This is a genomic window from Methylotenera sp., from assembly GCF_029945705.1.
GTDB lineage: Bacteria > Pseudomonadota > Gammaproteobacteria > Burkholderiales > Methylophilaceae > Methylotenera.
Genome location: NZ_JAQSDC010000054.1, coordinates 1 through 83,792, shown reverse-complemented (window position 1 = coordinate 83,792; position 83,792 = coordinate 1). Strand labels below are relative to the sequence as shown.

Here is an 83,792-nt window from a genome sequence, read left to right as displayed (position 1 = left end):
TTCTTTTCGTCATTTTATACGATAAAAAGTGTCCACTTTTTTCAACAGGGGTCATTCCTATACTTACGATCAAAATGGATGGTGAGATTATTGAGTTTAATCCAGAAGCAGAAAGAGTCACTGGATTTAGCCGAACAGAGGCCATAGGTAAGAATTTTATTGATATATTTGTTGTAAAAGAATCATTCAAAAAAGCGATTGCCATTGGCATTGGTACAAAAAGAGGAGAAGCTTTCCGCAATGTAGAGTTAATTTTTAAATGTGCTGATGGCAGAAAAATAGAGTTTGAATGTTCTATCGTTAAAGCAGGCAAAAATGGTGGTAATGAAGCCGGGCAAATGATTGCGATTGGCCAAGATATTACGCAGAAAAAAGTATTGCAGGCATCTTTAATTAAAGCACGCGAAAGCGCCGAGTCTGCAGACCGTATTAAATCGATGTTTGTGGCCTCCATGTCGCACGAGCTAAGAACGCCGCTCAATTCAATTATCGGTTTTCTAGGCGTAGTGTTGCAAGGCATGTCTGGCGAGCTTAATTCCAAACAAAAAGATCAGCTTGGTCGTGCTTACCATTCAGCTAAACATTTACTCTCACTCATTTCTGATGTAATTGACATCTCAAAAATAGAAGCAGACTTTTTAGAAATACATATCGAATCATTTGCGCTAAAGCCTATGTTTAATGAGGTAGTCAATGTCATACATCATATTGCTGAAGGTAAACATCTAAACTTACAGATTGATTGCAGCGATACCATCACTCTAGAAACAGACCGAAAAAGACTGTATCAGGCAATTCTAAATGTTGTAAGCAATGCCGTGAAATATACCGAAGCAGGTTATGTGACTATTGAGGCTAGAATACTCAACGAAGAGTTAATCATCACCACTCGAGATAGCGGGATTGGTATTAGCCAATCTGGTCTAGCGCAGCTATTTAAACCATTTGAGCGGGCCGAATCCCATTTAAAAATAAAAACACTAGGCACAGGATTAGGTTTATATTTAACGCGTAAAATTTTAACGCAATTATTGGGCGGTAGCATTGAAGTAGAAAGCCAAGTGGGTATAGGCAGCACTTTTACCATCAAAGTGCCGATTAAAATATCAGAGCAGATTTTGCTCAATAATCAGTCAATTTTAGAAGATCCTCCTTTATGACAACAGCATTGATAATAGAAGACAATGAGAATAACCTAGAGTTAATTCGTTTTATTCTTGAGCAATCACAATATAAAACACGGTTCGCAATGACGGGTTTAGAGGGTGTGCAACAAGCACTGACAATGCCGCCTGATTTTGTTATTTTAGATATTCAACTGCCAGACATTAACGGTTTAGAAGTGTTAAAAAGAATCCGTGCGCACCCTGTAGGCAAAGATATTCCTATCATTGCAATGACTTCGTACGCCATGTCTGGCGATAAAGAAAAGTTACTGGCGGCAGGCTGTACCGCCTATATAGAAAAACCAATAGACCCAATACTTGTCATTGGTCAGATACAAAAAGCGATAGCTAAATAAGCCGTCAATAGCTCGAGAGAACATTATTAATGAAAATATTAGTCGCTGAAGATGACGAGAATTCAAGGCATTTACTAGAGGTAGTACTTACTAGCAAAGGCTATGAAGTGGCAAGCTTTGAAAATGGCTTAAAGGCATTAGCTTACATAAAAACCAACCCTGTCGATTTAATCATTTCCGACATTCTAATGCCTGAAATGGACGGCTACGGCTTGTGCCGCGAGGTCAAGCAAAACGAATATTTACAGAAAATTCCTTTTATTTTCTACACGGCAACTTACACCTCAGCACAAGATGAGCGTTTCGCGATGTCTTTAGGTGCAACCAAGTTTTTGGTTAAACCGATGATGATGGAAGATTTACTACCCATCATTGATAAGATCATTAATGCAGGGTTTCAAGCCAGCCCAAAAGAAAGTAACGCAAAATCGCACTTTGGGCCATTGCGCTTAGACAAACAGCATGCTGAGATCATGCGTATTAAGCTGGATAAGAAGCTGATTGAACTGAATGAAGAAAAGCAAAAACTCATTATCAGTGAAGCACGTTTCAGAGACTTTGCCGAAGCCTCAGCCGACTGGTTTTGGGAGTCTGATGCTCAATTAAAAATCCAAGCTTTAGCTGGAAGCCCTGCAGGGCTTGGGTTTTACAGCCTAGTAGACTTAGCACAAACCTGTCACAGTCACTCACCCAGTGAAATGCTTGAAACGCTAAAATCGCATAAACACTTTTCTGATTACGTTGTACATTTTATTGATGAATCAGGCAAACTGGCTTACTTACGCGTATCAGGCAAACCTATTTTTGATGCTGATAAGCACTTTATTGGCTACCGAGGCGTTGGGCGCGACGTAAGCGAAATGATAGCCCTTAATCGCCGTGTTGAGTTTCTAGCCTCACATGATGAATTAACTGGCTTACCAAACCGCAACCTATTTAAAGAAAGACTTAATCATGCGGTTGCAAAAGCTAGCCGCACAAACAGCCAAGTTTTACTGCTGTTTTTTGATTTAGACCATTTTAAATTAGTCAACGATACGCTTGGACACGAGGCTGGTGATGTACTGCTTATGATGGCAACCAAGCGCATTTCAGATTGTATACGCGCCTCTGATACGCTTTGTAGGCTTGGTGGTGATGAGTTTGTGATGATTATGGAAGAAGCATCGCCGCAAGATGGCCACCGCTTAGTACGTGACATTATTGCTAAATTCACAACGCCATTTGATCTGCATCAGCAACGTGTTTACTCCACTATTAGCGTAGGTGTTAGTGTCTACCCAGATGACACCGTAGATCCACAGTCCCTGCTGGTCTTTGCAGATCTTGCCATGTATAGAGCCAAACAGAATGGTCGCAATTGTTTTGAGTTTTACACCACCAATCTGAATTTCATTGCCCACCAATGGCTGGATATGGAAAACGGTATTCGCCACGCCTTAAAAGAAAACCAGCTCTTTTTAGAATATCAACCTCAGGTAGAAAACACCAATCAGAGTCTTGTCGGTATAGAGGCGTTATTAAGATGGCAGCATCCTGAGCGTGGTTTAATCTCGCCATTAGAGTTCATCAAAATAGCTGAGCAGTCATCGTTAATTAACCAAATTGGTGATTGGGTGCTAGAAGCTGTTTGCCAGCAAATTCGTGCATGGCTAGACCAAGGCTATCAAGTCCCTCGCGTCTCTACAAATATTTCAGCACGCCACTTGCGGTCTGATAGACTAATTCATACATTAAAAGCCCTACCCGCTAAATATCAAATTCCCACAAATATGCTTTGCATTGAAATTACCGAACATGCTTTGCTAGATGACATTGATATCGTAAAGAAAAATATGCGCTTTATTAAAGAGGCTGGCTTTAATATCTCTTTAGATGATTTTGGTATGGGGCACTCATCGCTCATTTACCTAAAACGCTGGTCGGTAGATGAGGTGAAGATTGACCGTACCTTTATTGACGGCTTGCAAAACAGCGAAGAAGATCGTGTGATTGTGAAGGCCATTGTTGCTTTAGCGGATGCTCTTAGCCTAGATATTGTCGCTGAAGGCATTGAAAATCAATTTCAAGCCGACATTGTCAAAGCTAGCGGCTGCAAAGTAGTACAAGGCTTCTTTTACTCAATACCGCTGTCCGCAACAGAAATTGCAACTTGGTTTAAGAAGTGAGCAGCTGTTTATTTGTGCGCGCTAAAAATAATACCTAATCCAGTTAAATGCTAATTTGCAGTGACACTTGCACGTCATCGTCTGCCGTTATTTTCTGCTTTTTACGCACTTCAGCTTTTATAGGTAAGATATAAGCATCTAAGCTGCCAGATGGAAAAATCGAAGTCTCCCAAGCGGTGCCACCGATGTTAGCGGATACGCGAACCGAACCCCAGCCGCGCCTTTTACCAAAATGATTATCGCTAAAGAATTTTATTTCTTCGGATTTATCCTGCGGCAGAGTAATGAAATGCCAAGTACCCTTACCCTGCCATACCCAACACTTGCCAACAAAGGTGAAATTGATGTCAATCATGATAAAGCGTTATTCACCTTTGCCATGTAAAGTCTTTAATTAGCGTATATATTTAGCTTGGCTTTTTAAAACTATCCAGCAGCAACAGCCCTACGCCCACGCAAATCGCGCTATCAGCCACATTAAAAGCAGGCCAATACATGTGCTGATAATGAAAATTAAGGAAATCAATGACATAACCTAATGTCACGCGGTCATACAAATTACCGATTGCCCCACCCAACACCAAGGCTAAACCGACACAAAAGAGCTTTTCAGTACGATGTTTCTGAATAAGATAACTAATCACAATAATTGCCACGACAGAAACACCAGCAAAAAACCAACGCTGAATACCGCCAGCATCATGCAAAAAACCAAATGCAGAACCCTCATTGTGATAATGCACCAAGTCAAAAAAGCTAGTGAACGTGAGCATCTCGCCATAAGCGAAAGCACCTTGTATTAAATGCTTGGTGTATAAATCAAGCGCAACTATCACTGCACTTATAGCAAAATACTTACGCATATTTGCGCGCCTCACCTTTGCCAAACAAGTTACTTACGCAACGGCCGCAAATATGCGGATGTTCAGCGTCAGCAGCTACGTCTGCACGGTAATGCCAGCAGCGGTCGCATTTAACAAATATTGAAGAATTTGCTTCAACTTTTACCCCTTCGAACTCTGACAAAAGTAATCCTTCTTGCTCTTGTTTTGATAAGTGACTGGAATCAGATAAGTTTCTTAAGTGAGATTCTCTCTGACTTGGGTTTTGATTCAAAGAGGTGTCACTATGCAGGTCTGCTCTCGAAGTAATCATAATAAACTTCAAATCATCACCTATATCATTAAGCATATCAAACGTGCTAGACCCTACATAAATATCAATTTCCGCCTGTAACGAGGACCCTATATCACCAGATGTGCGTAGCTTTTCCAGAGTTTTCATCACTTCTGCACGAACTGATCGTAAATTCATCCATTTTACGCTCAACTCTACTGAGTTATTGATTTGAGGCAATTCATACCAAACATCCTCAAATACAGTTTTATTTGCTTCAAGACCTAAAGTTTGCCAAATCTCATTCGCAGTAAAACTCAAAATTGGGGCCATTAATCGCATCATGCAATGCGTAATTTCATGCAAAGCGCTTTGTGCTGCGCGACGCGCTGGTGAGTTCTCACCTGCTGTGTAGAGCCTGTCTTTAAGAATATCTAAATAGAAGCCACCCAAATCTTCTGAGCAGAAGCTCACGAATTTTTGCACAGCCAAATGAAACTCGTAGCGGTCATAATCAGCAAGCACTTCTGTTTGCAGTTTATGGGTCAGATGCAGTGCATATCGGTCAATCTCTAACCACTCACTCACTGGAAGTAAATCTTTATTTGCATCAAAATCTGCGATATTCGCCAACAAGAATTTCATGGTATTACGAATACGGCGATAGCTTTCTGCAACGCGTTTTAAGATCTCATCAGAGATTGTGAGTTCGCCAGAGTAATCGGTCGAAGCAGTCCATAAGCGCAGAATATCTGCACCGTAACTATCCATCACCTTTTGTGGCGCAACTACGTTGCCTTTAGATTTACTCATTTTATGACCAGCGCCATCCACCACAAAACCGTGGGTTAGCAAGGCGTTGTATGGCGCACGACCATCAATCGCACAGCCCGTTAACAATGAGCTTTGAAACCAGCCGCGATGTTGATCTGAACCTTCAAGGTATAAATCCGCTGGGAACGCTAATTCAGGACGACGTTTCAATACTGCCGCATGCGTGGCGCCAGAATCAAACCATACGTCTAAGGTATAAGTAACTTTTTTGTAGTCATCCGCACTTAAGGCTGCATGCTCAGCTAAGAAAGCTGCGCCATCTAAGCTAAACCAAGCTTCCACGCCACGCACTTCAACAAGCAAAGCAGCCGCTTCAAGCAATTCTGCGGTTTGTGGATGGGGATTACCGGTTTCTTTATGCACAAAGAATGGCATAGGCACACCCCAGTTACGTTGGCGCGATACACACCAATCTGGACGATTTTTAATCATCGCCTCTAAGCGCGCACGACCCCAAGCTGGGAAAAACTCAGTAGCATCTACGGCTTTATTCGCATATTCACGCAAGCTGATACCCACTGCATCTTGCGCATACATACCAATAAACCATTGGTGCGTAGCCAATTGCATTAATGGTGTTTTATGACGCCAGCAATGCGGAAAACTATGGTTCAAACGTGCACTAGCGAGCAAAGCGCCACTTTCTGTCATGGCAGCCAAAATGACCTTGTTGGCCTCTTTTCTATCTAAGCCACGAATCGCCGCAAACTCAACTAAGTCGCTATTAAAGAATTTGCCATCACCACCCATTAAAATACGTGGCTTTTCATTTGGAAAATTAGCTTTCATCACCAGCCAGTCATCATTACCATGTGCGGCAGCAGTGTGGACTAAGCCTGTACCTGCATCAGTTGTCACATGGTCACCGCAGATGACAGGTACTTGGCGGTTATCGAATGGATGCTGAAGCATCAGAGACTGAAGTTTAATACCTTTGCACATCGCTAATCGTTTATATGTGCTGACTCCATAACGACGGAAAATTGGGGGTAGTAATAAACTATTAACGTCTGCAGAAGAGGGATTATCTAATGAGCTAACAGACGAGACTTGATTGGAAACTGCGTCATTAACAAAAGAATCGCCTAGTATAAATAAACCCTTGTCTGTTTGCACTAGGTCGTACTCTAACTCGGGGTTCACTGCAACAGCTTGGTTAGCTGGCAGAGTCCAAGGAGTAGTAGTCCAAATCACTGCATAAGCATCGCCTTGAACATCAACGCCAAAGGCTTTACTTAAAGCTCGATTATCAACAACTTTGAAACCCACATCAATTGCAGGCGAGTTCACATCTTCATATTCAACCTCAGCTTCAGCCAATGCTGAACCACAATCCACGCACCAATGTACGGGCTTGCTACCTTGGTATAAATAACCATTTTTTTGAATATCACCCAAGGCGCGCATGATGTCCGCTTCGGTTTTAAAATCCATGGTTAAGTACGGATTATCCCAATCGCCCAACACACCTAGGCGGATAAAGTCTTTCTTTTGACGCGCCACTTGTTCTGCCGCATATTCACGGCATAACTCACGAAACTTAGCCGGATCAATATTTTTGCCGTGATTTTTTTCAACCACCAATTCAATCGGCAAACCGTGACAATCCCAGCCTGGTACATAAGGTGCGTCAAAACCACTCATGGTTTTAGCTTTAATAATGATATCTTTTAAGATTTTGTTAACCGCATGACCGATATGAATATCCCCGTTAGCATACGGTGGCCCATCATGCAGAATGAATTTCTTTGCGCCTTTGCGAGCTTTGCGAATTCTTTGATATAGCTGCTTATCTTGCCACTCTTTAAGCCAAGCGGGTTCACGCTTCGCTAAATCACCACGCATTGGGAAGCTGGTTTCAGGTAAGTTAAGTTTATATTTGCTTACTTCTTCGGTCATTTTAAATCTCTAATCAATCTTAATTGTCATTCCGACGAAAGTCGAAATCCAGTGTCTTTACTACTTAAACCTTTACTAGTTAAATTTAGTCGCTTCAAGATAACTTTTTGCTGCAACAACATCTTTCGCAATTTGCGCTTTGAGAGCATCTAAGCCATCAAACTTAGCTTCATCACGTATTTTATGCAAAAACTCTACATGCACATGTTGACCATATAAATCCGCATTAAAATCTAATACATTCACTTCTAACATCAATTTTGAAACGCCGCCAATCGTTGGGCGTACACCTAAATTAGCCACGCTATTCATACCATTTAATTTTACGGCAAACACACCCGTTAACGCAGGGCGCTCATGCCGCATATGCACATTGGCCGTTGGAAAACCAAGCTGACGGCCTAACTTAGCACCGTGCACTACTTTGCCACTCATGCTGTATGGGCGACCTAACAATATAGAGGCCTCACTTAAAGCACCTGTTGCCAACGCAGAACGCACGCGAGTGCTAGACACGCGTGCATCGTCTAAATCAACTTGTGGCAAACTGATAAGATTAAACTTTGCTTCTAAAAAGTCTAAAATAGAACCAGCACGCATGGCGCCAAATCTGAAATCATCACCAACCAAAATAGCTTGCGCATTCAATGAATCACGCAAAATACTTTGCATAAACTCTTGCGGCGTCAACTTAGCTAAACGCCGATTGAAGCGACATACATAAGTAGTTTCAACACCAGCTTCAGCAAAATGCTCAAGCTTTTCACGCAATGAACTAAGTCGCGCGGGCGCAGTTTCTGGCGCAAAAAATTCACGTGGATGCGGCTCAAAAGTCATCACAGCAGAAGTCAGATTTAGCGCTTTTGCAGTTTCATTCAATTTTTGCAATAGCGCCTGATGCCCTAAATGCATGCCATCAAAATTGCCTATCGCCAAAGCGCAAGGCAACTGTTGCAGTGCAGGAATATGACGAAATATTTGCATTTAGTGCGTAACCCTACGAATATAATCGCGCGGCTTAAAGCCAAGTAACATTAGCGTACCAAAATAACTCGCGCCTCCTAGCGTAACTAAACCTGTAAGATAAATTAGCCGTTTCATTAAACCATAATGTAACCAAGCGGCCGTATCTCCCATCGCAAAATAAAGCGTGACGCCCATGACGCTAAGCGCGACCAGGAGTTTGAGCAAAAATATCGTCCAGCCAGGTTGCGGCTGAAAAATATTATGCTGACGCAAATGATAATAAAGTAATGAAGCATTAATACAAGCACCCAAGCCAATCGCCAAAGCTAAGCCAGCATGTTGTAAAGGCAAGACAAAAATAAACAAACCGTTCATCAATTGCGTAATGACCAATGTGAAAACAGCAATTTTAACTGGTGTTTTAATGTTTTGTCGCGCATAAAACCCTGGCGCTAAAATTTTTACTAGAATCAACCCGAGCAAACCAACGCTATAGGCTACAAGGGCTTGCTGTGTCATTGCTACGTCTAAGGGCGTAAATTTACCGTAATGGAATAAAGCAGTAACTAAGGGAGTAGCGAGTACGGCTAACGCTACCGCGGCAGGCGCCGCTAAAATAAAGGTTAAACGCAAGCCCCAATCTAATAATTGTGAGTATTCACTCTCATCCTTACCTGCATATGCTTTAGATAAACTAGGTAGTAATATAGTACCGAGCGCCACACCTAGCACGCCAGTTGGAAATTCCATTAATCTATCTGCGTAATATAGCCAGCTTACGCTACCCGTTTTTAAAAATGAGGCGAATATCGTATTGGTAATCATAGAAATCTGCGCTACCGATACGCCTAATACTGCAGGCCCCATCAACTTTAAAATGCGCCATACACCATCATCACCTGCATGAAAATCAAGCTTAGGTAATAAGCCAATTTGCTTTAGAAATGGAATTTGAAAAATTAACTGTAGAAAGCCACCAAAAAATACCGCCCACGCCAACACTTTAATAGGTTCGGCAAAATGGTCAGCAAAAAACAATACCGCTGCAATCATGCTGACATTCAGCCAAACAGGCGTAAATGCTGGAATGCCGAACTTGTTATAAGTATTTAGCACTCCTCCAGCCATTGAAACCAGCGAAATAAAGAAAATATAGGGGAAAGTAATACGCAACAACTCAACCGTGAGCTGCATTTTGGGTTGATCTACGGTAAAGCCTGGCGCAATCAGTGCGACTATCCACGGTGCAGCCAACATACCCAGCAAAGTCACAACGACTAGAATCAAACCTAACCATGTGGCTACACGGCTGATCAGGTGATGCGTTTCATCAAAACTACGCTGACTTTTATACTCAGCCAAAATTGGTACGAAAGCTTGGCTAAAAGCGCCTTCCGCTGAAATTCTGCGTAATAGATTAGGGATCTTGAACGCAACGATAAATGCATCGCTTAACATACCTGCGCCAAACACCCGAGCAATTAAGGTATCTCGCACAAATCCCAATATACGAGACACAAAAGTCATGCTGCCAACTTTGGCTAAAGCTTTGAGTAAATTCATAATTTAAATTGGGAAAATTTGGCTTATTAACAACATATTGCGCGATTTTATCATGCCAGCAGACATCATGCGGTAAATAGCCATGATATTTACTTCATTTAAACTTGCAATGTGTTTAGAAAATAGCTATTATTACGGGCTTCGTATTTCGAATAGCTTTTAGCACCCTTTAGGAAAGAAACATAGATGGCAAATACCGCACAAGCAAGAAAACGTGCTCGTCAAGCAGTTAAGCAACGCGCTCACAATGCAAGTTTGCGTTCTACTTTGCGTACCGCGATTAAAAAAATTATTAAAGCTGTAGAAGCTGGCGATAAAGTTGCCGCTACTGCTGTGTATAGCGAGAATGTAAGTGTAATTGACCGCATCGCGGACAAAAACATCATTCATAAAAATAAAGCATCACGTCATAAAAGCCGCTTAAATGCTGCTATCAAAGCGATGTCTGCTGAAGCTCCAGTAGCTGTAGCTGCGAAAGTAAAAGCTGCGCCAAAAGCTAAAGCCGCACCTAAAACAGCGTAAGAACTGTATTTAATAAAAAAGCCTCGCACTGCGAGGCTTTTTTATTGGCTGTCATTGATTAAGAGCTACTGAACCCAAGAGTGAACCTAAGCACTCTTAACCAGTTTAGAGCCAACTATTGCTCACCTATTTTCAATTCGCTACGCACTTGCATTGCTTGCTTGATCGCCTCATCACGACTCACATTAATCACGGTAAAATGCCCCATTTTTCTACCTGCGCGCGCTTGTTGTTTACCGTACAAATGCATTTTCAACATTGGGTTATTTAATGCAACTTGCCATTCAGGGGCAGAATCGATATCTTCAGGCCAAATATCTCCCAATAGATTAACCATCACCGCTGAGCTATGCTGTCTTGAGCTACCTAATGGCAAGCCAGCCATTGCACGTACTTGTTGTTCAAACTGGTTTGTCACACAAGCATCTATCGTATAGTGTCCTGAGTTATGTGGCCTAGGCGCAATTTCATTCACTAAAAGCTCACCGTTACAAACAAAAAACTCAACACCTAATACGCCAGTGTAAGCCAACTTTTCAGCAACTAATATTGCCAATTTCTGTGCTTGATGGCTAATCGCATCACGACCGCGCGCTGGTGCAATCGAAACATCTAGTATCCCGTTGAGATGACTATTTTCTGAAGTCGGGAATGTGGACACATTGCCTTGCACATCACGCGCTAGCACCACTGAAACCTCATAATCAAGTTTCAACATTTTTTCTAGCACGCATTCTTCGCGCTCAAATTGAGCAAATGCGATTTGCGCTTCATGTTGATTTTTGACTCTAGCCTGACCTTTACCATCGTAGCCAAAACGCGCCACTTTCAGGATGGCTGGGTAAATATCGCTATCATCACTCGGTAAATCCTCAACCTCATTGATAACTTCGAATGGAGCAACAGGTAAACCCGCATGCTTAAGGAAGTTTTTTTCACTGACACGATGCTGCGCAATTGCTACACTGTATGCACTTGGGCGCACAGGCTTAGTTTCAGCTAAAAATGATAGCGAGTCTGCAGGTACATTTTCAAATTCGGTACTGATTGCTTCACAAGTGTTAGCTAACTTCAATAAAGCAGACTTGTCATCAAAAGCTGCGCAAATATGCACATCAGCAATTTTACCTGCTGGGCTATTCGAATCAGGGTCTAGCACCGTGACTTTGTAACCCATTTCGTGTGCAGCGACAACAAAAAAACGACCGAGCTGACCGCCTCCAAGCATGCCTAGCATTGCAGGTGGAAGAATGACTGGCGTTTGTTCTGGATGATGGTTCATATATTGAATACTGTGTGATTGAGATTAAAACTTAGTAATATTTCACTGTAATATTTTACTTAAAAATATTTAAGGCTTGTCGCTTAATTCCATGGCATGTACTTTTTCAGCCTGCTTAGTACGAAATTCGCTTAATTTTTTAGCTAAAGCTGCATCATGATTTGCTAAAATTGAGGCTGCAAATAAACCAGCATTCGCTGCGCCAGCTTCGCCAATTGCAAAGGTAGCTACAGGGATTCCTTTAGGCATTTGCACGATAGAAAGAAGTGAGTCCTGACCTTGCAAATGCTTAGAAGGCACTGGCACGCCCAATACTGGCAAAGTAGTTTTAGCCGCTACCATGCCAGGCAAATGCGCCGCGCCACCTGCACCCGCAATAATCACTTGGTAGCCTTTTTGTGCGGCGGTTTCTGCAAAACTAAACATTAAATCGGGTGTGCGATGCGCTGAAACCACATCCGCCGTATATGCAATATCGAAATCCGCTAACATTTGGGCAGCCGCTTTCATAATAGGCCAGTCGCTATCAGAGCCCATAATAATGGCTACTAAAGGTTGTTTATTCATTTACATTCCTTTGTTATTCTTTATGTATCAAATTCACAAAAAATTAAAATATAAGTATTTTTGGCTGAGCGTTACAACAAGACTAAATTGTCTCTGTGTATCAATTCAGCCTCTTCCACATAGCCCAATATTTTCTCAATGTCTTTGCTAGATTTTCGCATGATTCTAGTCGCTTCCATGGCTGAGTAGTTGACTAAACCACGCGCCAACTCTACGCCGTTTTCATCGCAACAAGCAACCACTTCGCCGCGCTCAAAGCTACCTTCAACCGCCGTTACGCCAATAGGCAGTAAGCTTTTACCATCTTGCTTGATGACTTTTACCGCGCCTGCGTCTAACGTTAACTTGCCACGCAACTGCAAATGATCTGCCAACCATTGCTTACGGGCGGTCGTTTTCATTTCTGTGGTTTGTAGATGCGTACCAATCACTTCACCTGCGGCTAAACGAACCAGTACACTCTTCTCGCGACCTGAAGCAATGATAGTATTCGCGCCACTTCTAGATGCGCGTTTTGCAGCAAGAATCTTGGTTAACATGCCGCCAGTTCCAACGCTACTGCCTGCACCACCTGCCATTTGCTCTAGCGTGGCATCCCCAGCTGTAGCATGTTGTATGAATTTAGCATCTTTATCTTTACGTGGATCAGCGGAATACAAACCCTGCTGGTCCGTTAATATCACCAAAGTATCAGCCTCAATCAAATTAGCGACTAATGAACCTAAAGTGTCATTATCACCAAAGCGAATTTCATCGGTAACAACCGTATCATTCTCATTAATAATAGGGATAACTTTCAAATCAAGCAAAGTACGCAAAGTGCTACGCGCATTTAAATAGCGCTTTCTATCAGCTAAGTCGTCATGGGTTAGCAGCACTTGCGCAGTATGCAATTGATGCTCAGTAAAACAGCTTTCATACATCTGCACCAAACCCATTTGGCCTACCGCTGCTGCAGCTTGTAATTCATTCACGGCGGTTGGGCGTTTTTTCCAACCCAATCTTTGCATGCCTTCCGCAACAGCACCACTGGAAACCAATACAACCTGTTTACCTTGTTGCACCAAGGTTGCAATTTGCGCCGCCCAAGCAGCTATTGCCACGCGGTCTAAACCATTGCCATTGTTGGTAACAAGGCTAGAGCCAACTTTCACCACAATTACTTTTGCATCAAACAAAAGTGATTGTGATGTGATAGTAGAGGTAGATTTAAGCGATTGAGATTCCACAGCAATCATTATTAAACTTCTTTTTTGGTCACAGCAATACTTGCTGCGCTTTCATTAACCAAGCCAGTATCAGCCAAAGCATCTTCAGCTTCTCGTTTATTTTCTTCGATATGCTGCATGATTGCATAAGTCAGCTCTTTACAACCCACGCCACTAATGGCTGAAATTGCGAATACACGACCTTTCCAACCATAGTCTTTGACGAACTGTTTTACGACTTCTTGTGCCTCAGGCAACATGTCGATTTTATTCAACACCAACCAGCGAGGCTTATCATAAAGTGCCTCATCATACTTACGAAGCTCTTCAACAATCGCTTTTGCCTCATAAACGGGGTCTACAGCTTCATCAAATGGCGCAATATCGACTAAATGCAGCAACAAAGAAGTACGTTGCAAGTGACGCAAGAATTGATGACCTAACCCTGCACCTTCAGCGGCACCTTCAATAATCCCAGGAATATCGGCAATCACAAAACTGCGTTCAGCATCCACACGCACCACACCCAAATTCGGATGCAAAGTAGTGAAAGGATAGTCGGCTACTTTTGGTTTAGCTGCAGAAACTGAACGAATAAATGTAGATTTCCCTGCATTAGGCATGCCTAGCAAACCCACGTCTGCCAAGACTTTAAGCTCTAAATAAAGTTCAAACTCTTCACCTACATCACCCTTAGTACATTGGCGTGGCGCACGATTCAAGCTTGATTTGAAATGCACATTACCCAGGCCGCCCTTGCCGCCTGATGCCATCTGCGCACGCTGACCATGCTCACTTAAATCTACCAACATTTGCTCGCTGGCTTTATCTGAAATCACGGTACCTACTGGCACACGTAACACCATATCTTCGCCTTTAGCGCCGTAGCACTCAGCACTACGGCCATTTTCGCCACGCTGCGCTCTAAACGTACGGGTATAGCGATAATCAACCAGGGTATTAATATTTCGATCAGCTTCAATGATGATAGAACCGCCACGGCCACCGTCACCGCCGCTTGGGCCACCCATTGGCTCGTATTTTTCACGACGAAACGTAGCAACGCCGTTACCACCGTCGCCTGCGTAAATTTTGATTGTTGCTTCGTCTATAAATTTCATTTTTTTGACCTATTGCAGAAATACTTTAACTGTAAAAACAGATATAAAATTAAAGTAATCCCGTCATTCCTGTATGCCTGTAAAGGTCTTTCAGTGGAGTTAATCAGCTTAAACTGACTATTCACACATGAGAGTTTACCAAATAAAAAAGCCCCATCAAACGATGAGGCTTTAATAAAGTTATTTTAACTTAAGCTGCAACAATAATGCTTACAGTGTGGCGTTTTAAAGCGCCTTTTATTGCAAATGATACTTTACCGTCCGCTTTTGCAAACAAAGTATGATCTTTACCCATGCCAACATTTTCGCCTGCGTGCATTTTTGTACCACGTTGACGAACAATGATGCTACCTGCTGTCACAACTGTTTCACCAAATGCTTTAACACCTAGTCGTTGTGAGTGTGAATCGCGACCGTTACGTGAACTACCGCCTGCTTTTTTGTGTGCCATGATTTAATCCTTAAGTCTTATTTATTGCTTCAATTATTCTGCAGCTTTAGCGGCTTTCGCTTTTGCTGGTTTTGCAGCAGCTTGACCTGCAGCTAAAATTTCGCCGATTTGGATTTCAGTAAAACTTTGGCGATGGCCTTGTGTTTTACGATAATGTTTACGACGACGGAATTTGAAAATCATTACCTTGTCACCACGGCCATGTGAAAGCACTGTTGCTTTTACAGTTGCGCCGTTAATGATAGGTGATCCGATGGTTGTGCTTTCGCCATCTGAAACCATTAAAATTTGATCTAGCGTAACAGTACCGCCAACTTCAACTTCTAATTTTTCAACTTTTAATCTTTCGCCTGAAATTACGCGATATTGCTTACCACCAGTTTTAATTACAGCATACATGATTGAGCCTTAAATTACGCTTTCTAAAGAACTCGGCATTATACGCAAATAATTTAGCAAAGCAAACCATAATCGCAAGCAATTTCAAAAAACTGCCGCATTAATGTGAATTAACAATTGTCTCACGATTTATATGGCTGTTGCTAGTATATAAAAACAGCTATAACCCAACCTTGAAAGTTGGCTGTGATAAAATATTCGTTACTTTTTAAGGCTTATTATCGTGACGCAAAGCAACACTCCATCTAGTAGCTCACCATTAAACACTATTCAATCTTGCATCGCCGCTGATATTCTGGCTGTGAATACGGTCATTACGCACTCTTTACACTCTGATGTCACATTGGTTAATCAGGTTGCACATTATATTGTGAATAGTGGCGGTAAGCGCTTACGCCCTATATTGGTTCTACTTTCTGGTGGACTTTTTGGCGAAGTGAAACCTGAACATCACCAATTGGCTGCAGTAGTTGAGTTTATTCATACCGCCACCTTACTGCATGACGATGTAGTGGATGAATCATCAAAGCGACGCGGGCAAAATACTGCAAATGCTATTTTTGGCAATGCAGCTAGCGTATTAGTCGGAGACTTTGTTTATTCGCGCGCCTTTCAAATGATGGTTGCAGTGCAAAATATGCGCGTCATGGAAGTATTAAGCAACGCTACTAATATTATTGCCGAAGGCGAAGTGCTGCAATTATTAAACATACACAACGCTGATGTGACAGATGAAGCGTATCTACAAGTCATTCATTACAAAACCGCTAAATTATTTGAGGCAGCCACACGTCTAGGTGCAATCATTAGCAAGGCATCAGCAAGCGATGAAGAAGCATTGAGCCAGTATGGCATGCATATTGGCACTGCATTTCAGCTTATAGATGACGTGCTTGATTTAAGCGGAAATGCCTTAGATATAGGCAAAAATTTAGGTGATGACCTCAGCGAAGGAAAACCAACGCTACCTTTATTGTTTGCCATGCGCAACGGCACAGAAGCCGAGACAGAAACCATAAAGCTTGCCATTGAGAGTGGTGGTTTGGAGGACTTAGCTAGCGTATTAAATGCCGTAGAACGAACAGGCGCTTTAGATCATGTACGGAAGGTGGCAGCTAAAGAATCTGAATTAGCTTGTGCTGCTATCGCGCATTTTTCAGATTCGCCTTATAAGCAAGCGATGTTAACTTTAGCGGAGTTTGCAGTCACTAGAAATTACTAAATAGTGACTTAAAAATTTGATTGAATATTGTTAGTTCAATATAGTTTAGTTCAAAGTAATTTTCTCGCCACTATCGGCATGATAATAGCTCAAATGTGCGCACTCATTAGCGCCTGAAGTTAGCGATCCATCAAACAAAGACTTACCATCAACATCTACAATGGCATAGCCGTTGTGGTACAAAGTGACCTCTGCTAACTTAGGTACATGCTTTGTGTCGTGCGAACCTTGACGCATTGCAAAGCTGATGCAATTTTCTTCCTCTTCTTCAGAGTAAACTTCCCAATCGCGGCCGCCTGCTAATTGTGAAAGCCATGTAGGTAAATCAACCTCTACACGGCAAACAATAGGCTCATCCCATGCAGGATGATTGAGTTCAGCCTGCAATAACTCAATAGTGTTTTGTTGATTTGTGTTTGTCATTTAGTTTCCTTCTTAGCCGTTACGCCAATATAGCCATCAAATAAATCTTGATGCGAACATTATAATATGACCTTTATACTTGTGACGGGTTGCTGAAATTTCAAGTGCCTTTATTTTGCGTACAAAATTTTATTAATTCCAACCAGTTTGATTGCCACAAGTATTTAACGGTGCGATGATGCGATAAGTTTACAGTGGCAAGCATGTATTTTTAATTTTTAAGGATTGTTATGTTTAGCGGATTTTCTGAGATTTCTAATTTGCTTCAAGAGAGCCCCACTCTTTTTATCTCCATATCAGTTATTTTTGGCCTAATGGTCGGCAGTTTTCTCAATGTCGTGATTCACAGACTACCCAAGATGATGGAACGTGAATGGCATAACAACTGCCTTGAGCTACAAGGCAAAGAGATACCAGAAACCACAAAATACACGCTCGCATCCCCTCGTTCAGCTTGCCCAAACTGTGGGCATAAAATTACTGCACTCGAAAACATTCCAGTCCTTAGTTACTTACTTTTACTAAGAGGAAAATGTAGCGGCTGCAAAACCGATATCAGCATGCGCTACCCTTTAATTGAAGCACTCACTGGCTTGTTAATTGGCTTAGTTAGCTGGAAATTCGGCTACACCAGCCTCACGTTGTTTGCATGGATATTCACTTTTGCACTCGTCGCGCTGACGTTTATTGACTTCGACACGCAATTACTACCCGACGACATTACCCTGCCACTATTATGGCTAGGACTGTTATTTAATATCAGCAATGGTTTTACTGACTTAAAATCTGCAGTGATTGGCGCGATGGCTGGCTACCTTATTTTATGGTCGGTTTATTGGGCATTCAAATTAGTCACGGGTAAAGAAGGCATGGGTTATGGCGACTTTAAATTACTCGCGGCAATCGGCGCATGGTTTGGCTGGCAACTATTACCTGCAGTTATTTTACTATCCTCAGTATTGGGTGCCGTGATTGGCATCAGTTTGATTGTGTTTACAAAACGTGGACGTGAAATTCCGATGCCGTTTGGCCCGTTTTTAGCCATAGGTGGTATTGCAGCATTATTTTTGGGACCACAACTAGCCAGTTATTATTTAGCTTAATCCTATGATTATCGCACTCACAGGCGGGATAGGCTCTGGAAAAAGTGAAGCAGCTAGGCAATTTGAGGCGTTAGGCGTACCTATTGTCGATGTTGATGTGATCGCACATGCACTCACTGCAGCTGGCCAGCCTATACTAAAAGAAATCAGCCTCCTCTTTGGCGCAGACTTTTTAAATACTGATGGCACATTAAACCGCGCCAAATTGCGCGAACATGTATTTAACAATCCTGCTGAGCGCCTCAAGCTTGAAGCGCTTATTCATCCAGCCATTCACACAGAGGCTTTAAAGCTGCTTGCTGATAATGAACATCGATTGCATCCCGCTTATCAAATTCTAGTCATCCCTCTTTTATTTGAAAACAATCGCTATGATGGCGTGATTGATAAAGTGCTTGTGATTGATTGCGATGAAAGTTTACAAATCAAGCGTGCTATGACTCGAAGCAATATCAGTGAGTCGGATGTAAAAGAAATGATGAATGCTCAAGTAGCTAGAAATGTGCGACTAAATTACGCAGATGAAATTATCGTAAACGATAGCACGCTTGCTGAATTACAAGAAAAAGTCATACGAATTCATAAAAAACTCATTAAAACTTGCATAATTAGCAAATAAATTTGATAATTCAGTTCAACTTTAACTTGCACACTATTTCATGATTAACACGGCGCCATTTTGCTAGTAACTGAATAACGATTAGTTAAATTATTCATGCCTAGCTACGATTATCCTTTTAACGAACGCATACGCACTTTTTTACGTGTAGAGGATTTATTCGCCAAAGTTTTATACAACATTGAAGCGAGCCATGAGTACCAACACCACTGTGCTTTACTCACACTCCTGCAAATATTGGATATTATTGACCGCTCGGAATTAAGATCAGACCTAATGCAAGAGCTCAGTCGCCAAAGAACGGTCATGGATGCTTTACAAGGTAACCCTGCGATTGCCCCACAAAAACTAGCAGAAATTCTAAACGAAATTGATACAGCTACAGATTCACTACGCGCTGAAAACACTAAGTTAGGGCAAACGCTACGCACTAATGAATGGTTAATGAGCATCAAGCAACGAGCTGGCATTCCAGGTGGCGTTTGTGAGTTTGATGTTCCCTCTTATCATTACTGGCTTGGTCTGGGCGAAGATAGACGCAAACAAGATTTGAAGAGCTGGCTCAACCCATTGGTACCTATGCACAATGCCATTGTGATTATTATGCGTATATTACGTGGTAGCGGATCGACAACTAAATTAGTCGCCGCTAACGGTGCATACCAACAAATGCTTGGCGGCAGCAAACCAGCTCAAATGTTAAAAATTGATATTCCTGACAATCTCACATGCTTTCCTGAAGTGAGTGCGAATAAATACGCAATCAATATCCGATTCAACATTCTAGACTTTACCCAAAAGCCTCAGAAATATGACGAAGATGTCAACTTTACATTAACGTTGTGCAACTTATAATCTCCTTAAAAGACTAACAAGGGTTGCAATGTCTGTAGCGAGCTTTTAAGCAAAAGCCGTCACTAAACAGATACGCAGAAACAGTGTCGCATTACCCTCAACTTAAAAACACGGCTCACAAATATGGAAACCACAAAGAAACGTTTAGTGACTTGTCCTAACTGTAAAAAACTATCTGAATACTCACTTAGCAATACTTTTAGGCCTTTTTGTAGTGAACGCTGCAAAATGATAGATTTAGGACTTTGGGCGAGTGAGCAGTACGCGATTCCAGTAGAAATTAAAGAAGAAGATCTTGAGCAGGGATTTACTGACGTTAACTTTTCTAGGCAATAAAATTGATATGCAAAATACTTTATACCAATACTTTGGTCGCTACTGCTTATTGCTACTATTGGCGTTAATTAGCACTCAGTTACATGCTAAAGAAGTTATAGAACCAAAAAATCTTGTATCAATCAGCGATGCTTGGGTACGCCCGACTAATCCTGGACAAGAAGTAGGCGCAGCTTACATGACATTTTTGAGCAAGCAAGATTTGACGCTTGTGAGTATAGAAAGTAGCATGACTGACAGTGTAGAGATTCACAATATGACCATGGAAAATGGTGTGATGAAAATGCGCATGCTTGAAAACTTAGCATTAAAAGCTGGCGAACCCTATAAGCTTGCACCAGGCGGCTATCACTTAATGCTTTTTGATTTAAAAAAACCGCTGACTGTGGGTGAACAAGTGCGATTTACGCTTCACTTTAAATCTACTGCCAAATCTAACATCAACAATAAAAACCATCAAAAAAACTCACCTGATTACAAACAAACTATCAACGTGATGGTGCAAGCTCCGCCAGAGAGTGCTACTCACTAAGCCAAGTGCTGCGCAGCATGGCGATTCCGTGCGCACCATGCGATTTTGCTTCATGCAAATCTACGGCCTGCATACCGCCTAGCGCATAAACGGGCAAAGGGTAATCAGCGATTAAATCAGCAAACTTGCTCCACCCCATAGATTCTTCATCGGGATGACTAAGTGTCGCTTTTACTGGCGACAACATCACATAATCCAGACCAAGTGCAGCGGCATGCGCTAACTCTTTGTCATTATGACAAGAGGCGCCACATATTATTGCTGTTGGTTTTGTCTGGATCTGCATTAAATCTGTAGCACTAAAATGTATACCCGCAACATTCAATATAGCTAGAGCAGATTGATGACTTGAGTTAATCAGTACTTTGGCGCCATATGGAGAGGCTAGCTTAATAACACGTTCGGCAAATGCATCAAATGCTTGAGTTGAAAGCTGCTTCTCGCGCAGCTGTAACATTTTCAGTCCGTTATCTAAGGATATTTGGAGGCGTTCAAAAAACAAATCTTCGCCTAATTCACTTAAATTTGTAATGGCATAATTTGAAGGCAAACTCAGTGCGGCAAATATAGGCGCGTTAGCTGGCAACATCGGCGAAACTTCAACTTTATCAGAAGGCTGCCAAACCAGCTGTTGATTTTCCAAACCAAGTGGCTCGCCATTCCACTTTGTCACAATAAAAAAATGTAGTTTAACTGTTTTGGCTGCTGAGTCTAATTGCCCTGCTGCATCATATTTCGCCGCGTAATCAAAGCTACGTGTTAGCCATGGATAGAGTGATGCCACCTCGATACCAAGTTCTTCTTGCAGCTCGCGTTTGAGTGCTTGTTGTGGCGTTTCGCCCTCTTCCACCTTGCCCCCAGGAAACTCCCAATAACCTGCCCAAGGCTTACCAACAGGTCGTTCCGCCAGCAACACCCAACCATCTTCACGCTGGATAATACCGACCGCAGCATGCGTCACTTTAGGTTTTGTTGTATTCATGCGTTGAATGTGTCAGACAGAATGCTTAGCGGCAAGTTGTTTTCTACCTGCGTAATCTCGTGCAAATTGGTAGGCGATTCGGCCACTACGGGAGCCGCGTGTATGCGACCACTGCAAAGCTGCAGTGGTCGCAGCTTCGTCAAATATGGAGATTCCATAATGGCGCAACCACTGCGCGGCAATGATTAGGTATTCATCTTGATCAAACGAGTAAAAAGCCAACCACATGCCAAATCGGTCTGACAAAGAAGTTTTTTCTTCAATGGAATCGCCTGGTCTAATCTCACCGCCTAAATGCTGCGTTTCTAAGCTTTCTGCCATAAACTCAGGTAACAAGTGGCGTCGATTAGACGTGGCATAGACTAAGATATTATCTGACGTCGCCGCCATAGAGCCATCCAACACCACTTTCAAGGCTTTATAGCCAGCATCGCCAACCTCAAAAGACAGATCATCACAAAACACAATGAATCGCTCTAATCGGTTACGCAACAACGCAGTAATTTGTGGCAAGTCAGTTAAATCTTTCTTATCTATCTCAACAATACGTAGTCCATCTTGCGAGAATTGGCTTAGTAAAGCCTTGACGATAGAGGATTTACCTGTGCCACGCGCACCTGTCAGTAACACATTGTTTGCGGTATAGCCTTGAACGAATTGCGCGGTGTTGCGGATGATTTCAGTTTTTTGTTGGTCGATATTATGCAAGTCTTCCAGTTGAATAAGATGTGGATCTGGAATCACTTCCAAATAACCATGCCCTTTATTATGCTGCCAGCGCCATGCAATGGCTGACCAATCTGGCTCACTTGGCACGCTTGGAATAAATGCCTCTAGACGTGCCAGTAAGTCTTCCGCACGTTGTATTAACTGACTAAAGTCGCTCATTTAAGACCTATAGTCAGCATTAATTTTGACGTAATCATAGCTAAAGTCACAGGTCCAAACGGTGCATGAAGCATTACCACGCGCCAAATCTACTCGCACTAAAATTTCAGGCTCTTTCATCACAGCTGAGCCTTGCTCTTCTAAATAAGCCGCTGCTCTACCGCCATTTTCAGCTACTAATACATCACCTAAATAAAGCTTCAGTGCGTTTACATCGAGATTATCGACACCCGCATAGCCAATGGCAGCCAAGATACGGCCTAAATTAGGGTCAGATGCGAAAAACGCAGTTTTAATCAATGGTGAGTGTGCAATCGCATAAGCCACTTTACGACACTCCGCTTCATCACGACCACTTTCAATTTTAACGGTCATGAATTTAGTGGCGCCTTCGCCATCACGGACAATGGCTTGGGCTAACTCAATAGCCACATCAGTCATGGCGTCACGCAAGACAATGAAATCAGTACTCGTTTCATTAATTTCCGCGTTACCTGCAAGATTAGTAGCCATCAGAATCAAACTGTCATTGGTCGATGTATCGCCATCCACCGTGATGCAGTTAAATGATTTATTCACGGCATATTGAATAATGCTTTCAAGCGCAGGCTGGCTCAAAGCGGCATCGGTCGCAATATAACCTAACATAGTCGCCATATTAGGGTGAATCATGCCAGAGCCCTTGCTAATACCCGTGATGGTAATATTTTTGCCGCCAAGCTGAATTTGACGCGATGTGCCTTTTGCAACTATATCTGTCGTCATAATCGCTTCAGCCGCATTCAGCCAATTATCTTCTTTTAGATTTGCTATCGCTGCTGGCAAACCGGCAATGACTTTATCGACGGGCAATGGCTCTAAAATCACGCCTGTTGAGAATGGCAAAATTTGCTTGGCCTGCAAGTTCAGTAGCCCACTTAATGCCTCACAAGTTTGTTTTGCACGATTCAAGCCATCTTCACCAGTACCTGCATTTGCGTTACCAGTATTAACAACCAGAGCACGAATACTCGACTTTTGTGCAAGAAACTCTTTACACAAAATAACTGGTGCTGCGCAAAACTGATTCAGGGTAAATACGCCAGCCACCTTGCTGCCTTCAACTAATGTCATCACCAAGACATCTTTACGATTTGGCTTACGAACATGCGCTTCAGCAAAACCTAATTGAACACCTTTAACAGGCAATAGTGATACTGCTTGTGGAGAGTTTAGTTTAACGGGCATAGCAATTTTCCATAATGATCGATGTGGTTATTTTAACGTATTAGTTAATGAGTATTGAATATATCAAGCGAGGTTTTAAATATGCAAAACTGAGAACTCAAATGTTGCCCATCATTCAGATTGATGTTGCTCTACACGATTTCTACCTAAGCGCTTGGCTTGTAACAAGGCATTGTCTGCGGCTTCAATAAGCTCGAAATCACTACCAAGATTGGGATAAGAGGCTGCACCTGCACTGAATGTAGCATGAATGACGCCACCTACATAATGATGCGCGAAGCGCGCAAAATCCTGCCTAATTTTATCAACAATAACGGCGGCTTGGCTTGCACCAACGCCTAGCAAACCAATAATATACTCTTCGCCGCCATAGCGTCCAATCAAGTCAATTGAGCGCAAACGTCCTTTGAGTAAATATGCCAAAGTGCGTATCACCAAGTCACCCACGGGGTGACCATAAGAGTCATTAATGGATTTAAAGTGGTCAATATCGAGCATGACTACCGCCATTTCTTGACCTAGCGATAAATCTCGCAACATGTCTGCCAACTTAGTTTTAGAACTCGCATGGTTAAGCAAGCCTGTTAAGCCATCCATTTGTGTAGAACGCTGCATCTCACGATAGCGTGAAATTTTAGCCTCCACTACAGCAGCTAATAACACAGGGTTAAACGGCTTCATTAAGAACTGGTCGCCACCTAACCTGAGTGCCTCAACTTGCATACTGACTTCAGAATCCGCAGACAAATATACAATAGGAATTGTCGCATAAGGTTCTGTTTGGCGTAGTACACGAGTAGCTTCTACACCATTAAATTTCGGCATGTGCATATCCATCAAAATCAAATCTGGCCTGTATATCTCAAGCGCATCGAATAGCTTATCTGGGCTATTGATAGAAAAAGTATCAATATCATACTGAGCCAGTGTTCTTTCTATCGATGCTAAAGCAACTCTAGAGTCCTCCACTACCAACACATGGCTTTTTTCTTGAGGTGCAGTCTTTACTAAATCTAAGATACGACTGAGCACCATGGTTGAGTGATTTTTAATGGGAATGGTCGCATCTACACCAGCACGCATTAACTTAACAATCGATTCGGGCTTTAATGGCTCGCCTAAATATAGCATTGAGCTAGAAAAGAATTGTTGACGCAAGTGAGCAATGACTGCGAGTTGCTGTTCAGTCGCCTCTGTATTTACACTCATAAAAATTACCGCTAAAGATGCGCTGTCGATTGCTGGACTGTCTTCCCAAGCGATAATTTCAATTTTAAAACCAAAAAAAGACAATTGCTCTTTGAGCTCGTTCGCAACATCAAAGCCATGGTTATCAGCGACTACTAAGACATTACGTGGTTTTATCCATGGATCGTCTTTAGTCTCAATAAGGGCATTGCTAAGCCCTTTTTCTTGGTGGCGGCAGGCTTCTTGTGACAAAAAAATTGATTCAACCATGCCATTTAGGGTGTCAATTTTCTTTTGTATACTTTCTTGATCATCACTAGAAATTGGATGTGCGCTTTCAGTAGAGAGCTTGGCGAAAGCATAACTTTCCAGCCGTTCGCACAAACGTACTAAACCAGACATGCGTAAGCGATTAAAGCTATCCACTAAGCTGTTAACGGCTACGATAAACTCAATAGACTGCTCAAACTTACCCTCAAGCAGATAGCGCTTCCAGTGGCTGTTCATCGCTGCAAGGCGCTCAGAAAAAGAGTCTTTCACTATACTACCCATCATCAATACCCTTTACGGCAATAAAGAAACAACGGCGTATTCAAGTGCAAAGCGCAACACCTGATTGATTAAAGCGCTCTTTCGCTGAAAAAGAAGCGTATTACTACAACTTGCGCCAAGTTGTACCTTGCACAGTATCTTCCAATACTATACCGGCCTCTAGCAATTGCTTTCTAATCGCATCAGCTTCAGCAAAGTTTTTGTTATTTTTGGCGGCTATTCTAGCCAATATTAATGCGTCCACATCAAGTGCCTGCACATCGTCACCTTGCAAAAAAACATCTGCATCACGCTGCAACAACCCTAATACGCCAGCTAGATTTTTAAGTAAAGCTGCGACTTCCAATGACTTAGTTTTATTCACCTCATTCGCCAAATCGAACAATACCGCCATCGCTTCTGGCGTATTGAAGTCGTCATCCATCGCCTCTTTAAAACGTGCTGCATCAGGATGCTGCCAATCAATCGCATCAACAGCAACTTCGTGGCCACGTAAAGACGTATACAAACGGGTGAGCGCTGACTTTGCATCATCCAAATGCTGGTCAGAATAATTAAGCGGGCTGCGATAGTGCGCGCGCAAAATGAAGAACCTAATCACTTCCGCATCGTATTTTTCCAACACGGTACGAATGGTAAAAAAGTTGCCTAAAGATTTAGACATTTTTTCTTCATCCACCCGTACGAAACCATTATGCATCCAATAATTAACCATTTGGCAAGGTTCGCCATCATGGCTGTGAGCCGCCTCTGATTGCGCAATTTCATTTTCATGATGCGGAAATTGTAAATCTTGGCCGCCACCATGAATATCAAAACGCTCACCGAGATGATGTGAACTCATCGCTGAACACTCAATATGCCAGCCTGGACGACCTTTTCCGCCATTAGGGCCGCCAAAAGGCGAATCCCAGCTTGGCTCGTTTGGCTTCACGGATTTCCACAACACGAAGTCCATGGGGTCTTTTTTATGCGTATCAACTTCTACGCGCTCGCCTGCACGTAAATCTTCAAGCGACTTGCCAGATAGCTTGCCGTAGCCTTCAAAGTTATTCACTGAATAGAATACATCGCCATTCGCAGCGATGTAAGCAAAGCCTTTTTCAATCAAGGCTGAAATCATTTGTATCATGCCATCAATAAATTCAGTAGCTTTTGGCTCAATATCAGGGCGAATTATGCCTAACTTTGCAGAGTCCTCATCCATCGCATCAATAAAGCGCTGCGTTAATTGACCTATCGTTTCACCATTTTCATTTGCACGCTTAATAATTTTGTCATCAATATCTGTGATATTACGTACATAGGTAACGACATAGCCAGAACTGCGCAACCAACGACTCACAATATCAAAAACCACCATGACGCGAGCATGACCTAAATGGCAATAGTCATAAACAGTCATACCACAGACATACATACTCACTTTTCCAGCGACAATTGGCGTGAATGTTTGTTTTTCACGAGCGAGCGTATTATAAATTTTTAGCATAATCTGATGGTTAAACGAGAATTAAAAGAAATTGTTAATGAATAGTTGTTAAGTAAATGAATGATTTAGAAGTTTTTGCTAAATATATGGCAATAATCTCAAATGAGCTATTGGATGTTAGCTAGGCTATTGATAGAATTACGCTTTGTCATTTAACTAGAAAAAGTATATCACAATGAATAAATATATTTCTTTGCTAAACGCTTTAATCGCACGGTCTTTCTTGGTAGCCGCCGTGAGTTTATTAGCGCCTGCGGCACACGCAGACGAGCTTAAAGACATTTCACAACTTGCAGATCAAGGTCAAGCTGCTGTTGCCATTGACCGCTTGAATACCTACATTCTTGCTAATCCAAAAAATGCACAAGCTATGTTCATGAAAGGCGTTTTACTGGCAGAACAGGGGCGTCGCGATGAAGCTATTCGCACATTTACTGATGTGACTGAAAAATTCCCTAATTTACCTGAGCCATATAACAATTTAGCGGTGCTTTACGCTGACCAAGGTCAATTCGATAAAGCTAGAAAAGCACTTGAAACGGCAATAAAAACTCACCCAAGCTATGCCACAGCGCATGAAAACTTAGGTGACATTTATGCACGTATGGCTTCTGAAGCTTACGACAAAGCGCTGCAACTAGACACCAGCAATACGCGTGCAGAAGGCAAGTTATCCATGATCAAAGACTTATTTGGTACAGGTAACAAAACTACGCTAGCTTCTAAAGAGCCAGCTAAAGTAGCGAATCCAATTCGTCCTGCAGATACAAAACCTGCTGACGTTAAAAAAGTAGCTGTGGCTCCAACCAAAGCGGCTATTGAACCTACAAAAGTAGAGCCAACTAAGAATGTTGAGGTCGCGAAAAATAATGATGCAGAAATTACTTCTGCTGTGAATAATTGGGCAGAAGCGTGGTCATCACAAAACATTGACAAGTATTTATCCAGTTATGGCGCAAACTTCAAACCAGAAAAAGGTTTAAACCGTAAAGCTTGGGAGCAACAACGTCGCGAACGCGTGACCAAGCCGTCTAAAATCGACGTATCTATCTCCAACATTATCATTACTTCTTCAGATGATACCAATGCTAAAGTTCGCTTCAAGCAATCATATCGCGCGGGCTCTAAGCCTATTTACACCAGCAAAACATTGATGATGAAAAAAGAAGGTAACAACTGGTTCATTGAGCAAGAAATTGCTAGTAACTAAAACGTACTAGCTTTCCATTCCAATAATAAAGTTGCATGTCATTGTTGACAGCAACTTTATTTTGGCTTTTGCAGTTGCGACTTCATTGCAGTTTTATAAGGTAATTTGTTGAGAAATGGCTTTAAATAAAGGTTTAACATACGTACTATTGGCGGCGATTACTCTTGTGCCGTGGAATGCGACGGCGGTCAATAGCTACAGTTTGAGCAATTTATTGCATAAACCTGAGTTGCGCGCATTAACTGGCATAGCTGAAAATCTGCTAGTAAAAAGCCTGCTAGAAATTACGCAGGGTAAAAACCAACAAGCGCTCAACACCGTGGATGAGCTCATCCAAAAAATCCCCAACTTCAAACTCGCTTACCTCGTGCGCGGTGATTTGCTGATGGCTCAAGCACAACATTTGCAAGCTTTTGGTAACGCCAATGTGAATCAAGCTGATGCAGTTAAAGATCTGCAAGCAGAAGCGCGTGTAAGAATTGAGCGTTATTTATCTAATGAAAATTTAGATAAATTACCTAATTTACTGCTCGCTCCTAATAATCAACAAAGTCATCTGATTGTCGTTGATACCGATAAATCGCGCTTATATTTGTATAAGAATAATGCTGGCAACTTGAGCTATGTTGCCGACTATTATGTTACGGTAGGCAAAAATGGCGTAGGCAAAAAAACTGAAGGTGACAAACGCACTCCGATTGGCGTGTATTTTGCCAGCTCTAAATTAACCAAGCCGCTAGCTGATATGTATGGCAATGGTGCTTACCCACTGAACTACCCTAACGAATGGGATGTGCAGCATAACAGAAGTGGCTCTGGCATTTGGCTGCACGGCACACCTAGCACCACCTATAGCAGACCACCTAACGCAAGTGACGGCTGCGTAGTATTAACTAATCAAGACTTAAATGCGATTGCCCCGATACTGCAAAGAGGTAAAACGCCTGTAATTATTGCGAATCATTTAAAGTGGATTGATGCAGATAACACAAGCGCTGACAAAGATGCTTTGCAAGTGGCGATTAATAATTGGCTGAACGACTGGAAGTCACAAAACACGCCTAAGTATCTTTCGCATTACTCGCGAGAGTTCTCTACTGATGGCATCAACTTCCAGCAATGGTCTGACCATAAATTTACAGTGCAAGCAAGTAAGCCAAAAGTTGATATTGCACTATCTAACATCAGCATGTTTGCCTACCCTGATGCCGATAAAAAGTTAGTGGTAGTTGATTTTACACAAGACTTTAAGAGTCCGACTTTAAGCAATAAAATGCAAAAGCGCCAATACTGGATTCAAGAAGATAATACTTGGAAAATCATCTACGAAGGTTCAGCTTAAGTTGCCATCTTAAGTCACCATAACGTTTGCTTTAACCCTCAGGAAGTCTATGCGTAAATTTTATGCTGTTGCCATACTTGCAGTTTCTTCTACCCTTGCTCTGCTTAGCGGGTCTGCACTAGCCGCAAACCCTCAAGTCACATTTGAAACGAATCGCGGTAATTTTGTTGTTGAGCTTTATCCTGAAAAGGCGCCAAAAACGGTCGCCAACTTCTTGAAATATGTTAACTCTGGTTTCTATAAAGAGACTATTTTTCACCGTGTCATTAATCACTTTATGATACAAGGCGGTGGTTTTAATGCCGACATGTCTGAAAAACAAACACTCGCGCCTATTAGCAATGAGGCAGCTAACGGGCTACAAAATGAAATTGGTACGATTGCCATGGCAAGAACCAGTGACCCAGATTCTGCAACAGCTCAATTTTTTATCAATGTTGAAAATAATGTTCCGCTCAACTATCAAGGCCCAGACCCAGAGCTTATCGGATATTGCGTATTTGGTCGTGTATTAAAAGGCATGGATGTTGTGCGTGAAATTGGCATTACTCCAACGATAAACGTTGGGCCATATTATGACGTTCCGAAATCAGCAATATTGATACACCAAGTGAAACTCAACACCAACGCAACTAACAACTAGGCCTTTAAGGGCTTTATTTACACTTTTAACATTAAGGATATTTTGTGGTTAAACTACTTACAAACTTTGGCGAAATTACTTTAGAACTCGATGCAGAAAAAGCACCAATTACCGTAGCAAATTTTTTGCAATATGTAGATAACGGTTTTTATGATGGCACGATTTTTCACCGTGTAATTGATGGCTTCATGATTCAGGGCGGCGGTTTTGATACATCTATGAGCCAAAAAGAATCTGCAGACGAAATTAAGAATGAAGCAGACAATGGCCTAGTAAATGATCAATACACTATTGCGATGGCTCGTACCTCTGCGCCACATTCAGCCAGCAATCAATTCTTTATTAACGCTGGTAACAATGACTTCCTTAACCATTCTGCACCTACCAGCAGCGGCTGGGGTTACTGCGTTTTCGGTAAAGTGACAGCAGGTATGGATGTTGTTGATAAAATCAAAAAAGTGAAAACCGGCAGCAAAAAAGGCCATCAAGATGTGCCGGTAGAGAATGTCATCATTGAAAAAGCGACACGTTGCTAAAACGTGTGACGTTACGCTGTAGTCTAGAATGATATTGGATTACGCTGTTTAGCATGAAAAATCTCGGAGATAAACCGGACAATCAATTAAGCCAAAGCTTAATGGGTCACAGCCTATTTATCTCCGATCTGCATTTGTGCGCCAGTCGGCCGCATATTACTGCGGCGTTTTTAGATTTTCTAAAAAATACTGCATCAAAGGCAGTTGCTCTTTATATTCTAGGCGATTTGTTTGAATACTGGGCGGGTGACGATGATATTCAAGATCCCCATCATCAACCTATAATCACAGCACTTAAGCGCCTCTCTGATGATGGCATTAAGCTTTACTTGATGCATGGCAATCGTGACTTTCTAATTTCTAATGTATTTTGCGATGCTGCGGGAATGACTTTACTGCCAGATCCGAGCCTCATCAATCTACACGGCAAAACTACTTTACTCAGTCATGGCGATGATTTATGCACCGATGATGTGGAATACCAAAAATTCAGGTTACAAGTTCGCGCAGCTAAATGGCAAGAAGATTTTCTGCGATTACCGTTACAAGTTAGAAAAGACCAAATTGAAACTATCCGTAAGCGCAGTGAGGATGAAAAATCACAGAAATCCATGCAAATCATGGACGTTAATCAAGCAGCTGTTGACCACGTATTAAAAACATTCCACTATCCTGAGCTGCTAATCCACGGCCACACACACCGACCCAATCAACACCATATTCAATTAGACGGTCACAATATCACAAGGTGGGTATTAGGCGACTGGTACGAACAAGGCAGCTACCTTTGCTGCGATCAGTTTGGCTGTCAGGCAATATCGCCACTATAAGCAATTGCCGTTTTTAGGGTTGATAACCAGGAATCTTAGATTCATCAACATCATCGATCTGTTCAGGCTCTAAGAACTGCTCGGCGTATTTCAAGTAAACTTTTTCACGCACGAAAATATCGAATAAATCGGGATCAATATGATGATCTACTTTCATCTTGCCTAAAATATTTAATGACTCTGATAGCGTTTTAGTCTTCTTGTATGGTCTATCTTTTGAAGTAAGCGCTTCAAAAATGTCCGCAATACCCATTACACGTGCTGGAACCGACATTTGATCACGTGTTAGTCCTTTTGGGTAACCTCGACCATCCATACGTTCATGATGGCCACAGGCGTATTCTGGTACGCGTTTTAAGCCATTTGGGTAGGGTAATGAATCTAGCATGTGTATGGTGACAACGATATGATTATTAATAATCTCTCGCTCTTCTTTGGTCAGCGTACCACGTGTAATATTTAGGTTATAAACTTCATTTTCACTCAAAAATGGCCTTGAGCTGCCATTTGCATCGACTAACTGATAGGCCGCAATGTTAACTACTCGCTGCTGATCTTCATCCGTCATAGACTCGCTGCCGAAATTAGACTTTCTTAAAAACTGCAGGTCTTCATCACATTGCTGATTAAACGCGATTAACTGAGAGTCTAACTTTGCAACATCTTGCAGCTGCCCGTTTCTCAATGCTTCTACCTGTTTTTTCAGGATGTCGCACTCCGCTTGCTTTTTCAGTAACTCGAACCGCTGATCAACCAAATCAATGCGGTCGAATATTCCAGACAACTTAGTGGGTTTATCCATCACAGATTCTGGCGTGGTAACTTTACCGCAGTCATGCAACCAACCAGCAATCTTCAACTCATAAAACTCTTTTTCATTGAGCGTAAAATCTTTAAGCGGCCCTTCTTTAGCATCAATTGCAGCTTGCGCTAACATCAAAGTAAGCTCTGGCACACGCCTGCAATGTCCGCCAGTGTAGGGAGATTTTTGATCAATAGCTTCCGCCATCAATTCAATAAAAGCTTCAAATAAACCTTTCAAGCCCTCAATCAAATTCTGGTTGGTCATCGCAACCGCAGCTTGTGATGCTAATGACTCAACCAAGCTCTGATTAGCCTGTGAAAAAGGAATAATCTCTTGTGTATCAATATCAATCGCATTAATGAGCTGAAGTACGCCTATGACTTCTGACTCGTGATTTTTCATTGGAATCGTTAAAAATGATTGCGAGTGATAACCTGTTTTCTCATCAAATTTACGCGTACCAGTGAAGTCGAAATTTTGAGCGCTATACGCATTTTCAATATTGACGGTTTTATCATTCACAGTAGCATAGGCTGCCACCGTGGTTAAATTCGGCCTACCGTCATCTAAGTACAAAGGGATGGGTAAAAATGGAATTTCCTTGCCAGTTGTACCACCCATCGCAAGATCTAGTGTTTTATTGCGCATGATTTCAAATTTAAGATGCTTGTCATCAGTAATGGTGTACAGCGTTCCACCATCTGCGTTGGTAATTTCCTGCGCGCCGAGCAATATCGTTTCCAATAGACGTTTATTATCTCGCTCAGCCGAAAGCGCAACACCTATCGTGTTCAAGCGCTCAAGTCGCTTTAATAAATAAGGGTGCTGTTGATCAATCATGCTGGTAAATCAATGAAGTGACTTGGTATGAAGGTGATGTGTATATTGATTTGCATATTCATTAATTTAGACTAAATTTTGTCTAAATAAAACTCCATTTTCACGCCTGCAAGCTCTATCACATCATGATCGCTCAGTTCGAATGCCTGCGAACCGGTAGAGTGTCCATTGACGAGAGGGAACACTTTACCTTCAACATGCGTAACGAAGTAACCCTGTGGACGTTTAGTAATCACGGCTACCTGCACGCCAGTTTTGCCTAAGGTGGTGAGTGCTTTATTAAGAATCAGTTCGCGGCCTGCGCTAGAACCATTTAACACTTGTATTCTGCCAACAGCCATCGCAGGTGCAGGTTTTTCAGCTAATAGTAATGCCGGTTTCTCTAAGATGACTGAATCTGGGACTGCAGGACCGGCCTCTACTTTATATTCCGCTTGAGCCTGTGCTTTCATCATTTCAGTTAATTCTGCTGGGCGAAAAAACACGGTTTTCTCAAAACCTGAATCACTAGTGCTTTGATTTTGTAACTTTGCCTCATTGATGAATTTCAACTGATGCTTGCCGAATGAAATCAAATCTCCTGACTTCAACAAATAGCTTTTGACCAACTTGTCATTCACTTCAGTACCGTTCGTACTCTCTTTATCTTCTATATAAAAGTCATTACTCTTCTTTAATACCACCGCATGCTCGCCGCTCACAGCTAGATTGTCGATATGAATGTCATTCGTTGGACGTCGACCAATTGTAGTGCGCTCTTTATCGAGTTGAAATTCATTCAAAATCTTATCATCTAAAGTAAAAATCAGCTTAGCCATTATCCACCCTGCTATTTCAACCAACTAAAAAAGTTATCGCGCCAAGTCTTAGTGTACTCAAAAGACTCTTTTACCTTAATAAGTATGACAGAAATATTATCTTTTCCGCCATTTTCATTTGCCAACTGCACTAACGCTTGTGCGGCAACATTGACATCTGGCATGAGCCTGTTAAGCGCAGACTCAATGACGTCATCATCTACTAAATCACTTAAACCATCTGAACAAGCTAGGTATACATCACCTACTTCAACATCATACTCATTCAGTTCCAATTCTACCTCTGGGTCGATTCCCAAAGCACGTGTGACTAAATTTTTATTAACGGAGTATTTTGCTTGTTCAGGCGTAATAAGACCTGATTTAATCTGCTCTTGCAATAATGAATGGTCTACCGTTATTTGGCTTAATACTTGGTCGCGTAGCCTATACATGCGTGAATCGCCAATATGTCCAACGAGCAATTTATTATTAGTAAAAACTCCAACAACCAGGGTGGTGCCCATGCCAGCACACTGTGGCTGAGATTGAGAAACATTATAAATGACTTCATTAGCACTTTTAACTGCATCAAAAATCAACTGCATCTGGGATTGCTTACCTAATGCCGAATAAACTTTTCCAGGCTGCTCATTTGCCAACCCTTCCATCAACTCAGCGGTAATGCTGAGCACCGCCATTTCGCTTGCTACTTCGCCCGCTCTGTAACCACCCATACCATCAGCAAGTACGACAAAACCCATCGCGTCATCACTAGCAATGGCATCTTCGTTATGGTCACGCTGCAAACCAACATCCGTTAAACGCACAATTTCTAGCACACCACTTAAATTCATCTTATCTGACTAGCCCGATGCTGGCGTAGCATGAACCCATGCCCCTCAACACTTCTTCGCAAACGTTATGCTGTAAGATTAACAACATAATGGTGTCAGAAACTTCAAGGGCATAAGCATCTCATTAATCATCAACTGCCATCAAAGATTAGTGCGTATCATTTAATCGCCTAAACGTTTTAATGTAGCAATATCAACTCTTATTATTTAAAACTTCTGAAGCACGCACATCTGCAGCCAATTTATCTAACACGCCGTTGATATATTTATGACCATCAACCCCGCCATATATCTTGGCTAACTCTACGCCCTCATTAATCACTACTCGGTATGGAATACTCATATCGAACATCAATTCACAACCAGAAATTTGTAAAATGGCGTGTTCTATTGGGCTTAACTCACTGACTTTGCGGTCAATAAATGCGGCCATTTTTTCATCAAGTTCAGCGGTATGTTCACCAACAGCTTCAAGTAACTGTTTAAAATAAGCTTCATCGGCCTTGGCGTAATCTGGATCTTCTGCCATATCACGGTACACTGCACTCATTTCGGACTGATTCAACATACCGCGATAAACCGCTTTTAATACCAGCTCGCGTGATTTTCTACGGTTCTGACCAGATTTTTTTTTAGCTGATGGCTTTTTTACTGCAGTTTTTTGATCAGTTACCGTTTCTACGACTAAACTAGTTAATGAAACGTCATTCTCAGCCATCATAGCGATCTAACCAAATTAGCCATTTCAATGGCTACTTGTGCGGCTTCAGCACCTTTAATGTGCATACGTGCAATCGCTTGATCATCGTCTTCAGTAGTGAGTACGGCATTAGCTACAGGAACGCCTGTGTTAAATTGTACTTCTGAAATACCGCGTGCTGATTCATTAGAAACCACTTCAAAATGATAAGTCTCACCGCGAATAATTGCACCTAGCGCAATTAAGGCGTCAAATTTTTCGCTAATCGCCATGTGCTGCAAAATCAATGGTGTTTCTAATGCGCCAGGCACGCTTGCAATGGTAATGTCATCGCTTGCAACGCCTAACTTCAACAACTCAGCGGTACATGCACTAAGTAAACCATCGCCAATATCACTGTTAAATCGGGAAAGCACCACACCGATTTGCAGACCTGTTCCATCTAGGTTTTTTTCAATTTCTCTCACGTTTTATCCTTAAGCGCTACCGCACAATTCACAAAACCGTATTTTACCGCATATCGCTACTAATGATTTAGTAAAATGCTGAGGTAAGCGCTATACAACTGATTTAATGAAATAATCCCCAAGCCTTTTGTACGGTACTCCAAACACCATAACTAATCGGAATCAACACCAAGGCCCACGCAAGCACGACCAATATTGGATGGCTAACTGATTGCGAGGTACTATTCATCGAGCCAGCTGGATTTGACGCATCAGCTTTTTCATGCGCCAATTTTCTTACCGCTTCAAGTTCTGCATCTGTCATGTAGTATTTTTCTGCCACTGGTATCACTAAAAAATTCGCAATAAAGCCCACCACAAGCAACCCTGCCAGCACCAGAAATATTGGCGCATATACTTGGTCAAACGGCACTTTAGCCTCCAAGCGTGTGTCATGCATATAATTCACTACGACTGGCCCTAAGATACCTGCTGTAGACCATGCTGTCAGTAAGCGCCCATGAATCGCACCCACAAACTGGGTGCCGAACATATCTGCCAAGTATGCGGGTATGGTAGAAAAACCGCCGCCGTACATGGAGGCAATCACACAAAAAGCGCCCACAAACAAAGCTAGCGACTTAAAACCGGCTACGTAAGTTGCAGCGCAATACATTAGGGTTCCTAATACAAAGAAAATATAGTAAGTGCGTTTACGCCCTAACTTATCTGACGAAGTAGCCCAAGCAAAACGGCCAAAAATATTAAATAATGAAATCAAGCCAACGAAACCCGCCCCTACTGCCGCCGCAGCAGCTGTGAGTGCTTCATCCTTTTTAATATCAGCGAAACCAATATCTGGCTGACCTATCAGTGCTCCGCCAAAGGTTTCTTGTAGCATTGGTGCAGCAGCGCCAATAATACCGATACCTGCAGACACATTCATGCACAACACTAACCACAACAACCAAAACTGTGGTGTTTTGTGGGCATTGTTAAGGTGTACATGTTTATTGGAAATCATCACATTATTTTGCGCTGCTGGCGGCGTCCAATTGGCAGGTTTCCAGCCAGTTGGTGGCACGCGATAGCTCAAAGAACCCCACAACATAAATATGAAATAAATAGCCGCTAAAACAACGAATGTCTGCCAAACGCCAGGGCTGTTTGGTGTTGCGAAATGACCCATCAATTTAGTGGCAAGTGGTGAGCCTATCATCGCGCCACCACCAAAACCCATAATAGCCATACCAGTGGCCATGCCACGACGATCAGGAAACCATTTAATTAAAGTTGAAACAGGTGAAATGTAGCCTAAACCAAGTCCAATACCACCAATAACACCGCTGCCTAGCCACATTAACCACAGCTGATGCGCGTAAACGCCATATGCAGAAATAAGCAAGCCACCACACCACAAGACCATAGAGACCAAACCTGCTTTTCGTGGCCCCTCACGCTCTAACCAGCCACCCCAAAGCGCAGCCGAGCAACCTAGCAACACAAAAAACAAAGTAAACATCCAACCTAAATCAAACTGTGTCCAATTACAATCTGTCGCAAATAAAGCCCTTGCGGTGCCTGAGAGCTTTTCAGATAAATTAGTCGCTCCAGCCGCACAAGCCGCTAGAGGCTTACCATCCACACCCATCAGCGCATTCCCCAATGGCTTCCAGAACACACTAAAACCATACGCCATACCAATGGATAAATGTACGGCCAATGCAGCTGGCGGTACTAGCCAGCGATTAAAATTTGCATTTGCGGTAATATGCTCTTTAGATAAAAAATTCGCCATGCCACCCTCTTATATTTAAGTATTATGATTGCGTAATTACATTATGTTACATAGTGTAACAAATTAAAAAAAATGGCAATTTAAAAAGTGGCAATTTGATAAAAGCACTGTTGTCGGATTTTAAAACTTATTATTTGTCATGAATATGTCACATTTAAATCATAAACTGGCAAAAATAAAGTAATAAAAAGTACATTCAAGAGGAAGCTATGCCTGCCAATATATTAGTTGTGGAAGATGAACCAGCGATTCAAGAACTGCTCGCGCTAAACATTACTCAAGCGGGACACAATGCTATGCGTGCATTAAGTGTAGAGATTGCACAAAACCTAATGCGCGAAACTATTCCAGATTTGATTCTGTTGGATTGGATGCTACCAGGCATGAACGGCTTAGAGTTTGCTCGCCTATTGAAATCAGACAGCCTAACAAAGACTATCCCGATTATCATGCTGACGGCTCGTGGCGATGAATACGACAAAGTACGTGGTTTAGAAGTTGGCGCAGATGATTACGTGACTAAACCATTTAGCCCGCGTGAATTAAATGCGCGTATTAAAGCGGTGTTACGTCGCCGCGCACCACAAATGACAGATGACCCTATTGAAATGGCTGGCCTACGCTTAGACCCTACCACTCATCGCGTCACTGGTAACAGTAAAACAATAGACTTAGGTCCAACCGAATTTAGACTATTACACTTCTTTATGACGAATGCAGAACGAGTACACACACGCAGCCAGCTTTTAGATAAAGTTTGGGGCGACCGCGTTTTTGTTGAAGATCGCACAGTCGATGTACATATTCGCCGCTTGCGTAATGCGCTTTCACTTTCAGGTCATGAAGATTTAATTCAAACCGTACGTGGTGCAGGCTATAGATTGTCAGAAAAAAACGATTAAACATAGGATTAAACAGTCACTAAATATATACGTTATAGCTCAATTTTCTGCTAAAAAGCTCGCTATAATTGTAGACGTCAATTTATTGAAAAAGTTAATCTGTGCTAGATATTCGTTGGAAAGCTGGTCTATTCGTTTGTGCGCTAAGTGTCATCAGCCTATTTTTCTGGCTAATAACTAGCATCAATACCGCACTTATCGTATTCATTGCTGGCCTATTGTTCTATATAGCAAGCCATATCTATTGGCTACATGCACTACAAAACTGGTTTAAATCTCCGGGTCTCAAAGAGATTCCCGAAGGTTCAGGTGTGTGGGAAGATATTTTCATTGCTCTACTCAAATATGAGCGCAATAACAACCAAAATCAGAATCAACTAAACGCTGCACTTGAGCGCTTTAACCTTGCTACCAGCGCAATGCCAGACGGATTGGTGATACTAAGCGCCAGTAATGAAATTGAATGGTGTACGCCCAATGCTGAACATCAGCTTGGATTAAATTTAGTCACTGACAGAATGCTCCCAGTGGTTAATTTAATTCGCAATAGTCACTTTATTGCTTACTTATATAATGAAAAATATGACGAGCCATTTAAGCTCAAATCTTGGCGCAACGCTGAGCTCACTCTCGAAATGCAACTAATACCATTCGCCAATAATCAAAAGTTATTAATTAGTCGCAACATGACGCAGTACGAAAAAGTAGACATTATGCGTAGAGATTTTATTGCAAATGTTTCGCATGAGTTGCGCACACCTCTCACCGTAGTCGGCGGCTTTTTAGAAACGTTGACCGACATGGAAGGTGCGGTACCAGATAACTTAAAAAATTATTTCACGATGATGGAAGACCAAACCATACGCATGCGTCGGATTATTGAGGACCTACTCACACTATCCACCATAGAAAGCAATACCGAAGAGCCTGACGACAGTGAAATCGATATGTCGAACTTATTAGAATCTGTACAAAATGATGGTGTTGGGTTAAGTCAGGGCTTGAATAAAGCTAAACATATCATTCATCTTGAAGCTGATCCTACACTCAACCTGCATGGCGCCGCAGATGAACTCCGTAGCGTTTTTAGCAATTTAGTCAGCAATGCCATACGTTATACGCCAGCTGGTGATAAGAAATCAGGCAAAACGGGTGAAATCTTTATCCGCTGGGCATTGCAGAATGGCGAACCTGTATTTTCAGTGCGCGACACAGGGATTGGCATTGAACAACAACATATTGACAGACTAACCGAGCGATTTTACCGAGTAGACCGCAGTCGCAGCCGAGAAACTGGCGGCACAGGGCTTGGCTTATCAATTGTTAAACATATATTAATTCGCCATCAAGCTAAGCTGGAAATTTCTAGTGAGTTAGGTGCAGGCAGCACATTCAGCGCAGTATTCCCTAAAGCACGTATTGCGCTTAAAAAATAATAGCTTAAAAATGCGCCCCGCAATTGTTGCTTTGCTAATTGTAATGCTGCCAGCCTGCGCAAACATTTCAAACAACACAGCCACTCAAGCCGCCAAGCCGATTCCTGAACAAGATGACCGCAGCACTATTAACCAGCTTGGCAAGGGCGACTCTGATCGTATGGCAGATGTTGAAATACGTGAAAATACTGAAAGCTTGCGCTTACTGATGCTAAAGCTATATAAGCGCAACCCGCACGAATTGCAAAAAAGCACTCCAGATGTCGCAGAAAAAATGGTGAATTGGGTCTTCAATGGTGTGGCGCAACATCATTACCAATTTGAATCTATCAACAATCAACAAGGCACCGAGGCTATATTCTTGGCGTTTAAACCGGAGTTCAGTGGTGACCGAGTATTAGCCTTTATTGTTGGCTTGCACACGATGCTCCTTAAAGCGCACGGTAACAAAACCGACTTCTACTTAAATGACAGCATAGATCCGCAACACATGTATAACGTGTCGAGAAATATTGAGATTGCCGCTTGGAAGCTCTCAAATGCTAGAGATGAAACTGGCGCGCTATATTTATTGAGCAATGAAATTAATGATAAAGACAAAAATTTATCATTTGAACGTGAGTTTGGAAAAATGATAGGTCGTACAGATTTATTTGCCATTACTCTAGCGGAAAAGTCACAGCGACTTATTTCACGCGTGGTGCAAAGCCTTGCAACCGCAGTATTTTTGCCTTTTTAGCAAACGTAAAGCAGGCAATAAAAAAGGAGCCTAGGCTCCTTTTTTATTGCGTATCCCGAGAACAGATACGTAAAAATTACTTAGCTGCTGAGTCTTTTGCAGCAGCATCTTTGGCCGCTTGCACGGCATCTACTGCAACGTCTTTAGCTTCACCAGCTGCGGCTTGTGTAGCTGCAGCAGCTTCTTTAGCCGCATCCTCAGTTTTAGCTGCTGCATCTTTGGCAGCATCAATAGTCGTTGCTTTCATTTCCGTGACAGCTTCTTTTGCTTTTTCAGCAGATTCTGCTGCTGCATCTTCTGCCTTTTTGCTACATGCGGCAAAACCTACAGTCACAACCAAACTTAATAACAACACTTTTAGTAATTTATTCATCTCTAAATCCTTTATAAATAGTAGGTCTACGGGTAGAAAAGTTTATTACTTATTAGTTGCTGGCGCAACCGCAGGCTCAGCTACAAAAATTTCTACACGACGATTTTTAGCTTTATTTGCTGCAGTATCATTCGCCACTAGAGGCTCACGTGAACCGCGACCGTCAATCGCAATACGGCTGCTGGCAATTTTTCGGCTCGTTAGGTAATCACGCACGCTGGCAGCACGATTCAATGACAATGGATTATTCACAGCATCGCTACCTGTACTGTCAGTGTGACCAATAATAGTCACATTACTATTTGGATTAGTCACCAAACCACTCGCAAACGTATCTAATATCGCTCTGAAGTTAGGTTGCACATCCGCACGACCGACAGCAAACGAAATATCACTTGGAATATCTAACTTCAAACGATTATCAGCGGTCTGCGTAACGGCAACGCCTGTACCAGCGGTAGCCTCTTCCATTTGTCTTTTCTGCTCTTCTTGACGCTTAGTCCAAACGTTACCAGCTACACCACCAGCAGCAGCACCAACGGCAGCACCAATTACAGCACCTCTTGTATTACCTGCAATTGCACCGACAACAGCACCTACACCAGCGCCAATTCCCGCGCCTTTAGCGGTGCCTTTTTGGGTTTCCGTCATGTTGGCACAACCACCCAATGTAAACGCAACCAGGATAGAACTTACAATAATTTTATTACGCATATCAACTTCCTTAACTAATAAAACGACGATTGATTAACCAACCAAATTAACCATCCATTCACGCAGATAAACCCGTCGAGAAATGAAATAGAAACTCAAGAATAACTTTAATTATGAACTAGATAAAAAAATATTTATGTTGGTTAACGCACACTAGAAGATTAGTTTAACAACATTAATTCAGCAAACATGTTAACTAAACGTAAAGAATCGTAATTAATTTTGTGGTACATAAACATGTTACTGAGAGAAAAACCAAAAGCTAGCTATTTCAACACTTATCGAGGTGGTGTATAAAAAATAACTTCGCATTTAGTTTGCGAATTACAACTTCAATCGATTAGCTTAATTACAAACTTCAAAAACCTATACTTGCTAGTATTAAAATAACTATTAAGAAAAGAACTAAGTTTGTTTTGAACTTCTAATTTTTTTCTTTCAAAATCACCTACTTTACCATTTTTTTCAAACTCAATATATTGCCCATATAGCATTTGAGTGACTATAAGAGAATATGGGGCAAACTGACCAAATATTTTTTCTCTATAGAATTGCCGAATAAACTCATCAATACTATTTGAAACAGTTGATACCCAACAAGTATTCTGGTCACCCTCTTTAAACCAAAATACATACTCACTTTTTCCAACAACAATGTGGTAACGATTTAATGCTCGGACTTGCTCAGGCGCGTACGATTCTTTTGAGTAGCATACTGGCAAATCTCTTGTAGGAAAGACTTTAGGAGGTAAATGCAACGAGCTATGAGCGCATCTAAATGCCAAGTTAAACAGACATAATCGAATCTTTTGAATCATGAATTAATGTGATTAATTGAGGAACCGTTAAGTAATTACATTGTTAATGTATTCGATAAAAAACCACCAAAACACAAGTACTCATTACCTTAGAGAATGTATTTGGTGGTTTTATCCACGTCTTTCATCAATTTCACATTAATCAACATGAAAAAGAGATCACCTACAACAGCACCTTCTCAATCCCACCATTGTTTACTCGCGCCACATATTCCTGCATCCAATTCTCACCTAGAATATGCTTCGCCATCTCAACCACAATGTAATCTGCCTCGATACCAGTATCTTCGCCATAACGAGACAAACCTTGCAAACAGCTTGGACATGAAGTCAGAATTTTCACTTTCTCTTCTGGATTACCAACTGTTAAGCCCATTTTACCCATGCCTTTTTCCAGCTCTTCCTGCTTACGCATTTTCACCTGCGTGGCAATGTCTGGGCGTGCAACAGCAAAGGTACCGCTTTCACCACAACAACGGTCATTCAACTGAACATCTGTACCCATGAGTTTATTCGTCACTTCGAGCGGCTTATATGTTTTCATCGGCGTATGGCATGGATCATGGTACATATATTTTGTACCAGTAATACCTGCCAGCTTCATGTCTTTTTCCATTAAATATTCGTGGATATCTAACAGCCTACAACCTGGGAATATTTTCTCAAACTCGTATTTCTGCAGTTGGTCCATACATGTACCGCAAGATACGATCACCGTCTTAATATCTAAATAATTCAGCGTATTGGCCACACGATGGAACAGCACACGGTTATCCGTGGTGATTTGCTGACCTTTATCGTGATTACCGCTTGACGTTTGCGGGTAGCCGCAACACAAGTAACCTGGTGGCAATACGGTGATTGCGCCCACTTCATATAACATGGCTTGCGTTGCCAAACCTACGTTTGAGAACAAACGCTCTGAGCCACAACCTGGAAAGTAAAACACCGCATCTGAATCTTCAGTCACAAGTTTAGGGTTGCGAATGACTGGAATCATCGCGTCATCTTCAATGCCCAAAAGCGCACGTGACGTTTTAGTCGGCATCTTTTTCGGCATTGGTCGATTGATAAAATGAATCACCTGCGCCTTAATTTCCGGCTTGCCCACAGTGGCTGGCGGTCTGATTTTATCTTTTAACAGGTGAAATTTCTTCGCTAAATTATGCGCAAAACTTTGTGCTCGATAGCCAATGGTGACCATAAAAGTACGCATCAACTTAATCGTTGCAGGGTCTTTAGCATTCAAAAATGCCATACCTAGGGCAGTACCAGGGTTGAATTGTTTTTTACCTTGCTCACGCAAGAAGTTACGCATCGCCACTGAAACATCGCCAAAATCAATATCCACTGGGCATGGGTTTAGGCATTTATGACAAACCGTACAATGGTCTGCCACATCGTTAAACTCGTCAAAGTGTTTCAGTGAAATACCGCGTCGCGTTTGCTCTTCATACAAGAAGGCTTCAATCAACAAAGATGTGCCTAAAATCTTGTTTCGTGGACTATACAATAAATTAGCTCGCGGCACGTGCGTGGTACACACTGGCTTACATTTACCGCAGCGTAAACAGTCGCTGATTGAATCTGCAATCTCGCCAATAGCAGATTGCTCCATAATGATAGATTCTTGCTCAAGCAAACCAAAGCTAGGCGTATAAGCATTCTCAAGCCCTGAACCTGCCATGAGTTTACCTTTGTTAAAGTGACCATTCGGATCCACTTTATTTTTGTATTTGGTAAAGGCTTCAATGGTTGAAGTTTCTAAAAACTCCATTTTAGTGATACCTATACCATGCTCGCCTGAAATCACGCCATCCAAGCCCTTAGCTAGCGCCATTACACGCGCTACGGCCTCATGCGCGGTGCGCATCATTTCGTAATCATCTGAGTTCACTGGAATGTTAGTGTGAACATTACCGTCACCCGCATGCATATGCAAGGCAATGAATACGCGACCTTTGAGTACGGTTTTGTGAATCTCATCGCATCGATTTAATATTTTTTGATACTCTCGACCTGCAAAAATATCTGCCATCGGGCGTTTAAGTTCACGCTTCCATGAAATGCGTAAATCATAAGATTGCACGGCGCGGAACACATTTTCATATTGACCAAGTGTATCGCCAAGCTGACCGAGCACATTCACGGGCTCATCTAGCGTGTTCAAAATCATGCGCCATTTAGCGCGTAAATCACGCAGCAATTGTAAAGCAATCAATTGCTTTGATTGCACCATTTGCGCATCAGCGTTGCCATCTTCATCGGCTTGCAAGGGTAAATCACCTTGCATAAATGCCTCTAAAGCATCTAACAACTGCAGCTTGTTTTTAATAGAAAGTTCAATGTTAATGCGTTCGATACCATCTGAGTAATCACCCAAACGTGGCAACGGAATCACCACGTCTTCGTTGATTTTGAAGGCATTGGTATGTTTAGCAATGGCAGCAGTGCGGGCACGATCAAGCCAGAATTTTTTACGTGCCTCTGCTGAGACAGCAATAAAACCTTCGCCGTCGCGTGCATTACACAGCCGAACGATATGTGAAGCAGCTTCACCCACTGCATTCTCATCGTCAGAGGCAATATCAGCAATCAACACCATTTTGGGACGTTGCTGGCGTGCGGCTTTTGTCGCATAACCAACGGCTTTGATATAGCGCTCATCCATGTGCTCAAGACCAGCCATTAACACTAGCGGGTCTTTTCTTGCAGTCGCGTCTAAATAATCTTTAATTTCAACAATGGCTGGTACCGCGTGCGATACATTGCCAAAAAATTCCAAGGCTACCGTGCGCACATGCTTAGGCATACGATGCAAAATAAATGTCGCAGAAGTAATTAAGCCATCGCAACCTTCTTTTTGTATGCCTGGTAATCCACTCAAAAATTTATCAGTAACGTCTTTACCCAAACCCACTTTACGGAAGCTAGGCCCTGCGATTTCTAATATTTCAGGCTTCGCCAGCAAAGTTTTCATGTCTTCCGCATAACGGCTCACTTTAAAGCGCGCGATGGCAATATCATGAATTTTGCCTAGGTTATGGTCTAAGCGCTCCACCTCTAGCCATTCGGCATCAGGCGTCACCATGCGCCATGACGCGAGGTTATCTAAAGCCGTGCCCCAAAGCACCGCTTTTTTACCGCCCGCGTTCATCGCAACGTTACCACCTATGCATGAGGCATCTGCTGAGGTAGGGTCACAAGCAAACTCTAAACCTGCATCAGTCGCAGCCTCCATCGCGCGGCGTGTCACCACACCTGCACCACACTCAATGGTCGCCACTTGTCTTGCCACACCTGGCAAAGTACGCATTTGCACGCCAGTATGCTGGTCTAGCTTTTCCGTATTAATTACGGCAGACATAGGTGTTAATGGAATCGCACCGCCTGTGTAACCTGTACCACCACCGCGTGGAATCACTGTAAGCCCTAGCTCAATACAAGCACGCACTAAGAAAGCAATTTCTTTTTCCGTGTCTGGGTTAAGCACCACAAACGGGTACTCAACGCGCCAGTCAGTAGCGTCTGTTACGTGTGAAACTCTGGCTAAACCATCAAACTGAACGTTATCTTTACGCGTGATTTTCGTAAACTTAGCCAGTGCTTTTTTACGCAAATCATAAGTTTGACGGAAATCATCAGCAAATTTATCTACCGCTTTTTTGGCAGCAGAGACCATTTTTTGGACTTTATCGCTAGCTGTGCTGCCAGTATTACGTTCATCAATCGCAGCAATGCGATGATGTAATGCATCTATTAAAGCCTTGCGACGTTTAGGATTTTCTAACAAATCATCCTGCAAGTAAGGGTTGCGGGACACTACCCACAAATCACCCAAAACTTCAAACAGCATGCGCGCAGAGCGGCCTGTTTTACGCTCACCGCGTAATTCGTTTAGAGTTTCCCATATACCTTCGCCCAAGAACCGAATGACAATTTCTCGATCTGAAAATGAAGTGTAGTTGTAAGGAATCTCGCGCAAGCGCGCTGCAGGCTGTGCTTCTGCATGATGAATATTGCTATGTAGAGGTGCGTTCATTGTTTTTTTGATCAACGTCTTTTTTCATAAATGTCTAGATAAATAGCTTTGCTATTACGATACGTGATTATAACATGTTGAATCACTGCAAATAAGCGCGACTGTTTTGTGGTTATTTAAGTTTTTTATGACCGACTATAAATCATTAAGTTGCGCATCAATGTGGGCGAACTACCACTATAAATAAGATAGACTATTTGTATGAACAAATTATTTAAAAAATCATTAATTGCTGCCGTTATATTGGTAATACTTGGTTTTATAGCAGTGCTTATCCACAATAGAAATACCGCACCAGACGTGACTTTCACTACCATTGAAGGTAAAGAAATCAACATGGTGGGCTTAAAAGGTAAAGTAGTATTAGTCAATTTTTGGGCAACTGACTGCCTAGCCTGTGTAACAGAAATGCCAGCATTGGTGAATACGTATCAGCAATACCAAAAAAAAGGCTTTGAAATTATTGCCGTAGCTATGCCTTACGACCCTCCTGCACAAGTGTTGAATTATGTTACGCAGAAGAAGTTACCTTTTCCAGTGATGCATGACGGACTTGCAGAAGTAACAAAAAAATTTGGTAACGTTGATTTAACGCCGACAACCTTTATTTTTGATAAGCAAGGTAGGCTGTTACAACGTACAATTGGTGTGTTAGATTTTATTAAGTTAAATCAGCTATTAAGCGCAGAGTTCACTGCAAAAAATGGATGATAATTAAAGGATTTTATTGATGTTATGGGTTAAGGCATTTCACATTATTTTTGTCACGAGCTGGTTTGCTGGGCTATTTTACCTGCCTAGGCTTTTAGTGAATCACGCCATGGTGACTGATGTCGCGACATCAGAGCGACTTAAACTCATGGAACGTAAATTGTATCGATTCATGTTTCCTCTTGCTGTATTAGCGCTTATTTTTGGCCTTTGGTTATGGTTAGGCTATGGCGTAACTGGTAAATGGATGCACCCAAAATTAACGCTGGTTGCCATACTTGTTGCCTACCACTTTTATTGTGGCAAGCTTGTGAACGACTTTAAACATGATAGAAATACACGCAGCCATATCTGGTATCGCTGGTTTAATGAGCTTCCAGTTGTTGCACTCACCATCATTGTCATACTGGTTGTTGTTAAACCGTTTTAATGGGTTAAGAGATCATTTAAGTGATGGATATTTTCAATTCGCAGTGGTTACTAAATATGCTGGCTAAATCCAGTAAGACGCCACAAGGCCGAATACTTAGCCTGTTTGATATTTTAAATGACTGGCTGGCTGCACCTGACACGCAGATGATCATCACACAAACATCACTGGCTAGCGGTCAACTCATTGAGTTTTTAACAGCACAAGCTAAAAATTTAGGCGCTGCTAACCCGTCCATTCTTGCTGAACACATCACTCTGATTGCGCGTAATGCGGCACAGCAAGAAATTAATCAACCTGGCTGCGGCAGTTTAATGCATGCAAAAAAAGCGGCAAATGCTCTTATTTTGGCACAAACTCAAAACGAGTGGGTTTGGTTAGAAAACCTACGCGATAAACTCTCGGCTTTTAAACCTAGCATGTCTAAGCCAGCTATTTTTGGAATAGCCGCAAGTATATTTCTAATTGTTGGAATTAGCTCTATGTGGCTACCTGCGCTTTTACACAAGCAAACAAGCCCCTTAATCGCTAAATCTTTTAACAATGAAACAACAAAAGTGAGCGTTGCAAAAAGTCCAGCCACAACCAGATTAACTGCTCAAGAAGCAGCAGCGATGTATGCAAGGTATGAGCAAATGCGTAATGGCACCTGTCAGTTTCCCGAAGCGATTCAGATTCCAGATAAAGATAAAGCGGTTTACTTAGAAAATGTAGTGGGTGGCAAAATACCAACCAATCTCCATGACTTGGCAATTGCCAATTCGTATTTAGAAAAAGTACGCTGTAATTTCACGCCAATGCTAATGGCAAACTCTAGATAATCATTGTTACTGCATTAATAATAGTGTGGCGACACGCTCATATCGCCACACCTGCTTTAAGCAACTACTCTAAAATTTTCTTAAGATTAGCTAAACCACCTTCGTATACGCCACCAATAGCATCAGATGCCGCTTTTTCATCCGCAGGTGCTTTTGGCAAAAAGCTGCCTTCCCACACAACTACTGATTTATCAGCGCCATTTGAATACACATGTAAGTTTGAAGCATAGCTAGTCACTGGCAATACACCACCAGTAATGATGTAGCTCATGGTTTTATTTTTAGCATTGTAAGCTGTGAGCGTTTCATTGATTTTGCCACCATCTTGCAAAGTAAGTGTGCGTTTAGCGCCTTTTTTACCTTCAGACCCAGCGTTAATTTCTGTTTTTGCAACAGCTGGATGCCAAGCACCTAAATCGCCAAACTTAGAAATTTTTTCCCAAGCTGTCGCAGCAGGCACATTGATGTTGACTGACTTAATCACATAAAGCGTTGCTGGTGATGCTGCATTAGCCTGTGCCGCAAAACCAATTGTTGCTAAAGATAGTGCTATTAGTAATTTACTCATGATAATTCTCCTAAAAATATACAAATTGGTATAGACATTTAACTTCGCATTATTGCAGCATGACTATTTACAATGTTCTTTTAAATCAACAATGAAACGTATATAAACTGCAACTGTGAAAATAGTTTATCTTATATATACAGGTCTGTATATAGATTTTTTATTTATTTTAGTATAAAATAAATTCTAAATATTTATTGGAGGCAATAAAAATGTCTTCGTTGAAAAGTAAAATCTTAGTAGTCGCTACTGACCTTTTCCAAACGAGAGGTATAAACTCGACTGGAGTGGATACTATTGTAGCAGTTGCTGGTACAACTAAAATGACACTCTATAAATACTTTACTAGCAAAGAAAATTTAATTCTTGAAGTGCTAGAAAAAGGCCATCAAGACTTTCAAAGTTGGTTGAGCGAACAACTCAATTCCAACGCCAAAAAACCAAGCGATAAACTACAAAAGCTATTTGAGTTTATTGAGGAGTGGGTCACATCACCCAATTTTCGTGGCATGGGCTTCATCAAGGCTTCTGCAGAGTTTCCTAATGAAGAAAGTGCTGTACATCAACTGTCTTCAGAGCAATCACGGCAGTTTAGGCAATACATCAGTAGCTTAGCCTCAGAGGCCAACATTCAAGACGCAGACGGTTTAGCACTGCAGCTTTCACTCATATTTGAGGGTGCGGTGCAGGCTGAGCAAATGAAACGCGGTTCTGGCGCGATGAAATATGCGAAAAAAGCTTCAAAAATATTAATAGATAGCGCGCTTACAAATTAGCCTTAGTATTAATTTGGCTTGCTTGCGCAAGCCAATACCTTAGATAATAGAATCTTTAATTTAATCTATTATTTTCATGAACACTCTTATTTGCGGTTCGCTTGCCTTCGACACCATCATGGTGTTTCAAGATCAATTCAAAAATCATATCTTGCCAGATAAAATTCATGCCTTAAGCGTGGCGTTTTATGTACCCGAAATGCGCCGTGAGTTCGGCGGCACCGCAGGCAACATTGCATACAATATGCAATTACTTGAAGGTAATCCACTCATCATGGCAACCGTAGGTGAAGATTTTTCTACTTATACCCAATGGCTAAATCAAAACAAACTCAATACCTCTCATATTAAAACCATTGAAGGTAGCTTCACAGCACAAGCATTTATTACTACCGATACCGATGACAATCAGATCACCGCTTTTCATCCAGGCGCAATGGTCGAGTCACACCAAAACAGTGTTAACGATGCCAAAGACGTCACATTAGCAGTTATTGCTCCCGATGGCCGTGGCGGCATGTTTCAGCATGCACTTGAATGTTATGAAGCTGGCATTCCATTTTTGTTTGACCCAGGCCAAGGCTTGCCAATGTTTGATGGCAAAGAGCTTTTAGAATTTATTGAAATGGCCGACTATTTAGCAGTAAACGATTATGAGTCACAAATTATTCAAGATAAAACTGGGTTAAATTTAGACCAATTAGCACTTAAGGTAAAAGCCTTAATCGTGACACTCGGCGGTGCTGGCTCACAAATTTATGCAGATGGTCAACGTTATGACATTCCATGCGTTAAAGCGATGAAGATTGTCGACCCAACGGGTTGCGGTGACGCATATCGCGCTGGCTTGCTATACGGCATAGCAAAAGGTTGGGATTGGCCTACTTGCGGCAGGTTAGCTTCTACTATGGGCGCGATTAAAATTGAAAGCCGTGGCGGACAAAACCACAAGCCTAGCCGCGCAGATATTGAGGCAATTTACACTCAAGCACTGGTTGATGAAACTGCGCTCACTGAAAACTTAGCTTAAGTAAACGCAACTATAGAGAGCCATAAACAGTCTGAATTAAAGTTATAGTACTAACAAATATTAGTTAACAACATTTTAGGAGGCATCATATGAAAACAACAAGATTATTAGCCGTCGGTATATTGAGTGTATTTCTTGCAGCATGCGCTAGCTCCAATTCTGGCAGCGTTTATAGCCGTGACGATGCACGTAAAGTGCAAACTGTTAGAACTGGCGTGGTAGAAAGTGTACGCTCAGTGAAACTAGAAGGTACTAAATCCCCTGTCGGCACCATCGCAGGTGGCGCGGTTGGTGGCATTGCTGGCAGCACGATAGGTGGCGGTCGCGGTAGTGCTATTGCAGCGGTGATTGGCGCTGTGGCTGGCGGTTTGGCAGGTTCAGCAGTTGAAGAAGGCGTAACACGTAAAAATGCCTATGAAATTACCGTTAAACTTGATGGTGGCGCGTTAATCGCTATCGTACAAGAAGCCGATGAAGAGTTCAGAGCCGGTGATAAAGTGCGCATAGTTGAGAATTCTGGTACTTCACGCGTGACACACTAGTTAAATTCTTACTAATGACATATTAAAGACGCAAGCTCCTTGCGTCTTTTTTTATTTTCTAAATTTCCCCTGTAAATACTTATTAGTCATCTCCATTTGGGTTTTTTTACCTGCAAATTGACTGTCAACAAAAAGTCATATTTCCGTCATCTATTGTTCACTTTTGTTCATTAAAGTCACCTTAAATTTAAGAGGAGACATTTAATGATAAATAAAGAGTTTTCAGCACTTGATATTACTCTCGGTAGCACACTCGCAGCCAATCAAAAATTGACGCACGTCGCAACTCACGATCAAAAGCGCCTTAGCATCAGTCTTGCACACAGCCAACTAGAAATTGAAGAAGCTCAACGCTTACGTTACAAGGTTTTTGCTGAGGAAATGGGTGCCCAACTATTAGGTACTGGCGGGCTTGATGTAGATGGCTTTGACCAGTATTGCGACCACTTAATTGTAAGAGACACAAGCACTAACCAAGTGATTGGTACTTATAGAATGCTTAGCCCCTCAAAGGCAAATGAAGCAGGCGGCTATTACTCTGCTGCTGAGTTTGATTTAAGCAGACTGTCGCACTTATTTGACCGCACGGTTGAAGTTGGACGTGCATGCGTACACCAGAACTATCGTAACGGTGGCACCATTACAATGCTTTGGGCAGGTTTAGCTAAATATATGCAAGTTCACAACTATGAGTACATGATAGGTTGTGGCAGTGTGAGCATGGCTGATGGCGGTCACGCTGCGGCAAGCCTGTATCACAGACTGCAAGATGACTACTTATGCCCACTTGAATACCGCGTATTTCCACGGAATCCATTGCTAAATGATTCTTTACGCACCGATATGCAAGCGGCTTGTCCTCCATTAATTAAAGGCTACTTACGTCTTGGCGCTTACATTTGCGGCGAACCTGCATGGGATCCTTATTTCAACACGGCAGATATGTTGGTCATGTTGCCGCTGAGCAGAATGAATACTAGGTACGCAACGCATTTTTTGAAATAAATTGCCTAGAAGAAACATCTAGAATAAATGATTAGTTTTGCAAGTGCGTTACGTATAAAATATGAGGTATTGAAATCGATTAAAAATAACGCCATTAATACGCCTACTATCACACCTACTAGAGCTAGCAGACTCACTCGCTACTTTAGAATCAGCCGCATTTTTTTACATACTTTGCTAGGAATAGCAGTAGCGGCATTGGTGTTTCCGCTATCTAATAAATTGTTTAAATTACGGTTAATCAAGTGGTGGTGTAAATATTTATTAGGGGTTTTTAATATACGGCTTGTGAGTAAAGGGCATTTACCACCGCCATATCAAACTGCGGGCAACATCATGTTTGTTGCCAACCATATTTCTTGGATTGATATTCATGCGCTCAATAGCGTTATTCCAACAAGATTTATCGCAAAGTCAGACATTCAAAGTTGGCCTGTATTTGGCTATCTCGCTAAAAAATCGAATGTGTTATTTATTTCCAGAGAGCGGCGTCAAGATGCTGCTCGCATTGTGCATGCGACCAATCAAAGCCTATTAGATGGTGATACGCTTTGCTTGTTTCCTGAAGGCACAACGACAGATGGCACTGAGATTAAGCCATTCAAGAGCAGCATTATTCAAGGGGCAATACATGCAAATGCTCTGATCTGGCCAATTGCATTTCGCTACCCTCGTCAGGATGGCGGCGTAAATACGGAGATTGCATATGCTGGAGAAACAACTTTAATAGAATCTATACAGTTGGTATTACAGCAAAAAGAAGTGGTAGTTGAGCTACATTTTTTAGCTCCTATAGCCACCTCTGAGTTAACGGCAGTTGATAAAGATCGCCGAAAACTCACTTCACATATTGAGCATTTAATTAGAGAAAAGTTAAGCTTAAATTAAAGCTTTAACTTAAGCTTGATTGGCTTGTCGAGTGGGTGTGATTGCACCTGTGTAATTGCTTTGGTTTCTAGATTCATTGCTGTCAGCTGACCGCCCCATAAACAGCCCGTATCCAATGCGTACACATTCTGCCGTTGCTGCAAACCAAGTGCAGACCAGTGTCCAAAAATTACATGTTTATCTTGGCTTGCGCGATTTTTCATATCAAACCAAGGCACAAATCCATCAGGCACATCGGCTAGCTCACCCTTAAAGCTAAACTCCATCACACCCTGCTCTGTGCATACTCTTAGCCGTGTCATGGCATTAGTGATTACACGCAATCTGTCCAAACCCAGTAAGCCATCATTCCAACTATCAGGCTGATTACCATACATATGGGCTAAAAAATTTAAGTAATCTTCGCTTCGTAAAGCCGCCTCCACTTCTGTGGCGTAGTCAGCGGCTTGCTCGCTGGTCCATTGCGGTAGTAAACCCGCATGAACCATTAAATACGATTCATTTTGGTAAACCATATGCTGATGTCGCAACCAATTTAACAAAACATCGCGATCACCAGCCTGCAGTATTGCGTCTAGCGTATCGCCCTTATGTGCATTAACAAACCCAGCCGCAACAACCAGCGCATGCAAATCATGATTACCAAGCACCACTTTTAGGCTATTTTGATGCTCATAGCACCAACGCAGCACTTCAAGCGAACCACTTCCTCTATTGATTAAATCCCCAACCAACCAGAGTTCATCGACTTTTGGATTAAACCCAATACGCGCCAACAATGCCTGAAAAGCATGGTAACAACCCTGAATATCACCTATTGCGTATGTTGCCATTGATTCCTTACCCGTAATAAAAAAGCCACTTAACGATGTAAGTGGCTTTTTTATTTTTCATGATTTTACTATTTAAAACTAAATTTAATTAAAGCTAGATTATTCAGTTTAATTAGAATCCTGCGCCAGCTTCATTCGCCATGTATTTTACTGCGCCAGCCACTTCATCATCGCTCAAATCAGCATTGCCACCTTTTGCTGGCATCATACGAATACCTTTAAGCGCATGAGTGACCAATGTGTCGTGACCTTGTGCAATACGTGGTGCCCATTGTTCTTTATCACCAAATTTAGGCGCACCCATCAAACCGCCACCGTGACACATACTGCAAACTGCTTTGTAGACTTCTTGACCGCTTTTGCCTTTGCTTGCAGCAGGTGATGCAGTTGCAACAACTACTGGCGCTGCAGCTTTTTCTACAACGGCTACAGCTTCGGCTTTTTTCTCTACCGCTTTTGTTGCAGGTACCGCAGCAGTCGCGACTGGAGCCACTTCAGCTGTTTTCGCATCTGCAGGGGCAGCAGTTTTTGATGCTGGTGGCGTAAAGTTAGCGCCGCCTTGATTTGCCATATACGCCACCGCATTTGCAATTTCACCATCAGTCAATGCAGCATTACCACCACGAGCAGGCATGCTACGAATACCATTAATAGCATGGCTAATCAACGTATCGTAGCCTTGAGCAATACGAGGACCCCATTGACCTTTATCACCAATTTTAGGTGAGCCCATTAAACCGCCGCCATGACATGCACTACAAACACCATTAACAATCTCCTCACCACTTTTATCAACATGTGGGCCAGCATCAGCTACTGCGACTTCAACAGTTGCTAGTGGCTTAATATTCTCTTCAACTTGAGCAACCACAGCTTGTGGTACTTCAGCTGCTGGCGTACCAACAACACTAGAGGTTTTTGCAATCAATGAAATCAATAAGGTAAACGCTAAAATAGCACCTGGAATCACCAAAATTAATTGCTTTATTGTGGAGCCTTTATATTCTTTATCGTTATTGCTCATAACAGCACATTTCCTAGTTTAGTTAATAGATACATATTATTAACATTATACCCACACTTTAACTTATGGCAAAAGGTCATACTCATTCAGGTAAAAACACATGGAAAGCCATGGTTTGCTATAATGCGTGCATTATTTGCGCCCGTAGCTCAGCTGGATAGAGTGTTGGTTTCCGAAGCCAAAGGTCGTGGGTTCGACTCCCGCCGGGCGCACCATAAAAATAAAATGGCTGACACCTAATGGGTTTCAACCATTTTCATTCGACACTATGGATTATAAGTCTTAGATACTTTTAAAGAAGCTAACGTATATTTGTGGCTCATTTCTGTTGAAGCAGATAACAGCCATTGAAGCCTCAGTAGCACTTCACCATCACCACAAGTTGTCCAATAATACAGTTACTCCAGAGAAAATAGACCAGTCTTGTGAAGCTGTAGCAAGTCCAACCGTCAAACCCGCATCAAGAACTATACGATTGCTGTAGTTATAACTTGCACCTGTCATCAATTGGAATTGTGTAGAGGCATTATGTTGATAAACTCCACTTAACTCACCAAACACTCCCCATTTTTCATTTAGGTTATGTGACACAGATGCCGCCCAATTATATTGTAAGCGCCCATCACCATCATCTATTGCACCTAAGCGTGTTGCACCAAGATTCAAATCAAGATGGCTAGCTGAAAAGTCAGCACTATAAATTCCATTAAGAATGAAATCTCCTTTCCCACTACCTATCGTATCTTTTGCAGTCGGCAATTTATAACCCGCTTCTACACCCCAATCGATACCCTCGACTCCACTTGAAATGCGATGTTTGACAATGAGTGTTGTGTCTCCAACTCCCTCATATTTCGCATCATCAAAATCTGTTCTTCTAACGGCTAATTCATTGCCGACTAAAACACCCCAATCATCAGTAAATGCTAACTTGGCTAAAAATGGAAGACTGTTGCGCCATTTATCGCCGCCACCCTTGATTGTCTGCCACCCCAACTCCATTTCTAACCAACCAGGTGCTGACAAAGTGGCTGGATTGGAGACCGTAGGTCGATAAGGGGTTGCCGTAGAGGTAGAGTCTTCAGCTTTGGCAACTAATGATGAAACAATTAGCAGGCAAAAAGATAAAACGCTGAGGTATTTTGTGGATTGTCGAATGCTCATATTGTTAATTTCGTTTGGATTAATGTATCTATAAAATACAAATATTGTAAGCTGTCCCATATAGTTCGTCTTAGCAGGGATCAGTTTGACCAGCAACAAAACTAAACTACTGTGGAATATATTGCCCAACGATAAACTTGCTCATTCCACTTGCGAGTTCTTCTTCGCCATAAAATACTTCACCAATATTTTCTGTTGTGAGTAATTTAGATTCATCTTCATTATGTGTTCTAACTACAATCTTAATCTCAGGTCGAAGTGCTTTTGCAGTTTCGGCCATTTTTCTTATATTAATCGTATCTGGAGTTGCAATGACCAGCATGGATGCGTTTGCAATATGCGCTTGAATTAATACAGATGGTTCAGAGGCATTTCCGGATACTGCTGGTATGCCTTTTTTACGCAGGCTCTCAACAATCTCTCTATTCTCTTCAGCGACAACGTAAGGAATATTGCTGTCACTTAATGCTTTAGCAATCCTTTTGCCAACGCGCCCATAACCCACCAGCACGACTTGGCCTTCCAAGTATTTGCGCTCGGTGCTCATTGGCAGTTCAGAAAACTGATCCACACGCTGTTCATATTGGCGAGCCACTTCAGAAACACCGAGCACCCATTTTTTAAATGGTTTAATGATTGAGAATACCAATGGATTGATGGCAATTGAAATTAAAGCACCTGCTAGAATTAGGCTCATGCCTTCAGCTGGCAGAATGCCTAATGAAACGCCCAAGCCGGCTAGAATGAAAGAGAACTCACCAATTTGAGCCAAACTTGCAGCCACAGTAAGTGCCGTGTTGAGCGGGTAGCGAAGTACCAACGTGATCACCATGGCAGCAATGGATTTACCAAAAACAATGATGGCTACAACGGCTAATACGCTCAATGGTTTCGAAAGTAATATCGAAGGCTCAAATAGCATTCCAACGGACACAAAGAACAACACAGCAAAGGCATCTCTAAGTGGCAATGATTCTTCAGCGGCTCGATGACTGAACTCAGACTCACGCATCACCATGCCTGCAAAAAAAGCCCCTAGTGCGAACGACACGCTAAACAATATTGCCGCGCCGTAGGCAATGCCAATTGCGGCGGAAACAACAGATAAAGTGAAGAGTTCTCTTGAGCCTGTTTTTGCAACATGCCACAGGATCCAAGGCAGCAGTCGCTTACCAACGACCAGCATCAAAACGATAAAGCCTGTCACCTGCAAAAGCGTAAAGCTAATGGTCTGCCATAATGGCGTAGAAGTCACTTCTGTAGTAACGCCACCTAAAATGGCTGCTAGTGGCGGCATTAACACTAAGACTAATACAGTGACTAGGTCTTCAACCACCAACCAACCCACAGCTATTTTACCATTCATACTCTCGAGTATGCCTCTGGACTCAAGCGCCTTTAACAACACAACAGTACTGGCACAAGATAGCGCTAAACCAAAGATTAAGCCTTCACCTAATGTCCAGCCCCACCAATTAGCTAGCAACATGCCAAGCACGGTAGAGATTGTCATTTGTATGACAGCACCTGGTAAGGCAATTCGCTTCACTGACATCAAATCGTTAATTGAGAAGTGCAAGCCAACGCCGAACATGAGTAGCATCACGCCAATTTCAGATAACTGAGAGGCAATACTGACATCTGCAACAAATCCAGGTGTTGCTGGACCAATCAAAATACCCGCGAATAAGTAACCGACTAACGCTGGCAGCTTGCAACGTTCGGCGATAAAACCAAAAATTAAAGCAAGGCCGAAGCCTGATGCAATAGTTGTAATGAGTGTTAAGTCATGATCCATATATTCGCCTTTTTAGTGAAGCATATCAGTCTTTAGTTAGTTTCAGATTGATAAAAGCTACTTTAAATATCGCATCACTACTTACATGTAAATATTGAACTTAACAAATAACTTGCGCACCTCACCTTGAGGTGTCTTTAACCTTGTGTGATTCATTTCACAACAGAACAACATAGACAGTTTTCAGTATTCGAGCCTAACCGTTTAAGCTTTTACTCACAATCTCGAACACATCGCTTGATAACTTGGGTGTATTCATAATTGTTTGCAGTGCGTCTTTCATCTGCGCTTGCAAAGCTGGTGTATAACGCTTCCATTCACGAAACGGCGTCACTTGGCGTGATGCAATTTGTGGGTTGATTTCATTTAACTCAATAATCACATCTCTCAAAATGGCATAGCCTTGACCGCTTGGGTCATGAAATTTTACTGGATTGTTGATTGAGAATGCAGAATAAAGTGAGCGCACCCGATTAGGGTTTTTAATATTAAAATCTGGATGCTTCAGTAGTTTCGCAAAGTCATCAAAGATAGCCTCTCTGTTTGCAATCGCTTGGAGAGAGAACCATTTATCCACCACCAGCGGATAGCCCTTAAACCGACGATAGAAATCCGCTAAAACCTCTTCTCTTTGAACATGCACACTGTCAGACAAGCACGATGCCGCAGCAATAATATCGGTCATATTATCAGCTGCATCATAATGCCCCTTGGCAAAAGCAGCACATCCAGTTCCATTGGTGACAGTTAATAGCTCAAGCACGGTATTTTGTAGTGCTCTGCGACCCATTGCTTCTGGTGATAATGAAAACTCACCAGTATTACTATTGTCTTGATACAAGCGTTGCAACACTTCTTTGTGCGTCTGTTTAATTGTTTTAAGTAAGTGCGTGCGAGCATTATCTATGGCTGCAGGGTCAATCACTTTCTGCGTTTGTGCAATGACCGCTACTGCAGGTAAAGTGAGCGCGCGCGCAAGTAATGCTTTGTCGCCTTTATTGGCAAGACCTTGCTCAACCATCGCACCAAAATCATCTACAAATAGAGAGATATCAGCTTCGCTATCTGCCATTACACGCTCGATGTTACGCAAAGCAAGGGTTTGACCTGCATCCCATCGGTTGAAACCATCGGTATCTTTAAGCTGCAATAGACGAAGATCATCATCGCTCAAGTCTGTGATTAATTTTACTGGCGCAGAGAAACCACGCAAGATTGACGGCACTGGCGGCGTATTGACGTTATTGAATGTAAAGCTTTGCTCACGCTCAGTCACTTCAAGTATTTGTGTGTCATGCGTTTGTGCGCCTGTTGCATCAAGCAAACCAGCTGCCACGGGTATATGGAGTGGCTTTTTATCTACCTGCCCAGCCGTTGCAGGTTGAGATTGCTGAAGCGTGAGTGTATATGTGCTCAATGCAGCATTGTATTGGCTAGAAACTTTTAAAGTTGGCGTTCCCGCTTGCTTATACCATAAAAAGAATTGCGACATATCACGGCCTGATGCGTCTGCCATGCATTGTACAAAGTCATCACAGGTGACAGCGTGCCCATCATAACGGTCAAAATATAGGTCAGTCGCTTTGCGAAATGTTTCCTCACCTAATAAGGTGTGCTGCATACGAATGATTTCCGCACCTTTCTCATACACGGTTTTTGTATAGAAGTTGCTAATCTCGATAAATTGATCAGGCTGCACAGCGTGCGCCAGTGGTCCAGCATCTTCTGAGAATTGCAGGCGGCGCAAAGAGTTAACATCATCAATCCGCTGCACGGCTGGAGAGTTCATATCAGCACTAAACTCTTGGTCTCTAAAAACGGTAAAGCCTTCTTTGAGTGAGAGTTGAAACCAGTCTCTGCAAGTCACACGATTGCCAGTCCAGTTATGGAAATACTCATGTCCAATCACGCCTTCAACACTCATAAAATCATTGTCAGTCGCGGTATCTTGATGGGCGAGTACTAGCGAAGTGTTAAAAATATTAAGTGAGGTGTTTTCCATGGCGCCCATGTTGAAATCACTCACCGCGACGATATTAAACAAATCCAGCTCATACTCACGGCCGTACTTTTCTTCATCCCATTTCATGGCTTTAATGAGCGACTGCATGGCGTGGTCACATTGTTTTTCATCACCTGTACGAACATAGATGTGCAGGTCGACATTGCGTCCAGACATTGTTTTAAATGTATCTGCAACTCGCACGAGATTGCCAGCAACCAAAGCAAAAAGGTAACAAGGTTTTGGAAATGGATCATGCCAAACGGTAAAGTGTCGCCCATCAACACTTTCGCCTGAGTCGACGAGGTTGCCGTTAGAAAGCAACACAGGATACTTATTTTTATCACCCTCAACACGCACAGTAAACGTGCTGAGCACATCTGGACGATCTTGAAAGTATGTGATGCGGCGAAAGCCTTCTGCTTCACATTGCGTGCAGTAAGTGCCTTGAGATTTATATAAACCCTCAAGCAATGTGTTGGATGCTGGATCAATTACGGAGGTAATCGTCAGTGTAAACTTCTCACTCGCATTGTTGATGGTCAGCGTATCGTTAGTGATGCTGTAGCCAGCAAACGCGTTGTTATCAAGCTCAACCGAGGTAATTGTTTGACCTTCACCATTTAAGATTAAGTCATTTGAAGCGCTGTCAGGGTTTTTAACGTACAACACTTCAGACTTCACAATTGTTTTATCTTCAAGCAATGTAAAACTGAGGTTCACATGCGCTACTTTATACGGCGCTGGCTGATAGTCTTTTAAGTAAATGGTCTTAGGTGTCAGGTCTTTTTCTATTGGCATTGTCATAATTTATTTCGGTTATCTATCTTAATTATCAAAGGGCAATGCGCAATAGCTTATCGCCTGCGCGAAATGAGCAGCGACCTACTTTAGCAGTTCATTGATTTCAATATCAACTTTGCCACCATTAGGTTTAACTGCCGCTGACATACCTTGTAAATCACCTGCTTGCGGTTTAGCGTCGCCAGTTTTAGAGATTCGCGCCACGATAATCACTTCACTCGCTTGCGAAAGCTTATTCGCTGGCATTAACCCTTTACTGTCATCTAATTGATAAGTGTAAGGTAACTCTTTAACAGTAGTGCGCTCAATGGCAAGTGGCATAGCCGCGCCTTGCGCGGCACGCGCATACACAAATACCGTAGCAGCAGGGTCAAGATTGGCGGCTAGCGCTGGTGCTATTTTAACCATCCCACTAACACCTTGAGCGGCTGGCGCGGTTGGCGCATTACTAGCTACAGGTACTTTAATACCCGCTAATCGATACACTTCATCTAACGAAGCCTTTACTTTAGGCGCGATGTCAGAGTCAGCCGGCAATTCTTTTTGCAGATTCTGCCAATAAATAATGGCTTGCTTGTAATCTTTACGATTGGTTGCAGCCGCAGCAGCTAACAATAAGGATTTAACATGATGTGGGTCTAGCTTTAGGGCCTGATCCACTAGCTCGGTTGGTTTACCTGCTAGGTTATAACCATTCGAAACTGCTAAAGCATCTGCATAGTCGGCTAACAGTTGCGCATCATTCGGTATTATTTTTAAGGCTTTTTCATAAGCTGGAACAGCATCAGAAGCTCGGCCAAGCTCTACATAAGTTCTTGCCAATAGCGCCCAACCTTTCCCATCGGTTGGATTTTGCGCTAACTTAGCATTCATTGCTGCTAGCAGCGGTTCTACGTCACCCGCTCGCGCGCTTTGCTCTTCAATAGTTTGAGCTGCATTTGGCATATTGATGGCTGCTGGACTACCAATTTTGTAATAAATTAATAATGAAGCTAATGGCAATACTATAAATAAAATCAACGCCAATGTACGGTCTGGCTTGCTGTTGGCAGTTAGCACGTTATTTGTACCAATTTCATCAAGCATGCGTCGCTCAAGTTCAGTTTTAGCAAGCTCATACTGCTTAGCGTCCAGTATGCCGTTGGTTTTATCTTGCCCAATTTCATAAAACTGCTGACGAAAAATTGCACGCCTTTCAGCATTAGCGTCTGTGGTGACGGTTTTACTTGGCTTTAACAAAGCTGGCAGAATGAGCGCCAGCGTAGCGACTATCATTGCAATTACTACTACCCAAAATAACAACATCATGCTTCCTTATTTTATGAATTACTTATTGAGTAATTCGCGTACTTTACGGGTTTCTTCTGCAGTCAACGGCGCATCACTGGCCATTGTTTGACGTCTACGCAATTGAAGAAATAATCCAAACCCACCAATTAATAGCAAGGCAAATGGCCCTAACCACAATAAAACGGTACTCGCTTTAAGAGGTGGGCGATAGCGCACAAAATCACCATAGCGGGCGACCAAGTAATCAATAATCTCTTGATCGCTCATGCCTTTAGCCGCCATTTCACGAATCTCTTGCACTAAATCTTGTGCGAGTGCGGCATGTGAATCAGCCAATGTCTGGTTTTGGCACACCAAGCAACGAAGTTGAGTAGATAAACGCTGCACTTGCACTTCAACCGCCGCATTATTTTGCATAGGCTGCGCTTCTTGTGCACTGAGGTTTAAAGCCTGCATTAAAAAACAAGCTGCTACTAAATTTAATAGTTTATTGAGCATTATTGAGCCTGCAATTGTTTAACTAATGGAACAATTTTATCCCGCAGCGCTTCCATCGTGATGGGGCCTATTTGCTTGTAAGCAATGCTGCCCTTTTTATCAATCACATAAGTTTCTGGTACGCCATACACGCCATAATCAATCCCCACACGACCATCCGCATCCACCGCATTGATAGCATAAGGATTACCCGCCTCATCTAACCATTTTTGTGCGTCTTGATTATTATCTTTGTAATCTAAACCAATAATTGGCACAAAGTCTGACTTTGATAACTCTACTAACAGTGGATGCTCATCTTTACAGGCAGCACACCATGATGCCCATGCGTTAAGCAGCCAAACTTTGCCTAACATTTCTTTTGGGGAAAATGTTTTGTCCGCCGCATCCAATCGCACCAAATTAAACTGTGGCGCGGGCTTACCTACCAATGGCGAAGGCACTTCTCTCGGGTTTAAAAACAACCCCTTAAAAAGAAACCCTACCACCACCAGAAAAATAACTAACGGGACTAAAGCGCGTTTCATGCAGGCACCTCTTGCTCTAGCAGCTCATCATTATTTGAATTTTTATTGCGTTTTTTCATACGATAGCGCCTATCGGATAAAGCTAACAATCCACCTAGTCCCATTAGAATGCAGCCTACCCATATCCATTCCACCATTGGTTTATGGTAAATACGTATACTCCAAGCACCGTCACTGAGCGGCTCACCGAGTGACGCGTATAAGTCATGAATCACTGCGGGGCTAATACCAGCCTCGGTCATCGGCATGTTGGTAACGGTATATAGTCTTTTTTCAGTATTGAGAGTTGTGCGCTCAACTCCGTTTTTACTCACTAGAAGTTGCCCTCTATTTGCGGTGTAATTTGGGCCTTGTATTTCTTCTACGCCTTTAAAGGTAAAATCAAAACCTGCTAAATGCGCAACATCACCGGGCAACATACGCACCGCAGTTTCTGATTCAAAACCTTTGACAATGGTGACGCCAATAGTGAACACGGCAATTCCTAAATGTGCAATCACCATACCCCACCAAGCGCGTGGAACAGCTCTAACGCGAGAAACTAAAGATTGTCCAGTGCCACGTAAACGATGGCGCACCATATTAAATGTGGTCGCAATAATCCAAAAAGCTAAGAACAAGCCTAAGCCGATCATCGGCGTTAAATTACCTAACCATAACGGCAAGATGATGGCTGTGGCAACACTCACGCCAAAAGCCCAACGTAAGCGCATAGCTAATTCTGGTAATGATGCATTTTTCCAGCTTGCGATTGGACCGACGCCCATCAAGAATAATGCTGGTGTCATGAGTGGCGCGAATACTGCATCAAAATAAGGAGGACCTACAGAGATTTTGCCGTAATTGAGCGCATCCAGAAACAATGGGTATAGCGTGCCGAGCAATACAGACATTGCCGCAACGGCTAGTAACACATTATTCGCTAATAGAAAACTCTCACGGGAAACCACATCAAACTTACCACCACGACCAACGGTTGGTGCACGCCAAGCAAATAATGCCAATGAGCCACCAATCACAACCACTAGAAAAGCTAGAATAAATACACCACGTCTTGGATCTGTGGCAAAAGCATGCACGGAAGTGAGCACACCAGAACGTACTAAGAATGTTCCTAATAGACTTAGAGAGAATGCGCAAATAGCAAGTAGTACTGTCCAAGCTTTAAAGCTACCACGTTTTTCAGTCACCGCAAGCGAATGAATAAGCGCAGTGCCAACTAGCCACGGCATGAAGGATGCATTTTCTACCGCATCCCAAAACCACCATCCGCCCCAGCCAAGCTCGTAATACGCCCAGTTACTGCCGCCCATAATACCCAAAGTTAGGAATACCCAAGCCATGGTTGTCCAAGGGCGTGACCAGCGCGCCCAGGCTGCATCCAACTGACCACCAAGCAAGGCGGCAATAGCGAAGGCAAATGCCACAGAGAAGCCAACGTAGCCCATGTATAGCATAGGTGGATGAAAAATCATGCCAGGATCTTGCAGTAATGGATTTAAATCACGGCCGTCTAAAGCTGCTGGAATTAAGCGATCAAATGGATTTGAAACCATCAACATAAACAGCAAGAACCCAACACTGATTAAGCCCATGACTCCTAAGATACGCGCACGCATATCATCTGGTAGATGCTTAGAAAATGCACTCACAGCCACTGACCAAATACTCAATATAAGCGCCCAAAGTAATAATGAACCTTCATGACCACCCCACACCGCTGCAATACGAAACTGGATAGGTAGTTTTGAATTTGAGTTTGAGGCAACATACATGACTGAATAGTCTTTGGTGGCGAAAGCATAGGCTAAACAGAAGAAAGCGAATGCAATCAACAAAAATTGCGCGCGTGCAAGCGGCCTAGCTAAACCCATCCACACAATGTTGCCTCGAGCTGCCCCTATGATAGGCAGACTACCTAGCGTGAGCGCCACCAGCAAAGCAAGAATGAGAGAAAAATGGCCAATTTCAGGAATCACGTTATATCCTTAGTGAATTTAATCTATATATTTATTGAATGGTGAGTATGTTGATAATGACTTAAGCCTGCTTGTTATAAATCGGCTTTTAAGCCGATTTATATACCGCTAGAGAATATTTTGTCAGTGATATTACTTAGGCATCACGACCGTTTTACCTTGTTCTTGAGCGCGTTTTAGCGCTTCTGCAGCTTCTGGCGGCATGTAGTTTTCATCATGCTTTGCAAGTACCTCACTGGCGACAAATATACCATCTGCGCCTACTTTACCTTGTGCTACCACGCCTTTACCTTCTTTAAACAAATCTGGCAAAACACCTTTGTAAACGACTGGCACCGTTTTGGCGGTATCTGTAATAGCAAAATGCACGGTTAAACCATCATCTTGGCGCTTTAAACTGTCTTTTACTACTAAGCCACCGATACGAAAGCCTGTACCATGTGGCACTTCGCCCTTATCTACCTGAGTTGGTGTGTAGAAAAATACCATATTGCTTTGGAAAGCATTCAATATCAGCATTGCCGCTAAACCTAACAAGGCCAAACCAATAGCTATCAAAATAAATCGTTTATGTCGTGCTTTTATAGCCATATTAACCTTGTGCCAAAATTTTAGATAACCGTAATGCAGCTTTACTTCGTTTGCGCAGGGATATGACTTCCCAAACGACACAAAGTGCCGTTAAACCAAAAGAAAACCACACATAAAATGCGTAGCCGCCCATATTAAAAAACGCTGACCAACTTGCCCATTGCATTATGATTTTTCTCCTGCTGATACTGACAGCGCTTTAACCCAATCGGATGCGCGCTCACGTTCTAGCATGATGCAGCGCACGCGCATCAAAGCAACGACCACGGTATACATCCAAAATGCTAAAGCCATGAGTAGCATCCCCATCAACATAGTCGCTGCCATTTTTGGCGCCGCTCCCATATTGATGCTAGAGCCTTGATGTAAGGTATTCCACCATTTCACTGAAAAATAAATAATCGGCACGTTCACCACACCAACCAGCGCTAATAAAGCCCCCGCTCTATCAGCACGACGCGGATCATCAATCGAAGCCTGCAAAGCAATGAAGCCTAAATACAAAAACAGTAAAATCAGTTCAGAGGTTAATCGTGCATCCCACACCCACCATGCACCCCACATAGGCTTGCCCCAAAGCGAACCCGTGACCAAAGCCAGTAAGGTAAATATTGCGCCTGTTGGTGCTAAAGCCTGCGCCATCATGGCGGATAGTCGCGCATTGAGCGCCAGCCCCAGCGCAGCCCAACCTGCCATGACAATATAAATCACCATAGACATCCAAGCTGCAGGCACATGAACAAAGATGATGCGGTAGGCTTCACCTTGCTGAAAATCAGTAGGAGCAACGGCAAAGCTAATATATAAACCAGCGATAGCGAAAATTGTGGCTAGCAAAGCAAACCATGGAATCATTTTTCCTGCTAGCGGGTAAAAAGCTTGTGGTGATGAATATTTAAACCAATTAATGCTCATAATTTATTTGCTCAAATTGCTCTGTAATGTGGCTGTTTGGCTTGCCGTATTTTAAAGTCGCACATATTTTACTCTACTCTAAGCTTTATTCTACCTAAGGATTATTCTACAGAGATACGTAATGCAGCCGCTGTAGCTAGTGGCGCCAACACCAGCGAGAGTAGAGAGCAGGCTGCTAATAATGACAAATGCGCCTGTGCGCTCATACCATGCTGACTTGCCGCAACTGCGCCAGCACCAAAAATCAACACTGGAATGTATAAAGGTAACACTAATAATGCCACCAACAACCCACTACCCCGAACGCCTAGTGTAAGCGCGGCGCCAATTGCGCCAATTAAACTCAATGCCGGCGTACCTAATAATAAAGAAATAATGAGCACGAATAATGCATCATTTGGCAGGGCATACTGCAAGCCAATTAATGGCGCTAGTAAGACGACTGGCAAGCCGCAAACCAGCCAGTGCGCTAGCACCTTTGCCGTCACTAATAAGGTTAGAGGCTGAGGTGCGAGTAACATTTGCTCTAAACTGCCATCTGCAAAATCGGCTGCAAATAAACGTGTAAGCGAAAGCATGCCAGCCAATAATGCCGCCACCCATAAAACACCTGGTGCGATGCTGCTTAGCACGGCAGGCTCGGGGCCAATACCAAGCGGAAATAAGCTAGATACAATCAAGAAGAAAAAAAGCGTTGTCGCAACATCTGAACGTCTACGGAAAGCCAGTAACAGATCGCGCCTCAGCACGGTCATCCATGCACCGTTCATTCACTTAACCTCAACGTTTGTACCGACTGAGCATGAATTGTGACATCCTGATGAGTGGTGAGAATTGCCATTCCTCCACTAGATAGATGCTCAGCTAACTTTGCAGCAAGCTTACTTACTGACGCAATATCTAACGCAGCAAAGGGTTCATCCAATATCCATAATTTACCTTCTGCCAACCAAAGCTTAGCAAGCGTTACTCGTCTTTTCTGTCCCTGCGATAGCACGCGTGCTGGCAAATTTGCACAACGCTCAATTCCAATGGCCGCTAATGCCGCCAACGCTTTATCTTCTGATACGTCATTACCTGCGGCACGTGCACCCATCGTTAAATTCTCTAGTGCGGTAAGGTCATCTTTAAGGCCATTTAAATGTCCGATGTAAGTCAAATTGGACAAAAAACTTTCAGACTCTTTTTTGATTGTTTGTTTATTCCAGAAAACTGTTCCTTTCTCTGGCATCAATAAGCCGCATAGCATGCGCAGTAAACTACTTTTGCCGCTACCGTTCTCACCCAGCACATAGAGCAAGCCGCCTGCTTTAAGCTCAAACCCTACATTTTTAAACAGCAGGCGATCGCCGCGTAAGCAGGCCAAACCATCTACAGTTAACATAAGTCTTGTGCCATTAACATATTAAAAAGTATCGCCAATTTCGTAAATAAAGTATTCGCCACCATTCTAACACTCAATGAGTTAGCCATCCAAAACTCAGCAGCAGCGTTTCGACTCTCAAACTCTGGATTTAATTCTCAGCATCGGCAAAAAAAGCCTGAACATCGGCCAACACTCGAGTGCGCTTGAATGGCGGCAAGCTTTGCCAAATACGCTTTCCGTAAGATTTAGTAATTAATCGCGGATCGCAAATCATCAATACACCACGGTCATTTTCATCGCGGATCAAACGACCTGCGCCCTGTTTTAAGGTAATCACAGAATAAGGCAATTGATATTCCATAAAAGCATTTTTACCTTCCGCGTTCAATTTATCCACGCGTGCAGATAAAACGGGGTCATCTGGTGGAGCAAACGGCAATTTATCAATAATCACGACACTCAATGCTTCGCCGCGTACATCGACACCTTCCCAAAAGCTTTGCGAGCCAACCAGCACGGCGTTACCCAGCTTACGAAAACGGTCCAATAACTCGGTACGTGAGCTTTCACCTTGCAGCAGTAACGGGCTTTCTATGCCATTTTCTACGAACTCTTCTTTTAATAAAGCATGAATTTCTCGCATAGCACGTAAGCTAGTCGAGAGCACAAAAGCGCGGCCGCCACTGGCTTGCAATACAGGTAGTGCTGCGGCAACTACGCTGGCGGTGTAAGACGGGCTATTGGGGTCAGGCATCTCCGCAGGCACATAAAACAAAGCTTGTTCTTGATAATTGAATGGGCTTTCCCAGTAGCCCGTTTTGGCATCCTGCAAACCCATACGCTCTAAATAGTGACTGAAGTCGCTTTTGACAGCCAATGTCGCCGATGTGAAAATCCAAGCGCGGGGTTGAGCATTCAGCTGTTTACCAAAGCCTTCTGCCACACTCAAGGGCGTGGCATGTAGCTGCACTGAGTGAGTAAACACCTCAACCCAGCGTACCAAATTATTATTTTCCGCAGCCTTCCAACGCCGAAATAAATCGCACAAAGCCTCGCTTCGTTGCCAACATTTCTCTAGCAATGGGTCTCGTGCGGCTTGGGTTTCAAGCACCATCGCCAATATCCGCAATTGATTTTGCATATGGTCAAAAGCCTCTTCGAAACCTTTTAGCGCCAAAGCCTTTTGCACTGGTAAGCGCGAGCCTTCATAAGCGAAAACTAACCTAAAGTCTTTAGCCGCCTTCTCCAGCACAGGAATCGCATCGCCTAGCGCAGCACAATCTTTAGCTAGCGTCAAATATGCAGTAGTGCAATCCCGAGCCAGTTCAAGCAACTGACTGGTAGAAACATCTTCACCAAAAAATAGCCCTGCAACCTCTGGTAGTTGATGTGCCTCATCAAAAATCACAGTATTTGCACTTGGTAATAACTCCGCAACGCCTTCATCACGCAACATCACATCCGCAAAAAACAGGTGATGATTAACCACCACCACATCAGCCTCTAGCGCTTTCTTACGCGCCTCCATCACAAAGCATTCTTTGTAGTAAGCGCAGTCGCCGCCCAGACAATTATCGCGTGTAGAGGTCACACTCGCCCAGATCATGGCATTTTCTGGCACCGAATTAAGCTCACTCTTATCCCCAGTTTTGCTATTTTCAGCAAAAGTTTTAATCACATGCACATATTTGGCATCTTCACGCGAGGCAAAGCGCCCTTCTTGCTCTGCGCGCTCAAGATGATAGTGGCACACATAATTTGCGCGCCCTTTGAGCATCGCCACAGTGACAGGCACTTTGAGTGCATCACGCACATTGGGCAAATCACGGCTATACAGTTGATCTTGTAGATTTTTAGTACCCGTAGAAATAATGACTTTTCCGCCTGTGAGCAGAGCAGGCACTAAATAAGCAAAAGTTTTACCTGTACCTGTGCCAGCCTCAGCCACTAGTTGCGTATTGTTTTCAATCGCATCACCAATCGCCAATGCCATTTCTAATTGCTGCGACCGTTCGCTATAGCCGTCAATATGCTTAGCTAAAGTACCGTCTTTTTCAAAAACTTGGCGTATGGATTGTTCACTCATAAGGGCTGTGATTATCCCACGACTTAGAAAGTTTGATGGGATGTTTTATGCTTAAACTCATCACTTAACGATGCGTTTTATTTTAAGGAAAATGTTTTTAATTCAGCGCTAATTTGCTTTTTTTGTTTAAATTCTTATAATTAACGCACATGCAAAAATTTATCAGTCATTTTATGTTGTGCCTAATGTTGGTTTTGGCCACGTCTTCGTGTGCGACAGCTGACACTATTGCAGGCAATGAACCAATGCCGACTGACGAACAAGCCGCATTGTCAGCACGTTCAGAAGGTGAAGTTCCGGAAAAATGGTCTACTCGCGCAAGTGAAGTGCTGATGAACGCGCTCAGCCTAAGCGGCATCCGTTATCAATATGGCGGCAATTCACCAGATACGGGTTTTGATTGCAGCGGCTTTGTGCGTTACGTATTTAAGCAAGCCACCAGTTTAAGTCTTCCACGCTCAGCGTTGGCAATGAGCCAATTAGGTAAGTCCGTACGCAAAAATGATTTGCAACCAGGCGACTTAGTGTTCTTTAATACATTAAAATCTGCTTTTTCTCACGTAGGCATTTATGTTGGCAATAATCGCTTTATTCACTCACCTCGCAGTGGTGGTGTAGTGCGAGTTGAGAACTTAGAAGCAGACTACTGGGCCAAACGCTACAATGGCGCTCAACGTATTGATGCAGACAAAGACGCCGCAAACATCAAAACCGCTGATTAAGACTAATTTAATTAAGTATCCATTTAACTAGGTATCCATGTGCTTTGGTCTATCGCTGTGGCCCAAATCCCGCTCTGGGTCTATGCAATCTCGCACCAACTGTTTAACTTCTTTAGCCTCAGGAAAGCGACCCGCCTCTTTGCGAGAAAAAAGCAGCTGTTGATTTAAGCTAATTTCAAAAATACCATTAGTGCCTGGCTTTAAAGTCACCCCTGTCAAATCCTGCTCAAATGTTGTCAATAACTCTTGCGCCAACCAAGCAGCACGTAAAAGCCAACGGCATTGTGTGCAATAAGTAATTTCAATGTTGTACGTAGCCAATTTAGCTGTCCTTACTGTTATACTTTAATTTGGGTTTGGTTTTTGAAGTTAAGTTTAATTATTGTTGTGGTTGCTAGATAAACTTGGAACTATTAAAGCTCAGTTTGTCATACAACTCGTTGTGTCATTAATTTGTGGGAATCTTAAATGCAAGCTAAAAATAAACATAAGGGTTTTACTAAAGTTGCTTTAGTAGGCTCAGGCTTAATCCTTGGCCTAATGCTTAGTCTAACATATTCAGCCGTAGCTGAAAAAATGACTAAACAACAATTTCCAATCGATGACTTACGTGCGTTTGCAGAAGTATTTGGCAAAATCAAAAGTGATTATGTAGAACCTGTTGAAGATAAAAAACTAATTTCAGAAGCCATCAGCGGTATGTTGACAGGCTTAGATCCGCATTCTACTTATATGGATCCTGACGCATTTAAAGATATGCAAGCGGCAACGCAAGGTGAATTTGGCGGACTGGGTATTGAAGTCGGTATGGAAGACGGCTTGGTTAAAGTGGTTTCACCTATCGAAGATTCACCTGCTTTTGCTGCTGGCATCAAAAGTGGTGACTTAATCATGAAGTTAGATGACACGCCAGTCAAAGGTTTGAGCTTAAATGATGCGGTAAAACGCATGCGCGGCAAACCAGATACGTCAATTGTGTTAACTGTTCTACGTAAAAACGAGCCTAAACCGCTTACATTTACGCTAGTTCGTGCCATTATCAAAAATAAAAGCGTTAAATACAAAATGACTGAGCCTGGTTATGCTTACGCTCGCGTAACACAGTTCCAAGAGCATACTGGCGAAGATTTAGCAAAAGCCATTAAAACCATGCACGATGAAAACAAAGGCCCATTTAAAGGATTTGTCTTAGATTTGCGTAACGATCCAGGCGGTTTATTGAATGGCGCGGTTGGTGTATCTGCAGCATTTTTACCAAAAGATACGTTAGTGGTATACACGGAAGGTCGTGCGGCAGATTCTAAAATGAAGTTAACCGTGAATGCTGAAAATTACGTAAGTAGCAGCACGACTAGTGCTTACATGAAGAAAAACAATCTAAATCCAAACAACCCATTAAGCTACTCTCGTGCAATCGCCGATAACGACTATATTAATGATTTACCAGATGACCTTAAAACCGTACCTATGGTAGTGCTGATTAACGCGGGTTCTGCTTCAGCCTCCGAAATTGTAGCGGGCGCCTTGCAAGATCATAAACGTGCAACGCTCATTGGCATTAGAAGTTTTGGTAAAGGTTCTGTGCAAACTATCATGCCAATGAACAACGGCGCAGCTATCAAACTAACGACTGCACGCTACTTCACACCAAAAGGTCGTTCGATACAGGCTAAAGGTATCGACCCTGACTACATTGTTGATGATGGTACAGACCAATCATATAACATTCATGAAGCTGATCTAACGGGTCACTTATCTAACCCTAAAGATCCGCAAGCTGGCGTAGCAAAAAAATCTGATGCAACTACTCCTGCAAAAGAGGCTGCTAAAGATAAATTAAATGAGAAAAAATATGCGGAACCTGCTGGTCCGATTGAGCCGACAAGTAAAGAAGATTTACAGTTTGCTCAGGCCATGAATTTCCTTAAAGGCAAACCAGTGGTAGTGGCTCCGCCTGCTAAAGTCGAAGCAGCTAAAGTGGATGCACCTGCTGATAAATAATAGTTTTTAACACTTAATCAATCCGCCTTTGTGATGAAGGCGGATTTTTTATGCCCGATAGCTATTTAATAGGCTTTCTAAAATATTTTCTAAGGCTAGCTAGCCCCAAGCGTTCATTGCAAGGCTTATAATAACTGTATGACTTTATTTATAAAAGAATTGATTGTAGAAGCTGACCGTTGCGTAGCGTGTGGCTTATGTTTGCCGCATTGCCCAACTTACAGAAAAACTGGCTCGGAGGCTGATTCCCCACGTGGACGCATTCAGTTGATGCGCGCAGTAGCACAAGAAATTTTGCCAAACAATACCCGTTTTAATGAACATATCGATTTATGTTTAAGTTGCCGTAGCTGTGAGTCTGCTTGCCCAAATAACGTCAATTACGGTGCGCTAGTCGACACCACCCGCGCACTCTACATTCCGAAAAATAGTCCATTTACAGCACTTACAAAGCTATTCATACGAAACCGTTTTTTTACCAACACATTTATTTGGATTATTTGGTTAATGCAAAAGTGCAGGCTTTCCAGCACACTCAAACACATCAATCCTGCAGCAAAGATACTACCAAGGGTTGAAAAACCCGTTTCATGGAAAAGTCTTAATCCAGCAAGTAGTGAGAAGAAAGGTGCGGTCAGCTTATTTTTAGGCTGCGCAGGCAATGCGCTTGATACACAGACATTACAAGCTAGCATTCAAGTACTGAACCAACTTGGCTATGACGTGCATATTCCAGCGCAGCAAACTTGTTGCGGCGGCATAGCAAGACAAATGGGCGACGCGGAAGAGTCTAGTAAGCTGGTCGCACAAAATCAGAGCAGCTTCAATACCAGCTTACTTATCTTAACCACCGCAAGCGGTTGCGGTGCTGGGCTCAATGATTATTTACCTACGCATAAAATCCAAGACATCAGCGCATTCTTAATGGCGTGTGATTGGTCTAATGTTGATATAAAACCGCTCCACAAGGAAATTTATGTGCAAGACCCATGCACATTAAGAAACGTACAAAAAAGCCATCAGGCGGTATATAGCTTACTAAAAAAAATACCTAATGCCACAGTCACCGCACTTGCAGGTAATAGCCAATGCTGTGGCGGTGCAGGTACTTACATGCTGACTCAAAGTGAAATGGCTAATAGCTTACTGAACGACAAACTAAACGCGATTACTGCAAGCAATGTTGCGATACTTGCTACATCTAACATCGGTTGCAGCTTGCATATCGCAAATGGCTTGCGTGAGAAAAATCTGAGCGTTTCTGTAATGCACCCCATTCAGATAATTGCCAAACAAATGAGGCCTTCTAACGAAATTTGAGCGTAAACTATCATCATGATAAATAGAATTGACACACTGATTACTGAGCTCGACACTGGCCTACGCACCTTGCTTGCGAAGCCACATAGCGTTCGTGCGCACCCAGATGCAAACATTGCCGAAGCGGATTTATCCGAGGCGGAAAAGAAACAAGCTGGTGCGCTAATGCGCGTGAACCATACTGGTGAAGTCTGCGCGCAGGCCTTGTACAGTGGTCAATCATTAACATCGAAAAGTGCAGAAACTACCGCTGCTTTAAAACATGCTGCGCAGGAGGAAACCGAACATCTAGCTTGGTGCGAATCACGAATCACTCAACTAGGTGGTCGTACAAGTCTGCTCAATCCTTTGTTTTATCTAGGTTCGTTTAGTTTGGGTGCGATTGCAGGTGCAGTAGGCGATAAATGGAGCTTAGGCTTTGTGGAGGAAACTGAAAAGCAAGTAGGCGCACACTTAACTAGCCACCTTGAAAAACTGCCACAAGCAGACCAGAAAACGCGTAAAATTATTGAACAAATGCAAGAAGATGAAGCCAAACATGCGAATGAAGCCAATCAGCTCGGCGCGGCAGAGCTTCCCGCTCCAGTAAAGTTTTTAATGCAAAAAGTTTCAAAATTGATGACATCATCAAGTTATTATTTATAAGAAGGTAAGTATTCAATGCAAAAATTCAGTGACGTTTTACAAACGCTAGACGATGCCTCGCATGTGCAACGTATTGAGCTTTTTAACAGCGATGGCAGTTCCGCAGGTACCTTAGAAAATAAGCCTGGCAGCCAAGGTTCGGTAAAAGTGTATTACCACCTGTTTCGTATGTATGGAGAAATTTCTCTAGATGCCGCAGTAGAAGGTTTAAGCTTATTTGCTGAGCATGCTGCCGATGCGGAAAACTGCCCTGGAAAACACCCTAATGTAGATAGACTGCTGAATCTTCTGGAAGACGAGCAGCCACTTACAGTAAAGGTGACCGAGAAGTAAATATAGGTTTTAACTAAACTTCATGCTGATGGGTGGATGGTAGATCAGCTCTAGCAAATGCCCTACCGCATCTAAACAGTAAAAACCTCGCGCGCCATCTCGGTGTGTCTTAGGCGGCTCAGTAATTTTGACACCGTTTTTCACCAAATAATCGTACCAGCTATCTACATCTTCAATAGAATTTAGCACAAAGCCTATATGATCAAGCCGTTGTTGTGCTTGCGGTGCATAGTCAACACGATGCAAAGCAAAAACATCACCTTGATTGGTCAAATAAACATTATCTGCATCTGGCTGCCACTCTATCTGCATGCCCATAATATCGACATAAAAATTGACGCAAGCTTCTAATTCTTTTACAAACAAAGCCACATGCCTGATACCGAGCATTCCGCCTGGCACTTTAGCTTCAGGCTTGTGCATATGCTGTAGGTCTTATTTCAAAATCATGTGTAATTTCTACACTCTTGCTCAACATGATTGAAGCTGAGCAATATTTTTCAGCGGATAGTTTTACGGCACGCTCTACTTGAGTTTCGTTCAAATTATCGCCAGTCACCACAAAGTGTACGTGGATTTTAGTGAACACTTTTGGAATCTCATCAGCACGCGTTGCGTCAATTTCGGCCACGCAAGCTGTAATTGGTTGACGCGCTTTTTTAAGAATAGCGACTACATCAAACGATGTGCAAGCACCCATGCCAATTAACAACATTTCCATAGGGCGCATACCAATATTGCGTCCACCATTCTCAGGTGCGCCATCCAGCACAACGGCATGACCAGTTTCTGACTCGCCGACAAAACTAACGCCGTCTATCCATTTAATTGTTGCGTGCATTTTTTCTCCTGTAGATGTGAAATTCACATCACACCTACAATATTATTTAAAAGCCAATTTATTTAACGTCTAGCAATTCAACATCAAAAATTAAGTCCGCATTTGGAGGAATTGCGCCACCAGCACCACGCGCGCCATAACCCATCTCTGATGGAATCACTAAAGTGCGTTTGCCACCAATTTTCATACCAGCAAAACCTTCATCCCAACCTTGAATCACTTGGCCACCGCCTAAGAAAAATACAAAAGGTTGTTTACGATCTAAGCTGCTATCAAACTTTTTGCCTTTGTGACCTTCTGCCGCTTCGTCGTATAACCAACCTGTGTAATGTACGGTTACGTTAAAGCCTGGTTCAGCTTCACGGCCTGTACCAACTTGTGTATCAATTTTTTGTAAATCTGTAATTTTTGCAGTCATTGCTGGGGTTCCTTTTGTAGAAGCGCTTTGAGTTGTAGCTTCCTGAGTTGATGTTTTGGGTTCTGTTGATTGCGCTTTACAAGCGCCAAGTGAAAGCACACATACACTTGCAAGCAAAAGATTGAATAATTTCATTATGTAACCTTAAAGTTAAAATTAGCTTAAATAAACTTAGCGATATGATACCGCAAACTTAACTAAGTTCATGCATTAAGGCTGCTGATGCACCCATTCAATCAAGGCGTCTTGCGCATTTCTACTTGCTGATGCTTTGGGGTGGTTAACAAGCATCACTAACACATGGCGATGATTATTCGCATCTAATACATAGCCAGCAATAGCACTCACCCCATCTAGAGAGCCAGTTTTAAGATGAGCCCTACCGTTTGATTGGCTATCGTTTAGACGCTTCTTTACCGTACCATCGAGCGCCAGTATTGGTAACGACGCCATGAATTCTGGCATCACTGGGCTATTGTAAGTACTGACCAGCATTTTACCGAGATGCTCTGCACTAATGCGTTCTATGCGAGAAAGTCCTGAGCCATTCTCAATGACCAGTTCATCAAACTTACTACCTTTATCGGCAAGCCAGTTTTTGAGCACAGCTGCGCCATTCAATTCAGTTGCTGGCGCAGTCAGCTTCTCTGCGGCCAATGTGAGCAGTAACTGGCGTGCCATCAAGTTATTGCTCCATTTATTAATGTCTCGAACTACATAAGCTAATGGGTCAGAAAGCTGCTCTAATACCTTCACTGCACTCATTGGAGTGTCTTGTATTTTTAACTGCCCACTAAACTTACCACCTAACTCTTTCCATAGTTTTTTAAAAGTATAAAAAGCATACTTTTCATCATCAAATACACTTAACTCCAAATATCGCTCACCGCAGTCTGGTGAAAATGTCCCGCTAAAAGTGACTGTCGCGCCACTTGCATTAGGCTTAACAACATAGCCAAATCGGCTGCGCCATTCCCCACAAGGACCCTGCACTAGCTTCATATTATTCACAATTTGAATTTCGTTTAATTCAAACTCTTGGTTAATATTCACACTAGTATCGGTCGCGTTAAACTTAAAGCTAGTGCTACGACCATTCACTAAAAAAGCGCTAGGTTCGGCGTTATAGGCACGCCAAGTTTCATCATCAAACGCTTTTTTATTGGCGATATTTTTTATAAAATAGCTTGTATCAATAATTAAATCGCCTTTGATTTCTTTAATACCAGCTTGCTGCACACTCATTAACATGCGCCAAAAGTCTTGCGCTTTAAAACTAGGGTCGCCATAACCCTTAATTATTAAGTTGCCTTGAAGTACACCGTTAACCACATCGCTGTCGCGATACACTTCCGTTTTCCAACGGTAGGCAGGCGTTAGCAAATCAAGTGCTGCATTGGTGGTGACCAATTTCATCACTGATGCAGGATTCATACTTTTATCGGCATTATGGCTAAGTGCTGGGCTATTGCTTTCAACTGACTGCACATAGACTGCTACATTTTTTGCTGGAATACCTGCAGCTTTAAGCGCATCTGCAACGGTACTAGGGAGCTCGGCATGGGCAGTAAAACTAAGCAATAGCAATACCAGCGTTACTTTAGGTAAGCTTTTAAACTGTCCACTCGACTTGCAAGTCAGGCTCAATAAACCCTTTAACAAATCTATTACAAAGAACATTTAACCGCCTCTAAAGTAGCATTCACCATAAAATCAATTTCATCTTCGCTAATTGTGTAAGGCGGCATCCAGTACACCGTATTTTCAATTGGGCGTAAAAGCAGCTCATGTTGCACGGCCGCTTGATAGCACTGTTTAGCGAACTGCGCATTTTGCGTATCGACATCAAACGCAAATATCATGCCTGTGTTTTTTAAGCCAGGAGTACGTAAGTGCTTAATTGGCAGGTCAGTAAGCACTTGCATTTTAGCTTGTATCAACTTAGATTTTTCTTGGTTGCTTTGTACAATATTGTCAGCTTCAAATATCGCCAAGGTTGCCAACGCCGCACTGCAAGCTAATGGATTTCCCGTGTAACTATGGCTATGTAAAAACCCCCGCACGGTGCTGTCATCATAAAAAGCTTGATAGACTTTATCTGTGGTAAGTACGGCCGATAAAGCCAAATAACCACCTGTAATACCTTTAGATAGGCAAATAAAATCGGCTATATCGCTCACCGCAACAGCGGCTTGCTCGCAAGCAAACATAGTCCCAGTGCGGCCAAAACCCACCGCAATTTCATCAGCAATTAAATGCACGTCGTACTCATTGCATATCTCACGCACGCGACGCAAATACGTTGGATGATACATGCCCATACCCGCGGCACACTGAACCAAAGGTTCAATAATAAAGGCTGCCAATTCGGCATGATGCGCTGCGACATGGTTTTCTAAAGCTCGCGCGCAACGCAAGGCAAATGCTTCTGCATCCTCACCCGCTTCTGCCAATCTAAAATCTGGGCTTGGCATTTGGGCAGATTGCATTAATAGCGGCGCGTAAGTATCTTTAAAAATTGCTACGTCCGTGACTGATAAAGCACCCAACGTCTCGCCGTGATAACTATTTTGCAGGCTGATAAATTTGGTTTTATTTATCCTCCCAATATTCCGCCAATAATGGAAACTCATCTTCAACGCAATTTCAGTGGCACTAGCGCCATCGCTACCGTAAAACGCGTGGCCTAATCCTGTTAATTTTGCAAGCTTCTCTGAAAGCTCAACCACTGGCTCATGCGTAAAGCCTGCCAGCATCACATGCTCAAGCGTATCCAGCTGTAACTTAATCGCATCTTTAATACGTGGGTTGTTATGCCCAAACAAATTCACCCACCACGAACTGACCGTGTCTAAATAACGTTTTCCGTCTGCATCGTATAACCACACGCCATCTCCACGCTGAATTGGAATAAGCGGATAAGTCTCGTGTTGCTTCATCTGCGTGCAAGGATGCCAAACGGACTTGAGCGAGCGGTGAAGTAGTGTTAAATTTTTCACTATTGATTCACCTGTAATAGACGATTAAGTTCATCTGCCGCTTGAGTTAAATCTTTTTCAATTTCACTCACTTTTAATTGAATGCTTCTAAATTTAAGCTCATAGTCATTCATTTCATACTTTAATCGTAGCAATTCATCTCGATGTAATTTAAGCTCACTTTGCGGCTTTGCAAGAAGAGCTTCACCTTCCGCCATTGAAACACTTGCCTTTTCATAAAGACCAAGTCCGTCTTCATAAGCTAACTTTAACTGGTCTAATGAATATACGAGCCGTGTTTTTAAGATCATCACCTCAGTAGAGTCAGGATTAAAGTTTCTTAAATTTTCTATTAGTTTTTTAACTGCGACGATTGTGTGTTGAACGCTAATTTTACGTTCTTCACTGTCAGATACGGTGAAGTTAGCGTCGGGGAGCATCTGAGTAGTTTCACTGACAAAATCAGATGAGAATATTCGCGCAAGATGTTGTCCGTCCTTTTTTATATCAGCATCTATAGCTGTGGTATTTGCGTTCAACTCTGCTTCAGTAAAGGGAGGATCAACATATTGCCGAGATGGATTAGACCATTCTTTAGGAAAGCTAAAATACCACTTTTCTAAGAAATTTTGCTTTGTCTCTAGGCAACGATAAGTTTTAGCCATCAACAAGTAGTCCTCACGCTTTATGGAGTTTTTTTCACTTGAATCAAACTGCTTAAACTTTTGCATATCAGCGCAACTAGGCAATTTAATGGCTAATGTATAAGCTGAATAATATTTTAAGCCGACATAAGTTATAAATATCAAAAAACCATAGACGATTATTTTTTTTATCAATTGATTCTTTCTAATTTATTTTAATTGATATTAGTTTCTCTCTGGTGCCAAATACTGACTACATGCACCAAATCAAGAAACTCATCATAACTATATAATGCAATATAGCCCGTGTTACCACGTGAAATGACCAGTTCACGCAAACCACCTTTCAATGAAGGCCTACCGATTTCTGGATGCGTTTTCAGAAGTCTAATACCGTCCATTACAATATCGTATGTGCTTAATGCAGCATCCACATTTTGCAACATTAAAAAATCCGTCAGGCGAGATAAGTCATCAAAAAAATCAGATGAATAGCTGATTGATGCCATGCAAACTCCCCAATTTATTTGTATTTTTTAGCTTGAGGTTTTGCAAGTGCTATTCCTTGGATTTTGGCACGAAAATACGCATTCACCTCATCGGCATCATAAGCCATGCCTGTGGCATCAAAATCTTGTTTTGATTCTAAGGCGCGAGCTACAAATGCTTGATACTTTTCCTTTTGCTCGGTTTGCTCAATAATAGCCTCCACCATAAACGCATGCGCAGATTTGCCTGTTTCTTCAGCAATTTTAAAAATTCGGTCTTTTAGACTATCGGGTAATTTTAAGCTGGTCGTTGCCATTTTTAACTCCTAACATCAACAAAGGTGCTACCAAAGTAACACCTTATTCCAAGCCTGTCAAAGAATTATGTGCTATAGTACGCATCTATTTGATTTAACTGTATTTATATGCAAAAAACCCGCAAACACCTAGAGCTTCTTTCCCCCGCTAGAAACGCTGATTTTGGCATTGAAGCCATTAATCATGGTGCAGATGCAGTATATATTGGTGGCCCTGCTTTTGGGGCGCGGGCAAAAGCACCAAATACCCTGGCAGATATTGCGCGTTTAGTGAAACATGCACATCGTTATCATGCCGAAGTATTTGTGGCGTTGAATACGATTTTTCACGATAACGAGTTGGTCGGTGCACGCGAATTAGTTCAGCAACTTTATGATGCTGAAGTAGATGCCCTAATTGTGCAAGACATGGGTTTGTTGGAAATGGATTTACCGCCGATTCAGCTACATGCAAGTACGCAAACTGATATTCGTACGGTTGAAAAAGCCGTGTTTTTAGACCAAGTTGGCTTTTCGCAGATTGTCTTAGCACGCGAGTTAGATTTACGCACGATTAAACAAATTGCCGATGCAACCAGTTGCAACTTAGAGTTTTTCATTCACGGCGCTCTCTGTGTAGCGTTTAGCGGGCAGTGTTTTATTAGCCACGCACATACTGGCCGTAGTGCTAACCGTGGTGAATGTTCGCAAGAGTGCCGTTTGCCTTTCACGCTGGAAGACCAAAAAGGTCGTATTATCGGCAAAGATAAACATTATCTTTCCATGAAAGATAATGACCAAAGCGCTAACCTGCGGGCTTTAATAGATGCGGGAGTCAGCTCGTTCAAAATCGAGGGGCGTTATAAAGATTTACCTTACGTCAAAAACGCTACTGCACATTACCGCCAAATGCTGGATGAAATTCTTAACGAATCGCCAGAACTAGCAAAATCATCTGCTGGCAGCAGCACTTTTACATTTACACCGCAACCTGAAAAAACCTTTAACCGCAGCGCGACAGACTATTTTGTGAATGGTCGCAAAGGTGATATTGGTGCATTCGATACGCCTAAATTTTCGGGCGAGGTTTTAGGCAAAGTAAGCAAAGTTGGTAAAGATTTTTTTGAGGTGGAAACAGACACTCAACTTCATAATGGCGATGGCGTGTGCTTTTTTGATGTGCATAAAGAGCTAGTTGGCTTGCGCGTGAATACGGTGGATGGCAAAAAGTTATATCCTAATGAAATGCCCGTGGATATTAGAAACAATACGACGGTGTACCGAAACCGTGACCATGCATTTATGCGCTTGCTAGAAAAAGACTCAGCCATACGAAAAATTGCGCTACAAATGATTTTTGCTGAAACCAGCGATGGCTTTACACTTAGCGTGACAGATGATGCAGGTCTTAGCGCAACAGTAGAATGCACTGCCGAGAAGCAAGTTGCTGATAACCTAGAGAAAGCCGAATCCAGCTTACGTGATAACTTAAGCAAACTGGGTAATACCGATTTTACTGCAACCGAAGTTTATATACAGACCTCACAAGCTTGGTTCATACCAGCCTCAGTGGTGAACAACTTACGACGCGATGCGATTGAACAATTACAGAAAGTGCGACAAGCTGCCTATGTGCGCCCACTACTTAAACCAGCCGCAGTGCCAGCAGCAATTTTTCCAGAAGATACGCTCAGTTATTTAGCCAATGTTTACAACCAAAAAGCGCGCACTTTTTACGAGAAGCACGGCGTAAAACTGATTGCGTCAGCCTATGAAGCGAACAAAGAGCTAGGCGAAGTGCCGTTGATGATCACCAAGCACTGCTTACGTTTTAGTCACGGTCTTTGCCCAAAAGAGGCCAAAGGTGTGATTGGCGTGCAAGGCACAGTCACGGCGGAACCGATGACACTCATCAATGGCAATGACAGGTTCACGCTAAAATTTGATTGCAAACCCTGTGAAATGCACGTGATGGGCAGCATTCGTAAACCAGTGATAAAAATGGGGCCTCCACAAACGATGATGTTTCACGCGAAAAGGCCTTAATGGCGCATTTGTATTTAAGATTTTTTGATCATCGAATCTAAGCTGAATGAACCTGCGCCTGCCACACTGAAATACAAAAACACAAAGCTAAACATGACCGCTAGCTCGCCCTGATTTAAGATGGGTAAGAATCCACCTGGTGCATGTGCCATAAAATAAGCCACAGCCATTTGACCAGATAAAATAAAAGCGGCTGGTCGAGTAAACAAACCAATCATCACCAATGTGCCGCCCACTAACTCAAGTACGCCCGCAAGCCCCATTAAAGACACGAGCTGTAAACCGTCAAACATAGCAACATGCGGCATACCTAATAGTTTTGCAGAACCATGTTGTAGGAAAAGGAAGCCAGTGACAATGCGAAGTAAGCCTAAAATACAAGGCGCCCATTTACTGCAAAATTGACTATTAAACATATAAACCTTTCTTGGTATACAGAACGTGAAAATATAACTTTAAACTTAGTATTTATAACCAAAGTATTATAAAAAATTGGGGCTGTCCTAGATAACACATAAAATGTTATAAGGATGGCATGAGAAAGAGC

General features: G+C 42.5%; 85 protein-coding genes and 1 tRNA gene. 33 read left to right on the top strand and 53 right to left on the bottom strand.

What is annotated here, in order from left to right; all coding sequences use genetic code 11:
- The 3 genes from PSU78_RS12300 to PSU78_RS12290 form a co-directional block, all read left to right on the top strand.
- The coding region (locus PSU78_RS12300; RefSeq protein ID WP_300388421.1) for a PAS domain-containing sensor histidine kinase at positions 1-1,160 on the top strand (1,160 nt) is incomplete at its 5' end.
- Positions 1,157-1,522, top strand: coding sequence for a response regulator (locus PSU78_RS12295; RefSeq protein WP_013147243.1), 366 nt, complete (start codon positions 1,157-1,159; stop codon positions 1,520-1,522). The genes PSU78_RS12300 and PSU78_RS12295, both read left to right, overlap by 4 nt.
- A gap of 29 nt (positions 1,523-1,551) precedes the next feature.
- On the top strand, positions 1,552-3,690 hold the full coding sequence (locus tag PSU78_RS12290) for an EAL domain-containing protein (protein ID WP_300388419.1): 2,139 nt from the start codon (positions 1,552-1,554) through the stop codon (positions 3,688-3,690).
- A 43-nt stretch (positions 3,691-3,733) separates the two neighbouring features.
- Here PSU78_RS12290 and PSU78_RS12285 read toward each other — a convergent pair whose 3' ends face one another.
- The 5 genes from PSU78_RS12285 to murJ all read right to left on the bottom strand — a co-directional run bounded on the left by PSU78_RS12285 (position 3,734) and on the right by murJ (position 10,068).
- Positions 3,734-4,045 carry a DUF1905 domain-containing protein gene (locus PSU78_RS12285; RefSeq protein WP_300388417.1) on the bottom strand — a complete coding sequence of 104 codons (312 nt, stop codon included), beginning with the start codon at positions 4,043-4,045 and terminating at the stop codon, positions 3,734-3,736.
- Positions 4,046-4,097: 52 nt separating this feature from the next.
- A complete protein-coding gene (gene lspA, locus PSU78_RS12280) occupies positions 4,098-4,553 on the bottom strand; it encodes a signal peptidase II (protein ID WP_300388415.1) in 456 nt (151 codons plus the stop codon).
- Positions 4,546-7,539: an isoleucine--tRNA ligase gene (gene ileS, locus PSU78_RS12275; protein ID WP_300388413.1), complete on the bottom strand. Its 2,994-nt coding sequence runs from the start codon at positions 7,537-7,539 to the stop codon at positions 4,546-4,548. The genes lspA and ileS overlap by 8 nt, the downstream gene beginning before the upstream one ends.
- A 75-nt stretch (positions 7,540-7,614) precedes the next feature.
- Entirely contained in the window at positions 7,615-8,523 is a 909-nt protein-coding gene (locus tag PSU78_RS12270) for a bifunctional riboflavin kinase/FAD synthetase (protein WP_300388411.1), read from the bottom strand.
- Positions 8,524-10,068: a murein biosynthesis integral membrane protein MurJ gene (gene murJ, locus PSU78_RS12265; RefSeq protein ID WP_300388409.1), complete on the bottom strand. Its 1,545-nt coding sequence runs from the start codon at positions 10,066-10,068 to the stop codon at positions 8,524-8,526.
- Between the two features lie 186 nt (positions 10,069-10,254).
- Here murJ and rpsT point away from each other — a divergent pair, with 186 nt between their 5' ends.
- Entirely contained in the window at positions 10,255-10,590 is a 336-nt protein-coding gene (gene rpsT / locus PSU78_RS12260) for a 30S ribosomal protein S20 (protein WP_013147236.1), read from the top strand.
- Positions 10,591-10,705: 115 nt separating this feature from the next.
- Here the strand turns inward: rpsT and PSU78_RS12255 are convergent, their stop codons facing one another.
- The 6 genes from PSU78_RS12255 to rplU all read right to left on the bottom strand — a co-directional run bounded on the left by PSU78_RS12255 (position 10,706) and on the right by rplU (position 15,618).
- On the bottom strand, positions 10,706-11,872 hold the full coding sequence (locus PSU78_RS12255) for a 5-(carboxyamino)imidazole ribonucleotide synthase (protein WP_300388406.1): 1,167 nt from the start codon (positions 11,870-11,872) through the stop codon (positions 10,706-10,708).
- A 69-nt stretch (positions 11,873-11,941) separates the two neighbouring features.
- Positions 11,942-12,439, bottom strand: a complete 498-nt coding sequence (gene purE / locus PSU78_RS12250) for a 5-(carboxyamino)imidazole ribonucleotide mutase (RefSeq protein WP_300388404.1) — start codon at positions 12,437-12,439, stop codon at positions 11,942-11,944.
- Between the two features lie 71 nt (positions 12,440-12,510).
- Positions 12,511-13,677, bottom strand: a complete 1,167-nt coding sequence (gene proB, locus PSU78_RS12245) for a glutamate 5-kinase (RefSeq protein WP_300388402.1) — start codon at positions 13,675-13,677, stop codon at positions 12,511-12,513.
- Between the two features lie 2 nt (positions 13,678-13,679).
- Positions 13,680-14,768, bottom strand: a complete 1,089-nt coding sequence (cgtA, locus tag PSU78_RS12240; protein WP_300388400.1) for an Obg family GTPase CgtA — start codon at positions 14,766-14,768, stop codon at positions 13,680-13,682.
- A gap of 190 nt (positions 14,769-14,958) precedes the next feature.
- Complete coding sequence (gene rpmA, locus PSU78_RS12235) at positions 14,959-15,219, bottom strand: 50S ribosomal protein L27 (RefSeq protein ID WP_300388398.1); 261 nt, start codon at positions 15,217-15,219, stop codon at positions 14,959-14,961.
- Positions 15,220-15,252: 33 nt separating this feature from the next.
- Complete coding sequence (gene rplU, locus PSU78_RS12230) at positions 15,253-15,618, bottom strand: 50S ribosomal protein L21 (protein WP_300388396.1); 366 nt, start codon at positions 15,616-15,618, stop codon at positions 15,253-15,255.
- Between the two features lie 223 nt (positions 15,619-15,841).
- Between rplU and PSU78_RS12225 the strand changes: the two genes are divergently transcribed.
- Entirely contained in the window at positions 15,842-16,840 is a 999-nt protein-coding gene (locus PSU78_RS12225) for a polyprenyl synthetase family protein (RefSeq protein ID WP_300388394.1), read from the top strand.
- 199 nt (positions 16,841-17,039) lie between these two features.
- On the opposite strand, the gene PSU78_RS14000 is transcribed toward PSU78_RS12225, so the two are convergent.
- Positions 17,040-17,093: a hypothetical protein gene (locus PSU78_RS14000; RefSeq protein ID WP_367186359.1), complete on the bottom strand. Its 54-nt coding sequence runs from the start codon at positions 17,091-17,093 to the stop codon at positions 17,040-17,042.
- A gap of 400 nt (positions 17,094-17,493) precedes the next feature.
- Here PSU78_RS14000 and PSU78_RS12215 point away from each other — a divergent pair, with 400 nt between their 5' ends.
- The 5 genes from PSU78_RS12215 (at position 17,494) to PSU78_RS12195 (ending at position 20,708) form a co-directional block, all read left to right on the top strand.
- Positions 17,494-18,366, top strand: coding sequence for an A24 family peptidase (locus PSU78_RS12215; protein ID WP_300388390.1), 873 nt, complete (start codon positions 17,494-17,496; stop codon positions 18,364-18,366).
- Between the two features lie 4 nt (positions 18,367-18,370).
- Positions 18,371-18,985, top strand: a complete 615-nt coding sequence (gene coaE, locus PSU78_RS12210) for a dephospho-CoA kinase (protein ID WP_300388388.1) — start codon at positions 18,371-18,373, stop codon at positions 18,983-18,985.
- A gap of 96 nt (positions 18,986-19,081) precedes the next feature.
- Entirely contained in the window at positions 19,082-19,840 is a 759-nt protein-coding gene (gene zapD, locus PSU78_RS12205; RefSeq protein WP_300388386.1) for a cell division protein ZapD, read from the top strand.
- Positions 19,841-19,963: 123 nt separating this feature from the next.
- Complete coding sequence (locus PSU78_RS12200) at positions 19,964-20,176, top strand: DNA gyrase inhibitor YacG (RefSeq protein ID WP_300388384.1); 213 nt, start codon at positions 19,964-19,966, stop codon at positions 20,174-20,176.
- Between the two features lie 7 nt (positions 20,177-20,183).
- Positions 20,184-20,708 (top strand): copper chaperone PCu(A)C, encoded by a 525-nt coding sequence (locus PSU78_RS12195; RefSeq protein WP_300388383.1) that lies wholly within the window; start codon positions 20,184-20,186, stop codon positions 20,706-20,708.
- Here PSU78_RS12195 and PSU78_RS12190 read toward each other — a convergent pair.
- The 5 genes from PSU78_RS12190 to cysS form a co-directional block, all read right to left on the bottom strand.
- Complete coding sequence (locus tag PSU78_RS12190) at positions 20,698-21,690, bottom strand: Nudix family hydrolase (protein ID WP_300388382.1); 993 nt, start codon at positions 21,688-21,690, stop codon at positions 20,698-20,700. The genes PSU78_RS12195 and PSU78_RS12190 overlap by 11 nt on opposite strands.
- A 12-nt stretch (positions 21,691-21,702) precedes the next feature.
- Positions 21,703-22,578 (bottom strand): ATP-binding protein, encoded by an 876-nt coding sequence (locus PSU78_RS12185; RefSeq protein ID WP_300388381.1) that lies wholly within the window; start codon positions 22,576-22,578, stop codon positions 21,703-21,705.
- The gene (gene argJ / locus PSU78_RS12180; RefSeq protein WP_300388379.1) at positions 22,579-23,805 is read right to left on the bottom strand and encodes a bifunctional glutamate N-acetyltransferase/amino-acid acetyltransferase ArgJ; all 1,227 of its coding nucleotides are present in this window, start codon (positions 23,803-23,805) and stop codon (positions 22,579-22,581) included.
- A gap of 111 nt (positions 23,806-23,916) precedes the next feature.
- The gene (locus tag PSU78_RS12175) at positions 23,917-25,548 is read right to left on the bottom strand and encodes a diguanylate cyclase (RefSeq protein ID WP_300388377.1); all 1,632 of its coding nucleotides are present in this window, start codon (positions 25,546-25,548) and stop codon (positions 23,917-23,919) included.
- Between the two features lie 100 nt (positions 25,549-25,648).
- Positions 25,649-27,037: a cysteine--tRNA ligase gene (gene cysS, locus PSU78_RS12170; protein ID WP_300388375.1), complete on the bottom strand. Its 1,389-nt coding sequence runs from the start codon at positions 27,035-27,037 to the stop codon at positions 25,649-25,651.
- 175 nt (positions 27,038-27,212) lie between these two features.
- Here cysS and PSU78_RS12165 point away from each other — a divergent pair, with 175 nt between their 5' ends.
- The 5 genes from PSU78_RS12165 to PSU78_RS12145 all read left to right on the top strand — a co-directional run bounded on the left by PSU78_RS12165 (position 27,213) and on the right by PSU78_RS12145 (position 31,598).
- Complete coding sequence (locus PSU78_RS12165) at positions 27,213-28,247, top strand: tetratricopeptide repeat protein (RefSeq protein WP_300388373.1); 1,035 nt, start codon at positions 27,213-27,215, stop codon at positions 28,245-28,247.
- A gap of 115 nt (positions 28,248-28,362) precedes the next feature.
- The gene (locus tag PSU78_RS12160; protein WP_300388371.1) at positions 28,363-29,589 is read left to right on the top strand and encodes a L,D-transpeptidase family protein; all 1,227 of its coding nucleotides are present in this window, start codon (positions 28,363-28,365) and stop codon (positions 29,587-29,589) included.
- Positions 29,590-29,638: 49 nt separating this feature from the next.
- On the top strand, positions 29,639-30,232 hold the full coding sequence (locus PSU78_RS12155) for a peptidylprolyl isomerase (protein WP_300388369.1): 594 nt from the start codon (positions 29,639-29,641) through the stop codon (positions 30,230-30,232).
- A gap of 44 nt (positions 30,233-30,276) precedes the next feature.
- Positions 30,277-30,768, top strand: a complete 492-nt coding sequence (locus PSU78_RS12150; RefSeq protein WP_300388368.1) for a peptidylprolyl isomerase — start codon at positions 30,277-30,279, stop codon at positions 30,766-30,768.
- A 53-nt stretch (positions 30,769-30,821) separates the two neighbouring features.
- On the top strand, positions 30,822-31,598 hold the full coding sequence (locus PSU78_RS12145) for a UDP-2,3-diacylglucosamine diphosphatase (RefSeq protein WP_300388366.1): 777 nt from the start codon (positions 30,822-30,824) through the stop codon (positions 31,596-31,598).
- 13 nt (positions 31,599-31,611) lie between these two features.
- Here PSU78_RS12145 and PSU78_RS12140 read toward each other — a convergent pair whose 3' ends face one another.
- From PSU78_RS12140 to PSU78_RS12115, 6 genes are all read right to left on the bottom strand, one after another.
- Complete coding sequence (locus tag PSU78_RS12140; protein WP_300388364.1) at positions 31,612-33,243, bottom strand: HD family phosphohydrolase; 1,632 nt, start codon at positions 33,241-33,243, stop codon at positions 31,612-31,614.
- A 71-nt stretch (positions 33,244-33,314) separates the two neighbouring features.
- Positions 33,315-34,061: an FHA domain-containing protein gene (locus PSU78_RS12135; RefSeq protein WP_300388362.1), complete on the bottom strand. Its 747-nt coding sequence runs from the start codon at positions 34,059-34,061 to the stop codon at positions 33,315-33,317.
- Between the two features lie 11 nt (positions 34,062-34,072).
- The gene (locus PSU78_RS12130) at positions 34,073-34,897 is read right to left on the bottom strand and encodes a Stp1/IreP family PP2C-type Ser/Thr phosphatase (protein ID WP_300388360.1); all 825 of its coding nucleotides are present in this window, start codon (positions 34,895-34,897) and stop codon (positions 34,073-34,075) included.
- 193 nt (positions 34,898-35,090) lie between these two features.
- Positions 35,091-35,618, bottom strand: a complete 528-nt coding sequence (nusB, locus tag PSU78_RS12125) for a transcription antitermination factor NusB (protein ID WP_300388358.1) — start codon at positions 35,616-35,618, stop codon at positions 35,091-35,093.
- Positions 35,615-36,064, bottom strand: a complete 450-nt coding sequence (gene ribH / locus PSU78_RS12120; RefSeq protein WP_300388355.1) for a 6,7-dimethyl-8-ribityllumazine synthase — start codon at positions 36,062-36,064, stop codon at positions 35,615-35,617. Before ribH ends, nusB begins: the two co-directional genes overlap by 4 nt.
- A 103-nt stretch (positions 36,065-36,167) precedes the next feature.
- A complete protein-coding gene (locus PSU78_RS12115) occupies positions 36,168-37,841 on the bottom strand; it encodes an OFA family MFS transporter (protein WP_300388353.1) in 1,674 nt (557 codons plus the stop codon).
- A 209-nt stretch (positions 37,842-38,050) separates the two neighbouring features.
- Here PSU78_RS12115 and phoB point away from each other — a divergent pair, with 209 nt between their 5' ends.
- From phoB to PSU78_RS12100, 3 genes are all read left to right on the top strand, one after another.
- On the top strand, positions 38,051-38,743 hold the full coding sequence (gene phoB / locus PSU78_RS12110; protein ID WP_300388350.1) for a phosphate regulon transcriptional regulator PhoB: 693 nt from the start codon (positions 38,051-38,053) through the stop codon (positions 38,741-38,743).
- A 101-nt stretch (positions 38,744-38,844) separates the two neighbouring features.
- Positions 38,845-40,179: a phosphate regulon sensor histidine kinase PhoR gene (gene phoR / locus PSU78_RS12105; RefSeq protein ID WP_300388348.1), complete on the top strand. Its 1,335-nt coding sequence runs from the start codon at positions 38,845-38,847 to the stop codon at positions 40,177-40,179.
- 10 nt (positions 40,180-40,189) lie between these two features.
- Complete coding sequence (locus PSU78_RS12100) at positions 40,190-40,918, top strand: hypothetical protein (RefSeq protein ID WP_300388346.1); 729 nt, start codon at positions 40,190-40,192, stop codon at positions 40,916-40,918.
- Positions 40,919-40,994: 76 nt separating this feature from the next.
- On the opposite strand, the gene PSU78_RS12095 is transcribed toward PSU78_RS12100, so the two are convergent.
- The 4 genes from PSU78_RS12095 to PSU78_RS12080 form a co-directional block, all read right to left on the bottom strand.
- Complete coding sequence (locus tag PSU78_RS12095; protein WP_300388344.1) at positions 40,995-41,291, bottom strand: hypothetical protein; 297 nt, start codon at positions 41,289-41,291, stop codon at positions 40,995-40,997.
- A gap of 45 nt (positions 41,292-41,336) precedes the next feature.
- The gene (locus tag PSU78_RS12090) at positions 41,337-42,005 is read right to left on the bottom strand and encodes an OmpA family protein (RefSeq protein WP_300388342.1); all 669 of its coding nucleotides are present in this window, start codon (positions 42,003-42,005) and stop codon (positions 41,337-41,339) included.
- Between the two features lie 332 nt (positions 42,006-42,337).
- Positions 42,338-42,763: a hypothetical protein gene (locus PSU78_RS12085; protein WP_300388340.1), complete on the bottom strand. Its 426-nt coding sequence runs from the start codon at positions 42,761-42,763 to the stop codon at positions 42,338-42,340.
- A gap of 223 nt (positions 42,764-42,986) precedes the next feature.
- Complete coding sequence (locus PSU78_RS12080; RefSeq protein ID WP_300388338.1) at positions 42,987-46,865, bottom strand: DUF3683 domain-containing protein; 3,879 nt, start codon at positions 46,863-46,865, stop codon at positions 42,987-42,989.
- Positions 46,866-47,066: 201 nt separating this feature from the next.
- Here PSU78_RS12080 and PSU78_RS12075 point away from each other — a divergent pair, with 201 nt between their 5' ends.
- The 3 genes from PSU78_RS12075 to PSU78_RS12065 are packed head-to-tail and all read left to right on the top strand — an operon-like array spanning position 47,067 to position 48,827.
- Positions 47,067-47,576 carry a TlpA disulfide reductase family protein gene (locus tag PSU78_RS12075; protein WP_300388336.1) on the top strand — a complete coding sequence of 170 codons (510 nt, stop codon included), beginning with the start codon at positions 47,067-47,069 and terminating at the stop codon, positions 47,574-47,576.
- A gap of 19 nt (positions 47,577-47,595) precedes the next feature.
- The gene (locus PSU78_RS12070) at positions 47,596-48,006 is read left to right on the top strand and encodes a CopD family protein (protein ID WP_300388335.1); all 411 of its coding nucleotides are present in this window, start codon (positions 47,596-47,598) and stop codon (positions 48,004-48,006) included.
- 23 nt (positions 48,007-48,029) lie between these two features.
- Complete coding sequence (locus PSU78_RS12065) at positions 48,030-48,827, top strand: hypothetical protein (protein ID WP_300388333.1); 798 nt, start codon at positions 48,030-48,032, stop codon at positions 48,825-48,827.
- 64 nt (positions 48,828-48,891) lie between these two features.
- On the opposite strand, the gene PSU78_RS12060 is transcribed toward PSU78_RS12065, so the two are convergent.
- The gene (locus PSU78_RS12060; protein ID WP_300388331.1) at positions 48,892-49,395 is read right to left on the bottom strand and encodes an SRPBCC family protein; all 504 of its coding nucleotides are present in this window, start codon (positions 49,393-49,395) and stop codon (positions 48,892-48,894) included.
- 212 nt (positions 49,396-49,607) lie between these two features.
- Here PSU78_RS12060 and PSU78_RS12055 point away from each other — a divergent pair, with 212 nt between their 5' ends.
- The 5 genes from PSU78_RS12055 (at position 49,608) to PSU78_RS12035 (ending at position 53,636) form a co-directional block, all read left to right on the top strand.
- The gene (locus tag PSU78_RS12055) at positions 49,608-50,171 is read left to right on the top strand and encodes a TetR/AcrR family transcriptional regulator (protein WP_300388329.1); all 564 of its coding nucleotides are present in this window, start codon (positions 49,608-49,610) and stop codon (positions 50,169-50,171) included.
- A 76-nt stretch (positions 50,172-50,247) separates the two neighbouring features.
- Positions 50,248-51,201 carry a carbohydrate kinase family protein gene (locus tag PSU78_RS12050; protein ID WP_300388327.1) on the top strand — a complete coding sequence of 318 codons (954 nt, stop codon included), beginning with the start codon at positions 50,248-50,250 and terminating at the stop codon, positions 51,199-51,201.
- 89 nt (positions 51,202-51,290) lie between these two features.
- A complete protein-coding gene (locus PSU78_RS12045) occupies positions 51,291-51,743 on the top strand; it encodes a glycine zipper 2TM domain-containing protein (protein ID WP_300388325.1) in 453 nt (150 codons plus the stop codon).
- A gap of 204 nt (positions 51,744-51,947) precedes the next feature.
- Positions 51,948-52,748, top strand: coding sequence for a GNAT family N-acyltransferase (locus PSU78_RS12040; RefSeq protein WP_300388323.1), 801 nt, complete (start codon positions 51,948-51,950; stop codon positions 52,746-52,748).
- A gap of 27 nt (positions 52,749-52,775) precedes the next feature.
- Positions 52,776-53,636 (top strand): 1-acyl-sn-glycerol-3-phosphate acyltransferase, encoded by an 861-nt coding sequence (locus PSU78_RS12035; protein WP_300388321.1) that lies wholly within the window; start codon positions 52,776-52,778, stop codon positions 53,634-53,636.
- Here PSU78_RS12035 and PSU78_RS12030 read toward each other — a convergent pair.
- Together PSU78_RS12030 and PSU78_RS12025 are read right to left on the bottom strand one after the other, a co-directional pair.
- Positions 53,633-54,469 carry a symmetrical bis(5'-nucleosyl)-tetraphosphatase gene (locus PSU78_RS12030; protein ID WP_300388319.1) on the bottom strand — a complete coding sequence of 279 codons (837 nt, stop codon included), beginning with the start codon at positions 54,467-54,469 and terminating at the stop codon, positions 53,633-53,635. The genes PSU78_RS12035 and PSU78_RS12030 overlap by 4 nt on opposite strands.
- A gap of 112 nt (positions 54,470-54,581) precedes the next feature.
- Positions 54,582-55,493 carry a c-type cytochrome gene (locus tag PSU78_RS12025; protein WP_300388317.1) on the bottom strand — a complete coding sequence of 304 codons (912 nt, stop codon included), beginning with the start codon at positions 55,491-55,493 and terminating at the stop codon, positions 54,582-54,584.
- A 138-nt stretch (positions 55,494-55,631) separates the two neighbouring features.
- Between PSU78_RS12025 and PSU78_RS12020 the strand changes: the two genes are divergently transcribed.
- Positions 55,632-55,708: transfer RNA gene (locus tag PSU78_RS12020), tRNA-Arg, on the top strand.
- Positions 55,709-55,865: 157 nt separating this feature from the next.
- On the opposite strand, the gene PSU78_RS12015 is transcribed toward PSU78_RS12020, so the two are convergent.
- The 13 genes from PSU78_RS12015 to PSU78_RS11955 all read right to left on the bottom strand — a co-directional run bounded on the left by PSU78_RS12015 (position 55,866) and on the right by PSU78_RS11955 (position 70,513).
- Positions 55,866-56,657 carry a transporter gene (locus tag PSU78_RS12015; RefSeq protein WP_300388315.1) on the bottom strand — a complete coding sequence of 264 codons (792 nt, stop codon included), beginning with the start codon at positions 56,655-56,657 and terminating at the stop codon, positions 55,866-55,868.
- Between the two features lie 106 nt (positions 56,658-56,763).
- Positions 56,764-58,455: a YbaL family putative K(+) efflux transporter gene (gene ybaL / locus PSU78_RS12010; protein WP_300388313.1), complete on the bottom strand. Its 1,692-nt coding sequence runs from the start codon at positions 58,453-58,455 to the stop codon at positions 56,764-56,766.
- Positions 58,456-58,651: 196 nt separating this feature from the next.
- Positions 58,652-61,258 (bottom strand): aminopeptidase N, encoded by a 2,607-nt coding sequence (pepN, locus tag PSU78_RS12005; RefSeq protein ID WP_300388425.1) that lies wholly within the window; start codon positions 61,256-61,258, stop codon positions 58,652-58,654.
- A gap of 84 nt (positions 61,259-61,342) precedes the next feature.
- Positions 61,343-62,566, bottom strand: coding sequence for a c-type cytochrome biogenesis protein CcmI (ccmI, locus tag PSU78_RS12000; protein ID WP_300388311.1), 1,224 nt, complete (start codon positions 62,564-62,566; stop codon positions 61,343-61,345).
- Positions 62,567-62,587: 21 nt separating this feature from the next.
- Positions 62,588-63,049 (bottom strand): cytochrome c-type biogenesis protein, encoded by a 462-nt coding sequence (locus tag PSU78_RS11995; RefSeq protein WP_300388309.1) that lies wholly within the window; start codon positions 63,047-63,049, stop codon positions 62,588-62,590.
- Positions 63,049-63,576 (bottom strand): DsbE family thiol:disulfide interchange protein, encoded by a 528-nt coding sequence (locus tag PSU78_RS11990; RefSeq protein WP_300388307.1) that lies wholly within the window; start codon positions 63,574-63,576, stop codon positions 63,049-63,051. The genes PSU78_RS11995 and PSU78_RS11990 overlap by 1 nt, the downstream gene beginning before the upstream one ends.
- Positions 63,573-65,555: a heme lyase CcmF/NrfE family subunit gene (locus PSU78_RS11985; RefSeq protein ID WP_300388305.1), complete on the bottom strand. Its 1,983-nt coding sequence runs from the start codon at positions 65,553-65,555 to the stop codon at positions 63,573-63,575. Before PSU78_RS11985 ends, PSU78_RS11990 begins: the two co-directional genes overlap by 4 nt.
- A 132-nt stretch (positions 65,556-65,687) precedes the next feature.
- The gene (gene ccmE / locus PSU78_RS11980; protein WP_300388423.1) at positions 65,688-66,140 is read right to left on the bottom strand and encodes a cytochrome c maturation protein CcmE; all 453 of its coding nucleotides are present in this window, start codon (positions 66,138-66,140) and stop codon (positions 65,688-65,690) included.
- 7 nt (positions 66,141-66,147) lie between these two features.
- Positions 66,148-66,312: a heme exporter protein CcmD gene (ccmD, locus tag PSU78_RS11975; RefSeq protein ID WP_013147144.1), complete on the bottom strand. Its 165-nt coding sequence runs from the start codon at positions 66,310-66,312 to the stop codon at positions 66,148-66,150.
- Positions 66,312-67,061: a heme ABC transporter permease CcmC gene (gene ccmC / locus PSU78_RS11970; protein ID WP_300388301.1), complete on the bottom strand. Its 750-nt coding sequence runs from the start codon at positions 67,059-67,061 to the stop codon at positions 66,312-66,314. Before ccmC ends, ccmD begins: the two co-directional genes overlap by 1 nt.
- Positions 67,062-67,162: 101 nt before the next feature.
- The gene (gene ccmB / locus PSU78_RS11965) at positions 67,163-67,831 is read right to left on the bottom strand and encodes a heme exporter protein CcmB (protein ID WP_300388299.1); all 669 of its coding nucleotides are present in this window, start codon (positions 67,829-67,831) and stop codon (positions 67,163-67,165) included.
- Positions 67,828-68,445, bottom strand: coding sequence for a cytochrome c biogenesis heme-transporting ATPase CcmA (gene ccmA, locus PSU78_RS11960; RefSeq protein ID WP_300388297.1), 618 nt, complete (start codon positions 68,443-68,445; stop codon positions 67,828-67,830). Before ccmA ends, ccmB begins: the two co-directional genes overlap by 4 nt.
- Before the next feature lie 130 nt (positions 68,446-68,575).
- Positions 68,576-70,513: an ATP-dependent DNA helicase gene (locus PSU78_RS11955; RefSeq protein ID WP_300388296.1), complete on the bottom strand. Its 1,938-nt coding sequence runs from the start codon at positions 70,511-70,513 to the stop codon at positions 68,576-68,578.
- Positions 70,514-70,662: 149 nt separating this feature from the next.
- Between PSU78_RS11955 and PSU78_RS11950 the strand changes: the two genes are divergently transcribed.
- A complete protein-coding gene (locus tag PSU78_RS11950) occupies positions 70,663-71,235 on the top strand; it encodes a C40 family peptidase (RefSeq protein WP_300388294.1) in 573 nt (190 codons plus the stop codon).
- 27 nt (positions 71,236-71,262) lie between these two features.
- Here PSU78_RS11950 and PSU78_RS11945 read toward each other — a convergent pair whose 3' ends face one another.
- Positions 71,263-71,556 (bottom strand): SelT/SelW/SelH family protein, encoded by a 294-nt coding sequence (locus PSU78_RS11945; RefSeq protein ID WP_300388292.1) that lies wholly within the window; start codon positions 71,554-71,556, stop codon positions 71,263-71,265.
- A gap of 147 nt (positions 71,557-71,703) precedes the next feature.
- On the opposite strand from PSU78_RS11945, the gene PSU78_RS11940 reads away from it, so the two are divergent.
- The 4 genes from PSU78_RS11940 to PSU78_RS11925 all read left to right on the top strand — a co-directional run bounded on the left by PSU78_RS11940 (position 71,704) and on the right by PSU78_RS11925 (position 75,534).
- Entirely contained in the window at positions 71,704-73,236 is a 1,533-nt protein-coding gene (locus PSU78_RS11940) for a S41 family peptidase (RefSeq protein WP_300388291.1), read from the top strand.
- Positions 73,237-73,374: 138 nt separating this feature from the next.
- Positions 73,375-74,556: a (Fe-S)-binding protein gene (locus PSU78_RS11935; RefSeq protein ID WP_300388289.1), complete on the top strand. Its 1,182-nt coding sequence runs from the start codon at positions 73,375-73,377 to the stop codon at positions 74,554-74,556.
- A 15-nt stretch (positions 74,557-74,571) separates the two neighbouring features.
- Positions 74,572-75,201: a 2-polyprenyl-3-methyl-6-methoxy-1,4-benzoquinone monooxygenase gene (gene coq7, locus PSU78_RS11930; RefSeq protein WP_300388287.1), complete on the top strand. Its 630-nt coding sequence runs from the start codon at positions 74,572-74,574 to the stop codon at positions 75,199-75,201.
- Between the two features lie 15 nt (positions 75,202-75,216).
- Positions 75,217-75,534: a DUF2322 family protein gene (locus PSU78_RS11925; protein WP_300388285.1), complete on the top strand. Its 318-nt coding sequence runs from the start codon at positions 75,217-75,219 to the stop codon at positions 75,532-75,534.
- A gap of 9 nt (positions 75,535-75,543) precedes the next feature.
- On the opposite strand, the gene PSU78_RS11920 is transcribed toward PSU78_RS11925, so the two are convergent.
- The 8 genes from PSU78_RS11920 to PSU78_RS11885 all read right to left on the bottom strand — a co-directional run bounded on the left by PSU78_RS11920 (position 75,544) and on the right by PSU78_RS11885 (position 81,220).
- The gene (locus PSU78_RS11920; protein WP_300388283.1) at positions 75,544-75,957 is read right to left on the bottom strand and encodes a VOC family protein; all 414 of its coding nucleotides are present in this window, start codon (positions 75,955-75,957) and stop codon (positions 75,544-75,546) included.
- Positions 75,944-76,375: an OsmC family protein gene (locus tag PSU78_RS11915; protein ID WP_300388281.1), complete on the bottom strand. Its 432-nt coding sequence runs from the start codon at positions 76,373-76,375 to the stop codon at positions 75,944-75,946. The genes PSU78_RS11920 and PSU78_RS11915 overlap by 14 nt, the downstream gene beginning before the upstream one ends.
- A gap of 58 nt (positions 76,376-76,433) precedes the next feature.
- On the bottom strand, positions 76,434-76,928 hold the full coding sequence (locus tag PSU78_RS11910; RefSeq protein ID WP_300388279.1) for an FKBP-type peptidyl-prolyl cis-trans isomerase: 495 nt from the start codon (positions 76,926-76,928) through the stop codon (positions 76,434-76,436).
- Between the two features lie 75 nt (positions 76,929-77,003).
- Positions 77,004-78,473 carry a D-alanyl-D-alanine carboxypeptidase/D-alanyl-D-alanine-endopeptidase gene (gene dacB, locus PSU78_RS11905; protein WP_300388277.1) on the bottom strand — a complete coding sequence of 490 codons (1,470 nt, stop codon included), beginning with the start codon at positions 78,471-78,473 and terminating at the stop codon, positions 77,004-77,006.
- Positions 78,461-79,792: an adenosylmethionine--8-amino-7-oxononanoate transaminase gene (gene bioA, locus PSU78_RS11900; RefSeq protein ID WP_300388275.1), complete on the bottom strand. Its 1,332-nt coding sequence runs from the start codon at positions 79,790-79,792 to the stop codon at positions 78,461-78,463. Before bioA ends, dacB begins: the two co-directional genes overlap by 13 nt.
- Positions 79,792-80,610 (bottom strand): hypothetical protein, encoded by an 819-nt coding sequence (locus PSU78_RS11895; RefSeq protein ID WP_300388274.1) that lies wholly within the window; start codon positions 80,608-80,610, stop codon positions 79,792-79,794. The genes bioA and PSU78_RS11895 overlap by 1 nt, the downstream gene beginning before the upstream one ends.
- A gap of 20 nt (positions 80,611-80,630) precedes the next feature.
- Positions 80,631-80,924, bottom strand: a complete 294-nt coding sequence (locus PSU78_RS11890) for a type II toxin-antitoxin system RelE/ParE family toxin (RefSeq protein ID WP_300388272.1) — start codon at positions 80,922-80,924, stop codon at positions 80,631-80,633.
- 14 nt (positions 80,925-80,938) lie between these two features.
- Positions 80,939-81,220, bottom strand: a complete 282-nt coding sequence (locus PSU78_RS11885; protein ID WP_300388270.1) for a hypothetical protein — start codon at positions 81,218-81,220, stop codon at positions 80,939-80,941.
- Positions 81,221-81,328: 108 nt separating this feature from the next.
- Between PSU78_RS11885 and PSU78_RS11880 the strand changes: the two genes are divergently transcribed.
- Positions 81,329-83,245, top strand: coding sequence for a U32 family peptidase (locus tag PSU78_RS11880; protein WP_300388268.1), 1,917 nt, complete (start codon positions 81,329-81,331; stop codon positions 83,243-83,245).
- A gap of 14 nt (positions 83,246-83,259) precedes the next feature.
- Here the strand turns inward: PSU78_RS11880 and PSU78_RS11875 are convergent, their stop codons facing one another.
- Positions 83,260-83,661 carry a DoxX family protein gene (locus PSU78_RS11875; RefSeq protein ID WP_300388266.1) on the bottom strand — a complete coding sequence of 134 codons (402 nt, stop codon included), beginning with the start codon at positions 83,659-83,661 and terminating at the stop codon, positions 83,260-83,262.
- Positions 83,662-83,792 lie beyond the last annotated feature (131 nt).

Excerpts from the sequence above, each read along its gene's own strand:
- PSU78_RS11915 (WP_300388281.1), bottom strand. The coding sequence starts at position 76,375 with ATGCACGCAACAATTAAATGGATAGACGGCGTTAGTTTTGTCGGCGAG.
- murJ (WP_300388409.1), bottom strand. The coding sequence starts at position 10,068 with ATGAATTTACTCAAAGCTTTAGCCAAAGTTGGCAGCATGACTTTTGTG.
- rpmA (WP_300388398.1), bottom strand. The coding sequence starts at position 15,219 with ATGGCACACAAAAAAGCAGGCGGTAGTTCACGTAACGGTCGCGATTCA.
- coaE (WP_300388388.1), top strand. The coding sequence starts at position 18,371 with ATGATTATCGCACTCACAGGCGGGATAGGCTCTGGAAAAAGTGAAGCA.
- PSU78_RS11875 (WP_300388266.1), bottom strand. The coding sequence starts at position 83,661 with ATGTTTAATAGTCAATTTTGCAGTAAATGGGCGCCTTGTATTTTAGGC.
- rpsT (WP_013147236.1), top strand. The coding sequence starts at position 10,255 with ATGGCAAATACCGCACAAGCAAGAAAACGTGCTCGTCAAGCAGTTAAG.
- PSU78_RS12090 (WP_300388342.1), bottom strand. The coding sequence starts at position 42,005 with ATGCGTAATAAAATTATTGTAAGTTCTATCCTGGTTGCGTTTACATTG.
- PSU78_RS12290 (WP_300388419.1), top strand. The coding sequence starts at position 1,552 with ATGAAAATATTAGTCGCTGAAGATGACGAGAATTCAAGGCATTTACTA.
- PSU78_RS12025 (WP_300388317.1), bottom strand. The coding sequence starts at position 55,493 with ATGAGCAATAACGATAAAGAATATAAAGGCTCCACAATAAAGCAATTA.
- PSU78_RS11935 (WP_300388289.1), top strand. The coding sequence starts at position 73,375 with ATGACTTTATTTATAAAAGAATTGATTGTAGAAGCTGACCGTTGCGTA.
- PSU78_RS12095 (WP_300388344.1), bottom strand. The coding sequence starts at position 41,291 with ATGAATAAATTACTAAAAGTGTTGTTATTAAGTTTGGTTGTGACTGTA.
- PSU78_RS12100 (WP_300388346.1), top strand. The coding sequence starts at position 40,190 with ATGCGCCCCGCAATTGTTGCTTTGCTAATTGTAATGCTGCCAGCCTGC.
- PSU78_RS12160 (WP_300388371.1), top strand. The coding sequence starts at position 28,363 with ATGGCTTTAAATAAAGGTTTAACATACGTACTATTGGCGGCGATTACT.
- PSU78_RS12015 (WP_300388315.1), bottom strand. The coding sequence starts at position 56,657 with ATGAGCATTCGACAATCCACAAAATACCTCAGCGTTTTATCTTTTTGC.
- ccmI (WP_300388311.1), bottom strand. The coding sequence starts at position 62,566 with ATGTTGTTATTTTGGGTAGTAGTAATTGCAATGATAGTCGCTACGCTG.
- ybaL (WP_300388313.1), bottom strand. The coding sequence starts at position 58,455 with ATGGATCATGACTTAACACTCATTACAACTATTGCATCAGGCTTCGGC.
- PSU78_RS12195 (WP_300388383.1), top strand. The coding sequence starts at position 20,184 with ATGCAAAATACTTTATACCAATACTTTGGTCGCTACTGCTTATTGCTA.
- purE (WP_300388404.1), bottom strand. The coding sequence starts at position 12,439 with ATGAATAAACAACCTTTAGTAGCCATTATTATGGGCTCTGATAGCGAC.
- PSU78_RS12075 (WP_300388336.1), top strand. The coding sequence starts at position 47,067 with ATGAACAAATTATTTAAAAAATCATTAATTGCTGCCGTTATATTGGTA.
- PSU78_RS12130 (WP_300388360.1), bottom strand. The coding sequence starts at position 34,897 with ATGAATTTAAGTGGTGTGCTAGAAATTGTGCGTTTAACGGATGTTGGT.
- dacB (WP_300388277.1), bottom strand. The coding sequence starts at position 78,473 with ATGTTCTTTGTAATAGATTTGTTAAAGGGTTTATTGAGCCTGACTTGC.
- PSU78_RS11910 (WP_300388279.1), bottom strand. The coding sequence starts at position 76,928 with ATGAAATTATTCAATCTTTTGCTTGCAAGTGTATGTGTGCTTTCACTT.
- coq7 (WP_300388287.1), top strand. The coding sequence starts at position 74,572 with ATGATAAATAGAATTGACACACTGATTACTGAGCTCGACACTGGCCTA.
- PSU78_RS12070 (WP_300388335.1), top strand. The coding sequence starts at position 47,596 with ATGTTATGGGTTAAGGCATTTCACATTATTTTTGTCACGAGCTGGTTT.
- cysS (WP_300388375.1), bottom strand. The coding sequence starts at position 27,037 with ATGCTAAAAATTTATAATACGCTCGCTCGTGAAAAACAAACATTCACG.
- zapD (WP_300388386.1), top strand. The coding sequence starts at position 19,082 with ATGCCTAGCTACGATTATCCTTTTAACGAACGCATACGCACTTTTTTA.
- PSU78_RS12200 (WP_300388384.1), top strand. The coding sequence starts at position 19,964 with ATGGAAACCACAAAGAAACGTTTAGTGACTTGTCCTAACTGTAAAAAA.
- PSU78_RS12215 (WP_300388390.1), top strand. The coding sequence starts at position 17,494 with ATGTTTAGCGGATTTTCTGAGATTTCTAATTTGCTTCAAGAGAGCCCC.
- pepN (WP_300388425.1), bottom strand. The coding sequence starts at position 61,258 with ATGCCAATAGAAAAAGACCTGACACCTAAGACCATTTACTTAAAAGAC.
- PSU78_RS12035 (WP_300388321.1), top strand. The coding sequence starts at position 52,776 with ATGATTAGTTTTGCAAGTGCGTTACGTATAAAATATGAGGTATTGAAA.
- PSU78_RS12165 (WP_300388373.1), top strand. The coding sequence starts at position 27,213 with ATGAATAAATATATTTCTTTGCTAAACGCTTTAATCGCACGGTCTTTC.
- nusB (WP_300388358.1), bottom strand. The coding sequence starts at position 35,618 with ATGATGGCTGAGAATGACGTTTCATTAACTAGTTTAGTCGTAGAAACG.
- PSU78_RS11880 (WP_300388268.1), top strand. The coding sequence starts at position 81,329 with ATGCAAAAAACCCGCAAACACCTAGAGCTTCTTTCCCCCGCTAGAAAC.
- PSU78_RS12045 (WP_300388325.1), top strand. The coding sequence starts at position 51,291 with ATGAAAACAACAAGATTATTAGCCGTCGGTATATTGAGTGTATTTCTT.
- PSU78_RS12255 (WP_300388406.1), bottom strand. The coding sequence starts at position 11,872 with ATGAACCATCATCCAGAACAAACGCCAGTCATTCTTCCACCTGCAATG.
- ccmC (WP_300388301.1), bottom strand. The coding sequence starts at position 67,061 with ATGAGCATTAATTGGTTTAAATATTCATCACCACAAGCTTTTTACCCG.
- PSU78_RS12115 (WP_300388353.1), bottom strand. The coding sequence starts at position 37,841 with ATGGCGAATTTTTTATCTAAAGAGCATATTACCGCAAATGCAAATTTT.
- PSU78_RS12295 (WP_013147243.1), top strand. The coding sequence starts at position 1,157 with ATGACAACAGCATTGATAATAGAAGACAATGAGAATAACCTAGAGTTA.
- ccmA (WP_300388297.1), bottom strand. The coding sequence starts at position 68,445 with ATGTTAACTGTAGATGGTTTGGCCTGCTTACGCGGCGATCGCCTGCTG.
- PSU78_RS11920 (WP_300388283.1), bottom strand. The coding sequence starts at position 75,957 with ATGCACAAGCCTGAAGCTAAAGTGCCAGGCGGAATGCTCGGTATCAGG.
- ccmB (WP_300388299.1), bottom strand. The coding sequence starts at position 67,831 with ATGAACGGTGCATGGATGACCGTGCTGAGGCGCGATCTGTTACTGGCT.
- PSU78_RS11990 (WP_300388307.1), bottom strand. The coding sequence starts at position 63,576 with ATGAAACGCGCTTTAGTCCCGTTAGTTATTTTTCTGGTGGTGGTAGGG.
- PSU78_RS11950 (WP_300388294.1), top strand. The coding sequence starts at position 70,663 with ATGCAAAAATTTATCAGTCATTTTATGTTGTGCCTAATGTTGGTTTTG.
- PSU78_RS12050 (WP_300388327.1), top strand. The coding sequence starts at position 50,248 with ATGAACACTCTTATTTGCGGTTCGCTTGCCTTCGACACCATCATGGTG.
- PSU78_RS11925 (WP_300388285.1), top strand. The coding sequence starts at position 75,217 with ATGCAAAAATTCAGTGACGTTTTACAAACGCTAGACGATGCCTCGCAT.
- PSU78_RS12285 (WP_300388417.1), bottom strand. The coding sequence starts at position 4,045 with ATGATTGACATCAATTTCACCTTTGTTGGCAAGTGTTGGGTATGGCAG.
- rplU (WP_300388396.1), bottom strand. The coding sequence starts at position 15,618 with ATGTATGCTGTAATTAAAACTGGTGGTAAGCAATATCGCGTAATTTCA.
- PSU78_RS11885 (WP_300388270.1), bottom strand. The coding sequence starts at position 81,220 with ATGGCAACGACCAGCTTAAAATTACCCGATAGTCTAAAAGACCGAATT.
- PSU78_RS11940 (WP_300388291.1), top strand. The coding sequence starts at position 71,704 with ATGCAAGCTAAAAATAAACATAAGGGTTTTACTAAAGTTGCTTTAGTA.
- lspA (WP_300388415.1), bottom strand. The coding sequence starts at position 4,553 with ATGCGTAAGTATTTTGCTATAAGTGCAGTGATAGTTGCGCTTGATTTA.
- PSU78_RS12040 (WP_300388323.1), top strand. The coding sequence starts at position 51,948 with ATGATAAATAAAGAGTTTTCAGCACTTGATATTACTCTCGGTAGCACA.
- PSU78_RS12080 (WP_300388338.1), bottom strand. The coding sequence starts at position 46,865 with ATGAACGCACCTCTACATAGCAATATTCATCATGCAGAAGCACAGCCT.
- PSU78_RS12155 (WP_300388369.1), top strand. The coding sequence starts at position 29,639 with ATGCGTAAATTTTATGCTGTTGCCATACTTGCAGTTTCTTCTACCCTT.
- PSU78_RS11890 (WP_300388272.1), bottom strand. The coding sequence starts at position 80,924 with ATGGCATCAATCAGCTATTCATCTGATTTTTTTGATGACTTATCTCGC.
- PSU78_RS12175 (WP_300388377.1), bottom strand. The coding sequence starts at position 25,548 with ATGATGGGTAGTATAGTGAAAGACTCTTTTTCTGAGCGCCTTGCAGCG.
- phoB (WP_300388350.1), top strand. The coding sequence starts at position 38,051 with ATGCCTGCCAATATATTAGTTGTGGAAGATGAACCAGCGATTCAAGAA.
- PSU78_RS11955 (WP_300388296.1), bottom strand. The coding sequence starts at position 70,513 with ATGAGTGAACAATCCATACGCCAAGTTTTTGAAAAAGACGGTACTTTA.
- PSU78_RS12140 (WP_300388364.1), bottom strand. The coding sequence starts at position 33,243 with ATGATTGATCAACAGCACCCTTATTTATTAAAGCGACTTGAGCGCTTG.
- PSU78_RS12030 (WP_300388319.1), bottom strand. The coding sequence starts at position 54,469 with ATGGCAACATACGCAATAGGTGATATTCAGGGTTGTTACCATGCTTTT.
- PSU78_RS12135 (WP_300388362.1), bottom strand. The coding sequence starts at position 34,061 with ATGGCTAAGCTGATTTTTACTTTAGATGATAAGATTTTGAATGAATTT.
- PSU78_RS12270 (WP_300388411.1), bottom strand. The coding sequence starts at position 8,523 with ATGCAAATATTTCGTCATATTCCTGCACTGCAACAGTTGCCTTGCGCT.
- PSU78_RS12060 (WP_300388331.1), bottom strand. The coding sequence starts at position 49,395 with ATGAGTAAATTACTAATAGCACTATCTTTAGCAACAATTGGTTTTGCG.
- PSU78_RS12055 (WP_300388329.1), top strand. The coding sequence starts at position 49,608 with ATGTCTTCGTTGAAAAGTAAAATCTTAGTAGTCGCTACTGACCTTTTC.
- ileS (WP_300388413.1), bottom strand. The coding sequence starts at position 7,539 with ATGACCGAAGAAGTAAGCAAATATAAACTTAACTTACCTGAAACCAGC.
- argJ (WP_300388379.1), bottom strand. The coding sequence starts at position 23,805 with ATGCCCGTTAAACTAAACTCTCCACAAGCAGTATCACTATTGCCTGTT.
- PSU78_RS12185 (WP_300388381.1), bottom strand. The coding sequence starts at position 22,578 with ATGAGCGACTTTAGTCAGTTAATACAACGTGCGGAAGACTTACTGGCA.
- PSU78_RS12190 (WP_300388382.1), bottom strand. The coding sequence starts at position 21,690 with ATGAATACAACAAAACCTAAAGTGACGCATGCTGCGGTCGGTATTATC.
- PSU78_RS11995 (WP_300388309.1), bottom strand. The coding sequence starts at position 63,049 with ATGCTCAATAAACTATTAAATTTAGTAGCAGCTTGTTTTTTAATGCAG.
- PSU78_RS12065 (WP_300388333.1), top strand. The coding sequence starts at position 48,030 with ATGGATATTTTCAATTCGCAGTGGTTACTAAATATGCTGGCTAAATCC.
- PSU78_RS12145 (WP_300388366.1), top strand. The coding sequence starts at position 30,822 with ATGAAAAATCTCGGAGATAAACCGGACAATCAATTAAGCCAAAGCTTA.
- proB (WP_300388402.1), bottom strand. The coding sequence starts at position 13,677 with ATGATTGCTGTGGAATCTCAATCGCTTAAATCTACCTCTACTATCACA.
- ccmD (WP_013147144.1), bottom strand. The coding sequence starts at position 66,312 with ATGCAATGGGCAAGTTGGTCAGCGTTTTTTAATATGGGCGGCTACGCA.
- cgtA (WP_300388400.1), bottom strand. The coding sequence starts at position 14,768 with ATGAAATTTATAGACGAAGCAACAATCAAAATTTACGCAGGCGACGGT.